Genomic DNA, 115343 nt, shown 5'->3' with positions numbered 1-115343 from the left:
AGAGGAATACCCATTTTGCCAGCTCTTAGAAATTTTTCGTAGTAGAAAACATAATCATTTACAAAACGGTCTACCGAAGCTGTTGCCGAAGCTCCATCATTTGACACGAAGGTATTACGATACTCGGATTTCCAGTCGGATAAAATGGAGGCGGTACGTGTTTTCATATCCGCTAAGACCGCATCTATATAAGCAAGTAGTTCCTCTTTATTTTCGCCATTGAATTTTGATACTATAGTTTCATCGGTCGTAGCAAGACCATTCAAGAGATAATCCAATGCGGGAAAGCCTTTTGCAGCCCTATTGGAAGGCAGTGATAGGTCATATGATCCCGATATGATCAATTCATCGATTTTGGTCGCGTCAGTGGGAAAAATATTCATGTTCAGGCGAAAATCCAGCACTTCAGCAGGGCCGATCTCGAACATCGAAATCCATTGCCAGCTTTTATAGGACGTTAGCCAAGAACTGCGAAACGCCTCTAAATTTGAACTGCTCGCGTCTGCCTTAAAATTTTCAAAGGAGGTCATCAAGTCAAGAAGAGTGGCATCGAAGGCTTCATAACCCGGGATAATGATGTTATCGGCCCAATTGACCAACATGGTATTGCGTTCGAAACTCACTTCTTGGGGCGGTGTTGGCTCCGGGTTCCCAGTTGTTGGTGGTACGGGTGCTTCTCCGTTGTCCGAAGAACAAGCCCAAAGCAGACCTAAAAACAAGAGTGTTCCCAATAACTTTTTCATTTCTTATTTTTATTTATTCTAAGTAAACAAAAGTAAAAAAGCAGCCTGTTCTAACCTAAGAACAAGCCGCCTTTTTTTTAAAATTTCAAAAAAACTATTCTGCCGCCTGGGCCAATGTAAAATCGAATCGCTCCGCAATGGCGGTCGCAATGGCGTCAAGAGTTTCGGGGGTCACATCCCAAAGTCCGTTTGCACCGTCGTCCATCAAATCTGTTAAGAAGGCATCAACCTCTGCTTTTGTGAAGTAAGCATCAGATGAATTTGGCTTTCGCGTAAATTGTAGGCTATAAATAAAACCGTATCCTTCCGACAGGTCATGAAAGGCCGTGCCATATGCAGGTGTCTCTCCGGCCAAAGGCACTTTTGCCTGTTGCAAGTAGTATACCGCTCGAATACCGATTATCTCGGATATTTTCTCCTTAATGAGTTCAGCTTGTTCATCGCGCACATCATACGCTTTTGCCACTATTGCCGCACGGCCAAGCTTAAAGGCCTGAAAAATATCATCGGCGATACCCGCGAAATCGGCATCCCCCTCTACTCGACCCACGTATTTGTTGAGGAAACTATCAGCCCCCAAATCCGCATTCGGATCTGCGGAATCGGCATTGAGTCCGAAAACATATCCATAGGCCTCATCCCATTTGTGTTCCATGTTCGTGTAGGGTTTGCCTTCTGCCACGACATTTTCATCATTGTCGGCCCGATTTTCACCAGCATCGAGTACTGCCGGGCTCAAGTAGTTGTTCAAAGCTTGATCTACGGTCAATGCGCCAATAAGTCCTTTATTGAACAGTTGGTTATATTCCAACCCTTTGGCGCTGACATACCTGGTAGAAGACCCATCTGCCAATTGACCAGCTGAACCAGCGGTTGCAACTACCCCCCAGTTAGGAAAGACTTCAGTCACCTGAGCGCTAATCCATCCATCAAAATCTGCACGGATCAAGGCTTGATCGGTGGCATTAGCACTGAAATAGTCGGCTGATGCCGCCGTTTTACTCCGTATATTCTTATCGGAGGCGTTTAAATCGGCATCCTCAAAATCCATAACACCTTCTAAATGGGCGTACATGGCCTGTATTTTTTCAGTGGTATTGGTTTCCAATTTGAACGCGCTTAATAGTTCATCACCCATCTTCAATCGTGTGGTCTGGCCGTCAAAACTAATCGTGGACTCACCATCTCTTTCGAAAGTATAGCTCGCTGGGTTGTCGATCGCCGCTGTACATGGAGTGCAACTACCACCACAATCGACCCCGGTCTCATCACCGTTCTGCACACCATCCGTGCAGGTTGGATCAATAGCTACAATAGGAGGATCATTATCATCGGAGGAACAAGACGTAGTGAAGATTACGGCAGGAAAGGCAAGGATAAGTAATACTTTTTTCATTCTATATTTATTTAGACTTGTTTTAAATAAAACACAAAACTAAATCAACACAGATTAGCTGCCAAATTTATTTAGAATTATTCTAAATAAATTTTCATTTTTAACATTTTGAGCGTGTTGGAGACAGCAGAGCAGCTTGGAGGGCATTAAATGGCAGTCGTTAAAGTCTAGGGCAGCGTCTGCAATTGCTCTTCCCTTTCTTCTTGTATTTTTTACAGCACTTCTTTTTTGGAGTACCAACGCAACCCCCACAATCAGAGGCAACTATAATACAGGGACTCACAAATACTACTGATTTCATTATTTTTATTAAATCTAAATAATAACAAAACTACAAAAAAAAGATGCCGACAGACGGCATCTTATAAATTTTTTTCAACAATCGTGAAACCTATTCTTCTACATCCACTGAAGTTGCGATCGTATTGATATCTCGATCGAACATATAATGTCCGGACTTATCATCGCCGATAATATTCAGTTTATCCAATAAGGTGCGGGCTACAGCTTCTTCTTCCAGTTGTTCTGTCACGTACCATTGCATGAAATTGTGAACATTATAGTCTTGAACATTTAGACATTCGTAAATCACATGGTTGATCCGCTCCGTAACGAACATCTCGCTCTTTAGAAATGCCTCAAATAGCTCCCGTAATGAATTATAGGACGCCTTGGGTTTTTCCAAAGCGGAAACCTCGACCTTTCCTCCACGTTCATTGACGAACTTCACTAATTTGATCATGTGTACCCGTTCTTCTTCTGACTGTGAATAGAAGAATTCCGCAATGCCATTGTACCCTTGGGCGTCTGCCCATGAGGCCATCGCCAAATAGTGCATCGAAGCATTTGCCTCGTATTTTATCTGGTCATTTAGTAATGTTTCTATTTTTTTGTTCATCGATACTATTTTTAGCAAAGTTAATGAGAATTAGACGAATCGAATACCCCTTTTACTACGTAACAACAGAAGTGCCCATACAGAAGTAGAAAGGGCCTGAGGTTGGGTTAAGCATTTTCGAGATGATTACTGTCTGAGTTAAAAAATCCCTAGAATCGGCAAAGTCATTCTTGTATGCTTAAACAACCGTAAAAACAAAATCAAATCCGTAACTTTATAAAAAGAATTTTTATGGCCTGCGAAAGTAGTTTTAGTATCATAAAGGGAGTATTTACCGCCTTTTTGGAAGAAAACGGACATCGAAAGACCCCTGAACGTTATGCTATTCTGGAGGAGATTTACAATAATGATGACCATTTAGATATCGATTCGTTATATGTTCAAATGAAAAACAAGAATTATAGGGTAAGCCGTGCGACCTTATACAATACCATGGAGCTTTTGCTCGATTGTCATTTAGTACGCAAGCATCAGTTTGGCAACAAAGTGGCCCAATATGAAAAATCTTTCTTCAAAAGCAATCACGATCATATCATCTTAACGGACACCGGCGAAGTTTTGGAATTCTGTGACCCCAGAATCGAAAAAATCAAGGAAACCATTGAAGAAATTTTCGATGTCAAAATTGACGAACACTCCCTATATTTTTACGGTACCCGCAACAGCGCCTCTACTCAAGAACACACCGATATCGTGAACATCGTAAGCGAAATGTAGGCACTTTCCGCTACGTTTTCAAGCGATACTGCTGCAGCGTACTATCCATATTTAACATGAATTGCGTTCCGCGTATTAAATCTTCCATTTGGCGCAAAATGGCTTCATCTACTTTAAGGCAGATATCGATCAAGGGGTTGGCACACCAAATCTTATTGCATTGACCCCCACATTCCTCGCAATAGCAAGGCTCGTGTGATTTAATGACTATTGCTAACAAATGGTCCAAATCAGCTCGCGACATAAATAGACCTACCGTGTCAATCACGAGCTGCATCTCACAGGCGGGATTAGGACTATTGTTCACATGAAACACGGCCCCATAATCATTTTTATATATCAGCTCCATTTTGTTTCGGAATTTATAGTGGTACTATTTCGTCTGCTTTACGGTTTTGTTGCTCTTGTATTGATACACGAACGAAGAGATTCTAAAAAATTGTATCTTGAGCGCTATGATAACTATAGTTTTTCCAGTTGGTCACTACTTGCCAAAAAAGCGGATTGTCGTTTTTAGGATATCAGGTTCTACCCTCCTTTAACATCATTCGTTGAGTAAAGAAAAAACGATTTATTCCTTCGTCAAAAATCGGTCTGTTCTTCATTCGGGTTATACACATAATTAAACGTGTAATAGCGGGCTGCATCGGCAAAACCGTCCGGATTGGTCGGGGCGTTTTCATAATAGCTTAAGACTTCCACTTTGGCGTATCTACCATCAAATGTTCTGAATACCAATACTTTTCCCGGTATTGGTGAAATCACGTTGGTCATGAAGTTATAGTTATACCAACCATTATCACTTCCCGTAGGAATTGCGAAAACAGCAGCGGCATCTTGAGCGAAACTTAGTCCATCAGCGGAGTTCACTTCACTAAAAATACCATCAACGATGGCAGCAGCGCCATTTCCGTTGCGTTCTGGTTCATCATTGGTTCCTGTTACATCGCCACCATTGACAGCAATAGTCGTACCCCTGAACGCAATATCCCATTCCGTATCACTTGTAGTAACTTCTCCGGAGGCAAAGCTGAACTTCGTAAACTCACCTCCTATATCGCCTTGGCCTTGACCTCCTATTTGCGGGGCAAATAAATTCTCCATAGTACCCGTCACCAAATCCGACCATACGGTAAAGCTCGTCGTCGCTGCCTTTGTGGTACCGTTGGCTACAATACTTACCTCCCCTGAGGTAGCGCCAGCCGGGATTGAAGTGACGATTTGGGTGCTACTCACCGAATTGATTGTGGCAGAAACACCGCCAAAAGTCAAATTGATACTACCGGCATCCGAAGGAAAATCGGTTCCGGTAATCGTAATTTCCGTTCCAACAGTTCCCGACTCCGGGGTGATAGCGGTCACTGTAAACTCCGCCACCGGATCGTCGTCATCGCTACAGGATACAAATCCGGAGAGCACTAATAGCATTGTACATAATTTTAGTGTTGTTTTCATAGTCATGCTTGTTTTGAAATTTAAAATTGAAAAGTTAAACGTGTAAATAATTGTATTCCAGGATTCACCAGAATTTCGTTGTCTTGGACCGCTAACGGGTTTTGTCCCTTGAAATCCAAAAGGTTGTTCGCTCCCAATTGCAATTGATACTTTTCGTAGAACGTCTTTCCTAAAGTGAGGTTGACCAATGCATATCCAGGGACAAAAGAATCGTCGAAATCATCCAACAAATCGTTTCCGTTCCGGTCTGTCAAACCGAATCTACTTCTATACACCACTCTTAAATTGGCATTGGCACCCCACTTTGGTACTTCATAAAAAACCTTGGCGTTCAACGTATGGCGTGAGCGGTTTTCCAAACCGAAATAATCGTCTTTTGTTAAACGAATAGTTTGTAAGGTCTCTGGATCACGGCCAAAAACTTCGCCATTGTTCAAGGCATCTTCCTTGTTATTGTCAAAAGCATAGAGCAATTGATATCCTCCTGAAAAGTTTAGGTTTTCCATGATACGGTACTTGACATTAAATTCTAGCCCTCGGGTATAAACGCTTTCACGGTTGATATACCCGAACACATTTTGGCCATTGCTTTTCGAGGCCAATATTCGAGTGTCGATCAGGTTGTCAAAATCATTTCGAAAGAAGTTAATATCCGCAGTGACCTTTCCATGGATATAAGTAAAGCCCGCATTATAACCGATAGAACGCTCTGCATTTAGTCGTTGACCCAAATCATTATCGTCAACGACCAGGTTTGCGATTTCATTATTGGTCACTAGTCGTTGTATGCCCTCCGCTTCGACCTCTTTTCCAAAGACGGAATATCCACCTCCGGCCGCGTTTGTAAAGTCCAAATAGAGTTGTCTGAAATCCGGGGCCTTAAAACCGCTACCTACTGAAGCCTTGAAAGCGAACTTGTCATTGAAATCATATCTCGCAGAGAATTTCGGACTCAATTGTGAATTGTATTCGCTGTGCGTATCGAACCGGGCTCCGGCAATGATGTTCAACTTATCTATTGGTTTAAAGTCGTATTGCGCGAACATATACTGGGAATCGAAACGTACGACATCGGCAAATAGGGAACGGTCGAGGGTCTCGAAATTGTATCCCGCACCTACGGTTAAGGTATTGTTCGCTTTAAAACTGTGATTGAAGCGTACTTCAGGACGAAACAATTGCTGATTGAAATCGTTCGCTATCAAAAGCATATTGTCAAGGGGATCGACGGTTTTTTCATCGGTAAAATATCGCGTGTAGTACAACTCGTATTGAAGATTCGAATTCTTGGAAAGTCGATGATCGACCCTTAACTGCACATTGGCGTCTTGTTCTTTACTGGTACTTGGATCAATATCGAATTCTTGGAAAAAGTAGCGTCCCGACGTAAAGACCTTGATCTTTTCACCAATATCAAAATATACCCGCCCATTTAAGGTGTAGTTATAGAACGGGTTAACGGTTTGGCTTTCATCTCCAGAGGCCAGATCAAAACCATTTGTACTTAAGCGATCTGCAAAAATAAAATATCCGAAGTCACCACGGCTTTGCCCCAAACTCACATTTGTATTTTGATTGTTGAACGTTGCGGCCCTATGCCCGGCCTGTCCTGAAACGCTATCAGAAGTTGGTTTTTCCGTAATGATATTGATGACACCCCCAAGCGCTTCGGACCCAAACAAACTCGATGAAGGCCCTTTTACTATCTCGATTTGCTTGATATTTCCGATCGCAAAACGACTTAAATCCAAGTTCCCCGAACTTCTTCCCACAACGGGCACCCCATCAATCAATATCATGATGTAATCTGAAGCGACACCCTGAATCTGTACACCCTCACCTCCACCAATTGTGGCGTCAGGAGTCATTACGATTCCGGTTTGCTCGTTTAATATCTCATTCAAGCGTGTAACCCCAGTGCGCTGAATCTGTTTTTGAGAAATCAAGGTTACAGGCAACGGTACGGAAGAAAGCTGTCGATAGGTCCGTGTTGCGGTAACAACCACCTCGTCTAAATCTTGAATACTGATAGAATCTTGTGAGACAGCTGTTTCCTGCCCATATAACGAGCCCATTAAAACTACCGTGAAAACAAGGCTTACAACCTTATTTAGAATCATTCCTAATAATTTTGTTGACAAATATAGATCTTATTTTTAATCAGTCTAAATAAATTTTATATTTTTGAAGAATTAATTTTAGAAACCATATTTAATCTTTTTGAAATGAAAAAACTGATAATAGCAGCAGCATACCTTTGCTTTTTAGGCACGATGGCCTTCGCCCAAAAAAACAATAATGAACAGGATCGAGAGGCCATAAAAAAGATGTGTGGCTGTTATGAGGTGACCTTTAATTTTGCAGAAACTTTCAACTATAGTACAGATTCTCTCTATAGACCTTCCAAGAATAAGGTAGACAAGGGGCTTGAATGGGCACAATTGGTAACCGACAAAGACGATCAAGTGGTCATACAGCATATTCTTCAAGTCGGAAACCCAGCCGACCCCATGATCGTAAAACACTGGCGGCAAGATTGGCTTTTCGAAAACACCGACCTCTATCTATATAATGGAGATAATCATTGGGGCTTTGAAAAGAAGAGCCCAGCGGAGGTTGCTGGACAATGGACCCAAAAGGTCTATCAGGTAGATGATAGTCCGAGATATGAAGGATCTGCTACTTGGGTGCATGTTGACGGCAAAAGCTATTGGGAAAATACTACCCCTGCCCCCCTACCTCGACGTGAATATACGACCCGTGGGGATTATAACATTACGCTGCGCGGCAATCGACACGAAATCACGGAAAATGGATGGATTCATGATCAAGACAATTCGAAAATCATTCGAAAAGAAGGTGAAAAAGATGTCGTGCTAGCCAAAGAGAAAGGATATAATACCTATATAAAAGTTCCTAATTCAAGATGCCAGGCCGCGGCAGACTGGTGGCAAAAAGAACAAGCTAAATGGGCAACCGTTCGTGCCAAATGGGGTTCGGTGTTTGCGCGAAATACAGACTTGGTGCTCAAAGAGAAGGTGGACAACAAGGTGTTGTACAAACACTTGTTCTCTGATGAGATCCAAAAAGAAAAAGAGATTGCCACCGTCATTGACGCCTTTGTTGAAGATTCCGAAAATGAAAAATCAAAAAGTAAATAAGGATACCATGAAAATCAGCAACAGTTATAGTGCTCTAATCGCGCTACTTTTTGTTTCCTTGGGTTTTGGACAGGACAATATTTTTTTGGATCGAACCTACTGGCAAGCCAATCCCTCAATTGCGGATATCGAGAAAGACATTACAGACGGAAACGATATAACAGCACTCACCAGCGCTATGTTTGACCCCGTATGTTACGCGCTTATGGAAAAAACGGACAACGCAACCATAAAGTATCTTTTGTCCAAGGAAGGAAATGAAGTGGACAAATTGACCCATGACGGCAGAACGTATATATTTTGGGCGGCCTACCGCAACAATCTTGAAATGATGCAGTATTTGGTCGAGAAGGGGGCCAAAGCGAATATTGAAGATAGTCATGGATACTCGGTAATGAATTTTGCTGCAGTGACCGGTCAAACGAACCCAGAATTATACGACTTTCTATTGGCCAACAAGGCCGATATTCAGTCTAAAAACCATAATGGTGCCAATGCTCTTCTCTTGGTCGCACCCTTCGCTAAAAAGTATGAATTGATTCAGTACTTTGTCGACAAGGGAATTTCTTTGAGTAGCCAGGACAACTACGGTAACGGACTGTTTCATTATGCCGTAAAAGGGGGTAAAATTTCTTTATTGAAGGATTTAGTTTCGAAGGGGATCGACTTTAACACTAAGAATAAAAATGGAGGTAATGCTATTCTTATGGCGAGCCAAGGCACCAGGAATTTCCAGAATCCCTTGGAAACCTATATCTATCTAGAGGGATTAGGGCTCAAAGCCAACGACACCGATTCCGAAGGAAGAAACCCTTTACACGCTATTGCCAAAAAGAGTGAGGACCTTTCTATTTTTAAGTACTTCATTGAGAAAGGTGTCGATGTCTCACAGAAAGACGTTGATGGTGTATCCCCTTTTATGAACGCAGCAAACCATAATTCTTTGGAAGTCGTCACCTTTTTAGCCGACTATGTCACAGATTTCAATGCTAAGGATGAAAATGGTCGCTCAGCGCTTATGATGGCCGTAAATCGCAATAATCCTGAAGTCGTTAAGTTCCTTCTGGAACAAGGAGCCGATACCAAAACCAAAGACAAAAAAGGGAACACCCTGGCCCATGCTGTGCTGAACACCTTCGATCAGAAAAAGCCGAAGGTATTCGAAACAAAATTGAGCTTACTACAGGCTAAGGGATTGGATGTAAAAGAAGTACAAGAAAATGGAAATACAATTTTACATCTGGCGGCCAAGGAAAACAACCTTTCACTTTTAAAAAGATTGAAGGCATTTGATATCGATATCAATCATAAAAATAACGACGGTAATACGGCCTTACATCTTGCGGCGATGAGTTCCACTTCTACCGACATTTTGAAGCATCTTGTTGACCAAGGCGCAGATTCTACAATACAAACGGATTTTGAGGAATCGGTATATGATCTGGTCAGTGAAAACGAAAAACTCAAAGGTCAACTGTCCAGCTTAGATTTTTTAAAATAGTAAATCGACTAAATAGGTAATGTATATCATGAAGATTTTTTTAAAAAATGCGCTTGTCCTAAGCATGCTCTTTGTTTTTGGATTTGTCACCCCTCCCGAAACGGTCAACTATAAATGTATGATCCAACTGACCAACTATACCGGAGAAGGCGCCTATGTCGTCGTATCGTTACTTGATACGAAAGGTGATTATATTGAAACCCTATATGTACAGGGCGATGACAATGAATGGTACCGGGATATCGAAGAGTGGTGGAAGCATCTATACGGCATCAAAAGACCCGATATCGATGCTATTGTCGGCGAAACAGTAACAGGTGGTCAACGCAAAATGACGGTATTGAAAATTCCGGCTGACAAAATCGATGCTGGGTATACGATACGTTTTGAATCTGCCGTAGAAGATCAAGAGTACTACAAGGATGATGTTGAATTCGAGCTCACCTCCGAAAATCTAAAGTCAAAAAAAGAAGGCAAAGGTTTTATTCGCTATGTGCGCATGATTCCGCAATAAACATACGTCATGACCGTCTCTATTTGGAGGTATAGTCATTTGGTATTGGCACTTACTTCCGCTCTTTTTTTAGTGCTTGCATCCGTCACTGGTGCCATTCTGGCTTTTGAACCTATCATTAGTGCCTCAAAGCCCTATAAGCCCATTGCTATTTCAGGCATTACCTTATCCGAAACCATTGAAGCCCTGGAGAACCATTATGACGAAGTTTTATCTCTAGAGGTGGATCATAACGACTTTCTTATCGCTTCGGTAGTGACCTCAAACGGAGACAGTGAAACCATTTTCGTGCACCCGAAAACCGGCGAAAAATTAGGCGAACCTACCCCTCAGTCGTCCCTTTTTCAATTTACCACCAATTTACACCGGTCGCTATTCCTTAAAAGCATCGGTCGTTTTTTTGTAGGGGTGGTGTCTTTTTTACTTTGCCTTATTGCCGTTACCGGTTTGGTATTGATCATCAAAAGACAAGGTGGGGTGCAAAAGCTCTTTTCGAGGGTTCAAAAAGACTATTTTGAACTGCGGTACCATGTCATTTTAGGACGCTTGTTCTTGGCACCGATTATTCTTGTAGCGGCAACAGGCGTCTATCTTTCGGCCGAGAAGTTTTCGCATATTCCAAATACCGAACGAACGCATCAAATGCTTGAGCCAAATTCGGCAATCAATCCCGATGTGATGCCGAATGAACTACAAATCTTCACAGAGCTCAAGCTATCCGAGGTCAGGTCGGTCAATTTTCCGTTTTCCGAAATGCCCGAAGATTATTTTGAGGTTACTCTTAAAGATAAAGAAGTGTATGTAGATCAATATACAGGTCAAATTCTAAGTGAGGTCAACTACCCGTTTACCGCCTTGGCCAGCAGATGGAGCCTCTTCCTGCATACCGGTCAGGGTTCGGCACTATGGGCACTGGTGCTCTTATCAGCCAGTATTTCTATTCTGTTTTTCGTGTATTCTGGCTTGGTCATGTGGATAAAACGCAGAAGGAGTGTAAAATCCAACTTCGTTATGGCCGATAAAGACGAGGCAAGTCATATCGTCTTAGTGGGTTCTGAAACAGGTAACACCTTTCGCTATGCCAAACAACTCTCCTCAGTGTTGACCCATGCCGGGAAATCAGTTTTCATGACCGAGCTGAATCGATTTTCCACCTATGAAAAAGCGGAACACTTCATTATATTGACCTCTACTTACGGGGAGGGCGATGCCCCAACCAATGCAAGAAACTTTGCGACCCTACTTACGCAACTTAAAACACGACATACGATAAAGTTCGCCGTGGTCGGGTTTGGTTCATTACTTTACCCCGATTATTGCGCTTTTGCCCTCGCCGTTGATGGGTTATTGGAAAAAACCGACGGGTTTGAAAGGGTACTGCCAATTCATAAAATCAATAACCAAAACGACCGTGTTTTTCAAGACTGGGTACATCAATGGACCGCGGAAACCAAAACCCCTATTGCGATTCAAATTTCTAGAAAACGGCAAAAAGTCCCCGTGGCCAAGCCATTCACGGTTGTAGAACGTACAGCTCTAAACGATGACAGTACTTTTTTGATACGCCTGCGACCCCATAGAAAAGCCAGTTTTCAATCAGGGGATTTGGCCGGAATTGTACCTGACGATGGTATTAAGAGACAGTATTCAATTGCCAAAATGGAAAATGACATCCTTCTAAGTGTCAAAAAACATGCGCATGGTGTTTGTTCGCCCCTACTAAGTGAACTTGAACTCGGGGAAACCATGAAAGTACTGATTGAAGAGAATATCGGTTTCCATTTTCCAAAAAACAACCAACCGGTGTTGCTCATTGCAAACGGAACAGGTATAGCTCCATTCTTAGGCATGCTGCATGAGAACCGTCGAAAAGTGGAAACATATTTGTTTTTGGGGCTGCAAAAAAGAAAATCCTTAGCACTATATGAAGGGATATTGTCGAGAGTCACTAAAAGAAAAAAATTAACCGATATTCAAATCGCCTATTCAAGGGAAGACAAATGCAACTACGTTCAAGACCTCGTCAAAAGAAATCCCGAACTGATCTCAAACCTCTTACGCGACGGTGGCAGCATCTACATATGCGGTTCGTTGAATATGCAAAAAGCAGTTTTAAGGGAATTGGAATCGATAACGGCAGAAAAACTGAATACACCCCTAAGCATCTACGAACATAGGGAACAACTAAAAATGGACTGTTACTAAGATGGTCTTCATATAAGAATATTACTATGAAAGATATACACCCCATTTACCACAACGATTTTGGTTTTGCATTTCAATGGAAAGGAAATCTGCGACATACCGTCACAAAAGTTCAAATCGTATTCCGAGATACTGGATTACTACTTTCAAAGGAAGAACTAATTCGCTTTTCGGATAATATAAAATATACCAAGGAAAATAGCTCGCTTTGCAAGAACTGCGCTCATAATGAATCTTGTAAGGCACTTTTGGTCGATTCACCGGCTCCGCAAATCAGCTTTGCAATGAACGCTAAGGAATTAGAAGCCGTCCAAGACTTGGTGGAAGGCACTCTGTTTCAAATGAACCTAGACAACTATTTAGGAGGGCTAGTCGACAACAGCTAATGATAGGTAGCGAACAACTCCGAAGCCTTATTATAAGCGGCCTCAAAGACCAGCCAGTTGACTCCCGAATCCACCTTCTCAGCATTGAAGTAGGACAGCATTTTTTCGGTAGGCATATTTCCGGTGAGTTCATCTTTTGCCATTGGGCACCCACCAAAACCCTGCACAGCACCATCAAACCTTCTACAGCCAGCCTTGAAGGCAGCATCCACTTTCTCATGCCATTTCGTAGGCGTTGTATGCAAATGGGCTCCAAATTCGATTTCTGGGTATTTCGGAATTAAATTCGAAAATAGATAGTCAATGACTTCAGGGGTAGAGGTACCGACCGTATCGGAAAGCGAAAGAATACGAGCACCCATATGCGCCAATTTTTCGGTCCATTCTCCTACTACTTCTACGCTCCATGGATCGCCGTACGGATTGCCGAACCCCATTGAAATATAGGTAACCACCTCTTTTCCCGAGGCATCGGCAATCTGAAATAACTCTTGTAAAGTCTCGATAGATTGTGCGATGGTCTTGTGCGTATTCCGCATCTGAAAATTTTCGGAAATGGAGAAAGGAAACCCCAAATAATCGATCGCTTCGTACTGAACGGCATCGTTTGCCCCGCGCACGTTGGCTACGATCGCCAATAATTTACTTGACGTTTCGGAAAGGTCCAATTGGGCCAAAACTTCAGCCGTATCCACCATTTGTGGAATGGCCTTTGGGGAAACAAAGCTCCCGAAATCCAGAGTGTCAAAACCACATCCTAATAGTGATTGAATATAGCGCACCTTATCTTCTGTGGGAATAAAAGGCTTAATACCCTGCATGGCATCGCGCGGACATTCGATGATTTTGACATTTTCCAAGGTCAGGAAGATTGATTACGTTCGTAAAATTAGCACTATTTATCCGAAAGCAATAGGTAGATCGCAATACCGACAAAAACCACGATTTGCATCCACTTTAAATACAGTCCAACCTTTGCATTTTTCAGTAGGTATTCAGAAATCATACCGGAAAGCACGGCAATCAAACTAAAAATAATCGCAGACACGACCATGAACAAGATGCCCAAAATATAAAACTGGAGTACCGTGCTCATTTCGCTACTAAAGAGGAATCCCGGAAAAAAGGCCAGGAAGAAAATCGTCACCTTGGGGTTCAAGACATTCATTATAAATCCTTGACGGAACAATTGACCCACTTTCTTCTTCTCTGCTCGTCCCTGAGAAACATCAATAGCGCTAGTACTGATCGCTACCTGATAGGCCAAGTACAAAAGGTAGATCGCTCCGAACACCTTGATTATAAAAAAAAGGTTCTCGTTTCTTTTGATCACTGCAGAAACTCCGAATGCCAAGAGAGATGTGTGTACAATACAACCAGAGATCAGCCCAGCAACGGTAGCTAACCCGTACTTTTTACCGTTCGTAATGCTCTGCATCAACACGTAGATATTGTCAGGGCCTGGAGAAATGGCAAGGGCTGCCGTTGCGCCCATAAAAGCAAAGAGGATTTCGTAATTCAACTCGAAAAATCGTTAGGGTCGGAAAAATACAAATTCCGTGGCTGCCAACCTCATTTTTTATATCTTACCGGAAAATAACGTCTTATGAAAATGAAATACCTTTTTCCCTTGCTCTTGATGGCATGTGTATCCCTAAGCTTTATTGCTAACCATCAGGATTCGACCGTCGGACAAAATATACCACAAACAACCATGGAAAATGATAGCGTTTTAAGGCATGTTGTACTTTTCAAGTTCAAAGACGGTACTTCTGAAACCGATATTGCCAAAGTTCAAGATGCATTTTCAGCCCTGCCGACTAAAATTCCGGAGATTGCAGGATACGAATGGGGATTGAATAACAGCCCAGAAGGCCTCGAAAAGGGATTTACGCACTGCTTCTTTTTAACCTTCAAAAGTGAGGAAGATCGTGCGACATATTTGCCTCATCCTGACCATAAGGCTTTTGGCGAAGTTCTCGGACCACATTTAGATGATGTTTTGGTCATCGACTATTGGACCAAGTAGCCGGAAACCACCCGGTATTCTAAAGGAAATCTGAATTCTCGAGAAAAGATTATACAAGGGGCTTCAACAAGGCCTTGTTGATTTTCCGCACTAATGACGGACCTTCATATATAAATCCGGTATACAGTTGTACCAGATCGGCTCCGGCATCAAGTTTTGCTAGGGCATCCTCAGGTGAATGTATACCTCCCACTCCAATAATCGGAAAGGACTTGCCACTTTTTTCGGCCAAGAACCGAATCACTTCGGTACTCCTATTCACCAGAGGTTTCCCACTAAGCCCTCCTTTTTCCTCACTAAAGATCAAATCCGATTTCAAATTCTTACGTTCAATAGTGGTATTTGTAGCAATTACACCGCTGATTTTCGTATCCGCAACAATGGCTATGATATCAAGTAATTGGTTATCGCTCAGGTCAGGTGCAATTTTCAAAAGAATGGGTTTCTCTTTGACACCCTTCTTGGTCGCATACTTCTTATTCTCCTTTTTGAGTTCTTTCAGTAGGTCGGTCAAGGGTTCTTTATCTTGCAATTCTCGCAATCCTGGCGTATTGGGCGAACTAACATTTACGGCAAAATAGTCCACATGATCAAAAAGCGCGTCCAAACAAATAAGATAGTCCTTGACAGCATCTGCATTGGGGGTTACTTTGTTCTTGCCGATATTACCGCCAATCAATACACGATGCTGTTTTTTCAATCGTTCCACTGCATCGAAAACCCCTGAATTATTAAAGCCCATTCGATTGATAATGGCCTGATCGGCCTTTAGCCGAAATAAGCGAGGCTTAGGGTTACCCGCTTGCGGTTTGGGCGTCAGGGTTCCGATTTCAACAAAACCAAAACCAAAATCCGACAGTTCATTATAAAGCTTGGCATCTTTGTCAAAGCCAGCGGCCAAACCTATCGGATTATCGAATTTCAGTCCGAACACTTCTCTTTCCAAACGCTTATCCTTTATGGTATAAAGTGATCTGAATATGCCAGAAAAACCGATTTTGGAAAGCGTGCGAACGAGTGAAAAAGTAAAATAATGGGCGTTTTCAGCATCAAGCAGAAACAGCAACGGCCGAACGAAAAATTTATACATGAATTTTAGGAGGATTTTGGTAAAAATACGAACTGAGGTGCAGTAAACTTCCTAGCTGAGCGTATTTTATCAACAGATTTCGGTTGACAATTATTCTGGATCCACGATACTGTCCCTAACACCTGTCGGTACTACTTTTATAGGTCTTCTTACCGCTTCCATACAAAGTTGCAAATACCGTTCGTACTGTTTATCATTGAAGACGGTAAGTAACTTTTTATCGGCCTCCCAAGAAGCATCCACTATTTTTTGCTGTAGGGCTTTGTATTTATTCGCTAATGTCAGGAGCTCTTCGTGACTACTTTGCGGATGTGAATCAAATAGTTTTTGAATGGCATCTTCGGTCTCTTTGTTTTGAATCGTTAATTCAGCACTCCAGGTTTCCATTTGTGCAATTTGGGTGTCGTTGAGCTGAAAGACCTTGATGAGGGTTTCGGTATTCTTTCCCCCAATATCAAGAGTACACTCTTGAGCGTTTGCCATTGGCACGCTACATAAAAAAGTAAAAACCGATATAAAAGCTCTTAGATACATCACAATAGATTCGTATACTTGTTTGATAATAACAGTTTTTTTAACTAAAAATTATACAAATGCAGCAGTTAATGGACCGGTTTTTACGTTACGTGAAAATCGATACACAAAGTGATCCGAGTTCCGATACCACACCGAGTACTGAAAAACAATGGGACCTCGCCTATAAGCTAGTGGAGGAACTGAAGGAAATCGGCATGAAGGAAGTAACCATTGACGACAATGCCTATATCATGGCTACCTTACCCAGTACTACCGAAAAAGCTGTTCCGACCATCGGCTTCATTTCCCATTTTGACACCACGCCAGATTTCTCGGGAACGAATGTCACTCCGAAAATAGTTGAAAACTACGATGGCGGTGATATCATTTTGAACAGGGAAAAAAAGATCGTGTTATCACCCTATTATTTTGAAGATCTGTTACTCTATGAGGGACAAACACTGATTACAACAGACGGTACAACCTTGCTTGGCGCCGATGATAAAGCCGGTATCGCCGAAATCATAACCGCAATGGAATACCTCATCAAACATCCTGAAATCAAACATGGCAAAATTCGGATAGGCTTCACTCCTGACGAAGAAATCGGTAGAGGAGCCCATAAATTCGATGTTGAACAATTTGGCGCACAATGGGCGTATACTATGGATGGCAGCCAAGTAGGCGAATTGGAGTACGAAAACTTCAATGCCGCTGGGGCCAAAGTAATCATAAAAGGAAAAAGCGTTCACCCGGGCTATGCCAAGAACAAGATGATCAATGCAGTGAGCATTGCCAATGAATTCATGTCTATACTTCCTCCAGAAGAAACGCCGCAGCATACCTCGGGCCGGGAAGGATTTTTTCATATCCACAGCATGAAAGGGGACATTGAACATGCCGAATTCGAACTGATCGTAAGAGACCACAGCGCGACCCAGTTCGAGCGGAGAAAAAAGCTGTTACAAGATATCGTCACCAAACTGAATGCCACTTATGGAGATTGCATTTCCATGGAACTGAAGGATCAATACTTCAACATGCGGGAAAAGATAGAACCCGTATTTCATATCGTTGAGATAGCAAAAGAGGCTATGGAGTCATTGGAAATCGAACCGATCATCAAACCGATCCGGGGTGGAACCGACGGCTCACAACTAAGTTTTATGGGCCTGCCATGTCCAAACATTTTTGCTGGCGGCCATAATTTTCACGGTAAGTATGAGTATGTGCCCGTTGAAAGTATGCAAAAGGCAGTTGATGTTATCGTCAAAATTTGCGAACTTACGGCAAAGCGATAAGGCAGTAGTCAATTTTTCATTGCCTGAAAATTTCATCTCATGGACAAATCGGAAAAAGTAGAACGGTATTTTTCGGAAGAACATCCCTTTCAGGAAGCCATAGGAGTGTTGCGTACCCTTGCCCTTAAGACGAAAATGGACGAAACCTTCAAATGGATGTTTCCGACCTACACTTTGAATGGAAAAAATGTGCTGGCTATTTGTAAATTCAAAAAGCACTTTGGACTCTGGTTCTTTAATGGGGTTTTTCTTAGCGACCCACATGGGGTACTCGAAAATGCCCAAGAGGGAAAAACACAAGCGATGCGCCATTGGAAATTTCATGCTCTTGAGGATATCGACGAGACAAAGGTGTTCGGATACATGAACGAGGCCTTGGAGAACGAACGGAAAGGCCTGAAACTGGCCCCAAAGAAAAAAGCCCCGGTCAAGTTCGTAATGCCCGACCTGTTGAAGAATGCTTTAGGCAAAGATGCGGCTGCCAAAACAGCCTTTGGAAAACTTTCAAATTACAATAAAAAGGAGTATTCGGAATACATTGCCGACGCCAAGCAAGAAAAGACTAAACTAACGCGCCTACAGAAGATTCTGCCGATGATCAAAAACGGCGCGGGCCTGAACGATAAATACAAAAAATAAAAGCCTCGAAAAAAAATTCGAGGCCTTAGACTATTGATTTAGAATTATATTATTTCTTAGCGACAGCCGGTGTCTGCAACTTCTTGCTCATTTCCATTGAAATGGCCGAACGGTCAAATTTCAATTTGCCCGCCATGGTTTCAATGATGCATGAATTGTCCTTATCGCTTATCTCCATGACTTTGCCATGAAGTCCGCTTTTTGTCACTATGCGATCGCCTCTTTTTAATTCCGCAGCGTACTTCTTTTCATCTTTCGCACGCTTCATTTGCGGGCGTATCATAAAAAAATACGCAACCACAAAAATCAAAATCATTGGCAAAAACTGCCCAATATCACCCATATAGTTCTCTATTTGCTCTAACCCTATTTACCAGCAGTTGGTCCGAGTGGTGCCGCACCTTTTGGATTTACGAACGCCTTGATACGAAGAATCTCAGATCCCTTTGCCGTATTGGCTTTGACCGTAATCGTTTTGGTCACCTGATTCTGACCTGAACCATTGAACTTCACCACTAACTCACCTGTCGCACCTGGCGCTACCGGCGTATTTTTTGGATATTCAGGAACGGTACAACCACAACTACTAGAAGCATCTGTGATGATCAACGGGCCATCTCCGGTATTCGTGAATTTAAACACTGTTTCTTGAGGAGTACCCTGCTCTATGGTTCCAAAGTCGTGTTCTGACTTTTCAAAACTCATTACCGGTACTTGCTTTGCAGCTTCGTCTCGCTCCGCAGCTTCAGCTACGTTGTCCGTTTTGACCTTGCTCGAAGCATTTTCTTTACAAGAAACGGAAACGAAAAGGGTTAACGCCCCTAAAAATAAAATAGCTCTTTTCATCTTAATAATTTTTATTTGTTGTAAAATTAGATAAATATTATATACTAACGACAAAATTACCTCAATAGTCTATTAACGGCCCTCTTTTTTGATATGCAGTTCGTCGATGAGGTACCCAAAACACTTTGGCTTGACAGCTAGTACCTAACGAACTACTTTATAATAGGCCCCTACCCATTTTCTTCAACTTTCCATCCGCCTTATATTCCTTGACCAATTTGTCTAGAATACCATTAATGAAAATACTGCTCTTCGGAGTAGAATACTCTTTGGCTATTTCAAGAAACTCATTTATGGTCACCTTTTCTGGAATTGATGAAAAGTTCAACAACTCGCATATAGCCATTTTCAGAAGTATCGAATCGATATCCGCAATTCTATCTTTGTCCCAATTCGGGGTTTTACCTTCAATTTCCTTTTCCCATTTGGCATCGTTCAAAAGGGTTTTGATAAGTAATTGTTGGGCGAACTCACGATCTTGCTCGTCTTTTAACAATTCCGGCAAGAAAAACGAAGGGTGCTGTTCTTTGGTCACCTTGCGCAACAGCTTTAACACAAAAGTATTGACTATAGGTATATCATCGACCCATGTCAGTTGGTCATCCTCAAAGTAGTCATAGATTTTTTCGTTGGGCGCGATTACCTCCTTGAATAGAACCTGAACTAGCTTTTTATCCTCTTCATAGGTTTGCGAGGGGCGCCTCATATACGCCTGATATGTCTCGCTTCTAATAATGTCTTTATAGATTAATTTGACATACTCTTCATTCAAGTACCAATTTTTCAGCTTTCGCTTTGAAAGGGCTTCTTTAAGCAATGGATTGCCCGCTAGTTGAAGTAAAAGTCCATTATTGGCGAACCGATCCTTTTGAGGGTATTCGTCCGTACTATCGGCAAGGTATTTTTTGGTAGAAAGCGTTACTTGGGCCTCTGCGTGCTTCTGTATCTCGATCAACAAACTCAACACCAGCAAATACAGGGTATACATTTTATCGATACTGGCGTTTAGAAACCCCTGTTGTTTCTCCAGCGAATCGTCTTTGGAATGGATCAAGGCGTAAATACATTGCATCACCTTTACCCTAATGTGCCTTCTTGTAAGCATGTTAAAGAACTTTTATATGGAACTGGGTTTCTTTTCAGCGCGTAAAAGTACTAATCTATTTTCAATGTAATGTGGGCTAACAGGTATTATCTTATGCATTTTATAACATTTGGTTTTGGTTCAAACAACTATCTTTGGGAAATTCAAATGAACACCATCTCGTTGATCCAACCGGCCGAATGAAGGAACTTAAGCACCTCAACAAATACTTTAGAAAATACTGGTTAAAACTTTTTCTTGGCATTATCATTACGATCATTGCCAGAATTTTTTCTTTGGTTATGCCCTCTTACGTAAAAAAATCAATAGAGGTCGTAGAGGATTTTGCAGCCGACAAATTGGCCGAACCCGAAGCGCAGAGCCTTCTTTTAGAGTACATCATTATTATTGTGGGTACTGCCTTGCTCTCTGGCCTATTCACCTTTTTGATGCGACAGACCATCATCAACGTTTCGCGGTATATCGAATATGACCTGAAAAACGAGGTCTTCGATCATTACCAACTACTCAGTCTTAATTTTTACAAGAAAAACCGAACAGGTGACCTAATGAATAGAATCAGTGAGGATATCAATCAGGTACGCATGTATGCCGGCCCGGCCATCATGTACGGCATCAATGCCCTAACCTTGTTTTGTTGCTTGATTCCGTTAATGTTTATCAAGGCTCCCACACTTGCCGCCTATACCTTGTTGCCATTGCCGATCTTATCGATATTAATTTATCAAATAAGCAAGATCATTCATAAGAGGAGTACCGTAGTACAAGAATATCTGTCATCGCTATCGACTTTTACCCAAGAAGTGTTCTCCGGGGTTTCGGTGATCAAGGCCTACGCCTTAGAGCCTAAGATAAATTCTGAACTTAAAGACCTGGCCATTGAGGGAAAAGATAAAAGCATGAGTTTGGCCAAAGTAAATGCGTGGTTCTTCCCCTTGATGATCTTATTGATCGGAGTGAGTAATATTCTCGTTATTTATATAGGTGGAAAGCAATATATCAATGGGGAAATCGAATCTGTCGGAGTGATTGCCGAATTTATCCTTTATGTAAATATGTTGACTTGGCCTGTGGCTATCGTAGGGTGGCTGACATCGATAGTACAGCGTGCGGAAGCATCACAAAAAAGAATCAATGAGTTTTTAAAGGAAACCCCAGAAATCAATAACAGCGAAGAAGCCGAAACCATACCCATAAAAGGAAAGATCGAATTCAAGAATGTTTCCTTTACGTATGAGGATACCGAAATTACGGCACTCAAAAACCTTTCGTTCACGGTCAATGAGGGTGATACGGTAGCCATTCTTGGCAAGACAGGTTCTGGCAAGTCGACTATTTTAGATTTAGTGGCCCGTCTTTACGATGTAAGTTCAGGGGAAATTTTAGTGGATGATGTCCCTATAAAGAAACATCATCTCACTTCACTTCGCGAAGCTATCGGGGCGGTACCGCAAGACGCATTTCTATTCTCCGATTCCATAGAGACCAATATTAAATTCGGAAAACATGACGCCACCAAAGAGGAGGTTATCGAAGTGGCGAAAAATGCCGTCGTGCATGAGAATATCATGGGCTTTGGCAAAGAGTACGATACGGTTCTCGGTGAACGGGGAATTACCTTGAGTGGAGGACAGAAACAACGGGTATCCATAGCAAGAGCATTGCTCAAAGATCCAAAAATATATGCTTTCGATGATTGCTTATCGGCCGTAGATACGGAGACTGAAGAAGAGATTCTGAACAATTTGAAAAAGGCCTCCAAAAATAGGACTACCCTTATCGTAAGCCATAGGGTGTCATCCGCAAAGAACGCGGATAAAATACTTGTTCTTGAAGATGGTGCCCTTTTGCAAGAGGGTACACATGTAGAATTAAATGCTGTTGAGGGCTATTACAAAGAACTCTACGAGAATCAGTTATCGGCAAAAGAAAACTAGAAAATTGTTGTCGAATTGCCTTTTTTTTTACATTTTTGAGAGAATAAACCCATTATAAACACTAGACACTATACGATGAGCGAAAGAGATTCAATGGATCAGGAAGAAATCCATTCCAAAGTTTTAAGGGCGGGCAGAAGAACTTATTTTTTTGACGTCAGAAGTACAAAAGCAGGGGATTATTATTTGACCATCACCGAGAGTAAAAAGTTTACTCATGACGATGGTTCCTTCCACTACAAAAAGCACAAAATCTATTTGTACAAAGAAGACTTTGATGCTTTTAAGGAAAATGTAATTGAAATGATGGATTTCATCATCAACGAAAAAGGAACCGAGGTAATTTCAGAAAGACACCAAAAAGACTTTAAGAAAGAGGAAGATGAACCTATTGAAAACGGTGAGTTGAAATCGACTGAAAGTTTCACTGATGTCGACTTCGATGATATTTAACATCCATTTTAGAAAATAACTAGTTCACGGCTCTTTTAATTAAGAGCCGTTTTTTATTTTTAGAGCTTCGATTAATTCAAGATCCAAATGAAAAAAATAGTACTCATTCTTATTACCCTGGTGTGCCTTCAATTTGCTCACGCTCAGAAATCTCTTGATTTGAACTACTACCTTCCTCAAGGGGTTACCTATGACCAAACGATACCTACGCCAAAAGAAATCATCGGGCACGAAGTGGGCGAATGGCATGTGACCCATGATAAACTCATGTTCTATATGCAAACCTTGGCCGCAGCCAGTGATCGCATATCCATAGAAAACCGAGGAGCGACTTTTGAAGGAAGACCTATACTATTATTGACCATTACTACCCCTGAAAATCATCAGAATATTGATTAAATCAGAAAAGAACACCTTGCCATTACAGAAAATGGTACGATACCGGTCGATGATATGCCCATTGTGGTATATCAGGGCTTTTCGATTCATGGCAACGAACCTAGTGGTGCCAATGCAGGTTTGGCCTATGCCTACTATCTGGCCGCTGCCCAAGGTCCTGAAATCGATGCCATTCTAAACAGTACGATCATTCTATTGGATCCCTCGTTCAATCCTGATGGGCTGCAGCGTTTTGCCTATTGGGCAAACACCAATAAAGCACAAAACTTAATCGCCGACAATAACGACAGGGAATATCATGAGGTATGGCCCGGGGGGCGTACCAATCATTATTGGTTTGACATGAATCGTGATTGGTTGCCCGTGCAGTTACCCGAGAGTAGGGCCCGTATCAAAAGTTTTCATAAATGGATGCCCAACATACTGACCGACCATCACGAAATGGGAACGAATTCCACCTTCTTTTTTCAACCAGGAGAACCGACTCGAGTCCATCCTTTAACTCCGAAAATGAACCAAGAATTAACGGCCGAAATCGGTACGTATCACGCAAAAGCCTTGGATAAAATCGGTTCTCTATATTATTCCGAGGAAAATTATGATGACTATTATTACGGAAAAGGCTCCACTTTCCCCGATGTCAATGGTAGTATTGGTATTCTATTCGAACAAGGTAGCTCAAGAGGTCATATTCAAGAGAGTGAAAATGGATTATTGACGTTTCCGTTTACGATACGCAATCAATTCACCACTGCGCTATCAACTATTCAGGCGGCAACGGTCATGCGAGCGAAAATCTTGAAGTACCAGCAAAGCTTTTATAATGACGTCAGAAATGAAGCCGCACGAAGCAAGACCAAAGCCCTGGTTTTTGGCGATAGCAAAGATGCCGCAAAAACATGGCATTTGGCTGAAATACTAAATCGACATAAGATCACATTTCACGAGTTGGCCGATGATGCGAATATCTCCGGAAGGTTTTATAAGAAAGGGGCCGCCTACGTTGTTCCTATGAACCAAAAGAACCATCGGCTTATAAAGGCCATGTTCGAAAAACGTACTACGTTTACTGACAGTCTGTTCTATGACATATCGGCTTGGACGTTCCCCTTGGCCTTCAATGTAGATTATAAAGAACTTCCAAATCTGAGTAATGCAGGCCCTGAAGTGACCGACTTCAAGCCTCTAAAAGGAAAGGTTACCGCCCAAAGCGGGTATGCTTATCTTTTCGAATGGAATGAATACTATGCCCCGAAAGCCCTGAATCGCATTACTGAAAAGGGATTACGGGCCAAGGTCGCGAAATCACCTTTCACTTTGGAAGGAAAAAAGTACGATTACGGCACGATTATGATTCCGGTACAGAACCAAAGTTTGAATTCCGACGAACTACATGCCTTTTTACAACGCACTGCAGAACAGAGTCATATTGAAATCACGGCGGTCGGAACGGGGCTCACCCGCGGAATCGATTTGGGCAGTAATGATTTCGACCCGATCAAAAAACAAAAAATAGCCATTTTGGTCGGTGAGGGTATCCGCTCTTATGATGCTGGTGAAATCTGGCATCTGTTCGATACGCGTTACAACATCAAGTTGACCAAATTGGATGCTTCTTATTTTGGCCGTGCCGATTTGAGTACATACACCGATATTATCGTTCCGAGTTCCTACGGCAGCTTTCAAACCAAAAAAAATGCGGTTAAATTGAAAACCTGGGTTAAAAATGGCGGCACCTTGATCGGGTACCGCAATGCTGTGGAATGGTTTGAAAAAAATGAATTCGTACAGCTGAAATTTAAAAAGGACACCTTGGTGGCAAAGAATATCCCTTTTGACCAAAAGAGGGACTTTCTAGGGGCACAGGTGACGGGCGGGGCCATTTTCGAAGCCAAACTGGATCGCTCCCATCCTATTGGCTATGGCTATAAAAACAATACGCTACCCCTTTTTAGAAATACGAATATCTATATTGAACCCGATAAGAATAGCTATAATAACCCGATTCAATACACATCGAATCCGCTATTGAGCGGCTATATCTCAGAGGAAAATACGAAGTTGATCAAAAATTCCGTTCCTTTTCGAGCGAATAGAATGGGAAAAGGTCGCGTCATTGTCTTCACCGACAATACCAATTTTAGGGCCTTCTGGTATGGCACCAACAAATTGTTGATGAACGCTATTTTCTTCGGGGAGAGTATGTAGTCAAGTCCATTTCACGTATCCCCAGTTAAAAAGAAAAAGGCCGATAACGGTCCATACGGCTATCTGTGCAGTCAGCAAAAATGTTATACCGGCGAACAGAATCCCGTAGTAAAAAGGGTATGCGATTAACGCGAATGCGAATCGTAGGGTACCCATGAATTCAGCTTCCCATACTTTCGGTTTAAGTATTTTTTTCCAGATTAAGACCATGGGCAAATTGACAAGCATAAAAAGTACCGTGACCAACCTTCGAAAAAAACCCCGCTGATTTTTTTTATTCGTAGCGCGAGGGCTACTGCTCAATTGCAGTATTTGCTGGTGGACCGCCGGTGGATCGAGGTAATCAACGTTCATCGCATCCAGGGTACGAATGATATCACCATATCGTTTTTCATCGGCAATATGTGTGGTAAGTGTTTGGAGCTCTGTCTCCACTTTGTCTTTGATGTTCGTTACAGACGACCTGATATCCTTTGGATCATAAGAAGACCTTGCTGGAATACTATTTCCGAAATATAGGGCCACATGGTCGGGAAAAGAGATCGCATTTTGGTAGTTCATACCTATTGGCACTAAGTGAACATCCAATTCTTGGTTCGCATCAAAGGCATTAAAAATAATACGGGTAAACCCCTTGCTTAGTGGTCTGACACGTCTTTTCAAACTATGGTTCGCCTCTGGGAACATAAGAAGTACTTCTTTGTCTATCAGTAATTGAGAGCACTGATCGAAGACCTCCTGATTGTTTTTCAATGCCTCTCTTCCATCACGGATTCGGTATATCGGTATCATCTGAAAAAAATCAAATACCGCTTTTAAAAACTTTCCTTTGAACACATCAGATCGGGTCAAGAAATACGGTTTCCTAGCGCAGTCAACGGCAATCAATAGCACATCCAACAATGCGTTTTGATGATTTGGCAAAAAAAGTACCGCCTTGTCTTGAGGTACATTTTCTAGGCCGTGCATTTTAATTTTGCCAAAATAAAGATGAAGGCTAACCTTTATCCAAATTTTAACAAGTTGATATCCGATCCTCTTCAAATCAGTTCTTCTTTTGAAAGGGGCCGATATCCCCAAAAAGTTGCCAGTACCAGGCCTGAAACCAAATGCCAAATGCCCCAAAATGCGGCTAAAAGAGCCATTCCACCCAATCCGTCGAAAAATGTGAAAATCAAAAGAAGTCCCAAGCCCGAATTTTGAATACCGGTTTCAATGGTGATGCTTCGCCTGTTACGTTGTGAAAGTCCAAAGGCTTTTGCCAGGGAAAATCCTGTGGTAAACGCCACAAGATTGTGTATCACCACGATCCAGAACACATAGGTGACGTACTCCATAAAAACATCCCGGTTATTGTAAAGTGCCAAAAACAGAAGAAGCACAAAAAATAGAAGTGAAGCGACCTTCAATACCTTGCTCATTTTTTTTGCCAAAACCGGTTGATAATGATTGACACCCATCCCCAAAGCCAGGGGGATACCCAAAAGCAAGGCAACCAACTTGGTCATTTCAAAAGGGGAAATGGCGATCTCGGTCAAAATCGCCGCTGTAGGTTCGTAGAACGATCCCCAAAGTTGAAGATTAAAAGGTGTCATTACAATGGCCAACAAAGTGGCAATAGCAGTAAGACTAACGGATAGCGCTGTATTTCCACCAGACAAATGGGTAATGAAATTAGACATGTTGCCGCCCGGACAGGCCGCGACCATGAACATACCCAGAGCTATACTCGGTAAAGGTTCAATGGCAAAGACCAACAGAAAGGTCACTGCAGGAAGCATCAAAAATTGACTAAAGACTCCAATAAGAACAGGCTTGGGATCCTTCAGCAGCCTTTTGAAATCATCTGTAGTGATTTCTAGCGCGATACCGAACATCACAAATGCCAACGCCACGTTCAAAACCCAGAGGGCCTCCGCGTCAAAATTAATCAAAAGGGTATCTAAGGTGGTCTCCGTCAAATGGAATAGGGTTGGTTATGGCACTGAGCTGCTATTCTCGTGGAAGTTAAAAAATCACATATTGGATAACAAAGAATCACCGAAATACTTTTAACTTTAAATTTCGTAAAACACGGTAAAAATGGCAAGGACCCCTAGCAACATGATGCCGCTAAAAACCAAGGCACCTTCTTTTCATTTGAGGGATACCCTTACAGGTGAAATTAGGAGTTTGGAAGAACTTCGAGGCAAAAATGGCACAGTAATCGCCTTTATTTGTAACCACTGTCCCTTTGTAATCCACGTAAATGCACAAATGACACGAGTGGCGAAAGATGCCCTCGAAAAAGGAATCGGTTTTATAGCGATTTCCAGCAACGACGTGACGAATTACCCCCAAGACGCTCCTCATCTGATGAAAGCGAAGGCAATCGAAGAAGGATATGGTTTTCCCTATCTATATGACGAAACACAAGAAGTCGCAAAGGCGTATGATGCGGCCTGTACCCCGGATTTTTATTTGTTCGATGGTCATCTTGAATTAGTATATAGGGGGCAATTCGATGATTCAAGACCAGGAAATGGAAAACCGGTCACGGGAGCGGATTTGACGAAAGCCATAAATGCTCTCTTACAAGGCAATCAAATAGACGAAGACCAAAAACCCAGTATCGGGTGTAATATCAAATGGAAACCAGCATAACAATACTATGAGAATCAGTTCAAAAGAAGCCCTTCAAAAACTTGCTACTACCGATTCGCCATTCCATACCTTGTTCGAACATGGAACGCTTTCGGTAGAAATTTACAAACCCGAACAGGTTGATCTGCAGCAGCCGCATACACGTGACGAAGTTTATGTGGTCGTCTCCGGTACCGGTGAGTTTCTAAACGATGGGGTACGAACTGATTTTGGTCCTGGGGATTTTCTTTTCGTACCGGCAGGGGTAGTTCATCGCTTCGAAAATTTTACAGCGGATTTTACGACTTGGGTCCTTTTTTATGGTCCTGAAGGAGGCGAATCGAATCAGGACAAATGAAACACATTGTTCATTTTGAACCGTTACACCCTAAAACCTTCCAGGATTATATCGAGGTCGGAACGCGAGCCTACAACCAGCATTATCTGCACCTATGGCCGCTTCAGGATTCATCCCCATATATTTCCAACAGTTTTACTTTAGAAATTCTTGAAAAAGAGGAACGGGACGAAAACACCCTATTGTACCTCATCAAAAGTGATTCAAAAGTCGTTGGTGTCTTAAAATTTACGTTGAACGCCCGTTTGGACGGGTATACTCAGCAGGATGCTCTTTATGTGGATAAAATCTATATTCAAAGGGAATACTCCGGAAAGGGAATCGGCGGCAAAACAATTCAGTTTGTGCTTTTAAGGGCCGCAGAACTCCAAAAAAAAATAGTGTGGTTGGATGCTATGCAGAAAGGCCCTGCCCTAAACTTCTATCTCAAAAACGGTTTCGATATCTATGGAGAAAGTGAGATACGCCTGCCCACCGTCCTAGAAACAGAAAAGCAAATGTATATTATGGTCAAAGAATTAAGGCACTAATGCTAGGCCCAACCTTCCCGCTTTACCAAATTGGCAATTTGGGTAAAATGGTGATTACCATGCCATGCGTATTTGGCAATATTCTCTCGAAGTGAAACTTTGACATTACCCTCAGGGTGCTCAAAACACTGCTGTAAATCATCTTCCGAAAGCCCCTTCAACAGAAAGACCAATTTTGCATGCAAGGCGGTAAGATAAGTCAATGAGAGTTGAATCGGGGCGGTTCTGGCATCAAAAAGCTTGCTCCAATCTTTCTCCTCGTATGCCTTGATCAATGGTTCGTTTTCGGTTAAGGTCCATTTAAAGCGGGTATAACTGTGGTGGTGACTGTCGGCGATATGATGTACTACTTGACGAACGGTCCAACCTTCCGGGCGGTATGCGGTGTCTAATTGTGAATCGCTTAAATCACTGACCAAGTGCGTCAGTCTACTAGGCAGCTCTTCCAAAGCAGTGATCCATTCCTTTAATTTTTTCTCATCCGTATCCGAATGGTATACGAACCTTCCCGTAGGGTACTTTAAAAACTCCAAATCAACGTTTTCCATAGTTCAAAAATAACAAACTTTAAGACAATTTTAATTTCTGAGAATACCGCTTGAGGCTTTAATCCATTAAATTTGTGGGATAACTAGAATTTAACATAAAGAATATAAAAATGGCAACAATACGACTAGGTGACAAAGCACCCAATTTCACGGCGGACAGTTCAGAAGGAACCTTAAATCTCTATGAGTATCTTGGCGATAGTTGGGGAATACTTTTCTCCCATCCTGCTGATTTCACTCCTGTTTGTACCACTGAACTGGGTACCGCGGCAAAATTCAAGGAAGAATTCGATAGGAGAAATGTAAAGATGTTAGCGCTTAGCGTTGATGGTGCGGCCTCACATAAAGAATGGATAAAAGATATCAATGAAGTGCAACAAACGACGGTTAACTTTCCGATTATCGCTGACGAAGATCGAAAAGTATCTGATTTGTACGATATGATCCACCCCAATGCGGACAGTACCTTGACGGTACGTTCTGTTTTTATTATCGCTCCCGACAAAACCGTTAAACTGACCTTGACCTATCCTGCCTCCACAGGGCGTAATTTTTATGAACTGCTTAGAGTTATTGATTCATTGCAGCTTACGGCGTACCATAAGGTTGCCACGCCGGCGAATTGGAAAGAGGGTGAAGACGTTGTAGTCAGTCCGTCCATTACTACAGCTGACGCTAAAGAACTATTCACCAAAGGGGTAGAAGAAATAAAGCCCTACTTACGTATGACCCCCGACCCAACAAGCTAGGCACATCATAGTGCCATCAAATACAAAGCCTCTAGTCATAGTTCTAGAGGCTTTACTTTTTCCCGTACTTCCCATTTTCATTCCAACACAGCGTTTTTAAAGGAAAACCGAAAAAAACCAACGGAGATTTATCAAAAGACTTATCTTGTAAGGCGCAGGTCCTTTTCGGATCGTTTTCCGCTTTAACCAACTACTAATTTATTTTTATGAAATCTTTAACCGTTACCGAAATCAGTGAACTATTGGATGGTGAGCTAATCGGGGAAACCACGCATCGCATCGAAGGACCTGAAGAATTGTTGAAGTCCGAATCACACCATATCACATTTATTGGAAGTAGAAAATATGCTTCACGATGGATAGATTCCAAAGCTTCAGCGGCCATTATCAATGAAAATATAACCATTGAACCCGGAGAAAATCGTGCTTTGATCAAGGTGAAAAATGCTGATTTGGCAATGGCCAAGGTATTGGAAGCTTTTCAACCTGAACCTCCTGCTTTCGATGCTGACATACATCCTACTGCCGTCATACATGAAAGCGCCGAGCTCGGCAAGGGCTGTAAAATAGGAGCACATACGTATGTTGGGAAAAATGTAGTGCTCGGTGAAGGTGTCATTCTCTACCCTAATGTCACCATACTCGATGAAACCACTATTGGTGCCCATACCGTGGCTTGGTCCGGTACGGTCATACGTGAACGTTGTACCATTGGGGCCAAATGTATTTTTCATGCCAATGTCAGTATTGGAGCTGACGGATTTGGCTATCGGCCCAGCCCTGATGACCGGGGATTGGTCAAAATTCCACAAATCGGCACTGTAGTTATTGGCAACGATGTAGAAATCGGGGCTAATTCATGCGTTGACCGCGGTAAGTTCAGTGCAACTATTATAGGCGATAATTGCAAAATTGACAATCAAGTACAGATCGCCCACAATTGTATCATGGGCCGTTCATGTATTATGGCAGGGCACAGCGGTCTAGCCGGATCTGTAACCTTGGGCGATGGGGTCATCATCGGGGGCAGTGCTTCCATCAAAGACCATACGACACTACACTCCGGGGTAACCGTGGGAGCCGGATCAGGCGTGGTAGGTGATGTTGAAGCAGGTAAAACGGTTCTCGGTTATCCAGCGCAAGAATCACGTGAAATGTTGAAGCAATGGGTGATGATGCGAAAATTGGCAAAGGAATGACCACCCCAAATTCAATTGAACTGAAACCCTTCTACTGCCCAGATTTCAGCTATAAAAGCTTTGACTCAGGGAGCTTCAAATGCTCCCAGAAAATTAGTAACCTAAATATAACTTCCAAAAATTCAACCAATTAAAGATTTAACACTATATTTGGGCTTTAATAATTTTTAATTTTAGTATTATGGGTAAAGGAACAGTTAAATTCTTCAATGATTCCAAAGGATATGGATTCATCACTGAAGAAGGTTCGAACGAAGATCATTTTGTACACATTTCAGGCTTAATCGACGAGGTTCGTGAAGGTGATGTTGTGGAATTTGAACTACAACAAGGTAAAAAAGGATTGAACGCCGTTAATGTGAAAGTCGTTGACTAGATAAGGTATTGAACTTTTTTATAGTATAAATCCCGATGGTTTCATCGGGATTTTTTTATGCCTTTTTTCAAATCGATTGTTTCGTTTCACAGACAGGTTACCTACTTGCGCGGTACCTATACATACGTTTTCACTATTTGTGGCGTTATTTAATTAACCATTTACCCAACCGATTTAAAATAATAGTACCAATGATTACCTTTTTTAGTGTCCTCTTTCTCTTGATCGCCCTGAACATAGCCCTAGTAAAACTGAGTTCAATGGGAGTTGAAAATTCCGAAAAGTAGGGTTTTAGATCTAAGGACTGTTTCGTATACGACAGCCGTCGGAAACTGCTAACAACTTCAAACCGTGATAACATTCTTTTTAATCCTACTTGTGTTGGTATGTACCAACCTTTATGTGCTACTCATCCGTACCGATGAAGCATAAAAAAACCTTCATGTTTATGAAGGTTTTTTTATTGGTGATACTGGTAGGTGACTAGCCAACCTTCATCAATTCCACATCAAAAATCAAGGTGGCGTTTGGTGGAATGACCCCGCCGGCACCGGCACTACCATATGCTAAATCAGACGGAATTACAAAACGGGCCTTATCTCCTACTTTCAACAGTGAAATTCCTTCATCCCATCCCTTTATGACCTGTCCGACTCCCAATTGAAATGCAATGGGCTCGTTACGCTTATAGGAAGAATCGAAAACCTGACCGTTCAATAAAGACCCTTCGTAATGCACGGACACTCGTTCTCCAGTAGCTGCTTGGCCTCCATCTCCTTTTTGAATGATTTTATATCGCAATCCGGAAGGTGTGGTTTCAAAACCAGCGGCAACTTTATCCAACTCAGCAGCCTGTCTTGCCTTTTCTTCTGCAATTCTAGCTTCGCCAGAACTTTTGAATGTTTCAAAGGCTTCAAGTGCGTCCCAAGCTTGGGCGTCTTCCCCTACTCTTACAATTTCGAGGCTCTCTATTGCGTCACCTTGGTCTACGGCATCAACTATTTCTTGTCCTTCGGTAACATGACCAAAGACCGTATGTTTATTATCTAACCACGGCGTCGCAACATGGGTAATGAAAAATTGACTTCCATTGGTACCTGGGCCTGCATTCGCCATTGATAAGACTCCTGGTCCTGAATGTGTCAATTCAGAATGAAACTCGTCGTCAAATTTATATCCGGCATCTCCCGTACCCGTTCCTTGCGGACATCCGCCTTGAATCATAAAGTCAGGTATGACGCGGTGAAATTTCAATCCGTTGTAGTAAGGTTCGCCTTCGGCCTTAGCAGTGTTCTTCATTTTACCCTCTGCTAGGGCTACAAAATTACCTACCGTTCCCGGTGTTTTATCATGGGTAAGTTTAACCAATATCCCTCCTTTAGAAGTATTGAATTTAGCGTAGATTCCGTCTTGCATTTTACTCATTTTTATGAGCGGCAAAGGTAGAGATATTTACGTTAACACAGCTCATTTGGAAACTGAAGTTATCATCGATAAACGGAATTGCCCTACTTTACACGGTGAAACAGTCCTCTCGAAATTACCGATTGACGATTTGTGAAGCGCGTATGTCCGATTATTTACATTATTTGGATTATCCGCTATAGTTTTCCAAGTTCAAATCCCCTGATTCATTGACCATGTCAAGAACTGAACGTATTCATCAAATCGATCTATTCAGATTCATTGCGGCTGTCGGTATTGTTTGTGTTCATTATTTGTTTAGAGGTTACAAAGCGGATAACTTAACCCATTTGAATCTACTGGAACTCGGTGGCGAATGGGTCAAATACTGTTTTGTTGCCATTGATCTCTTCTTTATAATCAGTGGTTTTGTAATTTTTCTTTCCGTTAGGAATAAATCACTGGGCTTTTTTTTTAAGTCAAGAACAATGCGCATATTCCCGGTGTACTGGCTATGTGTTTGTGTCACTTATGCCGTAACTATACTATATGGGGAACCAAGATTTACGGCCAGCTGGAGTCAGTTGATCTTCAACCTTCTTCTACTTCAAGATTTTTTGAACATCCAGCCTCTAGACGGAGCCTATTGGACCATGTCAGTAGAGGTCAGGTTTTATTGCCTGACAATGGCCTATCTTCTTGTGTACCGGTTTAAAAAAATCAAAATCGTCAATCTTGCCTATTGGTGGTTGGTGTTGAGTATATTATATCCATTCGTGCAACATATTTTTCTCGTAAAAGTGGTCGATCTGTTCTTAATGTTCAAATGGTCATCGGCCTTTGCCGCTGGTATCATAATGGGTGAAATCTTCAAGTCGAAAAGACTTACTGCAAAGAATGGGATAGGCTTAGTAGTTTGTTTTGCATTGACGATATATCATCGACTGATCTATGTGGCCGAATCTCGGGCATACTTTCAAACTGATATTTCGGATACAATCGTAATTCTAGTACTGCTGGCCGTTTATCTTTTGATGTTATCCGTTGTTCTCGGTAAGCTAAAATGGCTGAACAAACCCTACTTTTTTACCCTCGGTCTGCTCACTTACCCGTTGTATTTGCTTCATCAAAGAATAGGGTACATTATCTTCAACAACCTCATGTACGACGTAAACAAATATGTACTTTTAGGTGGTACGTTCATCTTAATGCTCGCCGCATCATTCTTGATCGTACGATGGGTAGCTCCTTGGACAACGAAATTTTTGAATCGGGCATTAGAAACCTTCCTGAACGTCATCTCCAACCGCAGTGCAGATACCAATGCTGCTATCGCCACCAAAATTAACCCCATTAGCAGAAATGCATTCAAAAAGTGAGGCCTGCGCTAGACGCTAAGTTTTGATTCGAGCGTCAAATCAAAAGCCGTACTTGTCAAAGAGATACATCAAACTTGCCATCGACGCCGCCCCTAATTCCAACTCTCTTCTATTGACATGTTCAAAAGTGTCATTTTCAGCATGGTGATGGTCAAAATAACGTTGTGAATCAGGTCTGAGACCGGCCATTACCATAGTTTCGTTTTTCAATGGCCCAATATCGGCACCAGCAAACCCCTTCTTAAACCAATGTACATTATAGGGTTCAAACAGCTCGGACCATCCTTGGGCCTTTTTCAAATTCGCCTCGGAACAATCGAAAGAAAAACCCCTTGGCGTAAATCCACCCGAATCGCTTTCCAGAGCGAATACATGTTTTTCGTTTTTGCTTTGAGCTACCTCCGCGTATTTATTTCCGCCTCTCAAACCGTTTTCTTCGTTCATAAAAAGTACGACACGAATGGTTCGTTTCGGTCGATAGCCGGTTTCCTTTAAAAGCCGCAACACTTCCATACTCTGTACACAACCGGCTCCGTCATCATGAGCACCATCGCCTAAATCCCATGAGTCGAGATGCCCCCCGACTACCATGATTTCTTCGGGATGGGTGCTTCCTTTAATCTCACCGATTACATTGAAAGACTCCACATCATCCAATTGCTTGCAATTCAACTTGAAAAAAAAGTTCAATTCAGGATTCAGTTTTAAGGTCGTACTTAGAAAGTCGGCCCCATTGGTACTTATGGCAGCAGCGGGTATCCGCTCTTGTACGGGAACATCCCCATACCCCATAGAACCTGTATGCGGATAATCATCCTGACTTAGGGTCATCGAACGTACAATAACCCCTAGGGCCTCATATTTGGAAGCCTCGGCAGCACCTGAGTATCGCTGATCGACACAACCTGAATAAGCTTCGAAAGTATTGATAAGCGTTGCCTCCATAGGGCGATTGAAAAAGACGATCTTACCCGAAATCTTTTCCTTACCCAAGGCCTCCAATTCCTCAATACCACTTACTTCGATTACTTGGGCCTTTATTCCTCTACCACCTGTAGCTACCGAACCACCCAAGGCACATATGGGCACATTACTTGTTACGCCCGGCGAGGTTTCGATATATGCGAATTCAGGGGTACCTCTCACCCATTTTGGTACCATCACCGGCTGCAACCAGACGCGGTCCAATCCTAAGGAATCCAATTGAGCCTTTGTATAATCAACGGCCTGTTGCGCTTGAACGGACCCGGATAATCTTCCTCCGATTTGATTGGACAAATGATTGAGCCATCCATACGACTTGCCTTCGACCAAGGCCGCATCGTAAATAGCCCGCAACTGTTCACCATCTTCCTTTTGAGCGGTCATTTGAAGTGTGATCAGAAATACTACAACATATAATTTTCTCATTCTTTTTCGTTTTCCAACTGGCTTTTATAATGCTCTAAATTAGCCTTTATTTTATCGGCTAGCTCAGGTTCCTTGATATCTTCGTATTTTTTTAACTCTTCCAACAAGATCGTCGCCACCACGACACGTGCCGCTTTCTTGTTATCGGCCGGAATTACGTACCAAGGTGCATGGGAAGTTGATGTTTTGTTGATTGCCTCTTCGTAGTATTTCTGATACTCTGTCCAAAGTGCCCTCTCTTTTAAATCGCCTGGTGAAAACTTCCAATTTTTTCGTTTGAGTGCCAATCGTCTCAAGAGACGTTGACGTTGCTCCTCCTTTGATAGGTTAAGGAAAAATTTAAAAATAATCGTCCCGTTTTCGGCGATATGGCGTTCGAAATTATTGATTTGTTCAAACCGCTTATCCCAAAATTTCTGATCAATATCGCTTACCTTCTGGATTCCTGGAATTCGTTCTCCCAAAATATACTCAGGATGTACCCTGGTCACCAAAACGTTTTCATAGTGGGTACGGTTGAAGACCCCGAATTTCCCTTTTTCAGGCAAGGCAATGTAATGTCGCCAGATATAATCATGACCTAATTCAAGCGCTGTTGGCACCTTAAAACTATGCACTACCACTCCGCGGGCATTGAAATCCTTAAAAACTTCTCGAATCAGGCTATCTTTACCCGCCGTATCCATGCCTTGAATGCAAATAAGTACACTGTACCTATCATGGGCATACAAGGTATCCTGAAAATCACCGAGCTCCTCCCTGATATTCTCTAAGCCACGTTTCAGTTCTTTATCTGACACACCAAGATTTGTAACTGTCTCAAAATCCGATAGTTTTACTTCTTTTTCCACTTTATAGTGGGTCAACTCTACTTTATCCATAACGGAATATAAAATATTTTATCGGTGAAATGCAGATAATGTTAAAAAAAATGACCATTCAACTCCGGTTATGACCAGTTCATCCAAAATACCTCAAACAGCGCGTGTTCTATCGAAAAAACTAGGGAGCAAGGCCCCTAATTAGGTAATTTTATCTTCGTAATACACCCAAATATTACACCCTAAATACCTACATTATGAAAACACTTTACATTGTGTTATCCGTATTGGCTATTGGCCTATGCGCTTCATTCAAAACCAGTGAGGCTTGCGAATATGCAGGTTCCAATATTGGGTATGTAAAGACTCAAACCCAATTGGCGCTGGACGACAACAATCTTAATAAGGCCAAATTTATCACGTACAAGGCTATTAAAGCCATTTATAAGCTGAGGAAACAACTTGAAGAATGTGGTTGTGAACAGGCCCTGATCAATATAGAGGAAAGCCAATATCACCTTAAGAAGGCAACCAAAGCGACTTCAATCGAAAATGCGCAAGTACTTTTAATGGAAGCGTATAAAAAGGTAGTATTCAGTTTAGAAGCGATCGAAAGACACCATTTACATGAAAACGTGGAATTGAGCAACGATCCTACCTTGCAGCGTACTCAAGAATCAGGGAAAAAGGACTGGTCTGCGATCCAACTACAAGGACAGGAATTACGAGTCATGATCGATGACTCTTTGATACCGTATGAGGAATCACTTCAAAAAATTGTAACCTCGGTCAACTGTAAAGATGCCCGAGCCTATGCGGAAAGGGTCTTTAAAATCTGCGAACAAGAACTTTTGAAACCCAACTTGTCAGAGGGTAAAAAATACTATAATCTGCGAACCCAAGAGATTACAGCAGAGGCCATCAAAGCATTGGAAGATTGTGACACATCTTATTCAAAATAAGCACGCTCTCCTATGACGGATGTGATAATGGGCCGCTTATTTACTAGCGAACAATTTCACATCTTCTTCCGATACTTCCTCGCCACCAAGAATGATCAAACGTTCGACAACATTTCTTAATTCACGTATGTTTCCGGTCCAATCATAAGCTTTTAGAAGCTTTACCGCCTTATCTGAAAAGGTTTTTGGAGCCATCCCCTGCTCACTTGTTATTTTTAAGGAAAAATGGGCTATCAATTTGGGGATGTCGTCCCGACGGTCGTTCAGCGCGGGAACCTTTATTAAGATGACCGCCAGTCTGTGATACAGGTCTTCACGGAACCTGCCCTCTTCGATTTCCTTTTTCAAGTTTTTGTTGGTCGCCGCCACCACTCTCACATTTACTTTGATATCCTTATCGGAACCGACACGGGAAATCTTGCTCTCCTGTAACGCCCTGAGCACCTTCGCTTGTGCCGAGAGACTCATATCTCCTATTTCATCCAGAAAAATGGTGCCTTTGTTGGCAGCTTCAAACTTGCCGGCCCTATCTTTCACCGCAGAGGTAAATGCCCCCTTCACATGTCCAAAAAGCTCACTCTCAATAAGTTCTGAGGGGATTGCCGCGCAGTTGACCTCGATGAAAGGTGCTGAACTTCGGGGACTCTTTTCATGAATCCAGTGCGCGACGAGCTCTTTACCGGTACCATTGGATCCAGTAATCAACACACGTGCATCGGTGGGCGCCACTTTTTCTATCATGTCTTTGATGGTCGTAATTTCTTTACTATCACCCACCATCTCATAATTCTTACTGACCTTTTTCTTCAAGATCTTATTTTCGACGACCAATTCTTTGCGATCAAGGGCATTGCGTACGGTAGTCAATAATCGATTTAGATCCGGCGGTTTGGAAATGTAATCAAAAGCACCAGCCCTCATGGTATTAACCGCAGTATCGAGGTCACCATGGCCTGATATCATAATAAAGGGCACTTCTGGTTTTATCTTTTTTGCCGCTTCCAAAACTTCGACCCCATCCATTTTGGGCATCTTAATATCGCACAATACAAGGTCATAATCATTGTTCTTAACCGATTCTAGACCTTTTAGACCATCTTCCGCTTCTTCAACCTCATAGGTATCACTTTCTTCAGAAAGAATCTTGACCAAAACCCTTCGAATGGCCGCTTCATCTTCAACTACCAGTATTTTTGACATGTGCTATTGTTTGTTTTGTGTTCTCAATTGGTCGCCGATCCGGTCTAAACCAATGGAAGCGTATATTAAAAGATTCCTATTTTAAAACCTGTTCTAAGATAGATATTTCCTTGGTTATTCAAGATAAATGCCCTATTTCTATTACCATCCCTTATTAGCCCTTCTTGTACCAATGAATACCCGACAAGGCCATAAACCGATATTTCTTTGGTGAACTTATATTGATATCCTACCGCACTCACCAGGGCCGAAAGTGAAATCGATGTACCCACGACGTCATTGGGCAGTAATACATCGTTTTGTATGTTCACGAAATATCCATCCAAAAATAGTGCCGCTTGTGTCACGTGCTTTTTATTATCACTGTGATATTTGATATCCCAACGGGGCACACCAACGGAATAGGACCAATTGGGATGAAATCTTTTATTGTAATTTAAGAGCGGTAATGGAAATGGAAGACCTGTAGCACTATTGTACGAAAGGCCAAAAACAAAACGATAGGGTTTGTCTATGTTTTTACGTTCTTTCATAAAAGCGACAGAGGCGTTTAACCTGAAATCATTGTTCTCGATCCCAATTTCAAAATTTGAGGCAAGTCTGGGAACAATCGCGGCGATGAACCTCCAATCTTCAGTAACCTTAAAGGTGTATCCCAGGTTCAAATCTATAATATGGAGCGTTTCCAGCGAATTCGACTCAAAAGGTAGCGGCCTATTCACATCAAAATGATACTCATTGTATTCGCCGCCTATGACAAAATAATCGTCGCGATCACTTAATTTCAGGGGTGCATTTAATACTGCTCGATAGCGTGATGTTTGTATACCGGAGTCATTCTCCGGAATTACCGTGTATTCAAGTCGTACGAGGTCAGGGGTCTGGGCGTTGGACAGTAGAATCCCTAGAAAAAATAAACAGCCTAAAAAGTGTTTTTTCATGAGGATATTTCCTTGTTGCCCCTTATTGCTCTTGCCCCGGTGATGTGGTTTGATAAAGATGGACATCACGCTGAGGGAACGGAATAGTAACGTGATTTTCCCTGAATTTAGTATCGATAGCATAGCGAACCTTACTTTTTATCTTGGGGTCGCTGAAGCTATCGGTGATAAAGAAATTCAACGAGAATAAAAGTGCGGAATCTCCAAAATCCTCAAATAGCACAAATGGTTCAGGTCTTTTGAGAATACTCTGCTGTTGCTTTGCAGCTTCAAGAAGTAAATCGGTCACCAAGTTAACATCGCTACCATATGCGACCCCAACGCGTACGGTTTCACGTGTAGTTCGATGGTTCTGGGTATAATTATAGATACTATCGGTCAAAAATTTGTGATTGGGAATCACAATTACCTTATCATCACGTGTCAAGGCCCTAGTCGTGCGAAGTCGTATTTCAAAAACACGCCCCACCTTGTTTTCTACTTCGATGATATCACCTACGTGTAATGATTGGTCTAAAATAATCAAGATACCGGATATGATATCTTGAAACAAGTATTGCAGGGCGAAACCCAATCCAACAAAAAGAGCGGCGGAGGCGGTCAGCAACACCGTAAGGTTCACTCCTGAAGAATGCAATACGGTCACTACGGCCAAAATGTAGAACAGGTACTTGACAAAACCGAAAATACTTTCGAATTTGTTCTTGTCCTCTGCGGGCAGTTTTCTGCTGACCAAGGAATTAACAAACCGCAGCAAATAGGTCACTATGATTATGGAAATGATTATAGCGAAAAAAGTACCTACGGTGATGTGAATGGTCTCACTATCGTAAATTTTCCAATTTAAAAACTCGCCAATAGCATGTACTATGTTCTCTAATCTATCCATATCAATAGCGTAGCCATTTAAAAAGTTCTTTATAGGTGGGTTTTTTGCCATACATCAAAATACCCACACGATAAATTTTCGCTGCCAACCAGACGATACCTACAAAGGTGATAAGCAGCAATACAATAGAAGCAATGAACTGCCATAAAGGTACGCCGCCTTCTCCCACCCCACCGGGCAATCGCATCAACATTACGATAGGCGATGTCAGCGGAAACAATGAAAACCCTACGGCTATGGGCCCATGGGGATTATTGAATACCGAAAAGAACCCTACATAAATGGCAAGCATAAGCGGCATGATTATCGGAAATATGAACTGTTGCGTATCCGTTTCATTGTCCACTGCCGCGCCAATTGCTGCGTATATCGAGCTATAGATAAGGTAGCCTAGCACAAAATACACTACAAAAGAAATGAGCAATAGGGCAAGTGGAAGTCGAAAGAGTTCCTTCAGGTACCCTTCGGCCAATTCAGTATCGTTTGCTAGATTCGGAGCCATCTCAGCGCCCATACCCGAAGGTAACTCCGGGCCACCGGACATGATACCGGGATCAATATCGAAAATTGCAAAGGCAACCACAAAAAGAATCGCGCCAGATATGACCCAAATTGCGAACTGCGTAATCCCGGCCAGTGCCGTGCCTATGATCTTGCCCATCATTAGCTGAAAGGGCTTCACCGAAGATATAATGACCTCTATGATCCGACTCGTTTTCTCCTCGATGACACTTCGCATTACAAAACCTCCGTAGATAATGATGAACATCATAATCAAGTACCCGAAGGCCCCACCAATGAAAGCTTTGATTTCATTGATTCCTTTTAAATTCTGTTCCCCGGCAAAGGTGGAGATTTTGATTTCATAGCCGTTGTCAATGGCTGCAAAATCTTCGCTGGATACTCCCAAACGAACCAATCGTTGTTGCCGAAGACGTTCTTCAAAAATAGATTCCAACGCACCAAGCACCATTGTACTCGGAGCATCTTTGGAATAAAAAAAAGTACCATCGGCCACTTGTTCCAAATGGGCGGCATCAGGGATATACAGCAGCCCATAATACCCAAGATTTGAAGTAGAATCTTTAGCTTTTTCCAAATCGATTCCCTTAAAATCAATATATGAGGTGCTCTCGGTGGTCAAAAAAGCATTGGAAAAATAATCGCTTTCATTCAGCACCGCAATCACCCTCTTTTCATTATCGTTCAGTTGGGTCAAGTAGGCTATGAGCACCACCATGGCCACCATTAATATGGGACTCAAAAAGGTCATAATCACAAAGGATTTGTTCCTGACCTTCGCCAAATACTCTCTTTTGATGATCAATGGAAGCTTATACATGGCCATTTTTACTTTGAACGGTTCGGATGAAGATTTCATTTGCTGAAGGTACCGTCTCTATGAAGCTATTCACATTGGCCCTGGCGGAAAGATAAGTCAAAAGCTCACTTGATTCATTGGAGGGCAATTGTAGGGTAAAATTCAATTGCTGCTGGTTTGTGTCATAGGCTGAAGCCATAATTTCGAACTTCTCGGAAAGCTCTTTCAACAACGTTTCCCCATTTGGTGTTTCTAGACCGACATTGAAAATATTGTTTTTATAGGCCTTTTTTATATCCGATAAACGACCGTCCAAAATCTTTTCAGACTGGTGTAGTAGGGTGATATATTCACAAAGCTCCTCTACAGATTCCATACGATGCGTCGAGAAGATAATAGAGGCTCCTTTTTCCCTCAAATGCAGTATCTCATCTTTGATGACATTAGCGTTTATAGGATCGAAACCACTAAAGGGTTCATCGAATATCAACAGTTTCGGTTCATGTAGCACGGTAACGATGAACTGTATTTTTTGTGCCATGCCCTTTGAAAGTTCTTGTATTTTTTTGTTCCACCAATCCCCTATTTCCAAGCGGTCAAACCAATACTTTAGTCTTCTTTTCGCCTCAGCCTTTGAAAGTCCCTTTAGCTGTGCAAGGTAAAGTGCCTGTTCGCCTACCTTCATCTTCTTATACAAACCTCTTTCTTCAGGTAAATAACCGATCATGGCAATATGTCTGGGGTTTAAAGGTTCTCCGTCAAAAAACACTTCCCCTTGATCAGGATAGGTAATTTGATTGATAATACGGATCAAGGTCGTTTTTCCGGCGCCATTGGGGCCTAGTAATCCGTAGATACTGTTTTTTGGAATTTCAAGGGATACGTTGTGCAGTGCCGTATGTTTTCCGAAGCGCTTGGTAACCCCCTTCGTAACCAAAATGTTGTTCATGCAGGCAATTTTGTCAAAGATAGCAAAAGAGTCACCATACGGTCAAAAGTTATGGTACAAACTAACAATCGAAACTGGGAAAGGGTCACGTTCGCAAAAGATCCCCCTTCTTTTTTACCAACATCCATTTCGCAATCGGTATCGACTATGGCGCTCAACAAAACACATGATACCTTTGCGTTACAACATTCTTTTTTGGTAGCGGGAATTCTCGAAACGATCGGTGCGTGAAGGCGATCCGATTTATCGGCTTTTTACCCTCTTTCGAATGCATAGAATTATTAATTACTTTCTAAATTGTAGAATAAAAGAATAATTCTATTATATTTGTTCTACAATCTAGTATTATACAATCATTAAAAGTACTTCCACTTAAAAATGTTTTGACCATGAAAGAAGCACGATTAGGAGAATTTGAAGAAATCATACTGTTGTTGGTGGGCATTCTTGAAGAACAAGCCTACTCGTTGCGAATAGCGGAAGAATTTGAATCCCAGACCGGAAAATCCGTTTCCATTGGAGCGACCCATTCTACTTTGGACCGATTGAGCAAAAAAGGGTTTCTAACCTCTGAAATAGGGAAACCAACCGCCTTGCGAGGGGGAAGGAGGAAAAGAATATATACTATTTCGGCCAGCGGCCAAAAAGCATTGATTGCATCAAGGGAACTAAGAACTTCGCTCTGGAGTCAATACCCGGCACTTACAAAATTCACCTTCCAAGTATAACAACTTCGATGTCCCATCACAAAAACATACCGCCAAAACGAGCAGCAAGCCTTTTAAAATGGCTTGTCAGAGCCGAATTGACGGAAGAGGTATTAGGAGATCTTGAGGAAAAGTTCCATATGGACTTAAACCAATATTCTTCTTTCCGGGCTACGCTAAACTACTATTACCAAGTCATAAACTATTTGCGGCCTTTTGCCCTTAAAAAAACAATTTCAATGACCACTATGAATTATAGCATGTACAAAAGTCACTTCAAAATAGGGTATCGCAATATGTTAGCCGACAAATGGTATTCACTCCTGAATATCGGTGGGCTTGCCTTAGGCATGGCAGCAACCATACTTATAGGTATATGGGTATATGGTGAGCTCTCCTATAACCAAGAGTTCGAAAACTATGACAATATTGCACAGGTAATGCAAACGCAGACATTCAGTGGAGAAGTAAAGACGGCCGTCAACCAACCGATGCAGTTGGCCCCTGTTCTCCGAACCATATACAACGATCATTTTAGCCATGTGGTCTTAAGCTCATTCATAAATGATCAACTTTTATCAGTAGGCGAACAAAATGAGACTAAAATCTCACGAGCCGGTAACTTCATGGAGCCCGGCATCGTGCATATGCTATCCCTTCAAATGGTAAAAGGTAGTAGGCAGGCACTTGAAGACCCTACATCCATGTTATTGTCCGAAACCACTGCCAAGGCGTTGTTCGGATCTAAAGACCCTATGGGTCAAACCGTACGGATCGGCACAGGGATGGAAGCACGTGTCGGCGGTGTCTACAGAGACCTACCTCAAAATTCCGATTTCGCCGATCTTACTTTTATTGCGCCTTGGGAGTTACTGAACACTACAGCGAATTTTGAGGAGCGCTTAGGTTGGGGCAACAACTGGTTTCAAACCTATGTGCAAGTAGCGGACGGTGCCGACATGGCCAAAGTTTCCACCTTGATCAAAGATGCGAAATACGATAATATCAAGGATGAAGGGAATTTTGGTACGCAAACGAGACCGACTATCCATTTGCATCCTATGAAAAAATGGCATCTGTATTCCCGTTTTGAAAATGGTGTGAATACCGGTGGAGCGATTCAACGTGTTTGGATGTTCGGAATCATTGGCATCTTCATTCTTTTGTTGGCCTGTATCAACTTTATGAACTTGAGTACTGCCAAATCGGTTAAACGGGCCAGAGAGGTCGGTATTAGAAAAACAATAGGTTCGTTGAAAAATCAATTGGTACTCCAATTTCAGATGGAATCACAACTGGTTGTCTTTTTGGCTTTTATCATCTCATTACTACTGGTTTTGATCGGGTTGCCCTTCTTTAATGATTTGACCGGAAAGACGGTCGGAATTCCTTATGCAAGTCCGTGGTTTTGGTTGCTATACTTATTGTTCGTTATCATTACCGGATTCATTGCTGGAAGCTATCCGGCTTTTTACCTTTCGTCTTTTCGACCTGTTCAAGTGCTCAAGGGCACCTTCAGCGGTGGACAAGGCGCTTCCAATTTTAGAAAGGTATTGGTCATTTTTCAGTTTACTATTTCAGTGATTCTGATTATCGGAACCGTTTCGATCTACCGACAATTAAAACATGTCAAGGAAAGACCTCTTGGCTATGATAAGGAGCAATTGGTTTATGTACCCATCAACGACCCAGAGGTACGCAACGGTTTTGAAACAATACGTGAAGCGCTTTTACGATCAAACGATGTGAAGGAAGTAGCTGCATCCGATGTGCTGATTACCGGCACGTTTACGACCAATAGCGGTTTTGACTGGAAAGGCAAAGACCCTGCAATGAGCGAAGAATTCAACACCTTGAGATCCACTCATGGTTTCGGAGAAATGATCGATTGGGAAATCAAACAAGGACGCGATTTTTCACGTGATTTCAAAAGCGACTCTCTGGCCTTTATCGTCAACGAGACTGCAGTGAAATACATGGGTCTTGAAAATCCGGTCGGTGAAATGGTGCAATGGGGAACCATGGGTCCTTTCAAGATTATAGGCGTGGTCAAGGATATGGTCACGCGTTCTCCTTATGAGCAAGTGCGGCCTACTATCTTCACCCTACACTATGGCCGATTCCTGAGCTTCATCAATATCAAACTTGCAAACGAAGGACAGACAAAAGAGGCCCTCGCCCATATTGAAAAAGTATTCAACCAATATGATCCAAAAAGTTTGTTCTCCTATACTTTTTTAGATGATGAGTACGCCCAAAATTTCGTAGATGAAGAACGTATGGGTAAATTGGCAACCTTTTTTGCCTTGTTGGCGATTTGCATCAGTTGTTTGGGCATCTTTGGCCTCTCAGCCTTTATAGCCGAACAACGAACCAAGGAAATCGGGGTTCGAAAAGTGCTCGGAGCATCCGTACTTAGCCTTTGGAGATTACTGTCGAAAGATTTTGTCACCTTGGTACTTATTTCCTGCTGTATTGCCATACCCATTGGCTATTACTATATGAGCATATGGATTCAAGACTATAACTATCGTGCGGAATTGAGCTGGTGGATTTTTGCATCGGCCGCCTTTGGCACCTTGGGGATTACCCTTTTGACCGTAAGCTTTCAATCGATCAAAGCGGCCTTGAACGATCCCGCTAAAAGTTTGAAAACGGAATGACTCGGCCTTTCGGTCATCATTGAATGGATATCTCAAAAACCCCAACACACTGATTTCAAAAAGTCATATGGTACTTAGTAATCGCAAGACGGCTGAACAAGAAGCGAATCATGGGACTATCCTTCTATATCGATTCCTAAACTCGGCTTGATCGATATCTTACTATCGCAATCAATATATCTAAATTATCAAACTGGTCATAACCCATAGTTTAAAACAAGAGTGCCCAGATACATCCCGTAAAGGAAACAATGCACGGCTTAGCAAATCGAAAGGCTCCGCGTTCTATTCACCCAACACCACAAAAACAAAACCCACCCTCGAAAGAATCAAGGATGGGAAAAAAATTGCTATGAAAAAGAAAATTATTGTTGGTTGCCCAACAATGAATCAAATATACGTTTTTTATTTAAATCTCTTAATAATATGTGTTAAGAGAACATATCTTTAACTTTTTCAAAAAACGATTTGTCCGATTTTTCGGGTCTTGGTTCAAAATTTTCGTTGTTTCGCATACGCTCAAAAAAATCGCGTTGCTCTTTATTCAGCTCCTTTGGGGTCCAAACATTTACATGTACCAGTAGATCTCCGCTACCATAACCGTTTAGACTGGATATCCCTTTTCCCCTGAGGCGTAATATTTTACCAGATTGGATACCTGGTTCCAATTTGATTCGCACCTTGCCCCCTACTGCATCTATTTCCTTTGAGGTACCCAATACCGCATCTGAAAGACTGATATAAAGATCATAATGCAAATTGTCGCCCTCACGCTTCAAAGTCGCGTGATCAACGGTTTCAATCGCCACCAACAGGTCACCTGGAATTCCATTACCAGGGGCTTCGTTACCTTTATTGGGCACTTTTAATTGCATGCCTTCTTCAACTCCCGCAGGAATATTGATAGACACCGTTTCTTCGGCCACTTTTAGCCCTTGCCCATCTGCATCATTGGGCTTTTTATCGATAATCTGGCCACTACCCGCACAAGTGGTACAGGTGGCCGCAGTTTGCATTCTCCCTAATATCGTATTTTGTATTTTCGTGACCTGCCCTTGACCATTACAGGTAGAACACGTTTTATAGGTGACCCCGTCAGCCTGTACTTTTCGCCGTACTTTAACCTTTTTTTCGACTCCGTTGGCGACTTCATCCAAAGACAATTTAACGCGTATTCGAAGGTTACTCCCTTTAACCCGGCGTTGACCGCCGCCGCCAAAGCCACCGAAACCGCTAAAGCCACCGCCACCACCGAATGCACTTCCAAAAATGTCTCCGAATTGGCTGAAGATATCATCCATATTCATGCCACCGCCGCCAAAACCGCCGCCGCCTTCAAAAGCAGCATGCCCATATTGGTCGTAGCGTGCTTTCTTATTCGGGTCGCTCAAAACTTCATAGGCTTCAGCAGCTTTCTTGAACAACTCTTCCGCCTTAGGGTCATCGGGATTCTTATCCGGGTGATATTGGATCGCCTTTTTTCGATATGCCTTTTTAATTTCGGCTGCCGAGGCACTTTTATCGATTCCTAAGATATCATAATAATCTTCTTTCATCCGTTTCTATTAATTTCCGACCACCACTTTGGGGTGACGAATGATTTTATCTCCCAGTTTAAAGCCTTTCTCGATAACATCGACAATCTTGCCCTTCAGCTTTTTACTAGGCGCAGGTATTTGGGTGACCGCATCGTGTACTTCCGCATCGAATTTGTCGCCCTGTTTGACACCAACTTCTTCCAGCCCCTTGTTTTTAAGGGTTTCCTTGAATTTATTGCTGATCAGTTCTACACCCTTGAACATTTCTTTATCCTCTGATTTGGCGAGCTCTTTGATTGCCCGATCAAAATCGTCCATTACCGGTAATAGCGAAACAATGACTTCTTGACCGGCCGTCTTGAACAGTTCGATACGTTCTTTGGATGTTCTTCTCTTATAATTCTCGAATTCAGCAAAGAGGCGAAGAAACTTATCTTTTTCCGAGGCTAGTTCTTCTCTCAACTTTTCTTCTGCCGATTGTTCCTCAACAACTTCTTCAGCTTCGCTTTGTTCCTTTTGCTCTTCTTGAATCTCCTTATCCACCAGTGTCTCATCCACTTCTTCGGACTTCGTTTTTTCACTCATTGTAGTACTGCATTTTAACTTTCGTCTTTGAGGTGGCAAAAGTACTGCCAAATCTTTAGAAATGTCAAAATGTCATTAAAAAATACAGGGGAAACTCCACCTTTGGCTTCTCATTGTAAGATGGAAGAACTAATAGAATTAAACGCGGTAAAGGTAGTGCTATACGTACTCCTTAGTGTCCTCAGTGGTGTTAAGGCCATGCTTGTACGCTTTGGCTTTTTGCGGATAGATTTGTTCTAAAGCCCTACAAACGTTCTGATATTGGAAGATAAAACCAGCTTCCTCTATTTTTTTACTACTTACCCGTTGGCTGGCGAACAAGATATAAGACATTTCACCCAATAGTAATCGTAGTGCGAACTTTGGAACATTCGGCAAGAACAGTGGTCTTTTCAACACCTTGGCGATTTCTTTTACCAGCTTCGCATTTGTTACCGGGTTCGGGCCAACGCCGTTGTAGACACCCTGCAATTGATGTTCTGCCGCATAAAGAAAAATTCGGGCCAAATCGGTAATATGAATCCAAGATTGCCATTGTTGACCACTACCTATGGCAGAGCCAGCAAAGTATTTTACAGGTCGAGCCATCTCTGGCAATGCCCCTCCTTCGGATGACATGACCAAACCAATACGGATCTTGGCCAAACTAAACCCATATTTCTCCAGAGGTTTCAACGCCCCTTCCCAAGCTTCGACCACCTCACCCAAGAAACTAGCATCTACTTGAGTGTGATCTTCCGCATAAAAGTTAGATAAGGATGTGGGGTAAATACCTATGGCGGAAGCCGAAACAAAAGAGGTGATTTGATTCGTATTTATATTGCGAAGTCCATTATGAAGCGTTTTAATGGAATTGATTCTACTATTCAATACCTCCCTTTTGTAAGACTCCGTCCAACGTTTTGAAATACTTGCACCGGCCAAATTGATAATCGCCGAGACCCCCTCGAAACAATTTCCGTCGATCTCGCCTTTATTAGGGTTCCACAAAAAGCCCCGGTATCCATCGGCTGATATCAACTTACTACTTCGCGTGGTCAAGTAGTGTACATCGATGTTCTTTTCTCGACATAAACGGACGATTTCGCTTCCGATTAAACCTGTAGCTCCTGTTATCAAAATCCTCATAATTCAAATATATCCAATTTGAAGGGGGCGAAGCATATTTTTAGTGTCGATTTAACAGTATTGTTTAAAGATTTGGGAGGCTCTTAACAGAATTCTAAGTGACTGAAATTCAGGTTGTTTTACTAGCTCTTAACATCTCTCGCTTCCCTGGGGGACCTGGCAAACGTTCAACACAAAACCCTACATTTTCCATTGCTCTTCGAACGCTTCCTTTGGCAGCATAGGTAACCAACACCCCATTATCCGTCATTGAATGGAACATCTTGGAGAACATTGTTTCGGTCCATAACTCAGGCTGCACACGGGCTCCGAAAGCATCAAAATAAACAAGATCGAACTGATCTTGAAATTGCAGGTTTGTAAAATCCTCTTTCATTTTATACAACGAAAAGCGTTCCGAAATCGATACCGTTTTTTCCCAAGGTGCCTCATGCATCCGTATAAAATCGTTAGAAAACGCCGCTGCTTTTAGTTCGGAAATGTAGTTTAACCGCGCTAGTTCTTCCGATGCAACTGGAAAGGCCTCAACCCCAAGATACGAAATCGATATGTCAAGAATAGGGGCCTCTAAATAGGTAATGAAAGCATTCAGGCCCGTACCGAAACCCATCTCCAAAATAGAAATAGTGCGTCCTTTGAAAAGGGAGAGCCCGGCCGCTATAAAAACATGATAGGCTTCTTGTATCGCTCCATGTTTGGAGTGATATTGCTCTTCCCAATCTACAATCCGTATCGTGGTAGAGCCGTCTGCGGTGGTGATTATCTCGCGTCGCAAACTATTCTTCGAGTAAAACCCCATCAGCCTCGAAGCTGTAGGTTTTTTTCGGTTCGGTGATTTGAGCGATCTCTTCCTCAGACTTACCACCATCCTTTGCATAATGTCGTTGGTCCGCAACACTCATTTCAGAAACAAAAGCCTTACCATTGACAATAACCTTTTTCCCTTCAATATCTTTTGGTACAAAGAACCCATAGTCCTTGAATTTGACCATTGTCTTACTACCGTCTTCCATTTCTAGTTTCATCCAGCATCCCTTTGCCTTACACACATCCGTCACCTTTGCGGTAAATTTTGTCGTGAGGGTATCGGCTACGGCCATATGTTGATATTTTAAGGTCATCTCCTTTGTATTCATGGCACCCTGCGACTCGATAACTTCCCCAAAAGACGCTAAAGAGGATTTCCCGTTTTGGGAATTCTGTGCCTGAACAGCGCAAATTGCAAGTAGAAATACGATCAAAATGTTAATTTGTTTCATAATCGACACTTATTTATTGACTTCTACAAAATTGGACATTTTAAAACGAAAAAAGAAGGGGGGATTGGGATATTTAATTAATTTTATTCTTTCAAAGTTTAGTTAAATGGAAACTACCCTTAAGAATTCAATAGCCATAGAAAAGGTAAGGCACTCGAAAATCGATCAAGTAGATTTTGACAATCTCGCCTTCGGAAGTGTCTTTTCGGATCATATGTTGGTCTGTGAATATGAAAATGGGGCTTGGAACGCTCCGAAAATAATTCCCTATGGCCCGATCAGTCTGGAACCGTCCGCAAAGATTTTTCACTACGGGCAATCTATTTTTGAAGGTATGAAAGCCTACAAGGACGAGGCTGACGATATCTGGCTTTTCAGACCTGAGGATAACCATAAACGTTTCAATATTTCGGCCAGTCGGATGTCGATGCCCGAAATACCTCAAGAATACTTTATGGAGGGGTTAAAAACACTCTTAAAGGTAGACGAAAAATGGATTCCGACTACCGCTGGAAGTGCAATGTACATACGACCCTTTATGTTCGCTTCAGGGAAAGGATTTCATGCTTCACCTGCCGATGCCTATACGTTCATTATAGCCTTAGCGCCCTCTGGAGCTTATTTCGCCGGAAAGGTCAAGGTTTTGATCGAGGAATCGTATTCGCGTTCTGCCAACGGCGGAGTGGGTTATGCGAAAACAGGCGGTAATTACGCAGGACAGTTTTATCCAACACAGCTCGCGGTTAAAAAGGGCTATCATCAAGTCATTTGGACCGATGACCACGAACATGAGAATATTGAGGAAGCTGGTGCCATGAATATTTTTGTGCGCATTGGCGACACCCTCATAACCGGACCTACTAGTGATCGCATTCTTGACGGAATCACCCGCAAAAGTGTCATCGCTATTGCGGAAGATTTGGGAATACCCGTAGAAGTGCGAAAAATAACCGTTACCGAAGTAGTGGCTGCCGCAAAAGAAGGCACCTTAAAAGAGATGTTCGGAGCTGGTACGGCTGCCGTGATTTCGCCTATAGCTGCATTTGGTTATCGCGACACGGATTATGATCTACCCGAATTAGAAGACAGTTATGGTACCCGATTCAAAAAGATCATTACGGATATTCAATACAACCGTAGTGAAGACAAATTCGGCTGGCGTTTTAAGATTTAATCGCCCGAGCGAAATCAACCAACCCGGTTCAGCACTTCAAAACTGAATACTTATCACTTATCTCTTTGTCGAGATTAATAGTGCTACACTGCCGATTCGAAAACAGCTGTAGCTACTCAGATGGTATTAGCTAGCAGCTACCGGTTCACCGTATAAGTCGAAATCAGCAGCCTCTGTTATCTTGATGTTGCAGAATTCGCCTTGTTTTACATAGTGTTTTGTAGCATCGATAAGCACTTCGTTATCTACATCAGGAGAGTCAAACTCGGTTCGGCCTATAAAATAGTTCCCCTCTTTGCGGTCAATGATGCATTGGTAGTTCTGCCCTATCTTTTGTTGGTTGAGCTCCCAGGATATCTGTGATTGAATTTCCATTATTTCATTGGCCCGCGCTTGTTTGATTTCATCGGGCACATCATCGACCAAGGTGTAGGCATGCGTATTTTCTTCGTGACTATAAGTAAAACAGCCGAGTCGTTCAAATCGCATTTGGGTCACCCATTCCTTGAGTGTTTCAAAATCTTCTTCGGTCTCTCCGGGATATCCCACAATCAGCGTCGTGCGAATAGTCATTTCAGGTACAGCAGCACGAAAGTCCTGAAGCAACCTGGTGGTTTTAGCTTGGGTGGTACCGCGTCGCATACTTTTCAGTATGGCATCGGAAATGTGCTGAAGAGGAATGTCCAAATAGTTGCAGATTTTGGGTTCTTGGCGCATCACATCCAATACATCCAACGGAAAACCTGTGGGAAAGGCATAGTGCAATCGAATCCATTCGATTCCCTCGACCTTTACCAAATTCCGTAAGAGCTCGGCAAGATTTCGCTTTTTGTACAGATCCAATCCATAATACGTCAAGTCTTGTGCGATGAGAATCAGTTCTTTGACTCCTTTCGCTGCTAGTTTCTCCGACTCGGTGACGAGTTCATCGATCGGTTTACTGCGATGTTTCCCCCGCATTAAAGGAATCGCACAAAAAGAACAGGGGCGATCACAACCTTCGGCAATTTTTAAATACGCATAATTCTTGGGAGTTGTGGTCAAACGTTCCCCGATCAATTCATGTTTGTAATCAGCTCCTAAGGCTTTCAGCAAGTTGGGTAGTTCGCTGGTGCCAAAATACTCATCGACATTCGGAATCTCTTTTTGCAAATCGGGTTTATAGCGTTCACTTAAACATCCTGTAACGAAAACCTTATCTACCGCACCTGCCTCCTTCTTCTGCACGTACTCAAGTATGGTGTTGACACTTTCCTCTTTGGCATTGGCGATAAACCCGCAGGTATTGATGACCACAACGTTGCCTTCTTGCTCATGTACGACCTCCTTGTTATTGGCCCTCAGCTGCCCCATTAATACCTCGGAGTCATATACATTCTTTGAGCAGCCCAAAGTGACGACGTTGATCTTGTTCTTTTTCAGTGTTTTCGTTCTCATAATGTCGAATGAAGCCCTATAGGTTTCGGGCAGCTGCAAAAATACGACAAGCGTTTAGAAGTGTGAAGCCAAAAACGGGAAGATAGGCCTCAAGTACATCACTAAACATCTCTCTTACGCACAAAGTGGTTCTGAACTATGGCATCTACATAGCGTACAGACTTTTTACATTCGAAGCGTAGCATCTCGGACACCTCACCGAACAAGGGAGCGCCACTACCCAATAAGACAGGAATAATGGTGATGACCATTTCATCTATCAGGTCTTCCTTCAGGAAGCTTTGAATGAGCCTACCCCCATCGATATAGAGTTGGGAGTAACCTTGCCGATAAATCTCTTCGAGCATCTCGACCAGTGTGCCTTTTAGAAGAAATGCTTTGCCAGCGTAAGCCTCCGGAATTCGATCGAGTTTTGTACTCGCCACGAATACAGGTTTTTGATACGGCCAATCCATATCGAAACCACAAACCGTTTCAAAGGTAGCCCTGCCCATGACCATTGCATCGATTTTGGAAGTAAACTCGGCATAACCCGAATCTACTGTATTGATTTCGGGTATCGTATCCAACCAATCGATTCCACCATTTTTGTCTGCGATAAAACCGTCTAGACTCGTTGCTATGAATACACTGTTCTTCTTTTTCATTTTGGTTTACTGCGCTATGGGCAGTTGGCATTAAAAGTGTCATTATTCATATCCCGAAGGGGATTTCCGAAGCTGAAATTCCGCCTCAAACGCTCTACCTATTCGCAATAAGTCAGCTTCCTTGAACGGTCTTCCGATGAAAGTCAGGCCTATGGGTTCTCCATTCGCTTTGTATCCCATTGGGACCGTCAAAGCGGGATATTTAGCTACCGCGGCATAACCTGCGTGATAGTTGTTAATCGACAAAACAGCTTGTACTTGGTGAGTCTCCAAGGCCGCATCAAAAAAGTTCCGACCACTCTTTTCCAGACTGGCCTTCAGGCTTTCAACCTCATCCACAGTGGTCGTATCACTTACAATACCCTTCAACAGGTTTTGTCCATAGGGCATTCGAACCACCGAGTCTTTTGAATTGAAAGCGACAATATCCGCAACGGACTTCACTTTGACCTGCTCCGGTCGCGTATGTATCCTCAAATACTCTGGCAAATCACTCTTCATATCCATATTCAAAACATTGGAAAAACCGGTCAGGTCCCTCTTTGGTGGTTTGAACTCGATAATTTCAACACCTAAATCCCTTAATTTTTCAATGGTACTGCGATAAATGGAATCACTGTTCAATAGAGATGTTATGGCCCCTAATCGCATGTTTTTAAAAGGTTCTGGATGGAGGCCCGCGGAAATAATACCAGGATAATGATCCTTCACCGATTGGGCATCCGAAAGATCATGCCCCGTCATAGCCGATAACAGAATCGCATTATCCGTCACATTTCGGGTCATTGGGCCAGGGGTATCATAGGTACTTGAAATCGGCACTATACCTGTGCGACTTAAGAGTCCGACTGTTGGTTTTAACCCTACGATTGAATTGTGGCTACTCGGTGATAGTATCGATCCAGATGTTTCGGTACCCACCGCAGCTACGGCATACCCAGCTGCCATCGCCGTTCCACTACCCGAACTGGATCCGCCCGTATCGAAAACACGTCTTCCATATGGATTCAAGGTCTGTCCTCCAATAGCACTATACCCTGTCGGGCATGGTCGAGTCAAGTAATATGCCCATTCACTTAAGTTTACCTTTCCCAGAATCAATGCACCATTTTCCTTGAGACGCTTGACGATAAAGGCATCTTCTACAACATTGTCTTTCAGTGCGACAGCACCGGCCGTGGTCTTCATTCCGGCTGTATTGATATTGTCTTTCAGTAAAATAGGGAGTCCATATATCGGATGCCTGAAACTTGGAGCTCTACCCGCCGCATTTTCTTCGTCCAACGCGCGTGCTTGTGCCACCACATCCTCATTTAAGGCGATAATGGTGTTCAGTGTGGTGTTCGTATCCAATTCATAGGCGTATATGCGGTAGAGAAAGAACAAAACGATTTGTTCATAGGTTAAATCACCTTTATCGATTCTATCACGAAAACTAAAAATCGTTTGATCCAAGATCAGGGGCTTCAGTCGTTCATATTCGACTTCCGTTACTTTTGAAACTTCATCATATAAGGGAAGGAAAACCGTATTCTTGTCACTTACTCTAGACTGAATTAGTGCATAGCGCATCCGCTCATTTTCATGACCTTGATTGGTAGCCAGCTCTTCAGTTTCATCATAAGGCTCCCAAAGGGTGACGGCCTCCTTTGTACTGGCTAGTTTTTCCTTACATGAAAAAGCGAGCACTAAAAAAAGGAAAAACAGCGGTTTTTTCATGGAGTCAGGAATTTACTTTTTCAACTTCTTGTTCCACAAATCAATATTCTTTTGATTCATGCGAACAAATTCATCCTTGCCTTGTGCCTGTGCAAGTTGTAGTGATTTTTCGGCCGAAGCTATAGCGACTTCCAACTTGCCGAGTTTGGCCTCGGCTAAGGATTTCACGCGATGAAAATAATAGGTATCACCTCCAATTGCCAATGCTTTGGCCAAAAACTCAAGTGCCACGGCGTGTTTTATATCCTGTTCAACATAATATCGTGCAGCCTCATAATACGTCTGTGCAGTTGGATCCTGCGACAGTCTCGATAGAATTTGTCCTTCCATGATGGAGTGGGTATCCACGTTCAGCGGAATCGTAATTTTGGTTTTCGCCCAGTGCAATATCAAATCGGCACTGTCGTGGGATATATGGTCAAAAGCGATTAAAAAGTTCTCACGATGCTCTTGACTTTCCTGAGGCTTTAGAACCACTCTAAAGGCATCTTCATCAGGGTTGTATTTCTGCCGTCCATCGCCCCAGTGGGTGGTGTTCTTATGAAAAACGATTTCCCATTGGTCGGCTTCGGGAAAAGCATAAAGCGCATAGGTACCTGCGGGAAGTGCATTTCCCAAAATATCAATTGTGGCATCCACGGTAATCTTTGTTGATTCATTCGCCCCGACCCGCCAAATGCGTCCATAAGGCACTAAATCACCAAAAATCTTTCTTCCTCGCGTCGCAGGTCTGGAATACGCTATCTCAATAGTGGCAAAACCCACTTTCTGGATCACTTGAGCGGCAGGACTCGCTTTCGGATGTTCTAATTGCCCCATTGAGGCAACTGAAAAAAAGAAAAAACCTAGGCAAGCTGCTACTCTCATTGTTCAATTTTAAAAAAGGAGTCTACGAATTCATGTTTGTTGAAAACCTGAAGATCCTCAATACCCTCACCTACTCCAATATACTTGACCGGTATTTGAAATTGATCGGAGATACCGATGACCACACCGCCTTTTGCCGTTCCATCTAATTTGGTCACTGCCAAAGAAGTGACTTCAGTGGCCTTCGTAAATTGTTTGGCTTGTTCGAAGGCATTTTGCCCTGTTGACCCATCAAGCACCAATAGCACATCATGAGGGGTATCGTCGACTACTTTTTGCATGACCCTTTTGATCTTGCTCAACTCGTTCATTAAGTTCACCTTATTGTGCAAACGACCAGCAGTATCAATGATGACCACATCGGCATCTTGACTAACCGCCGAATTCAAGGTATCAAAGGCTACCGATGCCGGGTCACTACCCATGTTCTGTTTTACAATGGGTACATCGACCCGATTGGCCCAAACCTCTAATTGATCAATGGCAGCTGCTCGGAAGGTATCCCCCGCGCCTAAAACCACTTTCAAACCTTGTTGCTTGAACTGATGCGCCAATTTACCGATGGTGGTGGTTTTTCCAACGCCATTGACACCGACTACCATAATCACATACGGTTTCTTGTCCTTCGGAATACCGAATTCAATATCCTCGCCAACATGGGTTTCGGACAACAAGCCTGCAATCTCTTCGCGAAGAATAGTGTTCAATTCATCAGTACCTACATATTTGTCTTTGGCAACACGATCCTCTATTCGATCAATGATTTTTAAGGTAGTCTCCACTCCCACATCCGAAGTTACCAAAACTTCTTCGAGATTATCCAATACATCGTCGTCAACCTTTGATTTACCGGCTACAGCTTTGGTCATTTTGGAAAAGAAACTGGATTTGGTCTTTTCCAATCCTTTATCCAAGGTCTCTTTCTTCTTCGACGAAAAAATATTTTTAAACAAGCTCATGATGCAATATAAAGTTTTACCAAAGATAGCGAAGTGCCACATATTTTATAAGGTCAATAGCAAAACTGGTTCTGGAATTATCTGGATATCACGCCCAAGTCCGGTCAATGCGCAAAACTCAGGATACTGATTCCCCTTTTTGAAGAAAGGCCCAATTTGATTCCGAGTATTGACCCATGAGTCGGCAAACCCGAAATCAATCCTGATCCAGTACCATGGTTTGATTTGAATCCGATGTTCGTTATTACCTTGGACAGGGGGCCACTTGCGATTCGAGACGAAATAGGTTTGAACCCCACAAAAGTCACGGACAAAGTGGCTGAACAGGCTTGGAAATCATTCCGAAAAGGAGCTGATAGCGCCATGAAATCTCTTGGGGAAAGCCTATCGAATACCTTCAAGAAGAGAAAAGGGTAAGGCAATAAAGGTGTAAAAAAAAAGCCCCATTCTTTCGAAAGGGGCTTTTCTATTTCTTGTGGCTTACTATTTTTTAGCCAACCATTCATTGACCATTTCCGGTGGCATAACCGATTCTACGAAAGTATAGGCACCTGATTTTTGTGATTTGACCATCTTAATGGCCTTTGTCAATCTTTTTGAACTGGTCTGTAAACTTGCAACGGTCTTCTTTGCCATGACTATATTTTTTTATCCCGATCGGGAATCACTTATTTAATTTCTTTATGAACGGTCATACGCTTCAAAATCGGATTGAATTTCTTGATTTCCATCCGTTCTGGAGTATTCTTTTTATTCTTGGTAGTAATATAACGGCTCGTTCCGGGCATGCCCGAATCTTTGTGCTCTGTACACTCCAAAATTACCTGTATTCTATTTCCCTTCTTTGCCATTGTAACCTATTTTTAGGGATTATTACTTCAAAACGCCCTGAGCTTTCGCTTCCTTCAGAACTGCTGAAATACCTTTTTTATTAATGATTTTCAATGCCTTAGCCGAAACCTTTAGGGTTACCCAACGATCTTCTTCAGGAATATAAAAACGCTTTTTAGAAAGGTTTACATTAAACCTTCTTCTGGTCTTATTGATGGAGAACGATACGTTATTCCCGAACATCGCTCTTTTTCCAGTGATTTCACAAACTTTTGACATTGCGCTGATTTTTTTACAGGCTGCAAATTTATATCATTTTTGCGGGACGCACAAAATTCTACTTCAGAATTTTAAAATTTCTTTTTGCAGCAGTTCAAATGCCTTATTTACAGACTTTTGCACAACTCTTTCACGATGATTGCCCATCATGAATTTTTCAGTAAAAACCCGTTCAGGAGTGGCAATGGCAATGAAGACCGTACCGATGCCAACATCTGAATCTCCTTTGGTCGGCCCAGCATTGCCGGTTGTGGCAATGGCAAAATCAGTGCCCAACAGGTCTCGAACGTTATGCGCCATGGCCTCTGCAACCTCATGACTGACCACTGAATGGTTCTCGATCAATTTCTCATCGACATTCAAAACCTCGATTTTCGTTGCTGTAGCATAACTGACCACGCTCCCTTTGAAATAAGCAGAAGCTCCCGGTACCGAGGTAATCTGCTGTGCTATTTTTCCTCCGGTAAAACTTTCGGCAGTGGAAAGGGTGACTCCTTTTGCCACACATAATTTTCCGATTACCGCCTCTAAGGTCTCCTCATTCTCCAGACCATAAATAATCTCACCGATTAAAGGGTTCAGTTTATCAATTTCCCTTTCCACTGCCATCTCCAGCGCTTTTCTATCTAGACCTTTGGCAGTCAACCGTAATCGTACCCGGCCCAAATTTGGAAGATAGGCCAACTTTATGAAATCGGGTAGCTCGTTTTCCCAAGTTTCTATTTTTTCCGCAATAGCACTTTCACCCATTCCATAGGTGACCAAGGTCTTGTGTAAGATATACGGACGTTCAAACTCCGAAACGACCCTAGGTATCACGGCATCCGTAATGAGGTGTTTCATTTCAAAGGGTACACCGGGTAAGGACACAAAAACCGTTTCCCCGTCCCTGATCCACATACCCGGTGCTGTTCCGTATGCATTATGAAGTGCCTCTGATTTAGCGGGAATCAAGGCCTGATCTCTATTGATCTCAGAAATAGCGGATGTCGTTATATATTTTTCGAACAAGTGTTCGACATGTGCCAAAACATCTAGGTCTTGCACCAAAGTATCGTTGAAAAATTCACATAGGGTATGCTTGGTGATATCGTCTTTGGTCGGGCCCAAACCTCCGGTCAAAATGACTAATTGCGCATGCTGCTTTGCTTCGCCAAGTGCCTTTAAGATATGTTCCCGTTCATCTTGAACCGATGTTATTTGATACACCGAGACCCCAATTTTATTGAGCTCTTTGGAAATAAATGCGGAGTTGGTGTCGACAATTTGGCCGATGAGTATTTCATCACCAATTGTAATAATCTCTGCGAACATTAAAGATTGAAGTCTTTTTTAAGTTCGGAAACGACCTGTTCAATATCTTTTTTCAGACTAGGAAATATGCCTTTTATCTCTTCCATATTCGCCTCGCTCTTACCTAAGGTTTCCATTTCCAAGGCTACAGCCCTTGTTTGTTCCATACCCAACAAATCAACATTCGGCTTTATCTTATGGGCTAATTGATACACCTGCTGGTAATTCTCGGAAGCAAGTGCCTCTTCCAAACCGTTCAAGTCTTGCGGAACTTCATCCAAAAAAACGGAAATTACAGAATTGATGAAGTCCTCGTCCCCATCCGCCATTTCATTGATCTTATCTAAACTGTATATCATTCATTTAATTTTTAAATGGAACATCTCTTGCGCTTCCAATATGCCGGTAAGATAGTCATTTGCCTGTATTTTACCAACGCCGGCAGGAGTGCCAGTGAAAATTATATCGCCTTTTTTAAGCATAAAATAGGTAGAAACGTAGCTGATCAGTTCATCTATTTTCCACAACATATGAGCCGTATTTCCTTTTTGAACTACCGTATCATTTTTCAATAACGAAAAATCCATATTATTGGTATTTTCAAAGCGATTTTTTGGCAACCACCGACCTATTACGGCAGCACCGTCAAATCCTTTTGCCTTTTCCCAGGGCAATCCCTTTTCTTTCAATTTAGATTGTAGGTCTCTGGCAGTAAAGTCAATACCCAAACCTATCTCATCATAGTAGGTGTGTGCAAATTTTTCATCGATGTGCTTACCCACTTTTTTGATTTTTACCAAAACCTCCACTTCATAATGAACCTCTTTTGAGAATTCGGGAATATAAAAGTCTTGCTCCTTTGGCAAAACCGAAGAATCGGGTTTAATAAAGACCACTGGTTCTTCAGGGCGTTCATTGGCCAATTCCTCAATATGTTCCGTATAGTTTCTTCCGATACAAATAAGTTTCATTCCATGTACGAGTTAGGTGATTCATTTAGATTTTCCGGCTTTTGCTCAAATTATACACTTTTGAAATCGAACCCACAATTGATTTTAAACTGGACCGCTTCACCAGTACACCTAGAACAGGAATATGCACCTGTTGTTCGCTGCATACCTGAACTCGATTTCAGGCGATACGTTCAAAACGCTAGAAATCATTGGGGACTGCATAGTTGCACCTCGGGCGTATCACAATTTAGTATTCAACTTGCTCAACTTAATTTGGGTCAGCACTTTTTTGGTGTACAGAGGAAAGTCGGCATTCAATAACCAACTGAAGTACCCTGGTTCTTTATCAAGTACATCAAGTACTTTCTTTCCCTTATGCTTTCCAAAACCAAAAGTTTCGTCATCGTTTTCATCTAAAACTATAAAGCCTGCAAAATCTACGGTACGCCTGTGCGATGAGAATTCAGCGAGCTTCTTAATATTGTTCTCCAATTCGGGATACCGGTCTAATTGGGACAACAGCACTTCATAGGTTGCATTGGTATCAGCTTCAGCGCTGTGCGCATCAGTAAGGTCTTTGTCGCAATAAAATCGATAGGCTGCTGCCAATGTGCGTTTTTCCATCTTATGAAAAATGGTTTGTACATCTACCGATACCGTACTTTTCATATCAAAATCAATATCCGCGCGCAACAATTCTTCTGCCAACAACGGAATATCAAAACGATCGGAATTGAATCCACCAAGGTCACAATCCTTGATCATGGTGTAGATCTCTCGAGATAGCTGTTTGAAGGTAGGCTCGTTAGATACCTTTTCATTGGTAATACCATGAATGGCCATCACATCGGCAGGTATGGTCATTTCCGGATTTACCAACCATGTTTTACTTTCCTTATTCCCGTTCGGAAATACTTTCAAAATCGCGATTTCCACTATTCTGTCTTTAGCTACATTGGTTCCGGTGGTCTCCAAATCAAAAAAACAGATAGGTCTTGTCAGCTTAAGTTCCATCCTGTGCAGTTGTTTGTGCAAAGATAATTAGAAGGATTGTTTAATTGTTTTTAAGTTTGCCTTTATTACCAAAATTTGTACCGTACTTATGAAGTCAGCTTTTATCTTTACTATATCGATTATCTTGCTATCGGGATGCTCCTCCCGCAGTTCTGAATTCCCATATTCCACATCTCCCGAAGCTTTAAAGGAATTCAATAAGGGTTGGGTCCAAATTATGGATGAAGGCCGTTATGGTGCTGCAGAGGATTCTTACAGAAAGGCGGTCAACCTAGACCCAAACTTCCTTGTCGGCAAAAGCGTTTTGGCACGACTGACGTTAAATCTCGAAGAACGCATAGCTTTCGAAAGGGAACTATTCGAAAGAAAGAATGAAGTGGAGGGTGATGAACGCTTGATATTGGAGGTATATAGGGCTTTGGTGCGCTATACGAATCTGAGGGATCAAGGGGCGCCGCAGGCAGGAAAGGTACTTAATGAGGCCATGCAGACCGCTGAAAAAAATCTGGGTTCGGTGGTTCATAAATACCCCAAAGAAACCTATCTAAAGGCCGAATATGTTGAATTTCTCCATTCGCGCTATGGACCGAGAAAGGCGCTAGATTCCTTAAACGCGCTATCGCTCCCGGAACAACAGAAAAACCCTTTTTTGATCGGTGTTGCGGCTACCATGCAGGCAGAACTTGATCAATTTGATGGCGCTCTTGAGAAGGCCAAAGAACTCGAGCAGGTCGTTAACGACCCGGAACAACCGAAACCGTATGCGGTCTATGCCTATATCTATCTACAAATGGGAAATCTGGAACTAGCGAAAACCAACGCCGATAAAGCCAATGAACTCGATCCCTTGAACTTAGATGCAAGTAGACTGAAAGAGCGCATTGATGTACTACTTTCACAAAAAGTCGTTGATTCGACCGAAATCGACCAATAAGTAATGTATCATCCTTGTTTTGACTTTTGATTCGATGTCTAGGACCAGAATCGATCAAACCAAATCACCATATACCGAAGTAGGACTTTGCCATTCGTTCACGCATCCGGGCTATAACCGGGTATTAATGATGTTATTGAAGGCCGAACCAAAAGTATAGCTTAGCCCCACACTGAATCCGAGTTCGAAATCCGTCGCAATTTGTTTTTGCTGTAATAGCACATCTTCGATGGAAGCATCGCCGGCGGGAAGATTGATCTGATCGCGGATGATTTCGAAATTTCCGGAAAAACGTACGGAGAGCCCTTTGATAAGACGTACCGAAAAACGACCGAAAAGTTGCAACCGGTTTTTCTCAAAATCATCTAAAAAGGTGGAAGCCCGCAGTCGGGTATAGACATTTCCCCAGGGTTGTCGATAGCGGACCTGAACATCCAAGGAATGGTTGAAAATACCCTCTCGCATCTTATTGAAAATCGTGGGTTCTATGTAATCGCTATGGAAAAAACCAACACGATAGGCGAATACTACCTCTCGCCGAAGCACCTCTTTGTATGGAAATATATTATACTCAATAGCGGGATTGAAATAATATCTAAAATCCAAATTGGTAAACGTATCATGTCGCAGACCTGCAAAAACACCCGTAGACCAATGATCACTGAGGCTTCTAACAATACTACCGGCAGCAAAATACCGAAAGCGTTCACTAGTAAACGTTTCATCCTCTCTAATGAACTCACTATTCGCTTGATTCATTTGTAGGTCAGTTCGGATACGCCATTTTTCCGTAACGCGATCACTTTCAAAACCTAGTTCATATTCAAACTCCTTACGACTCGATTCTTTGTTGAGCTCAGCTTCGCCATAGACCTCGAAAATCCAGTTATTCCATGGGTCGGCAAAATCGATATCCTGTTGTTTGGCCAAGCCCGCATTCGATATCTCATAGTCTATACTATCTACCAGTTCAGATAGGATCAAATACTTCAACAGTCCTTTCTTAATCGACTTCACAAGTCCGATGCGGATTTCATCAGCCGTCATATTCGCATTGGTCTCATAGTCGTGGTTCGTGATGATATCGGCATAATCGTCCAAGCCGGTAAAGTCTAACTTATAGGTGCGTCCGCCACTGCCATTTGCAATGTCATAAATGAATAATTGGATGTTGGCTTGAGCTTGGTCGCGAACGTGGTTCACGAATTTGATTTCTTGTCGGATATAACTTTTTTCACAGCTACAGTCAACAAAAAGTTTCAATCGGGCTTTTGGCTTTTCTTGGGAAAAACAAAAGGTGGAAATCACTAAAAGGAGGTAAACAAAGGTATTCCCGAATAGCATCGGGAATCTTTTCTTGGGTCGCAACATAAAATCAATCAAACGACCTCAAATTTAAGGAAAGGCCAGAGGGATTGTCAATAGCAATATCAACAAAAATTTCAAGCTTCCGTTACGAATTACGAAATCGTTTTCGCCAACCACTGAAAATACTCGAATACCCCATTAAAACGGCTACAGTTCCCTATTGATATCCCAAGCTTCTAAGTAGTCCGCTACAGCCTTCGCGAACATGCTTCCTAAAGCCCCATTGACCACACGATGGTCATAGCTATGGGAAATATACATCTTACTGCGAATACCGATAAAATCGCCTTCCGGTGTTTCGATTACCGCTGGCATTTTGCGAATAGCACCCAAAGCCAAGATACCTACTTGGGGTTGGTTGATAATCGGCGTACCGAACACACTGCCAAATGTACCCACATTGGTTACCGTGTAGGTGCCCTCTTGAATCTCATCGGGCTTGAGGCCATTCTCACGTGAACGACGGGCCAAATCGTTGACGACTTTGGCCATTCCTACCAGGTTTAATCGATCGGCATTCTTGATTACCGGAACGATTAAATTACCATCTGGTAAGGCGGCCGCCATACCGATATTGATGTTCTTTTTCTTGATGACCTTATCACCATCGACCGAAATGTTCATCATGGGATACTTCTTCAAGGCTTTGGCAACAGCCTCCATAAAAATGGGGGTGAACGTCAATTTCTCCCCTTCCATTTTTTCAAAGGTATCCTTCATTTTCATGCGCCAGTTGACCACATTGGTTACATCTACCTCAATAAAGCTCTGTACATGGGCCGAAGTCGATACGCTGTCAACCATATGTTTCGCGATCAACTTGCCCATACGGGACATTTCAATGACCTCATCAGAACCCGAAGGTGACATGGTGGAAACCTGATCGTTTGTCGGCTTCTTTGCATTCGCAACAATAGGCGTAACCACCGCTTTGCTCTCATCTGCAATAGATACCGGTTCCACAACCGTCCTTTTCGTTTCAGGTGTTACAACGGAACCGGATACTTTGCCGTTCTTTATAAACGCCAAAATATCATTTTTGGTGACCCGACCTCCTTTGCCGGTACCTTCAATGGTATCTAAAATAGCAATGGAAATACCTTCTTCCTTAGCGATATTTTTGACCAAAGGAGAATAAAATCGTTCGGTATCGCTATAGTCTTGTAAAGGGGAACTTGAGGCTTCTTTGGCAATGGAAATCGTTTCCGCCACGGCCGCCACGGTTTCCTTAGAAACCTCAGTGCTTTTGTTTACCGTTTCGGCGCCATTTACCCCTCCTTCAATTTCTATGATAGCCACCGTTTCACCTACTTTGATAATGTCATCGATGTCAAAAAGTTTTTCTTTCAAAATTCCCTCTACCTCACTCGGAACTTCTGAATCTACTTTGTCAGTAGCGATTTCAAAAACAGGGTCATCCATCTCAATAGTATCACCTACTTCCTTTAACCACGTTGTCAAAGTGGCTTCGGCAACGCTTTCGCCCATTCTTGGCAATTTCAATTCGAATTTTGACATATTATTATTTAAATGGCTCTTTGGTACTCATTTTTTGCAAAAATAATAAAATAAACAAGCTTTTTTTAAATTTTACTTAGTATTTCACTGTCGTGAATTCGCCTTCAACGAACCTTCGAAAGGAATCCTATTCAAAATACTACGCCCTAAGGTCACCTCATCGGCATACTCCAATTCATCGCCCACGGCGATTCCCCTGGCGATAGTGGATGTGCGAATATCCAACCCCTCTATCTGCTTGTAAATATAAAAATTGGTGGTATCACCCTCCATTGTAGAACTTAACGCGAAAATGAGCTCCTTTATTTTTTCTTGCTTGGCCTTGTTGATCAAAGAAGAGATTTTCAGGTCTTGTGGACCGACCCCTTCCATTGGTGATATCTTTCCCCCTAAGACGTGGTACAGCCCCCTGAACTGACCCGTATTTTCAATGGCCATCACATCTCTAATATCCTCTACGACACACACTAGACTTTTATCACGTTTCGGGTTCGAACAAATTTCACAAAGCTCAATATCCGAAATATTATGACAATTGCTACAGAATTTCACCTGACCTCTAAGCGCCTCCAAGGCCTTTGACAAACGCTCCGTTTGTTCACCAGGCTGTTTCAACAAATGCAAAACCAGCCTAAGAGCCGTGCGTTTGCCTATACCAGGCAATTGAGACATCTCATAGACCGCGTTCTCTAATAATTTCGAAGAAAAATCCATGGCGTATACTATCTGGCAAAATTACGATTTTAGATGGACGAACTCCCCATGGAAAGCATGTTTTTAACTTTTCGTAATTTGCCGAGGCAAAACATTTCTATGACTCCAACCCATATTTTATTGCTCATCGGTGGTTATTTTTTGATACTCCTACTCATCTCATACTTCACCGGCAAGAATGACTCGAATGTCGATTTCTTCAAAGCCGGTAAATCGTCTCCTTGGTACCTGGTCGCATTTGGTATGGTAGGTGCTTCGCTTTCAGGAGTTACTTTCATCTCCGTACCGGGTTGGGTGAAAGCATCCGAATTCAGTTACCTTCAAGTTGTTCTTGGTTATTTTTTGGGCTATATGGTAACGGCCTTTGTCTTACTGCCCGTCTATTACAGACAGAATGTAACCTCCATTTACGAGTATTTAGATGAGCGTTTTGGCTTCACCAGTTATAAGGTAGGTGCAATCTCTTTCTTTATCTCACGGGTTCTCGGGGCTGCATTTCGTCTCTTTTTGGTAGCCATCGTATTGCAGCAATTTGTTTTCGATGCCTGGAACGTACCTTATGAACTCACTGTAGTGTTGTCGATAGTCTTAATTTGGATTTACACCTTTCGCGGCGGTATCAAAACCATTGTTTGGACCGACACCCTACAAACCCTATTTATGCTGGTATCGGTTGGCTTATCTATTTATTTTATTCTGGAAAAACTTGATTGGAGCTTTACTGAATTTCTAGTCTCCGAAGAATTTAAGCAATACAATCAAGTTATTTTTATCGATGATTTTTTTGAAAAACAACACCTACTGAAATCATTTCTCGGGGGTATGTTCGTCACTATCTGTATGACCGGCCTTGATCAAGATATGATGCAGAAAAACCTGACGTGCCGAAATCTCAAAGATGCCCAAAAGAATATGGTCAGTTTCAGTATTGTTCTTGTAGTGACCACCTTTGTTTTTATGCTTTTAGGGGCACTCCTCTACATCTACGCCGAAAGGTATGCCATTGCCATGCCCCTGATGGATGGTAAACCCAAGTCGGATCTTTTGTTTCCGGAAATTGCCCTCAACAGCGGTTTGGGCATCACGGTTGCAGTTACCTTTATGCTAGGGCTCATCGCTGCCGCCTATAGCAGTGCGGATAGTGCTTTGACTTCATTGACCACATCTTTCTGTGTTGATTTTCTCGGGATAGAAAAGAAGACCGAACATGAACAAAAAAAGATTCGAAAAATTACACATGTGGGGATGAGTGTCTTATTGATTTTGGTCGTTATCCTATTCAAACACGTGTTGGATACCAACGTCATTGATGGCCTTCTTCAAGTAGCGGGATATACGTATGGACCTTTATTGGGACTCTTTGCCTTTGGTATTTTCACCAAACATGCGGTAAAGGACAACTATGTATGGATCGTAGCCCTAGTAGCAGTAGGAATCATTCTAGCCCTTGCCAAAATTCCTTCGGAAAGTTTGGGAGGCTATGCATTCGGATACGAGCTTTTACCCCTGAACGGCCTGTTGACATTCATTGGTCTTTGGTTGATAAGGGACACCAAAAAAAGTGGCGAAAAGAAAGCTTGACCCGAAAGAGAACATTTCAAGTAAAATTCATTTTTCCGATGAGAGCCATCGGCGTGAAAATGGTGTTGAAGATAGGTCTTTTGGTCCTTAAAAGTAGTACAGAGTAGCCTATGATTTGGCTCGATAAAAGGTTAAAAAAACCGATTAAAATTGGAAGAATATGTTAAAGTTTTGCAAGTAATCTACAACCGCAACAGGTCTTAATTTTCATATTGCCCCGTAGCCAACAATACAAGTGTACATGCCTCTTGAACTTCTATACCATTGTCTTTGAGTATTTTATAAAAATCAGGGTTTTCAGTTCCTGGATTAAATATGACCCTGCGAGGGTTAATTTTAAGAATATCCCCGTAATATTGAGGCTGACGTGCCGCCCCAATATATAAAGTGATGGTATCTATATTCCGAAAATTGTCTAAATTGGTCTCGATTTTAGTCCCTTTAATTTTGCCCGCTTTTAAACCAAAAGCTTCAGTATCTATGTTATGGTCCAACAACCGGTTTACGACAAGATTACTATAACGATGTAATTTAAGGGAAACTCCAAAAACAAGTGTCTTTTTCATTTGTTTAGACGATGTTAAAATTTACGGAATGGTGCAACTAATAGTGTACATCCCCGTCTATAGAAAACAAGTAAAGATTGACGAACGATAAACGAAAAGGTCGTTGATAAAGCTATATGTTTATAGTTAATGGTTAGTGTTTAGTATAGCGGAATCGACGACAGAAACCCCGGCCTTTGGTCGGGGTTTTGTGTTTTTCTACCAGCGGATAATGACACTGCCCCAAGTGAAACCGCTACCGAAGGCTGCCAAAACGACCAAATCGCCCTTGTTGACCTTCCCTTCTTCCCAAGCCTCTGTCAAAGCAATAGGAATCGATGCGGCTGTCGTATTCCCATACCTCATGATATTGTTATAGACTTGGTCATTACTTAAGCCAAACTTCTTTTGTACGAACTGTGAGATTCTAAGATTCGCCTGATGGGGTACCAAAAGATCGATATCGGAGGCTTGAAGGTCATTTGTTCCCAGTCCCTCCAAGATGACCTCACTAAATCGTACCACTGCATTCTTAAATACGAATTGTCCATTCATTACGGGCATATACGAAGTATCGTCCGGGTCGTTGTCGCTGACAATGTCATTTACCCATCGCCCCCCCATACCAGGGGCCAATAGGGCCAGTTCTTCTGCATGCTGACCTTCTGAGTGCAAGTGGGTGGATAAAATACCTTTCGTGGTATCTTCTTCCCTACTTAAGATCGCAGCACCAGCGCCATCTCCGAATATAACCGAAACGCCTCTACCCCTTGTGGTCATATCCAACCCTTTTGAATGTACCTCAGAACCGATAACAAGTACATTTTTATACATACCGCTCTTGATATACTGATCTGCCACTGAGAGCGCATAAACGAATCCTGAACATTGATTTCGCACATCCAAAGCGCCTACGGTTTTGATACCCAAGTCACGTTGCACCAGCACACCAGGACCGGGAAAGTAATAATCTGGACTTAAGGTGGCGAAGACGATGAAATCAATATCATCTTTGTCGATGCCTGCACGTTCAATGGCAATCTTTGCCGCCTCAACACCCATTGAAGTAGTAGTATCCCCGCCTTCTTTCTCTACATGTCTACGTTCTTGGATGCCCGTCCGTTCTTGAATCCATTCGTCACTGGTATCCATCAGTTTGGAAAGGTCATCGTTGGTAACCACTTTTTCAGGAACATAATGCCCTAGTCCCGTTATTTTGGAGTTATACATGTTTAATTCTATTTGGTTTGTCTTTCATTAGCTTTCGAGGGAAGTTTTGATTGCCTTAAACTTCCTTGATTCTCATAGCAATCTAGCGGTTTTATCTTTAAAAATGTAACACTTTTTCACAAAATAGCTTTTTCAAGATTCTCCCGAACTGTCGAGAAAGATAGAAGCAGCAATACCTTGTGTTTTGCCCAAAGCATAAAATCAGGTGATTTCTGCGCACTAGCACTTAAATTTTAGGGGAGATGGGCCATACTATTATCTATTTCAGCGGCATTGTCCGCGAGCTTTCGACTTGAAATGGACAAAACGACTAGTCGACATACTTAAGGTAGTTGTCCACCACAATCCTGGCCTTGAGATCATGAAGCAGATTATACAATCCGAAAAAGGTACGGTTCATATAGATGAAATGCTTTGACCCCCTATTGGCATTCATTTTACGCAGCTGTGTGTCTTTGGCAAATCGTTCACTGAGATTCGCTATTTGCTCCCAAAACCCGTCCGACCCGAAATCGAATGTTTTCTGGTTCAGCGGTGCGGTAAATAAGGCCAATAGTTCCCGAAACATCGCTTTGAAAAATTGGAGCTCCTCGGCAGTGTCGTTGGGTGTCAAGATTTCCAGATCGTACAGTTTTTGGGTAAAACGATTTTCGTCTTCGAATACCTCCTTTTTTGCCAATTCAAAATAAGGCGTATAAAAGGAATCTGGTACCTCTTTGATACAGCCGAAATCAATAGCGATTAAATTACCGCTTTCACTCACCAAAAAGTTACCTGGATGTGGATCGGCATGTACCTTGCGAAGCACATGAATTTGATACATGTAAAAATCCCATAGGGTTTGACCTAGCAGATCTCCATGTTCTTCGGAAAAATCGAATTTGGTAAAATCGCTCAAATGCGTCCCGTTCATCCAATCCATTGTCAAGATACGTTCGCTAGACCAGTCCTCATAGTACTTGGGAAACTCTAAGTTCGGAATGAGGGCACAGGTTTCCGTAATTTCACGGCTGTGTTTGATTTCCAAGCGATAATCCGTTTCCTCAATCAATTTGTGCTCTACTTCCTTAAAATACTTATCTGAATCTTTACCCTTGATATTGAACATTTTTAGGGCAATAGGTTTTACCAAGGCCAAATCACTACTAATACTTTCCGCAACACCAGGGTATTGAATCTTCACGGCCAATTCTTTACCGTCTTTGAAAGCACGATGCACTTGACCGATGCTGGCCGCATTAACCGATTCTTTTTCAAAGGAGTCAAAGACCTCATCAGGATATTGTCCCAAATACTTTTTGAACGTTTTACGAACCAATGGGCCGGACAAGGGTGGTACGGAAAATTGCGAAAGGGAGAACTTCTCTACATAGGCCTTAGGAAGCATGTTTTTCTCCATACTCAACATTTGGGCCACCTTCAGTGCACTGCCCTTTAACGTCTTTAGGCCATCGTATATATCTGTCGCATTGTCCTCATCCAACTCCTCACGGGAAAGTTCGGGATTGACCAACTTTTTGCCAAAATGCTTCATATAGTTCCCCCCGATTTTAACTCCGGTCTTTACCAGTTTACCAGCTCTCTCGATTTTTCCAGTGGGTATACTATCTAGGGTTTTCATGGGCAGATATTCAGGTTAGTTTTTCTTTGAACAGAAACTTTCCGAAATCGATGATGTTGTCTAAAGGGGTATTGTCAAAAACATCGAAAACCGTCTGGATCGATTTTTCTATGGCGATGTCGGTTTTCTCAAAACCTGGAGAATCGTCATCTATCCAAAATTTTAAGATGAATAACAACTGCAGCCACGCTCCTTCGGAAAACAGGCTGGGATTATGCTTGGTAAATTTGAAGTTTTTCCCCGCATTCCCATCATTGATCAATCCAGTGGCATAGGTCTTGACCTGTTTACGCAATCCTTTCAACTGCTCCATGTTCTTCATGACATTTTTGTCATTGTGCAATGTAAACAAGACGTAACTTCTGTTCAGCGCAAGTAATTCGAAAAAGGAATAAAAAAAAGTGAGCATCTTATCTTTATTGGAAAATTGCTCGTAGTCCTTGTTTTTTTCGATTAATTGCTGGGTATGTGAGAAAAAAGTATTCCATATTGCCTTTTGAATACCGGAGATAGAACCGAAGTTATCATAAAAAGAGGGCTCTTCTATTCCGTTATGCTTGCAGAATTTATAAATGGATTTCGGAACCATTTCATGTTCTAGAACATATTCCATATAAATCGCTATGATGTCCTCACCACTTATTTTTTTTGTTTTCGTTTTTGCAGCCATACTGTTCTATTTTATGTTTATGATATCAACAACACCTCTCTAGATTCCATTAAAAAACGTGCTTCCAAAGCTGAAAACACGTTTTTAAACAACCTAACCAATAAATAAACTTGTAAATAAATTTTCTTTTTCAAAACATTTATAACACTGTAAATATAAGTTCTGTTTAACTTATTTATATAAAAATTAAACAAAAAGTTTTGTTAAAGTTTATTCTACCCATTTAAATCGCTTAAAATGTCAGTTTGTCAGCCTTGATCGGTATGGTACTTTTTTTGACAATAGAAGGCTCATAGAGACATTGTCTTAAGGTGACTCAACAAATACTAATCCGCCGCCTTAGAGTGGTAAGTGAATTAACATGATATAATTATGGCAACAGGTAAAATCAATGTTTCAGTGGAGAATATTTTTCCACTTATCAAGAAATTTCTTTACAGTGACCACGAAATTTTTCTTCGTGAATTAATATCCAATGCAACTGATGCGACACTTAAGTTAAAACACCTCACATCGATCGGTGAGGCCAAGGTAGACTACGGGAATCCGCAAATCGAGGTTAAAATAGACAAAGAAGGTAAAAAACTTCACATTATCGATCAAGGTATCGGTATGACCGAAGATGAGGTCAAGAAATACATAAATGAACTTGCATTTTCAGGTGCTGAGGAATTCTTGAACAAATATGATGATACCGCTAAAGATGCTGGCATTATCGGACATTTTGGTCTAGGCTTCTATTCTTCCTTCATGGTCGCCGAGAAAGTAGAAATCATCACGAAGAGCCATAAGGACGAACCCGCAGCTCATTGGTCTTGTGATGGTTCACCGAATTTTAGCCTAAAGAAAGGAAAGAAAGAAGATCATGGTACTGAGATTATCCTGCACATTGCGGAGGACTCGAAAGAGTTTTTGGAAGAAAATCGAATTAGCGAACTCTTGAGTAAGTACAATAAGTTCATGCCTATTGCAATTAAATTCGGTACCAAAACAGAAACACTTCCTAAACCGGAAGGAGCTAAGGAGGAAGATCCCGCGCCCACAAAAGAGGTTGACAATATCATTAATAATCCAAACCCAGCGTGGACCAAGCAACCCAAAGACCTAGAGGATACAGACTACAAGGCGTTCTATCGCGAATTATATCCCATGCAGTTCGAGGAGCCGTTGTTCCATATTCACCTGAATGTGGACTACCCCTTCAACCTGACCGGTATTCTTTATTTCCCGAAGTTGACCAATGACCTGAACATACAGAAAGATCGAATTCAACTGTATCAGAATCAAGTCTTCGTTACCGATAATGTCGAAGGTATCGTTCCTGAGTTTTTGACAATGCTTCGCGGGGTTATCGATTCACCTGATATTCCATTGAATGTATCAAGATCATATCTTCAGGCCGATGGCGCCGTTAAGAAAATCTCTTCCTATATCTCAAGGAAAGTTGCGGACAAGCTCAATTCCCTATTTAAGAATAATAGAGAAGATTTCGAGTCGAAATGGAACGACATCAAAATCGTTATCGAATATGGAATGCTTTCAGAAGAAAAATTCTTCGACAAGGCAGATAAGTTCGCCCTCTACCCTACCGTCGACGGAAGTTACTATACTTTTGAAGAACTTCAAGAAAAAATCAAGGACGCCCAAACCGACAAAGACGACAAACTGGTCATTTTGTATGCATCGGACAAAGAGGCGCAGCATAGTTATATCGAGGCCGCTAAAGGTAAAGGATATGAGGTCTTATTGATGGATTCACCTATAATCGGTCACTTGATGCAGAAGTTGGAAACCTCGAAAGAGAATATCTCCTTTGCGCGAGTGGATGCAGACCATTTGGATAACCTCATCAAAAAAGAGGATACTCAGATTTCCAAACTTTCGGATGAGGAAAAAGAGAAATTGAAGACCAATTTAGAAGAGGTTATTGAAGATAAGAAGTATACGGTTCAGCTTGAAGCGATGGATAGTACAGCTTCGCCCTTTATCATTACCGAACCTGAATTTATGCGCCGTATGAAAGAAATGCAACAGACCGGAGGTGGTGGTATGTTCGGTATGGGAGGTATGCCCGAAATGTATAACCTGATCGTGAATACGAATCACGAGCTTGTGGGCGAAATCTTGAACACAAAAACCGCTAAAAAGCGCGAACGACTCATCAACCAAAGTATCGACTTGGCACGATTGTCAAAAGGACTCTTAAAGGGCGAGGAATTGACCGCCTTTATCAAGCGTAGTTACGAAATGGTGAAGTAGACACGCATTGAAATAATTGAAAAACCGCTTTGGGTATTGACCTAAAGCGGTTTTTGCGTTATAGTACCCAGATCACTGTCGTCCGCTAGGTACAAAACTCATGTCACCTCCTCATTACAAAAAAGAACTAGCCTTAGCCACACTGTCAATAGCACTGAACATCATACAAGCAACTCAACCCTACGGTGCAGCTCACATGATCGCTAAATCATTCACCGATGAGCTTTAATCGCTTTTGGATTGCACATATCTGATACTGAATACGTTAAAAAGATGCTAAAAATCTTAAACAGAGCAAAACTTCCCTTAATTTGAAGCTCATCAATTTTCAAATTCATCACTTAAAACGAAAAACATGAGAACGGTATTACTATTTACATTACTTAGTGCCATGGCGGTCGGACTGGCGCAGGAAGATCCTAAAGTTTCGACTATGGATTTTGTACAGGTTCTAAATGGCAATAAGGCCGAGGCGCTATTTTATTATGTTAACAATTGGAAAGTACTTCGGGAAAATGCGTTGGAAAAAGGATTCATTCATTCGTATCAACTGTTGGAAACCCCAAGAGGCGAAGGCGAACCCTTTGAACTTCTATTGATTACCACCTATAAAAACCAAAAGGAATATGAACGTTCCGAAGAACGTTTTGATGTCTTGATCGCCGAAAAGGGACCCCTCCATCTAATGAACGGAAAAAAACCGGGCGAATTTCGAAAAGTACTTTTTAGTAAACTGGCCACCCAAGTTTTTTAATCCAAATAGAATGACACAACAACATAAATCAAGAAGGTCTTTTGTAAAGAACCTCAGTTTAGGCATTGGCTCTACCGCCATTTTACCAGTACTTTCCTCCTTCCAGGATTTAAACGAGAAAATTGGCAGAACAGACAGGAAAAAATTAAATATCGCCTTGTGCGGTTTAGGGCGATACGCTACTCTTTTGGCCCGTAGCTTTGTCGATACCGAATATTGTAATTTAGCGGGTATCATTACAGGTACCCCTTCGAAAGCGGTAGATTGGAAGCGGCGTTATGCAATTCCTGATGCCAATATTTATGATTATGGGAATTTCGATACCCTCAAGGACAATCCAGATATCGATTTGGTATATGTGGTATTGCCTAATGGCATGCATAAAGAGTTTACGCTACGTGCAGCAGCGGCAGGCAAGCATGTCATTGTTGAAAAACCCATGGCCTTCACCGAAAAAGATTGCGAAGAAATGATTACTGCTTGTCAGAAGGCAGGGGTGCAACTAGCAGTCGGATATCGCTTACACTATGAACCCAATCACTTGGAAATTAAACGCCTAGGACAACGAAAGGTATTCGGACAAGTGCGCCTTATCGAAGTGTCATTAGGGTATTCAATTGATGACATCGACCCAAATGATTGGCATTTGAAAAAAAACTTGTCAGGTGGCGGTCCTTTGATGAATCTGGGGGTATACTGCGTGCAAGCCAGCCGTTATGTACTGGGCGAAGAACCCATTGCAGCTACGGCCCAGTTCGGGCCGGTAACAAAACCAGAACTCTACACTGAAGTCGAGGAGTCAATCACTTGGCAGCTCTACTTTGCCAGCGGTGCTATGGCTACCTCTACCAGTACAAATAGTTCTGGAGTGGATCGGTTTTTTGCATCTGCGGAAAAGGGATTTTTTGAGCTCAGCCCCGCGGTCAGTTACGGTCCATTTCGTGGAAGGTCAAGTCATGGGGAATTCGACTTTCCGGTCATCAATCAACAGGCCGCCCAAATGGACGGGATCGCCAAGGTCATTTTAGCGGGAAAACAACTCCCCGAACATATTTCAGGAATTGAGGGCAAGAAGGATATGAAGGTTTTGGAAGCCATTTACACGGCAGCGGAAACGGGCAAAAAGATTTTTTTAAGCTAGGGTTGTAGCCTAGTCCTTTGGCAAACAACTTCGAAGCAAATCTGGGTGCCAACTAAAGCAGACTCTCGGGGCATTCGTAGGAGAATAACTTGCCCGAACCGACGTCCGTCTTACTGACCGGCCAACAGGCCTCGGAGCGACCTACCTGACGGCAGGCAGGTATAAATCTGAATTTTAGACTAAGAACCGACCCTACGATAATTGGAAGCATTGAATAACCAAGAGCACAGGTAGTGCTGGAGGTTACCAATAAATCGGGCCTTTGCCCAAATATTTCTCGGCGATAGGCCGATAATATCCCAAAACATCCTCTAAATCATATATTTTCTGACTCTTGGTATATAAATCATAGGTATTGAAGTCTTTGATCAGTTCTAAATATTCATAATCTTTCTCATTGAGCAATTCTGTATAACTGCCTCCGGTGTGCCATGGGTAAAAGGAGTGGTATCTGATCATTACCATGGCCGCTTCTGGAAGTCGATTGTCCTTATGATTGTTCAACACCTGATATAGGTATTCATCATGGCCCCATGCTAAATCGACATTGTCGATGCCGCAGCCTTCTTCGTAAATTCCGGTCTTTGTATTGTAGGTCTCATTTTGCATATCCGGATTCAATTCATTGAATTCAGGATACACACACGAATCCGGCAGGGCACAGCCAACAATGAATACGTCGCCTACCATTCCCCATTGTTCGGCCTGACTCGTTCCATCTTCATCACTCCCCCACAGGAACATTACTTTACCGAGGTCATGTATGAGTCCGGTAAGTTGCATCCAGTCTGGGCGCCCTTCTGCCCGAATCGCCTCAGCACTCTGTATGAGGTGCTGAACATTCGGTAAATCCAAATCAGGATCACTCACATCTATAAGGCGGTTCAAATGCCGCATAGCATCCCATAAATCCATAGGTTTATCGAACTTCAGGTATTTCTTATGCATGTTTTGAACATAATCGAAGGTCTGATTCGATCGCATTTTTCGATAGTGTTCCTTCACCGCTATGGAAACGTCCGGCGCTTCGTAGTCTCTAAAAATTTTTTCTTCCATGACAAAGAGGATTAAAATTTAATATTCTTCTCAATTTCGAGGATACCGCTATGACATAAAGGCTATTGATTCAAGTTTTGTGCCGTCCTCATACATTACCTAGTACAAGGTACAAAATTACGGTTACCACAACCAAAAACAAGCTGAAGGGCTTAGCGTATTTCCAAGGGCGCAAATCCAAAACTCCTGCATCCTTCATTTCAAAAGTATGCTTCGAAGGCCAAATAAGCGAGGCGATATGCATGATACCAATGTTGAGTACAAACTCCATTCCCCAAATATGCACAAAATGTAAATCGACTTGAAGCACATAGTACATCAAGACATAGAATAAAAGCCCAAACACCAAACCGGTCTTTGCCCCGGATGCCGATACTTTGGGGAAAAGAAAACCGGCGATAATCACACTAGCGATCGGTATAAAAAAGATTCCGTTCAATTGTTGTAGTAGTTGATACAGACCTTCTGGGGCGTTCGCAACAAAAGGAGCGATACCTATCGCCAAAACGGCCAACAAGGCAGAGGTCCACTTTCCAATACGTACTACTTGCCCATCGGTAGCGGTCTTTGAGATATACCTCCTGAAAATACCCAAACTAAAGACTGTAGCGGCACTATTGAGCGCACTGTTAAAAGTACTCAGTATCGCACCCATCATTACGGCCACGAAAAACCCGGTGAGCCATAACGGTAATACTTTTTTGACCAATAATGGATAGACCGTATCCGGGGAGTCGTAAAGACTATCACCAAAATAATAGAATCCTATAAGGCCTGGAAGTACGATAACCAAGGGAATCAATATTTTCAATAAGCCCGTAAACAACAATCCTTTTTGTGCCTCTTTCAAATTAACGGCGCCCAACACACGTTGAATAATGGACTGGTGCATGGTCCAGAAATAAATCTGGTTGATCATAAGACCGGTAAACAAGACCTCAAAGGGTAGAATGGCCGAACGCGCCCCATCTCCTACTCCGGCTTCAGTGCTGACCACGTTGAACTTTTCAGGGCTCTTTTCAAAAACCAGTCCTAAGCCTTCCCACGGATCGCCATCACCAATACTCAATAGGGCCAAAATGGGAACCAACAGGCCCGCCACCAACAGTCCAAAACCATTTATGGTATCCGTATAGGCTACCATTTTCAATCCCCCAAAGATTGCATAAACGGCACCGATGCTTCCTACTATCAGAATAGTAATCCAGATACCTTGTTTTTGGGTAACGTTCAATACGTCGGAGATTTCGAAAATCGCTTCTATATTCAATGCCCCGGTATATAAGACGATAGGCAACAAGGTAGCAACAAATGAGATAATCAATAACAAAGCGACCAACGTGCGGGTCACCCCGTCGAATCTTTTCTCTAAAAATTCGGGTATGGTCGTAAGTCCCATTTTCAAGTATTTCGGCGCAAAGTACAAAGCCCCGATAACCAACGCCAAGGCCGAAGTAACTTCCCAAGCCACGATAATGGCGCCATTGCGGTACGCTGATCCGTTCATACCGACCAAATGTTCAGTAGAAATGTTTGTCAAAAGGAGCGACCCGGCGATAACAATGCCAGTCAATGAACGTCCTCCTAAAAAGTAGCCATCTTTGGTATCAAGTCGATCTTGACGCAATTTCCAAGTGGCGTAAAAAGCCACAAAACCGGTAAACAGAAGGAAGGTGAGTAAAGCCATGGCCTGAAAATACGCATATTTTACGTGCGAAGGTAGAATAAGACCTGGCTGCACACCAACCACCCATAAGCCGTTGCCCAGGTTACCGGATACAAATTCAGAAAGAGCATGTTGGTTTTATGACAACTCCCATAGTTCGTATGGTGCTCGTTAGAGGTACTGAAACGGAATAGATATATTAACTCAGTTCGTAACGCCGATCAAAAAAGTGCTTGATCATAAAGACTTGCACTACTACAAAAAAAGCACCTATGAGCGTGCCATAAACAAAAGTGTTCGATATCCTAATATCAGGCAAATTACCTGACCAATCAAAAGCGGTGAGGGTATTTAGGCGTGACAACCACCCAACTTCGAGTTCTGGGTCGAGAAAAATGAGATATGAAAATACAAAGGCCACCATAATCAAGATAACTGCCCAAGCTTTTTTGGATAGCACAGGTTGGTACACCGTTGTGGGCAATTGCTGAGCGCTTGCATTGATTTTAGATAAAACCGCGTCGGTAAAATTCGAGGGGGGCTGTTCAAACCCTAATTCCTTAACAGACTTCCTGATAAAATCATCTAACTCTTTATTCTCTTCCATAATTCTCTAGCATATCTGATTCCAATTCATTCGTTAAAAATCCGGCCAAACGTTTACGACTTCTGAACAAACGTACTTTGAGGGTGTTTACCGATAGGTTCGTTATATCCGAAATCTCCTTTAAGGATAACTCCTCAAGATAATGGAGCGTAATGACCAAAGCATCATTCTCGGGTAAATTGCCGATTGCTTTTCGTATGGTCTTTTTTCGTTCGTCTGCCTCAAGTCGAGCCAAGGTATTGTCTACGCTGGGTAAATGATACTCAACCTCATCATCGATAGAGCTCGTATGTAGGTGACGCTTTTGCTTCTTTATATAGTCCAAACTCCTGAAATAGGTGATTTTATATATCCACGTAGAGAATTTCGCATCCCCTTTAAACTTATCTAAAGCATGGTACGCCTTAAGAAAAACATCTTGGGCGATTTCTTCGGCCTCTTCCGTGTTCTTGATCATCTTCATAGCCAAGGTAAAAACCATATGCTTATAGCGATTCACTAAGAACTCGAATGCACCTGCATCTCCATTCTTAAGTATCGCATCAATATAATATTGATCTTCAGGTTGGCTCATTTACTGCATATGACGTACAAATTACAATGTGGGTTACAGCTTTCACCATAAAAATGAATTTTTCTGTAACCTATTTCAAAGAAGTGATGTCCTATGCATCAAGTGAGTTTATTAATCAATTAAAAAACAATCAAATGGCAGCAGCAATTTTAATTCCCATCAGCTTTTTTCTCTTCGTATTCGCAACACTATACCTATTTTTCACTACTCGCAATAAAGAGCGTATGGCCTTAATCGAAAAAGGGGCCGAAGCAAGTATCTTTGTGCAAGGGAGACCCAAGGGAGCAGCAGCTATTTGGAAAGTATTCATTCTCAATTTGGCATTAGTTCTAATGGCTGTAGGGTTGGCCATTTTTATAGGTTCCTTTATGGAATACAATCTGGGTGTTGACAGTGATGTAGCCTACCCCGGCAGTATCTTCTTGATGGCGGGCATTGGACTATTAGTAGGATTCTTCCTAACCAAGAAAATGGAAAATAAGGACTAAAGAATAACCTGGTGTATGAAAGAACCGAAACCATTCGTGAATTGCGAATGGTTTTTCTATTTTTAGTAGATGAAAGTAATTTCTACGAATCTAGGTAACCCGACCACTTTTACTTGGAATGGACGTGAGGAACAAACCGGTATTTTCAAAAAACCGGTCGCAAAACCCTTGTATCTTACAAAGACCGAAGTCGAGGCCGATACAGTCATCGATCGTGTACACCATGCCGGTGTGCACAAGGCATGCTACTTATTTTCAATGGACAACTACGCCTATTGGAAAGATATGTATCCTGATTTGGATTGGGATTGGGGGATGTTCGGAGAAAACCTGACCGTTTCGGGCCTAGATGAATCACGCGTACGTATCGGGGATGTCTATCGATTGGGAACCGCTCTGGTACAGATCTCGCAACCTAGGGAACCTTGCTACAAACTAGGCATCCGTTTTGGAACACAAGATGTATTGAAACAGTTTATCGACCATAACAGGCCCGGAACCTACGTTCGCATATTAGAGGAAGGCAAAGTGCAGGTCGGGGACGAACTGACGCTACATGAACAATCGCAGAACGAGCTTACGGTACAACTATTTTACAAATTATTATATCTGAGGGAAAAGCCGAAGGATTTGCTAGATCTATTCATGGGAAACCCATCGGTACCACAGTATAAAAAAGAGCGGTACCAAAAATACATCACCCCGTGAACTACCCTTGGCATCTTTATTTTATGGCGGCTATCTACATTGGTGCCGGCTTTATGCATTTTGCCAAACCAGAAATGTATATGCGCATCTTACCCGGATACCTGCCCGGCCATAAATTTCTAGTTAATTTTAGCGGTTTTGCCGAAATCGTCCTAGGCATAGCGCTCTGTTTTACGCCTACCAAAGACTTTGCCATTTACCTTATTATTGCCATGCTCACTTTTTTCTTACCAGCACATCTGCATATGCTTTTTGATAAGCGAGCGGCTATGGGTCTTCCCAAATGGATTCTTATTTGGCGAATTCCACTGCAATTCGCACTCATGTATTGGGCCTACTGGTATTTGAGAATCTGAACAAAAAAACCCCATCCGGCAAGACCGAACGGGGCTACTTCAAATTAACTCAAACCAACTATTTTACACTAATGTTTTCGTAGAAGGTATCCTCTCCGTTTTTGACGACCACTCTATAGGTATCTTCGTAAGCCTTTTCAAAGTTAAAGGCCTTTTCTACCAATAAGGTATCGCTCACGGTTTCTTTAAAGACTATTCTGTTCTCACTATCATAAATCGTGATCTTAACATCTTCCTTATCTGTATTCAAGAGATTCAAGAAAACTTTTTGCCCATCTTTCTTGAAAACAGGCTTGGTGTTTTCCTTTCGCTCGACGATGGAAACATCTGAATCATTGATGTCGAATTCAAAAACAGTTACCTTTAAACTGTCTTCAACCTTTAGTATATAGTTACCATCAGGCAAATTGCGTAAATCGAATTTCTTTAAATACGTGGCTGCATCGGCTACTTCTTCTGAATATATAATGACACCTTCAATATCTTGAATGCTAACAACCGTCTGATTCGATGGCTTTTCCATCTCGAAAATCAGGCTTTTTTCAGTGTTGTGTGCTACACTCAATTTCGGTTCTTTAGCCATGCTTGTTGCTACAACGAACATAAGGGCTACTGTTGCGATTGATCTTACTACTTTTTTCATGATTATTTTTTTTAATGGTTATTAATAATCTACACCACAAAACTACGCTAGGTGTTTGGCCCCTACTACCTCAGATTTTTCTAATTTATATGCTATTTTAACCCAGTATATTGTTAATGTATTCTAAAAAGGTAATTTTGCATAGATTTTGGGTAATTTTGTAGAGATGAGTCGACAATACTCCCAGTAACTTTGAGTTATGAATAGTATGAACACGGTTAAGAAGAAACCTACTTTAGAAACGATCGAACCCAATTTTGGGCATTCGTATAGCTACCAGAAGTTCGATGCGAATTCGACCAATTCGAATACGATATGGCACTTTCATCCTGAAATAGAGTTGGTCTACGTAAATGGTGGGGCGGGAAAGCGTCAAATCGGAAGCCATGTATCTTATTACTCCAATGGTGATCTTATTCTTATAGGGAGTAATCTTCCCCATTGCGGCTTTACCGACAAACTGACCGGAAACGTCAGCGAGACCGTCATTCAGATGAAGCAGGATTTCTTGGGAAATGATTTTTTCAACATTCCCGAAATGAAAAAAATTCAAGGGCTCTTTGAAATAGCTAAAGGCGGTATCGCCTTCTCGGGACGTTCGAAAAAGAAAATTGGTGATAAGATGGAGGTTTTGGAATACCAGACTGATTTTCAGCGACTGTTGTCCATACTCAATATACTAAATGAATTGGCCAACTCGAAAGAGTTCAAAATACTGAACGCAGAAGGGTTCGCACTGGAAACCGAAGTAAAGGACAATGACCGAATCAATATCGTATTCAACCACGTCAAAAGTAATTTCAAAGAAGAAATCAGCTTAGAGGAGATAGCGAATATGGTCAGTATGACCATACCGTCGTTTTGTAGGTATTTCAAAAAGATCACCAATAAAACCTTTACGCAATTCGTCAATGAATATCGATTGGTGCATGCCTCAAAACTATTGGCCGAACAACCGATGAGCATTACAGAGGTGTGCTTTGAGAGTGGATTCAATAATTTCTCGCATTTCAACAAGTCATTTAAAGCATTTACGGGGCAGAACCCCTCGCAATACCGGAATGAATTAAAAAACGTCTTGAACTAGTGGAAAGACTATTCGATGACCAAATAAACCTAAGCTTACCGGATAGCGAGATTCTTTATTTTCCAAATTTTATTGATCCGGAAAAAGCCGATTCCTATTTTGAGTCATTCCGAAAGAATGTAACATGGCAACAAGATGACATTACTGTTTTCGGAAAGACCTATGCCCAGCCCCGACTGACTGCGCTTTTTGGAAACAACGGAAAACCATACTCCTATTCCAACATCACGATGCTCCCCCATGAATTTCCAATGTCGCTTTTAGAAATCAAACACAAGGTAGAAGCCAAAACTTCCGTTGTTTTCACCACCTGCCTATTGAATCTGTACCGCGACGGAAATGACAGTAACGGCTGGCATGCCGATAACGAAAAAGAACTAGGGCCTAATCCGGTTATTGCTTCGGTTACTTTGGGCCAAGAACGTTTTTTTCATTTAAAACACCGCAAGGAGAAAACTCTAAGGCATAAATTGCTTTTAGAACATGGTAGTTTATTGCTTATGAAAGGTGAAACACAACAACATTGGCTCCATCAGATCGCTAAGACCAAAAAAGCTATTGGTGAGCGCATTAATCTGACTTTCAGGGTTGTCAAATAAAAAATCGGCTCTAATGAGAACCGATTTTTTAAACCCTTCTATTGCTAGTTACTGCCTTTAACATGTGGGTAAGGCATGTTAATTTCCTCGCTTCTAACTAACCTAATAACTTCAATTCTTATGCCAAGGTATGACTGTTCGTTGAAAATGCTTTTTTCTGGTTGAATTACCGTTTCAGAACAAATCATTCAATACTTTCGCTAGGCGAAGCCCTCCTTTTTGCAATTGTTTTTCAACCGTAGGCCACCATACATATCCATAGCGATAATAGAGTTTTTCGCCAACCTCTACGGAATCATATAGCTCATCTGCCACTAAATGCGCCTCTTCGACCCAGTCAAGAAGAGACCCTTCTTGAATAGCCTTTTTTTGCGTTGAACTCAATTGTGGTAAGGACGCGGCCATTTCAGAATAGCTCATCCCATTTTGTTCTATGAGGTTGGAATCCCATACGCGATGTAGATTGCTACCGTCATTAAACCACTGCACCTGTATGGCATTGCCCCCTTTGTCATCAAGGCGCCCTACATGCATGGGTTGATGTAAATCACCAACGAAATGGACCAATAGTTTCAGATAAAACGCCTTATCTTGATTTGAACTGCGTTCATCTTTGACAATATCAACACATGTATTGATCGCCACGACCAAATCACCATAGGGGTTGGGGTCAACTTCCTTGTATGTTTTACCCTTCGGAATGTTCACGTAGTGCCATGCGCTGAATTTTCGGTACAATGTATCAGCCTTGATTTCATCTGCAAAATTCGATACGGCCGCCAAACTCTGCCCATCCAATAATTTGGCGATGGATTTCCTGGCTTTTCTAGTCAGGTGCGCCTGAGCTACATCCCCAATAACGCGATGCCCGGTTTTTGACCAGATTACAGGGGCATTGGCAAAGGAGAAGTGCAAACAAAATAAAACCAGAAAAACTGTTTTTCTCATCGCTTTTGAATTTGTCCAAATGTAGAAAAACGAATTTTAAACTGTTGTTAAGAAATGGGTCAATTCAATAAATAATTTGATATTGCAGTGCCATAGCGAGCCCTATGTTTTTGAAACGTATCAAATCACCATATCTAAAGTTTGGCCTTTTGGCCATAGTAGCCGGTATCTTGGGTTCGGGCTTATTTGTAGCGTCGGTTTATTTTGAGGCCTGGGGCGACCTTCCTTCAAAAGAAGAGCTTTCCGATTTTGAATACCAACGAGCCTCGGAGGTTTATTCGTCCGATAGTGTCCTAATCGGAAAGTACTATCTCTTTGACCGACAGCCCATAACTTTTGAGAACTTTCCGAAGCACTTGGTCGATGCCCTGGTCGCTATTGAAGACGAACGATTTTATGAGCATGGTGGAGTGGATTATCCTAGCTTGATGCGTGTTGCCCTAAAAACCATTCTAATGCAAGATGAATCCTCAGGTGGGGGCAGTACCGTAACACAACAACTAGCTAAAAACCTCTACCCAAGAAAGGAAAGGAACCAGACCAATATCGCTGTTGATAAAGTAAAGGAAATGATCATTGCTTCAAGACTAGAGGGTATTTTTTCCAAAGAACAGATTTTGACCCATTATTTGAATACGGTCTCTTTTGGGGATAACACCTTTGGAATTGAAAGTGCTTCCCTAAGGTTTTTCAACAAGCCGACCCACGAATTGAATATCGAAGAGGCTGCCGTTCTTATCGGAATGCTTAAAGCTACCTATGGTTATAATCCCCGAATATTTCCAGAAAAAAGCAAAGCGCGAAGAGACCTAGTGCTACAGTCCATGTCAAAAAATAATTTTCTTTTAGAGAGGGAAAAAGATAGTTTGACTGCGCTCCCGCTTCAATTGAATTATAGAAAATTCAACTACTCAGACGGTATCGCACCTTATTTTCGAGAGGAAGTGCGCAAGCAACTCTTGAAGTGGAACGCTTCGGAGAAAGAAAAGGGAAACCCATACAATATTTATACTTCAGGCCTAAAGATCTATACCACATTAAATCACAAAATGCAGGTATTGGCCGAAGAAGCCATGAAGAAACATATGCGATCCCTTCAGGGAAGTTTCGAAAAGAGTTATGGAAAAACCGCACCTTGGTTGGCAGATAAAAAGCTTATTAAAAAAGCGGTGTCCGGCACCACTCGTTATAAAAAGCTTTTAGCAGAAGGATTAAGTGCCGATGCCGTATGGGATTCCCTTAAGACAAAGCGAGATATGACCTTGCATGACTGGAATGGGGGAAAAACAATAAAGACCAGCCCAATCGATAGCATTCAACACTATATGAAATTTCTCAATACCGGTTCACTCGCCATAGACCCTAAGACCGGTGCCGTGCAAACATGGATCGGTGGTATCGATTTCAGAAATTTCAAATACGATCACGTGGCCCAAAGCAAAAGACAAGTGGGCTCCACTTTCAAACCAGTCGTCTATACTGCGGCCCTAGAAATGGGAATACCTCCGTGTGCCTACTTCTCGGCAAGGGAAGTGGCTTATCAAAATCTAAAGGGATGGTCGCCCAGCAATTCGGGCGATAAAGATGAAGCCTATTTGAATTATTCCATGGAGGAGGCCCTGAGCAAATCGGTCAATACCGTAGCCGTTAAGGTTTTGGAAGCCACCGGAATCGATAACGTAATTACCCAAGCGAAAAAAATGGGTATTTTCTCTGAGCTACCTCAACAGCCTTCCTTAGCCTTGGGTACAGGTGAAATCTATTTGAATGAACTGGCCGGAATGTATGCTAGCTATGTTAATGATGGCAGGGCGGTCTTACCCTATCTTATTGAAACCATTACTGACCGAAACGATTCCGTCTTGAAAAAATTTGAACCCAAGCGTGCCAGAGACCGTGCTTTTTCAAAAGAAACCAGACAATTAATAGTCGAAATGATGAAGTCGACCATCAATACGGGAACGGCATCACGCATACGAAAGACCTACAAACTGACCAACGCTATTGCCGGTAAAACAGGAACCACCCAGAACAATAAGGATGCCTGGTTTGTGGCGTTGACCCCAAATTTGGTGCATGTGACATGGGTAGGACTTGACAATCATGAAATCGGTTTTAAAAGCACTCGCCTAGGTCAAGGCGCCAATGCCGCTCTTCCCTTATTTGCCCTTTGGTACCAACAATTAAATAAAGACCGTAGTTTCGACCACATCACCAAAGCCCAATTCGAGCGACCAAGTGTATTTGTTCGCGATCAACTGAATTGTGAACCAGTCAAAAAAGACGGGTTCTTGAAACGATTGTTTACCAATCCAAACAAAAAGAAGCGAAAAAAATTCAAGAAAAGCCCATAACTTTGGGATGAAAGCTTACCAGATTCATCATCCGAAGTTTATGTTTTCTTTAACGACCTAAACCGCTAAATTTGTGCAGCTAATTCAAGACCATGCCGAATCTTTTTTGGGGCTTACTCCTATTGTTATCCTCATTCGTTTCCTTCTCGCAAACCGATAAATCGTTTTCCGTAAAACTCATTTCCGAAAGTGTGCAACTCGATGGTGCATTAGATGAACCTTTTTGGGAAAATGCGGACGGGCCCCACGATTTTCAACAATATTTTCCATCTGATAGCATATTGGCCGAGAACCAGACTGATATTAAGATGGTATATGACAACACTACCTTATATATTGGAATTCGTGTAGAATCAGTCGGCGATGATTGGGTTATCCCCTCCTTAAGACGTGATTTTAGAGCCAGTGGAAATGATAACGTGAATCTGGTATTCGACACCTTTAATGATGGCACCAATGCCTTCATGTTCGGAATCAATCCCTATGGGGTACAACGTGAGGTCTTGATATCAGGCGGTGGTCTTGATTTAAGAGGGTTTAATACCGCTTGGGACGTCAAATGGAAGGGCGAATCAAAAAGGTACTCCGGATATTACACTGCCGAACTCGCCATACCTTTGACTTCCTTCAAATTCAAAGAGGGAGAGACCAAGTGGCGTTTTCAATGTTACCGATTCGATATGCAAAGTAACGAACGTAGCGTCTGGTATAATGTTCCTCAAAACCAACTCGTCATCAGCCTGGCCTTTATGGGTGATATGTTTTTTGAACAACCCTTGGGTAAATCTAGAACCCCGGTTGCATTGATTCCATATATCAATACGATATCCGAAAAGGACTTTGAAGGTGATCTAAGCGATACAAGATTAAAGGTCGGTGGTGATGCCAAGGTTTCTATCGGTAATGGGATGAATTTGGATATCACTTTGAATCCAGATTTTTCAAATGTGGAGGTCGACGACATTATCACCAACCTGACCCGCTTTGAGATCGGTCTCCCTGAGCGAAGGCAATTCTTTGTCGATAACAGCGACCTTTTCGGGAGTTTTGGAGGTAGTCGTGATGCAAACCCCTTCTTCTCAAGACGTATCGGTATAGCCCGAGATACTGCGGATAATAGTATAGAAAATAGAATAATTGGCGGCGTTCGCCTAAGCGGAAAACTAAATGAGGATTGGCGGCTTGGTTTCTTGAATATTCAGACTGATGAGGATATCGCTAACGAAATAGCATCGAATAACAACATGATGTTCGCTCTGCAAAAAAAAGTGTTCTCACGCTCAAATATCGGCATGTTCCTCATCAACAAGCAATCTTTCAAGGATTATGATTTCATAGCACGTGATGAGGAATACAATCGTGTGGTCGGTATGGACTACAACCTTGCTAGCAAAGACAATAGTTGGTTTGGTAAGTTTTACCTGCATAAGTCTTTTCAACCTGACGACAACACAGGCAATTTTTCTTCAGGTGCTTTTATAGGTAGAAATTCACGACGCTTCAATTTTTTTCATGATATGGCCTACATCGGCGAGGACTTTCAGTCTGATTTGGGTTTTGTTCCCAGAAAGGACATATTTAAAACCGCTACTTCGGCCGAAGTGGTATTTTGGCCTAAAAGTGATGTAATCAATAGCCATGGTTTTGAGGTATTTCCCATTATTACGTGGCGCCCAGGTCTAGATTTCAAACAAACCGATCATGTTTATAATCTAAATTGGAACGTCAATTTCCAAAATCAGTCAATGGGTGGCATCGGATTCAGTAATTCCTTCATCTTCCTAACGGAACCCTTTGACCCGACCAATACGGACGGTGCAGTTGAACTACCTGGAAATCAAGGATATTACTTCAATTCTATAACCGCGGCTTATGAATCGAATAGGGCCAATGTATTTGCAATAGAAGCTGAGACTTCTGTCGGGCGGTTTTTCAATGGCAACCGTTTTTCGTTCATGGGGCAATTTAATTTGAGATTGCAGCCCAAAGCCCTAATCAGTCTAGCATTAAACTATGATAAGCTAAGTTTACCGGCCCCGTATTCTAGTGCGGATCTATGGTTGATCAGTCCACGATTTGAATTTACCTTCAATAAATCACTTTTTTGGACCACTATTCTGCAATACAGTAATCAGCGTGATAATTTGGGAATTAATTCAAGACTACAATGGCGCTTCGCACCCTTGTCCGATCTATTCATCGTTTACAATGACAATTACTTCGTGAATACTTTTGCTCCGAGGTATCGGTCGATTAATTTGAAGTTTACCTACTGGTTGAATATCTAATCTCATGGTCTCTATCGCCTATTTTTTTTCTCCCCCTTGTAACGAAAATTTAGGCTTTCATTAACGTTGTAAAAGGGTAAATTTGTGACACCTGCTAATTCAAAATTAATGATCAGAACCCTACCAGTTCTCTATTTGCTTTTATTTGCTTTCTTAGGTTTCGGGCAGGACAACTACAAAAGCTTTACGGTAAAACACATTACCAATTCCAATATTACTCCTGATGGAATCTTGAACGAACCCGTTTGGGAAAAGGCCGAAAGTGCCAATGAGTTCTGGGAATATTTTCCATTGGATTCTGTTCAAGCACGTCAACAGTCCGATATCAAAATGTTCTATGATGACAAAAACTTGTATGTGGGCATTACAATGGATGCCGCAGGAAAGGATTATGCTATTCAATCATTAAAGCGAGACTTCTTAGCCGGTGGAAGTGACAACATTAGTGTAGTTTTCGATACTTTTAACGACGGACAAAATGCTTTTTTGTTTGGCACAAACCCTTATGGGGTTCTCAGAGAAGCCTTGATTTCAGGAGGAAGCACACAACAAATTGGTTTTACGACCTCATGGGATGTGAAGTGGAAAGGAGACGCAAAAATCTACGATGATTACTATACTGCTGAAATGGTCATCCCACTAAGTTCCTTTAAGTTCAAGGAAGGAACTCAAAAGTGGAGGTTTAACAGCTATCGTTTTGATACACAATCCAATGAAACCAGTACATGGATCAAGATTCCTCAAAATCAACAGGTATGGGGTACCGCCTTTATGGGTGACATGGTTTTCGAAAAACCCTTGGAAAAATCAAAAACTCCTTTGGCAATTATACCCTATGTAAACGCGATTTCACAAAAGAACTTTGAAACGGATGAGGGATCGAATGACATAAAGTTCGGAGGAGATGCCAAAATTGCAATAGGCACCGGTCTCAATCTTGATGTCACCGTTAATCCTGATTTTTCCAATGTGGAAGTGGATAATGTGATTACCAATTTGACGCGATTTGAAATAGGGTTACCTGAAAAAAGGCAGTTTTTTATCGATAATAGCGATTTGTTTTCAAGTTTCGGAGATTCTCGTGATGCAAATCCGTTTTTTTCAAGACGCATAGGTATCGCAAGGGACACAGCAGGAAATTCCATAGAAAATAAGATTATTGGAGGCGTTCGTCTTAGTGGAAAACTTACGAACAATCTCAGAGTGGGACTATTAAACATTCAGACCGATGAAGATTTGGAAAACGAAATCGCATCGAACAACAATACCATGATAGCCTTGCAACAAAAGATGTTTTCAAGGTCGAATATTGGCATGTACTTTATCAACAAAGAGTCATTTAGAGATTATGATTTCATTGAAAGCGAAGACAGGTACAATCGATTATTTGGTGTTGATTATAATTTGACATCGAAAGATAATACTTGGACGGGTAAGTTCTATCTACACAAGTCTTTTCAACCAAATGATAATGTGGGAAACTTATCTAGTGGAGCTAGACTTTCATATAACTCAAGAAATTATAATTTTTCCGGAAAAGCTGTTTACATAGACGAAGACTTTTCTTCCGATTTAGGTTTCGTTAGAAGAACAGGAATCCTAAAAAGCTTTTTAAATTTTGAACGTGCTTTTTGGCCTGAAAAGGGTAAGATTCAAACACATTCCTTTCAGTTTTTGCCTATAGGCATTTGGAGCACTGAGGATGATTTTGAAAATACGGATTACAGCCTTAGAACTTCTTGGGAGGCAAAATTTAATAACACTGCTGAATTTTCGGCAGGTTTCAATTCAGACTTCACATTTTTGTTTGATGACTTTGATCCAACAGCCAGTGACGACGGTATTCCTATTCCGGGTAATCAAGGATATTACTATAATAGTGTAGAGGCAGCCTATGAGTCAGATCAACGAAAATTATTCGCCTATGGACTGGGAACGGAGGTAGGTAGGTTTTTCAATGGAAACCGATTTTCTGTTGAAGGGGGTATGACACTTCGCTTTCAACCCAAAGTTTTTATATCACTATTGTTCAACTATGATCAAATCTCACTTCCAAACCCGTATCCCAGTGCTGATATTTGGCTAGTTAGTCCAAAAATCGATGTCACATTCAACAAGTCCGTATTTTGGTCTACTTTGATTCAATACAGCAATCAGCGCGATAATTTGGGAGTCAACTCAAGACTACAATGGCGCTTTGCACCCTTGTCTGATCTGTTCATTGTTTACAATGACAATTACTTCGTGAATACCTTTGCGCCTAGGTACCGGTCAATTAATTTGAAGTTTACCTACTGGCTCAACATTTAACGCTCAATCTGCCTAATTTAAGGTTCCTTTTTAGGATTTATTTAACGGCCTTTACCCTTAAATTTGCACTCCAAGCTAATTCACCAACTATGATAAAAGTGCTTTGCGCCCTTTTATGCCTTATTATTTCCACACCGCTCTTTTCCCAAAAAGAGGTCAAATCGTTCACCGTAAAGTTTATATCCGAAACAATTGTACCTGACGGAGATTTAAGCGAACCCATTTGGGACTTTGCCGAAATTGCTGGCGAATTTTGGGAATACTTTCCTTTAGACTCCATTCAGGCCAGAGAGCAGTCACAAATCAAAATGTTGTATGACGACAAAAACCTATACATCGCTATTCGCGCCGAATCTAGCGGAGCAAATTATGCAACTCAATCGTTAAGACGTGATTTTAGGGGTAGTGGCAGCGATAGTTTTTCATTGGTATTCGATACATTCAATGACGGCACGAACGCCTTTTTATTCGGCATCAACCCTTACGGTGTTAGACGTGAGGGGCTTATAGCTGATGGCGGAGGCAGCCAAGACGATTTCAACCTTTCATGGGATGTCAAATGGAGGGGTGATGCGAAAATATATGATGACTATTTCACTGCTGAAATGATAATACCGCTTACATCGTTGAAATTTGAAGAAGGGGCCACGAAATGGCGTTTCAACAGTTACCGTGTTGAAACCCAATCAAACGAACGTAGTACGTGGACTAGAATACCACAAAACCAGCGCATTTATAACTTGGCCTTTATGGGCGAGATGGTATTTGAAAAACCATTGGGCAAATCGCGTACACCATTGACACTTATCCCTTATGTGAACGGTATTACTGCAAAGGACTTTGAAAACGACAACGACCTAAACAATCTAAAGGTGGGTGCAGATGCAAAAATATCTGTTGGAAACAGCTTGAACCTTGACCTTACCTTAAACCCTGATTTTTCTACAGTAGAGGTCGATAATTTTATAACCAACCTTACCCGATTTGAAATTGCGTTGCCGGAGCGGCGTCAATTCTTCATTGACAACAATGATCTTTTCGCAAGTTTTGGAAACGGTTTTGATTTTAGTCCGTTCTTCTCACGACGCATCGGAATTGCGCAAGATTCTACAGGTAACACTATAGAAAACAATATTATTGGGGGCGTGCGGTTGAGCGGCAAACTGACCAAAGATCTTCGCGTGGGGGTTTTGAATATTCAAACAGCAGAGGATTTGGAAAATAGAATTCCGTCTAACAACAATACGATGCTAGCACTGCAACAGCGAATATTCTCAAGATCGAACATCGGCGTCTTCTTTATTAACAAGCAATCATTTGAAACCTATGACTTTGTAGAACGTGAAGACGAATACAATCGGGTTGTAGGTATTGATTATAACCTGGCCTCAAAAGATAATACGTGGAACGGCTCATTAATTACGCACAAATCATTTCAACCCAATGATAAAAAGGGCAACTTTGCTTCGAGCGCATTGATTCGGTACAATACAAGAAAATTCAATGTATTTGCCAAAGGTACCTTTATAGACGAAGATTTCCGTTCGGATTTAGGGTTCGTACGCAGAACCGATCTTTTTAAGACGCTGATAAGCGCTGAACGTGTTTTTTGGCCTAAAAAAGGAATTGTCCAAAACCATTCTTTGCAATATTTCACAAATATAAGGTGGAGCCCCAGTAGAGATTTTCAAAATACTGATTATGACCTTCGATCCCGATATGAAATTAATTTTAATAATCAATCCCAAGCGAGAATCGAGTACACCAATAGTTTCACCTTTCTGTTCGACTCTTTCGACCCTACGCGCACGGAGGGTGCCATAGAACTTCCAGCTGACCAAAATTATCATTACAATAGCGTTCAAGCCGGGTATCAATCCGATCAGCGAAAACTTTTCTCCTATGATGTGCAGTCATCCGTTGGTCGGTTTTTCAATGGAAACCGATTCTCGGTAGAAGGTGCGATGGTTATGCGTTTTCAGCCTAAGGCATTTATCTCGCTGCTTCTAAATTATGACCAAATTGATTTACCTGACCCTTATCCCAGTGCCAATATTTGGTTAATCAGTCCGAAAATCGATATTACCTTCAGCAAGTCCATTTTCTGGTCTACGTTAGTGCAATACAGTAACCAACGTGACAATCTAGGGTTCAATTCGAGGCTGCAATGGCGTTTCGCTCCCCTTTCAGATCTGTTCATCGTATATAACGATAATTACTTTGTCAATAGCTTTGAACCGAAAAATAGGTCTATAAACCTCAAATTGACATACTGGTTGAATATCTAGACGGCTGCAAAGCATGTGGAAAAGGAAAAGGAGGTTTTCGAGTTCCTGGTACCGATACTCGAAGACCCACGAAATTAAAGTATATTTCACCTAAAAGACTAGCCCATTTCTATGAATTTTAAACTACTCTGTTCCGATTTGGATGGCACATTACTATCTACAAAGAGTGATGTTTCCGATTTCACCATTAGCCAAGTATCAAGGATAAAAGAGCGATTGAACGTAATTTTGGTTTCTGCACGCATGCCACAATCAATGACATACATACAAGAACGTCTAGGTATTGAAAAACAACCTATAATTTGTTATAATGGTGCACTTATCTGTGACGGGGCAAAAGAAACCTTTTCGGAAACTATTTCCTTCGAAGCTTTGGAAAAAGTGCATACACTGTCTGAAAAGCTACATATCCAACTCGGTTTATATAACCAACGGGAATGGTATGTTGAGATGACCTCTGAACGGGTACAAAAGGAAATCAAATATACACGTGCCTCTCCGGTTTTCAGACCTACGTCGGAAACACTAACCGATTGGAAAAGCCGGAATGTGAGCGCTCACAAAATCATGCTTATGGGTACCAAGCTATCGGCCGATACGATTTTTCCTCAATTGATGAAAGATCTCAGTGAAGAGATGAACATTTACCGATCGAACGATACCCTCATCGAACTGGCACCCAAGAATGTGTCTAAACTATCGGCCATTCAAGCGTTGCTCGGTCCGAATGAGAGGATGATCGATGTAATCTCCTTCGGTGACAACTACAATGACATGGAAATGCTAGAACATTCCGGTCTTGGCGTAGCTGTAGAAAACGCGAGGGAAGAGGTAAAAGCACTAGCCGACGCTGTCACATTGAGAAATACTGAGGATGGAGTAGCCCACTACATCAAGCAACATCTAATTTGAGTATATTTGAAAACGTACCAATCATTTACTTAATGACCGAAAAATTATTGCCTGAACCGCTCATTACCGATGACACCGTCGTTTTTGGTTTACTGGCGCTTAGTCTCGGATTTATTTTTGTCTCTTCTTCAATCAAAACGGGTTTCTGGAAAAAATTCTATGGGGTCGTACCTGCTGTTCTGATGTGTTACCTTCTCCCGGCACTGCTCTCTTCTTTCGGTGTAGTCGCTGAAAAATGGCATACGGTCAATGAACTTGGAGAAGTCACCGAACATACCTCGAGATTATATTATATGGCAAGTCGCTATCTTCTTCCGGCCGCACTGGTATTGATGACCCTTAGTATTGACTTGAAAGCTATTGCCAATCTGGGTTCAAAGGCCCTCATCATGTTCTTGACCGGAAGTGCCGGGATCATTATAGGCGGACCCATTGCCATCTTGATCGTTTCTATTTTTTCCCCAGAGTCAGTGGGCGGTAACGGATTCGATGCTATCTGGAGAGGCCTGTCTACCATTGCCGGAAGTTGGATCGGGGGAGGTGCCAATCAAGCAGCGATGTACGAGATTTTCAAATATACTCCCGAAAAATATGGAGGCATGGTACTCGTCGATATTTTTGTGGCGAATGTGTGGATGGCAATCGTGTTATTGGGCGTGGGAAAAACCAAACAAATCGATAAATGGCTAAAATCAGATACATCTGCGATTGAAAAATTGAAAAGCAAGGTTACGGAATTCACTGATCGTATCACAAGGGTGCCCACTCTGCCCGACTATATGATTATGCTCGGACTAGCTTTTAGTGCTGTCGGTATCGCTCACTTTTTCGGGGGGCATATCAGCAAGGCACTCACTGAAAATGTCGCCGCCGTCGCCGACCCCACTAACTTCTTATCATTTCTGGGATCCGGGTTCTTTTGGATGGTCGTTATCGCTACCGCCGCCGGTATTGCCATATCGTTTACCAAGGCCAAAAATTATGAAGGTGCCGGTGCCAGCAAAATCGGGGGCATGTTCATCTACATTTTGGTAGCCACCATAGGGATGAAAGTAGATTTAGGTCGAGTACTTGAAAATCCAGGGCTCATCGCAATAGGTTTTATTTGGATTACGATACACGCCGGTCTTATGATTTTAGTGGCCAAACTCATCAAAGCACCCTATTTCTTTTTGGCCGTTGGTAGCCAGGCCAACGTAGGCGGTGCCGCTTCGGCACCTGTAGTGGCCGCAGAGTTTCACCCATCATTGACCTCTGTAGGCGTCTTACTTGCCGTTTTTGGTTATGTGGTCGGTACAGGAGGTGCCCTGTTATGTGCTTACTTGATGGAAATTGCCTCGAAAGTTTAAGGTTTCCCAAAGAATATCGATATTTGCCGCTCTAATTCTATTTCATGAAGAATATACTCTATTTTGTTGCAGCACTCGCATTACTATCCTCCTCTTGTGAAGGAAACGACCCAGCTAAGACCATGACTGTTTCGGGCGTTGTCAAAGGACTTAAAAAAGGAACGCTCTACCTCCAACACATCCCGGATTCTACACTAGCGGTGATCGATTCATTACAAATCGATGGTGACGGCAGTTTTACCTTCACCACCCAAATAGACGGGCCAGAAATCTTCTATTTGTATCTCAACAAAAAAGATAACAATACCCTAAACGATCGGATCACCTTTTTTGGGGAGCCCGGTGAAATCACCATAAACACGGCTTGGAATACCTTTGATACCCAGGCCGAGATTAAAGGTTCGAAGACCAATGACAACTATAGTCAATATCAGAAGACAATGTCACAGTTCAACAAGAAAAACCTACAATTGGTGCGTGCATCGATAAATACGGAAAAACCTCTGGACTCAATGCAGCTAGACTCTCTCGAAAAATTGAGCACAAAGAACGTTCAAAAAGGGTATGCATTTGCCCTGAACTTCGCCTTGAACAATTTAGATTCACCACTGGCACCTTACATTGCGGTAAATCAAGTTTCTGACGCAAATATCAAGTATCTCGATTCGATCCACAACTCCATGTCACCAGAAGTCGCTTCATCGAAATATGGAATTCAGTTGACCGAACTTTTGAAAGAGCGAAAAGCCTCGGAATAAAAAAATCCGCGAGATGCGGATTTTTTTATCAATACATGTTTGCCTGACTATCCCAATTTATTGAGTTGATCGACCAAAGCTTTTGATTTTTTCTCTAGTTCTTCTCGAACTCCCTTTAAGTGGGCTTTTCTATTTTCAACATCCCGCTGGTTCACTTTAACGATTAAATCGTCAAAAGTTTCTATAGCCCCATCAATGATTTTTGCTCCCTCCTTGGAGTCCTGCTTATTGTTTGCAGCTTCCACAATGTATACTGCTTCAATGATGTCGCCCAGCACATAGTTGATGTCTTTTTTTAAATCTCTGATATTTGCCATTTCGTATTTTTTTTACAAAAATAGGTGTTTTGAATTCCCTTCTTCAAGCGATTGAGGAAAATAATGCTAAATCGTAACTTCCAAGAGCTTTGCCCCTAAAGACTTTATTAAAATGCTATTGCAATTTGCACTAATCAATGTCGTCTCTCCTTTATGGAGGTCAACCGAACCATATTCATTGGATACGATAGCCTCACCACCTACACACATATAAATCGTGAAGGAATCACGATCGGCCACATCTTGGTCCAAATCTTCCGTCACGTGCATGAAATTGGTTTTGAAATAAGGAGAGGCAACCATCGGGTTGGCCGTATTTTTTTGACAAGGGTAAGTTACTTTGAAATCTTCTTTTTTTAAGTAATCGATAGCATCCAACGCCATTTCGGTATGTAGTTCTCTGAAGTTTCCGTTCGCATCCCGGCGATTGAAATCGAAAACACGATAGGTAATATCGGATGTCTGTTGTATTTCCGCCAATAAGACACCCGCACCGATGGCATGTATCTTACCGGTATTTATGAAAAATGTGTCCCCCTCTTGAACTTGCTCGTAATTCAATAAATCCAGAAGGCGGTCATTCTTGAGACTATCGGCGTACTCCTCTTTTGTGACATCTTTGTTGAACCCGACAATAAGACTTGCTTCAGGATCGGCGTCCATGATATACCACATCTCCGTCTTTCCAAAAGAATCATGCCGCTCTTTGGCAAGGGCATCATCCGGATGCAATTGAATGGAAAGGTCTTGCTTTGCGTCGATGAATTTGATCAGGATTGGAAAATCAGAACCAAATCGGTCGACTACCGACTTTCCCAAAAGTCGTTCTCCATGACTATTGATCAATTCTTGAAGGGAGGTCCCCTTAAGTCCTCCGTTTGCAATTACCGAAATATTATCTTTGACAGTAGAGAGCTCCCAACTTTCACCGATGATGTCACTAGGACTTGACTTATGTAAGAGTTCTCGGAGTTTCGTACCGCCCCAAAGACGCTCGTGTAAAATCGGAAAGAATTTCAAAGGATACATGCGATATATGATTTAGCCGCTACAAAAGTAGTTTAATGTAGTAATTTACATATTTGTAACAAGAATTTACCCGGAAAACGTTACGAAATTTCTGGGCGTCTCATAAAGTACTACCTCTACTTCCTTTTCTGTATCAATGTGGGGACGTAACTTGTTCCAAATAACCACTGCGATATTTTCCGCTGTGGGATTTAGCTGTTTGAATTCAGGAACCTCCACATTGAGGTTTTTATGATCAAATGCATTCTCTACATGTTCCTTAATCAGGTCTTTTAAGATTTTAACATCAATTACAAAACCTGTTTCGGGATCTATTGATCCGGTCACACTTACAATCAATTCGTAATTATGACCATGAAAATTAGGGTTGTTACATTTACCGAAAACCGCATCATTTCGCTCAAAACTCCAATCGGGCCGGTATAGTCGGTGAGCAGCATTAAAATGGGCTCTTCTACTTACTTTAACTTTCATGATGACGCATTATTTTGAAGAATGTGCGAGTAGAATCTTTCGAATATGATTTTGAACCATGCCGTATACTTTTCAGGGTTCTTGGCAATATCCGCTTTGATTGTTTCGGGTCTCATCCATTTCCAATCTGCCACCTCATCAGGATTCAGCATAGGTTCTTCATCATAATTGCCTATCATGACATGATCCAATTCATGTTCGGTCAATCCGTTGTCAAATGGCGCTTTGTATATAAACGAAAAGAGTTCTTTCAAATCGGCCGTAAAACCCATTTCCTCCTGTAAACGCCTTTTACCAGCTTCGACATTCGATTCGCCAGCGCGTTGGTGGCTGCAACAAGTATTCGTCCAAAGTAAGGGCGAATGGTATTTATGGGCGGCACGCTGCTGTAGCATCGTCTCTCCTTTCCCATTCATAATGAAAACCGAAAAAGCCCTATGTAAAATAGCTTTCTCATGTGCTTCCATCTTAGGCATGATTCCGATGGGTTCGTCAGATTCATTTACCAAGATTACGTGTTCTTCTTTCAAATCAAAATTCTTTAGTCATAGCTAAAGCCCATGAAATCGTAGGCTTTATCACAAAAATAAGGCCTTTAAACCATTATTTGTGACCTTCGATTGTAAATTATACCTAAAGAAGGACAGCGATAGCAAGAATCAAAACCTAGTTTAAATACAAATGCCCGGCAAGATTTACGGTCTCACCATTGATATCTACATAATCGAACAGATAATAGTAGGTACCTATTGGAAGGTTTTCTTCTTCGCCCACAGTCGTGCGCCCCTGAGAAATTCCTGAAAACGCATTGCCCACCGTATTATAAGAACGGGTGCTAAAAACCAAAACACCCCATCTATTGTAGATTTGCAAGTTGTTGTCCGGCCGTCTTTCTAGTCCTGTAATAGTCAGAATGTCGTGTACGCCATCTCCGTTTGGAGTGACCACATTATAGATTTCAACTTGATCCTCTTCAACTTCCGGATCTGGATCTAAGTAATCAGGTATCCCATCATTATCCCAATCGTCATTAGCATGGTCCATGTCATTATTAGCGTCTTCTTCTTCGGTTGGTATGCCATCACCATCATCGTCTAAATCCCTGTAGTCCGATTCGTCGTCCCCATCCGTATTCGGCAGGTCGCTTATCGGATTATCGATTTCATCATTGACATCAACATCAAGTTGTTCAATACCCTCGTAATTATCATCTAGACCATCATTATCCTTGTCGGAGCCGATGAAAAAGACGTCAGCCACTCCATCTTGATCATGGTCGTGACCTTCAATAGCATCTAGCACACCATCGTTATCGGAATCGGCGTCCAAATAATCGGGCACATCAACTCCGTCAGTGTTAACCGGATCAATACCAATATCCACACCATTTTCGTAGCTATCGTCCACACCATTGTCATTGACATCTATCAAACTAGGGGCTACATAACCTGAAGTCGTTTGAGCCTCCACATTATCGGGAATACCGTCGTTGTCGCTATCAATATCCAGATAATCCGGATACGAATCGTTGTCCGAGTCCGTGGGGTTGGTCGCTGGATTATTATCCGCATCTTCATTCGAATCTTCCACGGCATCGAGAAGGCCGTCATCATCACTATCTAAGTCGATCGCAACATTCAAATTAGCACTGATAGAAACGACACCATTGCAAAGACTGTTCGTACTCGACACAAATAACCTGTAATCATTGGTGTCTTGTGAACTTGAAACATCGGTTATGGTCAATGTATTTGTATCGGTTCCGGAATGGGTTGTATTATCGCTAAGTACAATCCAACTACCTCCTTCGTCCGTACTGACCTCCCATTGATAAATGAGTCCCGTACCACTTACCAGTGCAGAAAATGTAGCTATGCCACCGACATCGACATTTTGAGCTATAGGTTGTTGATCAATGGCTATGGATTGATCCGGAGTGACCACACGCGGCCGGTTTCCTGTGTATCCGCCCTGGCCCGTGATCAAACCGTCCATATCAACGGCTACTGGAGATGTGCCCAAATACCCGTCATTATCCGAATCTTCGTGACCCGCTTCAGTAACGTCAAGACAAGTATCATTATCACTATCGTCGTCTAAGTGATCTGGTATTCCGTCGCCATCACTATGCTGTTCTTGGCAAGAGGACACGCTAATCGTAAAATCATCGAATACGGAATGGACGACGTTTCCATCACTCTGCTGGTTATAGGTATAAATACGAATGGTATACGAAGTATTCTCTTCTAAATTGAATGAAGAACCAGAAGGAATCAGATTGAAAAATTCGGAAATACCATTAGAAGGATAATGTATTCGAATGTCGGAATACAACTTCATGGAAGTGGCAAAATTATCCTTGGAGATTTCAATGGCGACGTCGTACGAATTACCCACTATAGAGCCACCTGCATTTTGATACCAATTGACACCAATTCTTTCGATTATGGGGTTTATTAAACCTGCTGCCGTGGTAAAACCGACTTCGACGTACTCGTTTTGTGCTATCGCCTCGTCATAGGTGTTCGCCTCCATGTTCGTTAATTGTAATTCGGAACTGGGGGAGTTACCAGTTATACCGATGCCAGTACTGACATCCGTAGTGGCGGTAATCAGCCAATTTGTAATAGCGGGATTTTGAACGAAATCATTTGTTCGCGTACCTGCCGGAGTATTGAACTCCCATGCAAAGTACTCATTATCAATACATTCAATTCCTTCATTCGCATCTAAAATACCGTCATTATCATCATCTAAATCCGTTTTATCATCGATGATATCAAGGTCACTATCAAAGGCGACCGTCATATAAACGGCTGCGGTATCAGTGCTGCCAACGGCATCTGTAATTTCATAGGTAAAGAAATCCGTTCCGATAAAATCGGCATTAGGACTGTAGGCAAAAAAATCGTCGAACGGGTCACCTGGAGTACTATTATCATTCAACACAATACTGCCGTTTACCGGAGAAGTAAAATTGGTAATTGCGCCAGCCAATCTTGGGCCGGCACTACCGAAATTATCATTATCAAGAACGCTAATGGCATTATTTGTTGAATTTTGGGCGACATTTATCGTATCAAAAATCGCTTCTAGTCGAATGACTATTACTGCTGTTCCTGTATCGCAGACCGAAGTATTTGGGGCTGGGAGACAAACCTCGTACTCGAAGGTATCATTGCCCGTAAAACCTGGATTGGGAATATAATTAAAAGTACCATCGGCATTAAAAGTAAGCGCACCATGCGTAGGACCCGAGATCAAGTTATAGGTACTTCCCGAAGGGACTAGGTCGTTTTCGGCAATATCACCGTTCCCTTCGCGATCCAATTTGATTTCAAGGCTATCATCCTCGGCATACGTTTGCATCAAAAAGAACTTTCCATCACCATGATCTGTCGTTGCTCCTAAATATCTGATAGAAGTAATCGTAGAGCCGACGGGAGCCAAATCTGAAAGATGATAAAGTGCAATACCGATTATCTGGTTGTTTTCGTTATTTCGTCCACTACTCCAATAATCACTATTCGAACTCGGAGGTGCTTGAGGGCGTATGCCGGTCAAATTACCTTGATTTCGCACAAAAGTAGTCCCTAAAAGCTGTTCAGATCCTCCACCTGCTGGGATTCCATATAGTTCAATGTACATACAATTGTTACCGCCCCGTTCCGTAATAGCGATAACCCCATCAGGATTCGAAGGTATTCCCGGTAGGTATCGAATGGTCTGTATCTGGGCATTCGTGGTGGCAACGGCCGAATAGTCGTTGCAAAAATTGTCACCTGCACTGTTGGATTGAAAATAATGATTGAGATTCAGTGATTGATAGGCGTCCAAGGCATCCGAAATCCAGTCCGGGTCATCACTTCCACTTGTAGATTGAGTTCCGTTTATCCAAATATTGTTTTGATTATCACCTCCTGGTCCCAACCGGGTCATTTCATACGAGGTTGGAACTACAAAGGTCGTATAATCAGAACCATTGATATTGATCGACTGTAAGGTAGCAGGATCGCTAAGCGCAGATTGGGTGTCAGCCCAATTGAAAGTCACCCCTGTACGTATTGAACTGGCCTGACTTATGCATTTAGTCGTGAATACAAAAAATACAATTGCGAAAATATAGGTTTTAAAATATGATCGCGTATTTAGGTTAGGTATCGGAATGCGTTTGGGGGGCATATACTTTTTCTTGTTGAGAAATTTACGTCATACGAACTTTTAGTATAAGATTTCTAAAAGAACCTGGGCGATTTCATTTGACCTTTGGTCTTTATAAAATCATACCTTAAAATGACCTCGAAAGATCCATCGTTAAAAGCGGCACTCCCTAATTCAGTGACCTCACGGTCATAGGCCATGCCTATCAGAAAGCCTTCACTTATATTAAAACCTACCATACCACTAACGGCCGCATCCCATCGATAAGCTGCACCAACAATAAACTTATCATTCAACATAAAATTAGCGGACACATCGACCTGTAAGGGTGCACCTTGAACCATTTTCGTAAGCAAGGTGGGCTTAAATTTCACAAACGGACTTAAATCCCATACATATCCGGTAATGAAGTAAAAGTTCATTCGCTCTTTGGCGGTAGCCAATAAACTTCCATCAAAGTGAGAGGTCTGTAAAAAACGCGGTACGGAAAGGCCTGCGTAAAAATGTTCGTTATGATAATATACTCCGGCACCAAAATTCGGTGAGAACCTATTATCAATATCGGTCTGTAGGGATATATCAGGTGCAAATTGATTCAGCTCGGAGAAACGAACATCCAATAAATGACCACTAGCCTTAAGACCAAAGCTCAATCTCCCTTCGGTAGAAGTATATAAAGTATACGAAAAATCGATATCGAAATTAGTCTCCGATGTTGGACCTATTTTGTCATTAACAACAGACAAGCCCAATCCGACGCCCCTATATCCTACTGGTGAATGTATGTTAAAGGTCTGTGTGGTAGGAGCGCCATCAAGACCGATCCATTGTGACCGATGAAGGGCGGCGATACTCAGATGTCCTCTTGATCCGGCATATCCAGGATTGACACTCACCGTGTTATACATATATTGCGTATACTGAGCATCTTGCTGAGCATAAAGAGAGGCATTTGCAAGAACTACCAAAAAGAAAAGCTTTGTGATAGGCAGGTGGGCACCTTGCAAATGTCGTTTTAAGAATGCCATAGTTTAGTCGTTATCTATTTAAGTACAGGTAACCAGATAATGTTTTGGTTGCACCGGTTGTATCTTCATAATCCAAAATATAGAAGTAGGTACCTACCGGAAGGTCTCGCTCTGAGGCAATGGTTACTCTTCCCGTAGAACTACCATCAAAAACATTTCCTTCTGTATTATAGGCGTTGGTCGTATACACCAACACTCCCCATCTATTGTAAATTCTAATAGTGTTATCTGGGAAGTTTTCCAACCCATTAATAGTCAACACATCATGTACGCCGTCCCCATTGGGTGTTATAACGTTAAAAACTTCGATTTCGTCTTCTAGACCGTTAGGTTCTAGATAATCAGGAATACCGTTATCATTGCTGTCATCATTGGCATAGTTTCCATCCGTATTTATATCTTCATCCGTAGTTTCTATACCATCGTCATCATCATCTGTATCCCGATAATCAGATTCTTCATCACCATCCGTATTCGGCAATGTGTTGTACGGATCATCGATTTCATCATTGACGTCCTGATCGATTTGAGTCACCCCTTCATAGGAATCATCTAACCCATCAGAATCCTTATCCGATCCGATGTAAGTCACATCTGGAATACCATCTTGATCAATATCATGAGCTTCAATATTATCAGGAACGTTATCGTTATCACTATCATCGTCCAAGTAATCGGGCAAGAGATCCCCGTCGGTATCCACTGGGAAAATTCCAAGGTTGCCATTTGTTTCGTAAGCATCATCAAGTCCATTGGCGTTCGTATCTTGTCCACTAGGAGCAATGTAATCGGCCGTTGTTTGGGCCTCTACATTATCAGGAATACCATCGTCATCACTATCAATATCCAAGTAGTCCGGGATTCCATCATTATCCGAATCGGTTGGTTCGGTAGCAGGGTCACCATCTCCATCGAGGTTGAGATCTTCAAAACTATCTACAATTCCATCATCATCAGCATCTAAATCAATGGCGTCAGTTACCACTACGCTGACATTTCCGGTACTACAATTTCCAAGGGAGTCACAAATGGTATAAGTAAAGGTATCCGTACCTACAAAACCGGTATTCGGTGTGTAGGTGACACTATCATCCGATGGGTCGTTTGGCGTACCGTTGTCATTAACAACGACTGTTCCGTCAGTCGGATTTGTTGTGGTCAAAGTACCTGCGGATGGCACGTCGTTGTCATTTGCCAAGATATCAATGTCAACCGGGCTATCTTCCGATGTAGCCACTGAATCGTCAATTGCATCAACAATAGGTAAGACATCAATAGTAACCGTCGCGGTACTACAATCACCAAAAGTATTGCAGACGGTATAATCGAAGGAGTCAGGTCCGTTATAATCAGGATTTGGAACATACGTAACGACGTCATCCGTGGGATCATTAGGCGTACCATTGTTATCAACGCTAACTGTTCCATTTGATGGATTGGTCGTTGTCAATGTACCTACTGAAGGCAAATCGGAATCGTTCCCATAGATATCGACCACTGTGGAGACATCTTCATCCGTGGTCACAATATCATCTACCAGCGTAGCGGATTCATCTATACATACAACGGTAAAACTGGGAAGGTTTTTACTGTTACCTGCTTTGGTGATAGTAGCCATATAACGTTCCACTGTTTGTGTTGCGATTACGGTAGGTCTCGTCTGATCCCCAGGAAGTGGAGGTGTCCAAGTCAACGTAGCTCCAGAAGGAACCGTATTCGCGGAAATGTCAAGGGTCACCTCATTGAATGGGGAATTACAATTCGTTACGATGAAGTAACTTGTAGCGTTGTTTCCACATAAAGTTCCATCGTAGGTAGCGAAATACACGCCTTGGTTATTGACTTCCAAAAAGAAATCCGTACCCAATACTGTGCTGGTATCCTGTGCTTCATACCATCGATAGTTGGTTTCATCTCCACTATTTGGAGCCTGAAGCAAGAATTGCGCAGTTGAAATTGTAGTCCCCAATATCGTGAACACAATACTGAGGATGAGTTTTTTATATGTGGGAATACTTTTCAAATCGATTTGGGTCGGTTTACACATTATTACTTCACAACGAAAACAACGTTGATCAATGAATTATAATCTGCCGGTTGGCCTATAATGGTATAGGTCAAAACTCCAGCAGGTGTTATACTCATGGTACCCGTGTTGAACACAGAAGGATCAGCCAATGTAACGTGATAGTCTAATTCCGAAGCTAAGTATGTTGGAATTGTACCCCCACTACTTACTACCGGCGAACCGAATTGTGCAATGTATTGTGCATACAGATCAATTGAAAATGTACCATTCGTGGAAGCATCGATTTCGATAGAAGGCGGGTAAAAGACTTTTGATGCCCTTAAGGAATTCACTTGTCTTAGGTTTCCATTGGCATCTGCTGTGACCAATTCATCGGTATCGGCACTTGCCGGAAGGGTTCTCACTCTAGCACTACCATTAACATCAAGTTCTGTTGAGGGGGAGTCCGTACCAATACCTACTCTATTGTCATCGCCACTTACCACCAAGGTATTGGCATCAAAGTTTAAGTCAAAGGCCCCTTGTGTAACTGCTCTATTAGCTGTTAATGTTCCGTCGGAATTATAGATATTCGTATCCAAATCTGAAAGGTCCACTGTTACTGGAGCGGCGCCATCGTCCTCAAGGGATATGGCCAGTTCATTAGTACCTGAATTGAAGGTCAATGCGTCGACCGTCTGGTCATCCGTGCTCACCCCGCTGATATCTACTGTTACCGGGGCCGCACCATCGTCCTCAAGGGATATGGCCAGTTCGCCCGTTCCGGCGTTAAATGTTAGTCCATCTACTGTTTGATCATCGGTATCCGTATCCAAGGCGGATAGGTCTACCGTTACGGGAGCCGCACCATCGTCCTCAAGGGATATGGCCAGTTCTCCTGTTCCGGCATTAAATGTCAGGCCGTCTACTGTTTGATCGTCGGTATCCGTATCCAAGGCGGATAGGTCTACCGTTACGGGAGCTGCACCGTCATCCTCTAGGGATATGGCCAGTTCGCCCGTTCCTGCGTTAAAAGTTAATGCGTCTACTGTTTGATCGTCGGTATCGGTATCCAAGGCGGATAGGTCCACCGTGACCGGAGCGGCGCCATCATCTTCCAAGGAGATCCCCAGTTCACCGGTTCCAGCGTTGAAGGTCAGGGCGTCGACCGTCTGGTCGTCCGTACTTACCCCACTGATATCCACCGTTACCGGAGCTGCACCATCGTCCTCAAGGGATATGGCCAATTCGCCGGTACCTGCGTTAAATGTCAATCCGTCTACTGTTTGATCGTCGGTATCCGTATCCAAGGCGGATAGGTCCACCGTTACGGGAGCGGCTCCGTCATCTTCCAAGGAGATTCCGAGTTCACCGGTTCCAGCGTTGAAGGTCAGGACGTCTACTGTTTGATCGTCCGTGCTCACCCCACTGATATCGACCGTTACCGGGGCCGCGCCATCGTCCTCAAGGGATATGGCAAGTTCGCCCGTTCCGGCATTAAATGTAAGGCCGTCGACCGTTTGGTCATCGGTATCCAAAGCGGAAATATCTACGGTTACGGGAGCGGCTCCATCATCTTCCAAGGAGATCCCGAGTTCACCGGTTCCAGCGTTGAAGGTCAGGCCGTCGACCGTTTGGTCATCGGTATCCAAAGCGGAAATATCCACGGTTACCGGAGCGGCGCCATCATCTTCCAAGGAGATTCCGAGTTCACCGGTTCCCGCGTTGAAGGTCAGGGCGTCGACCGTTTGGTCGTCCGTGCTCACACCGCTGATATCGACCGTTACCGGAGCTGCACCATCGTCCTCAAGGGATATGGCCAATTCGCCGGTTCCGGCGTTAAAAGTTAATGCGTCTACTGTTTGATCGTCGGTATCGGTATCCAAGGCGGATAGGTCCACCGTTACGGGAGCGGCGCCATCATCTTCCAAGGAGATCCCGAGTTCACCGGTTCCCGCGTTGAAGGTCAGGCCGTCCACAGTTTGGTCGTCCGTGCTCACCCCACTGATATCCACCGTTACAGGGGCCGCACCATCGTCCTCAAGGGATATGGCCAGTTCGCCCGTTCCGGCATTAAATGTCAGTCCGTCGACCGTTTGGTCATCGGTATCCAAGGAGGATAGGTCCACCGTTACGGGAGCGGCGCCATCATCTTCCAAGGAGATCCCGAGTTCACCGGTTCCGGCGTTGAAGGTCAGGCCGTCGACCGTCTGGTCGTCCGTACTTACCCCACTGATATCCACCGTTACCGGAGCTGCACCATCGTCCTCAAGGGATATGGCCAGTTCTCCTGTTCCGGCGTTAAATGTCAATCCGTCTACTGTTTGATCGTCCGTGCTCACACCGCTGATATCAACCGTTACGGGAGCTGCACCGTCATCCTCTAGGGATATGGCCAGTTCGCCCGTTCCGGCATTAAATGTCAGTCCGTCGACCGTTTGGTCATCGGTATCCAAGGAGGATAGGTCCACCGTTACGGGAGCGGCGCCATCATCTTCCAAGGAGATCCCGAGTTCACCGGTTCCGGCGTTGAAGGTCAGGCCGTCGACCGTCTGGTCGTCCGTACTTACCCCACTGATATCGACCGTTACCGGGGCCGCGCCATCGTCCTCAAGGGATATGGCCAGTTCGCCCGTTCCGGCATTAAATGTTAGTCCATCTACTGTTTGGTCGTCCGTATCCAAAGCGGATAGGTCCACCGTTACCGGAGCGGCTCCGTCATCTTCCAAGGAGATCCCCAGTTCACCGGTTCCGGCGTTGAAGGTCAGGCCGTCGACCGTTTGGTCGTCCGTACTTACCCCACTGATATCGACCGTTACCGGAGCTGCACCATCGTCCTCAAGGGATATGGCAAGTTCACCGGTTCCGGCATTAAATGTTAGTCCATCTACTGTTTGATCATCGGTATCCGTATCCAAGGCGGATAGATCCACCGTTACAGGGGCCGCACCATCGTCCTCAAGGGATATGGCCAGTTCGCCCGTTCCGGCATTAAATGTCAGGCCGTCGACCGTTTGGTCATCGGTATCCAAGGAGGATAGGTCTACCGTTACGGGAGCGGCGCCATCATCTTCCAAGGAGATCCCGAGTTCACCGGTTCCGGCGTTGAAGGTCAGGCCGTCGACCGTTTGGTCGTCCGTGCTCACCCCACTGATATCCACCGTTACAGGGGCCGCACCATCGTCCTCAAGGGATATGGCCAGTTCGCCCGTTCCGGCGTTAAATGTCAGTCCGTCTACTGTTTGATCATCGGTATCGGTATCCAAGGCGGATAGGTCCACCGTTACGGGAGCGGCGCCATCATCTTCCAAGGAGATTCCGAGTTCACCGGTTCCAGCATTGAAGGTCAGTCCGTCGACCGTTTGATCGTCCGTGCTCACACCGCTGATATCCACCGTTACCGGGGCCGCGCCATCGTCCTCAAGGGATATGGCCAGTTCTCCTGTTCCGGCGTTAAATGTCAATCCGTCTACTGTTTGATCATCGGTATCCGTATCCAAGGCGGATAGATCCACCGTTACAGGGGCCGCACCATCGTCCTCAAGGGATATGGCCAGTTCGCCCGTTCCGGCGTTAAATGTCAATCCGTCTACTGTTTGATCATCGGTATCCGTATCCAAGGCGGATAGGTCTACCGTTACGGGAGCCGCACCATCGTCCTCAAGGGATATGGCCAGTTCTCCTGTTCCGGCGTTAAATGTCAATCCGTCTACCGTTTGATCGTCCGTGCTCACACCGCTGATATCAACCGTTACGGGAGCTGCACCGTCATCCTCAAGGGATATGGCCAGTTCGCCCGTTCCAGCGTTAAAAGTCAATGCGTCTACTGTTTGATCGTCGGTATCGGTATCCAAGGCCGATAGGTCCACCGTTACCGGAGCGGCGCCGTCATCTTCCAAGGAGATCCCGAGTTCACCGGTTCCCGCGTTGAAGGTCAGTCCGTCGACCGTTTGATCGTCCGTGCTTACCCCGCTGATATCGACCGTTACCGGGGCCGCGCCATCGTCCTCAAGGGATATGGCCAGTTCTCCCGTTCCGGCGTTAAATGTCAATCCGTCTACTGTTTGGTCATCGGTATCCGTATCCAAGGCGGATAGGTCCACCGTTACCGGAGCGGCTCCGTCATCTTCCAAGGAGATCCCGAGTTCACCGGTTCCCGCGTTGAAGGTCAGGCCGTCCACTGTTTGGTCGTCCGTGCTCACCCCACTGATATCCACCGTTACCGGAGCTGCACCATCGTCCTCAAGGGATATGGCCAATTCGCCGGTACCTGCGTTAAATGTCAGGCCGTCGACCGTCTGGTCGTCCGTGCTCACCCCACTGATATCGACCGTTACCGGAGCCGCACCGTCGTCCTCAAGGGATATGGCCAATTCGCCCGTTCCGGCGTTAAAAGTTAATGCGTCTACGGTTTGATCGTCGGTATCGGTATCCAAGGCGGATAGGTCCACCGTTACCGGAGCGGCTCCGTCATCTTCCAAGGAGATCCCCAGTTCACCGGTTCCGGCGTTGAAGGTCAGGCCGTCGACCGTTTGGTCGTCCGTGCTTAGTCCGTTTCCATCTACCAATACCCAATCGGTTCCGTTCCATTGCATGATCTGTCCGACGGCAGTACCATCGGCTACATTTTCCAATTGCACCGCATTGTCCGCCAATTCGGCATTCGTGATTCCATCCGCTGCTACATCCAGTGTATATGGACTCACTGTGGAACCAGCACCTGAGCGTACCAAAGTACCATCGGTTCCATTAACCACTTCATTACCGATGACACCATCATTTTCAGTTACGGTTACCGATCCAAGATCTACCAAGGTCCAGTCCGTACCGTCCCATTGGATTACCTGGCCCGTGGCCGTACCATTGGCGATATTCTCCAATTGGACCGCATCGTCGGCGATCTCGGCATTGGTTATCCCGTCGGCGGCTACGTCCAAAGTAAAGGGGTCCCCGGCAGTACCCGCACCCGATCGGGTCAAGGTAGCGTCCGTACCGTTCACTACTTCGTTACCGATAATCGCATCGGCATCGTCCACGTTCAAGGTAATATCGTTTCCACCGGAAATCGAAATATCACCAGCCGTACCATCTGTCGAGAGGGTCTGGTTGTCCGTATCCAAAGCGGATAGGTCCACCGTTACCGGAGCGGCTCCGTCATCTTCCAAAGAGATTCCGAGTTCACCGGTTCCAGCATTAAAGGTCAGTACATCTACTGTTTGGTCATCGGTATCCGTATCCAAAGCGGAAAGGTCCACCGTTACCGGAGCGGCGCCGTCATCTTCCAAGGAGATCCCGAGTTCACCGGTTCCCGCGTTGAAGGTCAGGCCGTCGACCGTTTGGTCGTCCGTGCTCACACCGCTGATATCGACCGTTACCGGGGCCGCGCCATCGTCCTCAAGGGATATGGCAAGTTCACCGGTACCTGCGTTGAAGGTCAATCCGTCTACTGTTTGATCGTCCGTGCTCACACCGCTGATATCAACCGTTACGGGAGCTGCACCGTCATCCTCTAGGGATATGGCCAATTCGCCGGTACCTGCGTTAAATGTCAATCCGTCTACTGTTTGGTCGTCCGTATCCAAAGCGGAAATATCTACGGTTACGGGAGCGGCTCCATCATCTTCCAAGGAGATCCCGAGTTCACCGGTTCCCGCGTTGAAGGTCAGGGCGTCGACCGTTTGGTCATCGGTATCCAAAGCGGAAATATCCACGGTTACCGGAGCGGCTCCGTCATCTTCCAAGGAGATCCCGAGTTCACCGGTTCCCGCGTTGAAGGTCAGGCCGTCCACAGTTTGGTCGTCCGTGCTCACACCGCTGATATCCACCGTTACAGGGGCCGCACCATCGTCCTCAAGGGATATGGCCAGTTCGCCCGTTCCGGCGTTAAATGTCAATCCGTCTACTGTTTGGTCATCGGTATCCGTATCCAAAGCGGATAGGTCCACCGTTACGGGAGCGGCGCCATCATCTTCCAAGGAGATCCCGAGTTCACCGGTTCCGGCGTTGAAGGTCAGGGCATCGACCGTCTGGTCGTCCGTGCTCACCCCACTGATATCGACCGTTACCGGGGCCGCACCGTCGTCCTCAAGGGATATGGCCAATTCGCCCGTTCCGGCGTTAAAAGTTAATGCGTCTACGGTTTGATCGTCGGTATCGGTATCCAAGGCGGATAGGTCCACCGTTACGGGAGCGGCTCCGTCATCTTCCAAGGAGATCCCGAGTTCACCGGTTCCGGCGTTGAAGGTCAGTCCGTCGACCGTTTGATCGTCCGTGCTTAGTCCGTTTCCATCTACCAATACCCAATCGGTTCCGTTCCATTGCATGATCTGTCCGACGGCAGTACCATCGGCTACATTTTCCAATTGCACCGCATTGTCCGCCAATTCGGCATTCGTGATTCCATCCGCTGCTACATCCAGTGTAAAAGGAGAAACCGTAGTACCTGTTCCGGAACGTACCAAAGTACCGTCCGTACCATTAACCACTTCATTACCGATGACACCATCATTTTCAGTTACGGTTACCGATCCAAGATCTACCAAGGTCCAGTCCGTGCCGTCCCATTGGATCACCTGGCCCGTGGCCGTACCATTGGCGATATTCTCCAATTGGACCGCATCGTCGGCGATCTCGGCATTGGTTATCCCGTCGGCGGCTACGTCCAAAGTAAAGGGGTCCCCGGCAGTACCCGCACCCGATCGGGTCAAGGTAGCGTCCGTACCGTTCACTACTTCGTTACCGATAATCGCATCGGCATCGTCCACGTTCAAGGTAATATCGTTTCCACCGGAAATCGAAATATCACCAGCCGTACCATCTGTCGAGAGGGTCTGGTTGTCCGTATCCAAAGCGGATAGGTCCACCGTTACCGGAGCGGCTCCGTCATCTTCCAAGGAGATTCCGAGTTCACCGGTTCCAGCATTAAAGGTCAATGCATCTACTGTTTGGTCATCGGTATCCGTATCCAAAGCGGAAAGGTCCACCGTTACCGGAGCGGCGCCGTCATCTTCCAAGGAGATCCCGAGTTCACCGGTTCCCGCGTTGAAGGTCAGGGCATCGACCGTTTGGTCGTCCGTGCTCACACCGCTGATATCCACCGTTACAGGGGCCGCACCATCGTCCTCAAGGGATATGGCCAGTTCTCCCGTTCCGGCGTTAAATGTCAATCCGTCTACTGTTTGATCGTCGGTATCCGTATCCAAAGCGGATAGGTCCACCGTTACCGGAGCGGCTCCGTCATCTTCCAAGGAGATCCCGAGTTCACCGGTTCCCGCGTTGAAGGTCAGGGCGTCGACCGTTTGGTCGTCCGTGCTTACCCCACTGATATCCACCGTTACCGGGGCCGCACCATCGTCCTCAAGGGATATGGCCAGTTCTCCTGTTCCGGCATTAAATGTAAGGCCGTCGACCGTTTGGTCATCGGTATCCAAAGCGGAAATATCTACGGTTACGGGAGCGGCTCCGTCATCTTCCAAGGAGATCCCGAGTTCACCGGTTCCCGCGTTGAAGGTCAGGCCGTCGACAGTCTGGTCGTCCGTACTTAGTCCGTTTCCATCGATCAATACCCAATCGGTTCCGTTCCATTGCATGATCTGTCCGACGGCAGTACCATCGGCTACATTTTCCAATTGCACCGCATTGTCCGCCAATTCGGCATTCGTGATTCCATCCGCTGCTACATCCAGTGTAAAAGGGTCCCCGGCGGTACCCGCACCCGATCGGGTCAAGGTCGCATCCGTACCATTGACCACTTCATTTCCTATAACACCGTCTACTTCAGTCACTGTTACGGAACTTAAATCAATAAGGACCCAATCCGTCCCGTCCCACTGGATCACCTGGCCCGTGGTCGTACCATTGGCGATGTTCTCCAATTGGACCGCATCGTCGGCGATCTCGGCATTGGTTATCCCGTCGGCGGCTACGTCCAAGGTAAAAGGGTCTCCTGAGGTTCCTGTACCCGATCGGGTCAAGGTCGCGTCCGTACCGTTCACTACTTCGTTGCCTGTTACAGCATCTGCATCACGGATATCGATATCCGTGGTACCACCGTCAACTAAAGCAATACGAACTGTTTCATTTGGCGTTACCACACTACTACTGATGTCCTGGGTATCCGTATCCAGTACACTACCATCTACCAAAATCCAATCGGTACCGTTCCACTGCATGATTTGGCCTACGGCCGTACCATCGGCTACATTTTCTAACTGTACCGCATTATCCGCCAATTCGGCATTCGTGATTCCGTCAGCGGCTATATCCAGGGTAAAGGGGTCTCCTGTGGTTCCTGCACCCGATCGGGTCAAGGTCGCGTCCGTACCGTTCACTACTTCATTTCCTATTATACCGTCTATTTCAGTTACCGTAACCGAACTTAAATCAATAAGGACCCAGTCTGTGCCATTCCATTGGATTACTTGACCTGAGGCCGTACCGTCAGCAATATTTTCCAACTGTACCGCATCGTCGGCCAGTTTCGCGTTGGTCACCGCATCGGGACCCAGTTTGGCCGTTACGATGGAGAGGTCCTCCACCTTGAAAGGGTCCGCCGCCGTACCTATGCCCGTGATGGTCACCTGGTCGGCGATAGACTCGAAGGAATCGCGCGATACCCATGCCACCGTTCCGGTCGCATCAGTCACCAGTACCTGGTTGTTGCCGCCAGAGGAAATATCTCCGGTCAGGATCGTTCCGTCAAGTATCTTGTTCGTATCCACCGAACCATCGGCCAGGTCTTCGTTGATGATCGTTCCGTTCAATATGTTCTCGGTCCGTACCGCATCGTCG

Annotated in this window: 102 protein-coding genes and 1 pseudogene (1 of these 103 running past the window's edge); 41 read left to right on the top strand and 62 right to left on the bottom strand. The window is 43.1% G+C overall.

What is annotated here, in order from left to right; genetic code table 11:
* The 3 genes from ACKWCA_RS22460 to ACKWCA_RS22450 form a co-directional block, all read right to left on the bottom strand.
* On the bottom strand, positions 1 to 743 hold the 5' portion of the coding sequence (locus ACKWCA_RS22460) for an imelysin family protein (protein ID WP_413980492.1). It extends 406 nt beyond the left edge of the window; the window shows 743 of its 1149 coding nt (coding positions 1-743); it begins with the start codon at positions 741 to 743; its stop codon lies beyond the left edge, outside the window.
* Positions 744 to 837: 94 nt separating this feature from the next.
* Positions 838 to 2139 carry a DUF4856 domain-containing protein gene (locus ACKWCA_RS22455; RefSeq protein WP_413980491.1) on the bottom strand — a complete coding sequence of 434 codons (1302 nt, stop codon included), beginning with the start codon at positions 2137 to 2139 and terminating at the stop codon, positions 838 to 840.
* Between the two features lie 391 nt (positions 2140 to 2530).
* Complete coding sequence (locus ACKWCA_RS22450) at positions 2531 to 3037, bottom strand: ferritin (protein ID WP_413980490.1); 507 nt, start codon at positions 3035 to 3037, stop codon at positions 2531 to 2533.
* A gap of 231 nt (positions 3038 to 3268) precedes the next feature.
* On the opposite strand from ACKWCA_RS22450, the gene ACKWCA_RS22445 reads away from it, so the two are divergent.
* Positions 3269 to 3754, top strand: a complete 486-nt coding sequence (locus tag ACKWCA_RS22445) for a Fur family transcriptional regulator (RefSeq protein WP_413980489.1) — start codon at positions 3269 to 3271, stop codon at positions 3752 to 3754.
* Between the two features lie 10 nt (positions 3755 to 3764).
* Here ACKWCA_RS22445 and ACKWCA_RS22440 read toward each other — a convergent pair whose 3' ends face one another.
* From ACKWCA_RS22440 to ACKWCA_RS22430, 3 genes are all read right to left on the bottom strand, one after another.
* The gene (locus tag ACKWCA_RS22440) at positions 3765 to 4103 is read right to left on the bottom strand and encodes a hypothetical protein (protein ID WP_413980488.1); all 339 of its coding nucleotides are present in this window, start codon (positions 4101 to 4103) and stop codon (positions 3765 to 3767) included.
* A gap of 233 nt (positions 4104 to 4336) precedes the next feature.
* On the bottom strand, positions 4337 to 5209 hold the full coding sequence (locus ACKWCA_RS22435; protein WP_413980487.1) for an IPT/TIG domain-containing protein: 873 nt from the start codon (positions 5207 to 5209) through the stop codon (positions 4337 to 4339).
* A gap of 20 nt (positions 5210 to 5229) precedes the next feature.
* Positions 5230 to 7329: a TonB-dependent receptor plug domain-containing protein gene (locus ACKWCA_RS22430; protein ID WP_413980486.1), complete on the bottom strand. Its 2100-nt coding sequence runs from the start codon at positions 7327 to 7329 to the stop codon at positions 5230 to 5232.
* Positions 7330 to 7434: 105 nt separating this feature from the next.
* Here ACKWCA_RS22430 and ACKWCA_RS22425 point away from each other — a divergent pair, with 105 nt between their 5' ends.
* Genes ACKWCA_RS22425 through ACKWCA_RS22405 form a run of 5 tightly spaced genes read left to right on the top strand, consistent with a single transcriptional unit; the run spans position 7435 to position 12976 of the window.
* A complete protein-coding gene (locus tag ACKWCA_RS22425; RefSeq protein ID WP_413980485.1) occupies positions 7435 to 8370 on the top strand; it encodes a DUF6607 family protein in 936 nt (311 codons plus the stop codon).
* Positions 8348 to 9871: an ankyrin repeat domain-containing protein gene (locus tag ACKWCA_RS22420; protein ID WP_413980484.1), complete on the top strand. Its 1524-nt coding sequence runs from the start codon at positions 8348 to 8350 to the stop codon at positions 9869 to 9871. The genes ACKWCA_RS22425 and ACKWCA_RS22420 overlap by 23 nt, the downstream gene beginning before the upstream one ends.
* 28 nt (positions 9872 to 9899) lie before the next feature.
* On the top strand, positions 9900 to 10385 hold the full coding sequence (locus tag ACKWCA_RS22415; protein WP_413980483.1) for a DUF2271 domain-containing protein: 486 nt from the start codon (positions 9900 to 9902) through the stop codon (positions 10383 to 10385).
* A gap of 9 nt (positions 10386 to 10394) precedes the next feature.
* Positions 10395 to 12590: a PepSY domain-containing protein gene (locus ACKWCA_RS22410; RefSeq protein WP_413980482.1), complete on the top strand. Its 2196-nt coding sequence runs from the start codon at positions 10395 to 10397 to the stop codon at positions 12588 to 12590.
* A 26-nt stretch (positions 12591 to 12616) separates the two neighbouring features.
* Positions 12617 to 12976, top strand: coding sequence for a hypothetical protein (locus tag ACKWCA_RS22405; RefSeq protein WP_413980481.1), 360 nt, complete (start codon positions 12617 to 12619; stop codon positions 12974 to 12976).
* Here ACKWCA_RS22405 and ACKWCA_RS22400 read toward each other — a convergent pair.
* Together ACKWCA_RS22400 and ACKWCA_RS22395 are read right to left on the bottom strand one after the other, a co-directional pair.
* Positions 12973 to 13836, bottom strand: coding sequence for a hydroxymethylglutaryl-CoA lyase (locus tag ACKWCA_RS22400; protein ID WP_413980480.1), 864 nt, complete (start codon positions 13834 to 13836; stop codon positions 12973 to 12975). The two genes, ACKWCA_RS22405 and ACKWCA_RS22400, sit on opposite strands and share 4 nt — an antisense overlap.
* Before the next feature lie 35 nt (positions 13837 to 13871).
* Positions 13872 to 14471: a LysE family translocator gene (locus tag ACKWCA_RS22395; RefSeq protein WP_413980479.1), complete on the bottom strand. Its 600-nt coding sequence runs from the start codon at positions 14469 to 14471 to the stop codon at positions 13872 to 13874.
* 111 nt (positions 14472 to 14582) lie between these two features.
* Here ACKWCA_RS22395 and ACKWCA_RS22390 point away from each other — a divergent pair, with 111 nt between their 5' ends.
* The gene (locus ACKWCA_RS22390; RefSeq protein WP_413980478.1) at positions 14583 to 15005 is read left to right on the top strand and encodes a Dabb family protein; all 423 of its coding nucleotides are present in this window, start codon (positions 14583 to 14585) and stop codon (positions 15003 to 15005) included.
* Positions 15006 to 15054: 49 nt separating this feature from the next.
* Here ACKWCA_RS22390 and ACKWCA_RS22385 read toward each other — a convergent pair whose 3' ends face one another.
* Together ACKWCA_RS22385 and ACKWCA_RS22380 are read right to left on the bottom strand one after the other, a co-directional pair.
* Positions 15055 to 16095, bottom strand: a complete 1041-nt coding sequence (locus ACKWCA_RS22385; RefSeq protein WP_413980477.1) for a quinone-dependent dihydroorotate dehydrogenase — start codon at positions 16093 to 16095, stop codon at positions 15055 to 15057.
* Between the two features lie 90 nt (positions 16096 to 16185).
* Positions 16186 to 16578, bottom strand: a complete 393-nt coding sequence (locus ACKWCA_RS22380) for a hypothetical protein (RefSeq protein ID WP_413980476.1) — start codon at positions 16576 to 16578, stop codon at positions 16186 to 16188.
* Between the two features lie 110 nt (positions 16579 to 16688).
* Between ACKWCA_RS22380 and pepT the strand changes: the two genes are divergently transcribed.
* Positions 16689 to 17912 (top strand): peptidase T, encoded by a 1224-nt coding sequence (gene pepT, locus ACKWCA_RS22375; RefSeq protein WP_413980475.1) that lies wholly within the window; start codon positions 16689 to 16691, stop codon positions 17910 to 17912.
* Between the two features lie 39 nt (positions 17913 to 17951).
* Positions 17952 to 18551, top strand: a complete 600-nt coding sequence (locus ACKWCA_RS22370) for a YdeI/OmpD-associated family protein (RefSeq protein WP_413980474.1) — start codon at positions 17952 to 17954, stop codon at positions 18549 to 18551.
* Positions 18552 to 18600: 49 nt separating this feature from the next.
* Here ACKWCA_RS22370 and yajC read toward each other — a convergent pair whose 3' ends face one another.
* The 3 genes from yajC to nusB form a co-directional block, all read right to left on the bottom strand.
* Complete coding sequence (gene yajC / locus ACKWCA_RS22365; protein ID WP_413980473.1) at positions 18601 to 18894, bottom strand: preprotein translocase subunit YajC; 294 nt, start codon at positions 18892 to 18894, stop codon at positions 18601 to 18603.
* Positions 18895 to 18917: 23 nt separating this feature from the next.
* Complete coding sequence (locus ACKWCA_RS22360) at positions 18918 to 19397, bottom strand: DUF1573 domain-containing protein (protein WP_413980472.1); 480 nt, start codon at positions 19395 to 19397, stop codon at positions 18918 to 18920.
* A 157-nt stretch (positions 19398 to 19554) separates the two neighbouring features.
* Positions 19555 to 20502 (bottom strand): transcription antitermination factor NusB, encoded by a 948-nt coding sequence (gene nusB / locus ACKWCA_RS22355; protein ID WP_413980471.1) that lies wholly within the window; start codon positions 20500 to 20502, stop codon positions 19555 to 19557.
* A gap of 179 nt (positions 20503 to 20681) precedes the next feature.
* On the opposite strand from nusB, the gene ACKWCA_RS22350 reads away from it, so the two are divergent.
* From ACKWCA_RS22350 to ACKWCA_RS22340, 3 genes and pseudogenes are all read left to right on the top strand, one after another.
* The gene (locus tag ACKWCA_RS22350) at positions 20682 to 22439 is read left to right on the top strand and encodes an ABC transporter ATP-binding protein (RefSeq protein WP_413980470.1); all 1758 of its coding nucleotides are present in this window, start codon (positions 20682 to 20684) and stop codon (positions 22437 to 22439) included.
* A gap of 75 nt (positions 22440 to 22514) precedes the next feature.
* Positions 22515 to 22892 (top strand): PUR family DNA/RNA-binding protein, encoded by a 378-nt coding sequence (locus ACKWCA_RS22345; protein ID WP_413980469.1) that lies wholly within the window; start codon positions 22515 to 22517, stop codon positions 22890 to 22892.
* Positions 22893 to 22979: 87 nt separating this feature from the next.
* Positions 22980 to 25499 (top strand): annotated as a pseudogene (locus ACKWCA_RS22340) (M14 family zinc carboxypeptidase).
* Here the strand turns inward: ACKWCA_RS22340 and ACKWCA_RS22335 are convergent.
* Both ACKWCA_RS22335 and ACKWCA_RS22330 read right to left on the bottom strand, forming a co-directional pair.
* Positions 25500 to 26468, bottom strand: a complete 969-nt coding sequence (locus tag ACKWCA_RS22335; protein WP_413980468.1) for a 1-acyl-sn-glycerol-3-phosphate acyltransferase — start codon at positions 26466 to 26468, stop codon at positions 25500 to 25502.
* Positions 26469 to 26539: 71 nt separating this feature from the next.
* The gene (locus ACKWCA_RS22330) at positions 26540 to 27460 is read right to left on the bottom strand and encodes a bile acid:sodium symporter family protein (protein WP_413980467.1); all 921 of its coding nucleotides are present in this window, start codon (positions 27458 to 27460) and stop codon (positions 26540 to 26542) included.
* 121 nt (positions 27461 to 27581) lie between these two features.
* On the opposite strand from ACKWCA_RS22330, the gene ACKWCA_RS22325 reads away from it, so the two are divergent.
* From ACKWCA_RS22325 to ACKWCA_RS22315, 3 genes are read left to right on the top strand one after another with little or no spacing between them, the layout of a single operon-like run.
* On the top strand, positions 27582 to 28142 hold the full coding sequence (locus ACKWCA_RS22325; protein WP_413980466.1) for a thioredoxin family protein: 561 nt from the start codon (positions 27582 to 27584) through the stop codon (positions 28140 to 28142).
* Positions 28143 to 28149: 7 nt separating this feature from the next.
* A complete protein-coding gene (locus ACKWCA_RS22320; RefSeq protein WP_413980465.1) occupies positions 28150 to 28479 on the top strand; it encodes a cupin domain-containing protein in 330 nt (109 codons plus the stop codon).
* Complete coding sequence (locus ACKWCA_RS22315; protein WP_413980464.1) at positions 28476 to 29009, top strand: GNAT family N-acetyltransferase; 534 nt, start codon at positions 28476 to 28478, stop codon at positions 29007 to 29009. Before ACKWCA_RS22320 ends, ACKWCA_RS22315 begins: the two co-directional genes overlap by 4 nt.
* 2 nt (positions 29010 to 29011) lie before the next feature.
* Here the strand turns inward: ACKWCA_RS22315 and ACKWCA_RS22310 are convergent, their stop codons facing one another.
* Entirely contained in the window at positions 29012 to 29557 is a 546-nt protein-coding gene (locus ACKWCA_RS22310) for a YfiT family bacillithiol transferase (protein WP_413980463.1), read from the bottom strand.
* Positions 29558 to 29667: 110 nt separating this feature from the next.
* Between ACKWCA_RS22310 and ACKWCA_RS22305 the strand changes: the two genes are divergently transcribed.
* The 3 genes from ACKWCA_RS22305 to ACKWCA_RS22295 all read left to right on the top strand — a co-directional run bounded on the left by ACKWCA_RS22305 (position 29668) and on the right by ACKWCA_RS22295 (position 31881).
* A complete protein-coding gene (locus ACKWCA_RS22305; RefSeq protein WP_413980462.1) occupies positions 29668 to 30306 on the top strand; it encodes a peroxiredoxin in 639 nt (212 codons plus the stop codon).
* Between the two features lie 206 nt (positions 30307 to 30512).
* Complete coding sequence (gene lpxD, locus ACKWCA_RS22300; protein ID WP_413980461.1) at positions 30513 to 31505, top strand: UDP-3-O-(3-hydroxymyristoyl)glucosamine N-acyltransferase; 993 nt, start codon at positions 30513 to 30515, stop codon at positions 31503 to 31505.
* Positions 31506 to 31686: 181 nt separating this feature from the next.
* Positions 31687 to 31881, top strand: coding sequence for a cold-shock protein (locus ACKWCA_RS22295; RefSeq protein ID WP_413980460.1), 195 nt, complete (start codon positions 31687 to 31689; stop codon positions 31879 to 31881).
* Between the two features lie 483 nt (positions 31882 to 32364).
* On the opposite strand, the gene ACKWCA_RS22290 is transcribed toward ACKWCA_RS22295, so the two are convergent.
* Positions 32365 to 33297, bottom strand: coding sequence for a peptidylprolyl isomerase (locus tag ACKWCA_RS22290; protein ID WP_413980459.1), 933 nt, complete (start codon positions 33295 to 33297; stop codon positions 32365 to 32367).
* Between the two features lie 224 nt (positions 33298 to 33521).
* On the opposite strand from ACKWCA_RS22290, the gene ACKWCA_RS22285 reads away from it, so the two are divergent.
* Entirely contained in the window at positions 33522 to 34664 is a 1143-nt protein-coding gene (locus tag ACKWCA_RS22285; RefSeq protein ID WP_413980458.1) for an acyltransferase family protein, read from the top strand.
* A gap of 39 nt (positions 34665 to 34703) precedes the next feature.
* Here ACKWCA_RS22285 and ACKWCA_RS22280 read toward each other — a convergent pair whose 3' ends face one another.
* The gene (locus tag ACKWCA_RS22280; protein WP_413980457.1) at positions 34704 to 36074 is read right to left on the bottom strand and encodes a M20/M25/M40 family metallo-hydrolase; all 1371 of its coding nucleotides are present in this window, start codon (positions 36072 to 36074) and stop codon (positions 34704 to 34706) included.
* A complete protein-coding gene (locus tag ACKWCA_RS22275) occupies positions 36071 to 36955 on the bottom strand; it encodes a PPK2 family polyphosphate kinase (protein WP_413980456.1) in 885 nt (294 codons plus the stop codon). The genes ACKWCA_RS22280 and ACKWCA_RS22275 overlap by 4 nt, the downstream gene beginning before the upstream one ends.
* Positions 36956 to 37152: 197 nt before the next feature.
* On the opposite strand from ACKWCA_RS22275, the gene ACKWCA_RS22270 reads away from it, so the two are divergent.
* Positions 37153 to 37857, top strand: a complete 705-nt coding sequence (locus ACKWCA_RS22270) for a hypothetical protein (RefSeq protein WP_413980455.1) — start codon at positions 37153 to 37155, stop codon at positions 37855 to 37857.
* 36 nt (positions 37858 to 37893) lie between these two features.
* On the opposite strand, the gene ACKWCA_RS22265 is transcribed toward ACKWCA_RS22270, so the two are convergent.
* The 5 genes from ACKWCA_RS22265 to ACKWCA_RS22245 form a co-directional block, all read right to left on the bottom strand.
* Positions 37894 to 39057 (bottom strand): sigma-54-dependent transcriptional regulator, encoded by a 1164-nt coding sequence (locus ACKWCA_RS22265; protein WP_413980454.1) that lies wholly within the window; start codon positions 39055 to 39057, stop codon positions 37894 to 37896.
* 65 nt (positions 39058 to 39122) lie between these two features.
* A complete protein-coding gene (locus ACKWCA_RS22260; protein ID WP_413980453.1) occupies positions 39123 to 39998 on the bottom strand; it encodes a DUF6268 family outer membrane beta-barrel protein in 876 nt (291 codons plus the stop codon).
* Between the two features lie 22 nt (positions 39999 to 40020).
* Positions 40021 to 40938 (bottom strand): mechanosensitive ion channel family protein, encoded by a 918-nt coding sequence (locus ACKWCA_RS22255; protein WP_413980452.1) that lies wholly within the window; start codon positions 40936 to 40938, stop codon positions 40021 to 40023.
* Positions 40889 to 42229, bottom strand: a complete 1341-nt coding sequence (locus ACKWCA_RS22250; protein WP_413980662.1) for an ABC transporter permease — start codon at positions 42227 to 42229, stop codon at positions 40889 to 40891. Before ACKWCA_RS22250 ends, ACKWCA_RS22255 begins: the two co-directional genes overlap by 50 nt.
* Positions 42222 to 43157 (bottom strand): ABC transporter ATP-binding protein, encoded by a 936-nt coding sequence (locus tag ACKWCA_RS22245; protein WP_413980451.1) that lies wholly within the window; start codon positions 43155 to 43157, stop codon positions 42222 to 42224. Before ACKWCA_RS22245 ends, ACKWCA_RS22250 begins: the two co-directional genes overlap by 8 nt.
* 389 nt (positions 43158 to 43546) lie before the next feature.
* On the opposite strand from ACKWCA_RS22245, the gene ACKWCA_RS22240 reads away from it, so the two are divergent.
* Together ACKWCA_RS22240 and ACKWCA_RS22235 are read left to right on the top strand one after the other, a co-directional pair.
* Positions 43547 to 43885, top strand: a complete 339-nt coding sequence (locus ACKWCA_RS22240; RefSeq protein ID WP_413980450.1) for a PadR family transcriptional regulator — start codon at positions 43547 to 43549, stop codon at positions 43883 to 43885.
* 8 nt (positions 43886 to 43893) lie between these two features.
* The gene (locus ACKWCA_RS22235; protein WP_413980449.1) at positions 43894 to 46527 is read left to right on the top strand and encodes an ABC transporter permease; all 2634 of its coding nucleotides are present in this window, start codon (positions 43894 to 43896) and stop codon (positions 46525 to 46527) included.
* A 431-nt stretch (positions 46528 to 46958) separates the two neighbouring features.
* On the opposite strand, the gene dnaJ is transcribed toward ACKWCA_RS22235, so the two are convergent.
* The 5 genes from dnaJ to ACKWCA_RS22210 form a co-directional block, all read right to left on the bottom strand.
* Entirely contained in the window at positions 46959 to 48083 is a 1125-nt protein-coding gene (gene dnaJ, locus ACKWCA_RS22230; RefSeq protein ID WP_413980448.1) for a molecular chaperone DnaJ, read from the bottom strand.
* A gap of 9 nt (positions 48084 to 48092) precedes the next feature.
* Positions 48093 to 48650 (bottom strand): nucleotide exchange factor GrpE, encoded by a 558-nt coding sequence (locus ACKWCA_RS22225; protein ID WP_413980447.1) that lies wholly within the window; start codon positions 48648 to 48650, stop codon positions 48093 to 48095.
* A gap of 159 nt (positions 48651 to 48809) precedes the next feature.
* A complete protein-coding gene (locus ACKWCA_RS22220; RefSeq protein WP_413980446.1) occupies positions 48810 to 49778 on the bottom strand; it encodes a TIGR01777 family oxidoreductase in 969 nt (322 codons plus the stop codon).
* Between the two features lie 109 nt (positions 49779 to 49887).
* On the bottom strand, positions 49888 to 50553 hold the full coding sequence (mnmC2, locus tag ACKWCA_RS22215; protein ID WP_413980445.1) for a tRNA (5-methylaminomethyl-2-thiouridine)(34)-methyltransferase MnmC2: 666 nt from the start codon (positions 50551 to 50553) through the stop codon (positions 49888 to 49890).
* A gap of 1 nt (position 50554) precedes the next feature.
* Entirely contained in the window at positions 50555 to 51037 is a 483-nt protein-coding gene (locus ACKWCA_RS22210; protein ID WP_413980444.1) for a DUF4920 domain-containing protein, read from the bottom strand.
* Between the two features lie 106 nt (positions 51038 to 51143).
* Between ACKWCA_RS22210 and ACKWCA_RS22205 the strand changes: the two genes are divergently transcribed.
* Complete coding sequence (locus ACKWCA_RS22205; protein WP_413980443.1) at positions 51144 to 52211, top strand: branched-chain amino acid aminotransferase; 1068 nt, start codon at positions 51144 to 51146, stop codon at positions 52209 to 52211.
* Between the two features lie 126 nt (positions 52212 to 52337).
* Here ACKWCA_RS22205 and rimO read toward each other — a convergent pair whose 3' ends face one another.
* The 5 genes from rimO to ftsY all read right to left on the bottom strand — a co-directional run bounded on the left by rimO (position 52338) and on the right by ftsY (position 57840).
* Positions 52338 to 53648 (bottom strand): 30S ribosomal protein S12 methylthiotransferase RimO, encoded by a 1311-nt coding sequence (gene rimO / locus ACKWCA_RS22200; protein ID WP_413980442.1) that lies wholly within the window; start codon positions 53646 to 53648, stop codon positions 52338 to 52340.
* 101 nt (positions 53649 to 53749) lie between these two features.
* Positions 53750 to 54295, bottom strand: coding sequence for a dihydrofolate reductase family protein (locus tag ACKWCA_RS22195; RefSeq protein WP_413980441.1), 546 nt, complete (start codon positions 54293 to 54295; stop codon positions 53750 to 53752).
* Between the two features lie 42 nt (positions 54296 to 54337).
* Positions 54338 to 56014 (bottom strand): amidase family protein, encoded by a 1677-nt coding sequence (locus tag ACKWCA_RS22190; RefSeq protein ID WP_413980440.1) that lies wholly within the window; start codon positions 56012 to 56014, stop codon positions 54338 to 54340.
* A 12-nt stretch (positions 56015 to 56026) separates the two neighbouring features.
* Entirely contained in the window at positions 56027 to 56881 is an 855-nt protein-coding gene (locus ACKWCA_RS22185) for a DUF2911 domain-containing protein (RefSeq protein WP_413980439.1), read from the bottom strand.
* Positions 56878 to 57840, bottom strand: a complete 963-nt coding sequence (ftsY, locus tag ACKWCA_RS22180) for a signal recognition particle-docking protein FtsY (protein ID WP_413980438.1) — start codon at positions 57838 to 57840, stop codon at positions 56878 to 56880. Before ftsY ends, ACKWCA_RS22185 begins: the two co-directional genes overlap by 4 nt.
* A 234-nt stretch (positions 57841 to 58074) precedes the next feature.
* Between ftsY and ACKWCA_RS22175 the strand changes: the two genes are divergently transcribed.
* On the top strand, positions 58075 to 58257 hold the full coding sequence (locus ACKWCA_RS22175; RefSeq protein ID WP_413980437.1) for a hypothetical protein: 183 nt from the start codon (positions 58075 to 58077) through the stop codon (positions 58255 to 58257).
* A gap of 66 nt (positions 58258 to 58323) precedes the next feature.
* Here ACKWCA_RS22175 and ACKWCA_RS22170 read toward each other — a convergent pair whose 3' ends face one another.
* From ACKWCA_RS22170 to ACKWCA_RS22140, 7 genes are all read right to left on the bottom strand, one after another.
* Positions 58324 to 58476: a DUF4295 domain-containing protein gene (locus ACKWCA_RS22170; RefSeq protein ID WP_413980436.1), complete on the bottom strand. Its 153-nt coding sequence runs from the start codon at positions 58474 to 58476 to the stop codon at positions 58324 to 58326.
* Positions 58477 to 58508: 32 nt separating this feature from the next.
* Entirely contained in the window at positions 58509 to 58691 is a 183-nt protein-coding gene (gene rpmG, locus ACKWCA_RS22165) for a 50S ribosomal protein L33 (RefSeq protein ID WP_072995257.1), read from the bottom strand.
* A 22-nt stretch (positions 58692 to 58713) separates the two neighbouring features.
* The gene (gene rpmB / locus ACKWCA_RS22160; RefSeq protein WP_413980435.1) at positions 58714 to 58950 is read right to left on the bottom strand and encodes a 50S ribosomal protein L28; all 237 of its coding nucleotides are present in this window, start codon (positions 58948 to 58950) and stop codon (positions 58714 to 58716) included.
* 63 nt (positions 58951 to 59013) lie between these two features.
* A complete protein-coding gene (locus tag ACKWCA_RS22155) occupies positions 59014 to 60264 on the bottom strand; it encodes a competence/damage-inducible protein A (protein ID WP_413980434.1) in 1251 nt (416 codons plus the stop codon).
* On the bottom strand, positions 60264 to 60602 hold the full coding sequence (locus ACKWCA_RS22150; RefSeq protein ID WP_413980433.1) for an Hpt domain-containing protein: 339 nt from the start codon (positions 60600 to 60602) through the stop codon (positions 60264 to 60266). The genes ACKWCA_RS22155 and ACKWCA_RS22150 overlap by 1 nt, the downstream gene beginning before the upstream one ends.
* Complete coding sequence (locus tag ACKWCA_RS22145; RefSeq protein ID WP_413980432.1) at positions 60603 to 61214, bottom strand: fumarylacetoacetate hydrolase family protein; 612 nt, start codon at positions 61212 to 61214, stop codon at positions 60603 to 60605.
* Between the two features lie 222 nt (positions 61215 to 61436).
* A complete protein-coding gene (locus ACKWCA_RS22140) occupies positions 61437 to 62210 on the bottom strand; it encodes a 3'-5' exonuclease (protein ID WP_413980431.1) in 774 nt (257 codons plus the stop codon).
* Between the two features lie 88 nt (positions 62211 to 62298).
* On the opposite strand from ACKWCA_RS22140, the gene ACKWCA_RS22135 reads away from it, so the two are divergent.
* On the top strand, positions 62299 to 63144 hold the full coding sequence (locus ACKWCA_RS22135) for a tetratricopeptide repeat protein (RefSeq protein WP_413980430.1): 846 nt from the start codon (positions 62299 to 62301) through the stop codon (positions 63142 to 63144).
* Positions 63145 to 63255: 111 nt separating this feature from the next.
* On the opposite strand, the gene ACKWCA_RS22130 is transcribed toward ACKWCA_RS22135, so the two are convergent.
* The 3 genes from ACKWCA_RS22130 to recR all read right to left on the bottom strand — a co-directional run bounded on the left by ACKWCA_RS22130 (position 63256) and on the right by recR (position 66744).
* Entirely contained in the window at positions 63256 to 64407 is a 1152-nt protein-coding gene (locus tag ACKWCA_RS22130) for a DUF481 domain-containing protein (protein ID WP_413980429.1), read from the bottom strand.
* 252 nt (positions 64408 to 64659) lie between these two features.
* Entirely contained in the window at positions 64660 to 66030 is a 1371-nt protein-coding gene (locus ACKWCA_RS22125) for a dihydrolipoamide acetyltransferase family protein (RefSeq protein ID WP_413980428.1), read from the bottom strand.
* Between the two features lie 84 nt (positions 66031 to 66114).
* Entirely contained in the window at positions 66115 to 66744 is a 630-nt protein-coding gene (recR, locus tag ACKWCA_RS22120) for a recombination mediator RecR (protein ID WP_413980427.1), read from the bottom strand.
* 99 nt (positions 66745 to 66843) lie between these two features.
* On the opposite strand from recR, the gene ACKWCA_RS22115 reads away from it, so the two are divergent.
* Complete coding sequence (locus ACKWCA_RS22115) at positions 66844 to 68325, top strand: sodium:solute symporter (RefSeq protein WP_413980426.1); 1482 nt, start codon at positions 66844 to 66846, stop codon at positions 68323 to 68325.
* A 200-nt stretch (positions 68326 to 68525) separates the two neighbouring features.
* On the opposite strand, the gene ACKWCA_RS22110 is transcribed toward ACKWCA_RS22115, so the two are convergent.
* The 4 genes from ACKWCA_RS22110 to ACKWCA_RS22095 form a co-directional block, all read right to left on the bottom strand.
* Complete coding sequence (locus ACKWCA_RS22110; protein WP_413980425.1) at positions 68526 to 68891, bottom strand: CoA-binding protein; 366 nt, start codon at positions 68889 to 68891, stop codon at positions 68526 to 68528.
* Between the two features lie 198 nt (positions 68892 to 69089).
* The gene (locus tag ACKWCA_RS22105; protein ID WP_413980424.1) at positions 69090 to 70100 is read right to left on the bottom strand and encodes a 3-oxoacyl-ACP synthase III family protein; all 1011 of its coding nucleotides are present in this window, start codon (positions 70098 to 70100) and stop codon (positions 69090 to 69092) included.
* 310 nt (positions 70101 to 70410) lie between these two features.
* Complete coding sequence (locus tag ACKWCA_RS22100; protein WP_413980423.1) at positions 70411 to 71721, bottom strand: ABC1 kinase family protein; 1311 nt, start codon at positions 71719 to 71721, stop codon at positions 70411 to 70413.
* Between the two features lie 10 nt (positions 71722 to 71731).
* Positions 71732 to 72391 (bottom strand): TetR family transcriptional regulator C-terminal domain-containing protein, encoded by a 660-nt coding sequence (locus ACKWCA_RS22095; protein ID WP_413980422.1) that lies wholly within the window; start codon positions 72389 to 72391, stop codon positions 71732 to 71734.
* Between the two features lie 372 nt (positions 72392 to 72763).
* On the opposite strand from ACKWCA_RS22095, the gene htpG reads away from it, so the two are divergent.
* The 3 genes from htpG (at position 72764) to ACKWCA_RS22080 (ending at position 76545) form a co-directional block, all read left to right on the top strand.
* Positions 72764 to 74650, top strand: coding sequence for a molecular chaperone HtpG (htpG, locus tag ACKWCA_RS22090; RefSeq protein WP_413980421.1), 1887 nt, complete (start codon positions 72764 to 72766; stop codon positions 74648 to 74650).
* A gap of 355 nt (positions 74651 to 75005) precedes the next feature.
* Positions 75006 to 75404, top strand: coding sequence for a hypothetical protein (locus ACKWCA_RS22085; protein WP_413980420.1), 399 nt, complete (start codon positions 75006 to 75008; stop codon positions 75402 to 75404).
* A gap of 10 nt (positions 75405 to 75414) precedes the next feature.
* A complete protein-coding gene (locus ACKWCA_RS22080) occupies positions 75415 to 76545 on the top strand; it encodes a Gfo/Idh/MocA family protein (protein ID WP_413980419.1) in 1131 nt (376 codons plus the stop codon).
* Between the two features lie 243 nt (positions 76546 to 76788).
* Here the strand turns inward: ACKWCA_RS22080 and ACKWCA_RS22075 are convergent, their stop codons facing one another.
* The 4 genes from ACKWCA_RS22075 to ACKWCA_RS22060 all read right to left on the bottom strand — a co-directional run bounded on the left by ACKWCA_RS22075 (position 76789) and on the right by ACKWCA_RS22060 (position 80448).
* Positions 76789 to 77601 carry an inositol oxygenase family protein gene (locus tag ACKWCA_RS22075; protein WP_413980418.1) on the bottom strand — a complete coding sequence of 271 codons (813 nt, stop codon included), beginning with the start codon at positions 77599 to 77601 and terminating at the stop codon, positions 76789 to 76791.
* 88 nt (positions 77602 to 77689) lie between these two features.
* Positions 77690 to 79288 carry a solute:sodium symporter family transporter gene (locus ACKWCA_RS22070; RefSeq protein ID WP_413980417.1) on the bottom strand — a complete coding sequence of 533 codons (1599 nt, stop codon included), beginning with the start codon at positions 79286 to 79288 and terminating at the stop codon, positions 77690 to 77692.
* Positions 79289 to 79466: 178 nt separating this feature from the next.
* Positions 79467 to 79874 (bottom strand): hypothetical protein, encoded by a 408-nt coding sequence (locus tag ACKWCA_RS22065; protein WP_413980416.1) that lies wholly within the window; start codon positions 79872 to 79874, stop codon positions 79467 to 79469.
* Complete coding sequence (locus tag ACKWCA_RS22060; protein WP_413980415.1) at positions 79861 to 80448, bottom strand: RNA polymerase sigma factor; 588 nt, start codon at positions 80446 to 80448, stop codon at positions 79861 to 79863. The genes ACKWCA_RS22065 and ACKWCA_RS22060 overlap by 14 nt, the downstream gene beginning before the upstream one ends.
* A 134-nt stretch (positions 80449 to 80582) precedes the next feature.
* On the opposite strand from ACKWCA_RS22060, the gene ACKWCA_RS22055 reads away from it, so the two are divergent.
* The 3 genes from ACKWCA_RS22055 (at position 80583) to ACKWCA_RS22045 (ending at position 82000) form a co-directional block, all read left to right on the top strand.
* Complete coding sequence (locus tag ACKWCA_RS22055) at positions 80583 to 80936, top strand: DUF6249 domain-containing protein (RefSeq protein ID WP_413980414.1); 354 nt, start codon at positions 80583 to 80585, stop codon at positions 80934 to 80936.
* A gap of 69 nt (positions 80937 to 81005) precedes the next feature.
* Entirely contained in the window at positions 81006 to 81644 is a 639-nt protein-coding gene (locus tag ACKWCA_RS22050) for an MOSC domain-containing protein (RefSeq protein WP_413980413.1), read from the top strand.
* Positions 81641 to 82000, top strand: a complete 360-nt coding sequence (locus tag ACKWCA_RS22045) for a DoxX family protein (RefSeq protein WP_413980412.1) — start codon at positions 81641 to 81643, stop codon at positions 81998 to 82000. The genes ACKWCA_RS22050 and ACKWCA_RS22045 overlap by 4 nt, the downstream gene beginning before the upstream one ends.
* Positions 82001 to 82058: 58 nt before the next feature.
* On the opposite strand, the gene ACKWCA_RS22040 is transcribed toward ACKWCA_RS22045, so the two are convergent.
* Positions 82059 to 82643, bottom strand: coding sequence for a DUF3244 domain-containing protein (locus ACKWCA_RS22040; protein ID WP_413980411.1), 585 nt, complete (start codon positions 82641 to 82643; stop codon positions 82059 to 82061).
* A gap of 208 nt (positions 82644 to 82851) precedes the next feature.
* On the opposite strand from ACKWCA_RS22040, the gene ACKWCA_RS22035 reads away from it, so the two are divergent.
* Together ACKWCA_RS22035 and ACKWCA_RS22030 are read left to right on the top strand one after the other, a co-directional pair.
* On the top strand, positions 82852 to 83730 hold the full coding sequence (locus ACKWCA_RS22035) for an AraC family transcriptional regulator (protein ID WP_413980661.1): 879 nt from the start codon (positions 82852 to 82854) through the stop codon (positions 83728 to 83730).
* Positions 83730 to 84329, top strand: a complete 600-nt coding sequence (locus ACKWCA_RS22030; protein ID WP_413980410.1) for an alpha-ketoglutarate-dependent dioxygenase AlkB family protein — start codon at positions 83730 to 83732, stop codon at positions 84327 to 84329. The genes ACKWCA_RS22035 and ACKWCA_RS22030 overlap by 1 nt, the downstream gene beginning before the upstream one ends.
* Before the next feature lie 174 nt (positions 84330 to 84503).
* Here the strand turns inward: ACKWCA_RS22030 and ACKWCA_RS22025 are convergent, their stop codons facing one another.
* Entirely contained in the window at positions 84504 to 85277 is a 774-nt protein-coding gene (locus tag ACKWCA_RS22025; RefSeq protein ID WP_413980409.1) for a S1/P1 nuclease, read from the bottom strand.
* Between the two features lie 104 nt (positions 85278 to 85381).
* On the opposite strand from ACKWCA_RS22025, the gene ACKWCA_RS22020 reads away from it, so the two are divergent.
* From ACKWCA_RS22020 to ACKWCA_RS21990, 7 genes are all read left to right on the top strand, one after another.
* Positions 85382 to 87631 (top strand): transglycosylase domain-containing protein, encoded by a 2250-nt coding sequence (locus ACKWCA_RS22020; RefSeq protein WP_413980408.1) that lies wholly within the window; start codon positions 85382 to 85384, stop codon positions 87629 to 87631.
* Between the two features lie 92 nt (positions 87632 to 87723).
* Positions 87724 to 89919, top strand: coding sequence for a DUF5916 domain-containing protein (locus ACKWCA_RS22015; protein WP_413980407.1), 2196 nt, complete (start codon positions 87724 to 87726; stop codon positions 89917 to 89919).
* A gap of 108 nt (positions 89920 to 90027) precedes the next feature.
* A complete protein-coding gene (locus ACKWCA_RS22010) occupies positions 90028 to 92229 on the top strand; it encodes a DUF5916 domain-containing protein (protein ID WP_413980406.1) in 2202 nt (733 codons plus the stop codon).
* Positions 92230 to 92318: 89 nt separating this feature from the next.
* On the top strand, positions 92319 to 94517 hold the full coding sequence (locus ACKWCA_RS22005; RefSeq protein ID WP_413980405.1) for a DUF5916 domain-containing protein: 2199 nt from the start codon (positions 92319 to 92321) through the stop codon (positions 94515 to 94517).
* 111 nt (positions 94518 to 94628) lie between these two features.
* Entirely contained in the window at positions 94629 to 95429 is an 801-nt protein-coding gene (locus ACKWCA_RS22000) for a Cof-type HAD-IIB family hydrolase (RefSeq protein ID WP_413980404.1), read from the top strand.
* Between the two features lie 32 nt (positions 95430 to 95461).
* A complete protein-coding gene (locus tag ACKWCA_RS21995) occupies positions 95462 to 96778 on the top strand; it encodes a DUF819 family protein (protein ID WP_413980403.1) in 1317 nt (438 codons plus the stop codon).
* Positions 96779 to 96822: 44 nt separating this feature from the next.
* Complete coding sequence (locus tag ACKWCA_RS21990; RefSeq protein ID WP_413980402.1) at positions 96823 to 97536, top strand: DUF4369 domain-containing protein; 714 nt, start codon at positions 96823 to 96825, stop codon at positions 97534 to 97536.
* 47 nt (positions 97537 to 97583) lie between these two features.
* Here the strand turns inward: ACKWCA_RS21990 and ACKWCA_RS21985 are convergent, their stop codons facing one another.
* From ACKWCA_RS21985 to ACKWCA_RS21950, 8 genes are all read right to left on the bottom strand, one after another.
* Positions 97584 to 97853: a hypothetical protein gene (locus ACKWCA_RS21985; RefSeq protein ID WP_413980401.1), complete on the bottom strand. Its 270-nt coding sequence runs from the start codon at positions 97851 to 97853 to the stop codon at positions 97584 to 97586.
* 66 nt (positions 97854 to 97919) lie between these two features.
* Positions 97920 to 98882, bottom strand: a complete 963-nt coding sequence (locus tag ACKWCA_RS21980; RefSeq protein ID WP_413980400.1) for a type I phosphomannose isomerase catalytic subunit — start codon at positions 98880 to 98882, stop codon at positions 97920 to 97922.
* A gap of 66 nt (positions 98883 to 98948) precedes the next feature.
* Positions 98949 to 99356, bottom strand: a complete 408-nt coding sequence (locus ACKWCA_RS21975; RefSeq protein WP_413980399.1) for a 6-pyruvoyl trahydropterin synthase family protein — start codon at positions 99354 to 99356, stop codon at positions 98949 to 98951.
* Complete coding sequence (gene idi / locus ACKWCA_RS21970; protein ID WP_413980398.1) at positions 99353 to 99886, bottom strand: isopentenyl-diphosphate Delta-isomerase; 534 nt, start codon at positions 99884 to 99886, stop codon at positions 99353 to 99355. Before idi ends, ACKWCA_RS21975 begins: the two co-directional genes overlap by 4 nt.
* A 136-nt stretch (positions 99887 to 100022) precedes the next feature.
* Positions 100023 to 103409 carry a T9SS type B sorting domain-containing protein gene (locus tag ACKWCA_RS21965; protein ID WP_413980397.1) on the bottom strand — a complete coding sequence of 1129 codons (3387 nt, stop codon included), beginning with the start codon at positions 103407 to 103409 and terminating at the stop codon, positions 100023 to 100025.
* Between the two features lie 182 nt (positions 103410 to 103591).
* Positions 103592 to 104545 carry a PorP/SprF family type IX secretion system membrane protein gene (locus tag ACKWCA_RS21960; protein ID WP_413980396.1) on the bottom strand — a complete coding sequence of 318 codons (954 nt, stop codon included), beginning with the start codon at positions 104543 to 104545 and terminating at the stop codon, positions 103592 to 103594.
* Positions 104546 to 104555: 10 nt separating this feature from the next.
* On the bottom strand, positions 104556 to 106592 hold the full coding sequence (locus tag ACKWCA_RS21955; protein WP_413980395.1) for an Ig-like domain-containing protein: 2037 nt from the start codon (positions 106590 to 106592) through the stop codon (positions 104556 to 104558).
* A gap of 2 nt (positions 106593 to 106594) precedes the next feature.
* A complete protein-coding gene (locus ACKWCA_RS21950) occupies positions 106595 to 115315 on the bottom strand; it encodes a beta strand repeat-containing protein (protein ID WP_413980394.1) in 8721 nt (2906 codons plus the stop codon).
* Positions 115316 to 115343: the final 28 nt, after the last annotated feature.

Source organism: Maribacter corallii (assembly GCF_047345415.1).
Lineage (GTDB): Bacteria > Bacteroidota > Bacteroidia > Flavobacteriales > Flavobacteriaceae > Maribacter_C.
This window is presented reverse-complemented; position numbering and strand designations above follow the sequence as displayed.

Bases quoted from the DNA above. Each gene is read 5' to 3' on its own strand.
- ACKWCA_RS22455 (WP_413980491.1), bottom strand. From the start codon at position 2,139: ATGAAAAAAGTATTACTTATCCTTGCCTTTCCTGCCGTAATCTTCACT.
- ACKWCA_RS22450 (WP_413980490.1), bottom strand. From the start codon at position 3,037: ATGAACAAAAAAATAGAAACATTACTAAATGACCAGATAAAATACGAG.
- ACKWCA_RS22445 (WP_413980489.1), top strand. From the start codon at position 3,269: ATGGCCTGCGAAAGTAGTTTTAGTATCATAAAGGGAGTATTTACCGCC.
- ACKWCA_RS22440 (WP_413980488.1), bottom strand. From the start codon at position 4,103: ATGGAGCTGATATATAAAAATGATTATGGGGCCGTGTTTCATGTGAAC.
- ACKWCA_RS22435 (WP_413980487.1), bottom strand. From the start codon at position 5,209: ATGAAAACAACACTAAAATTATGTACAATGCTATTAGTGCTCTCCGGA.
- ACKWCA_RS22430 (WP_413980486.1), bottom strand. From the start codon at position 7,329: ATGATTCTAAATAAGGTTGTAAGCCTTGTTTTCACGGTAGTTTTAATG.
- ACKWCA_RS22425 (WP_413980485.1), top strand. From the start codon at position 7,435: ATGAAAAAACTGATAATAGCAGCAGCATACCTTTGCTTTTTAGGCACG.
- ACKWCA_RS22420 (WP_413980484.1), top strand. From the start codon at position 8,348: ATGAAAAATCAAAAAGTAAATAAGGATACCATGAAAATCAGCAACAGT.
- ACKWCA_RS22415 (WP_413980483.1), top strand. From the start codon at position 9,900: ATGAAGATTTTTTTAAAAAATGCGCTTGTCCTAAGCATGCTCTTTGTT.
- ACKWCA_RS22410 (WP_413980482.1), top strand. From the start codon at position 10,395: ATGACCGTCTCTATTTGGAGGTATAGTCATTTGGTATTGGCACTTACT.
- ACKWCA_RS22405 (WP_413980481.1), top strand. From the start codon at position 12,617: ATGAAAGATATACACCCCATTTACCACAACGATTTTGGTTTTGCATTT.
- ACKWCA_RS22395 (WP_413980479.1), bottom strand. From the start codon at position 14,471: ATGGGCGCAACGGCAGCCCTTGCCATTTCTCCAGGCCCTGACAATATC.
- ACKWCA_RS22390 (WP_413980478.1), top strand. From the start codon at position 14,583: ATGAAAATGAAATACCTTTTTCCCTTGCTCTTGATGGCATGTGTATCC.
- ACKWCA_RS22385 (WP_413980477.1), bottom strand. From the start codon at position 16,095: ATGTATAAATTTTTCGTTCGGCCGTTGCTGTTTCTGCTTGATGCTGAA.
- ACKWCA_RS22380 (WP_413980476.1), bottom strand. From the start codon at position 16,578: ATGGCAAACGCTCAAGAGTGTACTCTTGATATTGGGGGAAAGAATACC.
- pepT (WP_413980475.1), top strand. From the start codon at position 16,689: ATGCAGCAGTTAATGGACCGGTTTTTACGTTACGTGAAAATCGATACA.
- ACKWCA_RS22370 (WP_413980474.1), top strand. From the start codon at position 17,952: ATGGACAAATCGGAAAAAGTAGAACGGTATTTTTCGGAAGAACATCCC.
- yajC (WP_413980473.1), bottom strand. From the start codon at position 18,894: ATGGGTGATATTGGGCAGTTTTTGCCAATGATTTTGATTTTTGTGGTT.
- ACKWCA_RS22360 (WP_413980472.1), bottom strand. From the start codon at position 19,397: ATGAAAAGAGCTATTTTATTTTTAGGGGCGTTAACCCTTTTCGTTTCC.
- nusB (WP_413980471.1), bottom strand. From the start codon at position 20,502: ATGCTTACAAGAAGGCACATTAGGGTAAAGGTGATGCAATGTATTTAC.
- ACKWCA_RS22350 (WP_413980470.1), top strand. From the start codon at position 20,682: ATGAAGGAACTTAAGCACCTCAACAAATACTTTAGAAAATACTGGTTA.
- ACKWCA_RS22345 (WP_413980469.1), top strand. From the start codon at position 22,515: ATGAGCGAAAGAGATTCAATGGATCAGGAAGAAATCCATTCCAAAGTT.
- ACKWCA_RS22335 (WP_413980468.1), bottom strand. From the start codon at position 26,468: ATGCACGGCCTAGAAAATGTACCTCAAGACAAGGCGGTACTTTTTTTG.
- ACKWCA_RS22325 (WP_413980466.1), top strand. From the start codon at position 27,582: ATGGCAAGGACCCCTAGCAACATGATGCCGCTAAAAACCAAGGCACCT.
- ACKWCA_RS22320 (WP_413980465.1), top strand. From the start codon at position 28,150: ATGAGAATCAGTTCAAAAGAAGCCCTTCAAAAACTTGCTACTACCGAT.
- ACKWCA_RS22315 (WP_413980464.1), top strand. From the start codon at position 28,476: ATGAAACACATTGTTCATTTTGAACCGTTACACCCTAAAACCTTCCAG.
- ACKWCA_RS22310 (WP_413980463.1), bottom strand. From the start codon at position 29,557: ATGGAAAACGTTGATTTGGAGTTTTTAAAGTACCCTACGGGAAGGTTC.
- ACKWCA_RS22305 (WP_413980462.1), top strand. From the start codon at position 29,668: ATGGCAACAATACGACTAGGTGACAAAGCACCCAATTTCACGGCGGAC.
- lpxD (WP_413980461.1), top strand. From the start codon at position 30,513: ATGAAATCTTTAACCGTTACCGAAATCAGTGAACTATTGGATGGTGAG.
- ACKWCA_RS22295 (WP_413980460.1), top strand. From the start codon at position 31,687: ATGGGTAAAGGAACAGTTAAATTCTTCAATGATTCCAAAGGATATGGA.
- ACKWCA_RS22290 (WP_413980459.1), bottom strand. From the start codon at position 33,297: ATGCAAGACGGAATCTACGCTAAATTCAATACTTCTAAAGGAGGGATA.
- ACKWCA_RS22285 (WP_413980458.1), top strand. From the start codon at position 33,522: ATGTCAAGAACTGAACGTATTCATCAAATCGATCTATTCAGATTCATT.
- ACKWCA_RS22280 (WP_413980457.1), bottom strand. From the start codon at position 36,074: ATGAGAAAATTATATGTTGTAGTATTTCTGATCACACTTCAAATGACC.
- ACKWCA_RS22275 (WP_413980456.1), bottom strand. From the start codon at position 36,955: ATGGATAAAGTAGAGTTGACCCACTATAAAGTGGAAAAAGAAGTAAAA.
- ACKWCA_RS22270 (WP_413980455.1), top strand. From the start codon at position 37,153: ATGAAAACACTTTACATTGTGTTATCCGTATTGGCTATTGGCCTATGC.
- ACKWCA_RS22265 (WP_413980454.1), bottom strand. From the start codon at position 39,057: ATGTCAAAAATACTGGTAGTTGAAGATGAAGCGGCCATTCGAAGGGTT.
- ACKWCA_RS22260 (WP_413980453.1), bottom strand. From the start codon at position 39,998: ATGAAAAAACACTTTTTAGGCTGTTTATTTTTTCTAGGGATTCTACTG.
- ACKWCA_RS22255 (WP_413980452.1), bottom strand. From the start codon at position 40,938: ATGGCAAAAAACCCACCTATAAAGAACTTTTTAAATGGCTACGCTATT.
- ACKWCA_RS22250 (WP_413980662.1), bottom strand. From the start codon at position 42,229: ATGTATAAGCTTCCATTGATCATCAAAAGAGAGTATTTGGCGAAGGTC.
- ACKWCA_RS22245 (WP_413980451.1), bottom strand. From the start codon at position 43,157: ATGAACAACATTTTGGTTACGAAGGGGGTTACCAAGCGCTTCGGAAAA.
- ACKWCA_RS22240 (WP_413980450.1), top strand. From the start codon at position 43,547: ATGAAAGAAGCACGATTAGGAGAATTTGAAGAAATCATACTGTTGTTG.
- ACKWCA_RS22235 (WP_413980449.1), top strand. From the start codon at position 43,894: ATGTCCCATCACAAAAACATACCGCCAAAACGAGCAGCAAGCCTTTTA.
- dnaJ (WP_413980448.1), bottom strand. From the start codon at position 48,083: ATGAAAGAAGATTATTATGATATCTTAGGAATCGATAAAAGTGCCTCG.
- ACKWCA_RS22225 (WP_413980447.1), bottom strand. From the start codon at position 48,650: ATGAGTGAAAAAACGAAGTCCGAAGAAGTGGATGAGACACTGGTGGAT.
- ACKWCA_RS22220 (WP_413980446.1), bottom strand. From the start codon at position 49,778: ATGAGGATTTTGATAACAGGAGCTACAGGTTTAATCGGAAGCGAAATC.
- ACKWCA_RS22210 (WP_413980444.1), bottom strand. From the start codon at position 51,037: ATGAAACAAATTAACATTTTGATCGTATTTCTACTTGCAATTTGCGCT.
- ACKWCA_RS22205 (WP_413980443.1), top strand. From the start codon at position 51,144: ATGGAAACTACCCTTAAGAATTCAATAGCCATAGAAAAGGTAAGGCAC.
- rimO (WP_413980442.1), bottom strand. From the start codon at position 53,648: ATGAGAACGAAAACACTGAAAAAGAACAAGATCAACGTCGTCACTTTG.
- ACKWCA_RS22195 (WP_413980441.1), bottom strand. From the start codon at position 54,295: ATGAAAAAGAAGAACAGTGTATTCATAGCAACGAGTCTAGACGGTTTT.
- ACKWCA_RS22190 (WP_413980440.1), bottom strand. From the start codon at position 56,014: ATGAAAAAACCGCTGTTTTTCCTTTTTTTAGTGCTCGCTTTTTCATGT.
- ACKWCA_RS22185 (WP_413980439.1), bottom strand. From the start codon at position 56,881: ATGAGAGTAGCAGCTTGCCTAGGTTTTTTCTTTTTTTCAGTTGCCTCA.
- ftsY (WP_413980438.1), bottom strand. From the start codon at position 57,840: ATGAGCTTGTTTAAAAATATTTTTTCGTCGAAGAAGAAAGAGACCTTG.
- ACKWCA_RS22175 (WP_413980437.1), top strand. From the start codon at position 58,075: ATGTTCGTTATTACCTTGGACAGGGGGCCACTTGCGATTCGAGACGAA.
- ACKWCA_RS22170 (WP_413980436.1), bottom strand. From the start codon at position 58,476: ATGGCAAAGAAGACCGTTGCAAGTTTACAGACCAGTTCAAAAAGATTG.
- rpmG (WP_072995257.1), bottom strand. From the start codon at position 58,691: ATGGCAAAGAAGGGAAATAGAATACAGGTAATTTTGGAGTGTACAGAG.
- rpmB (WP_413980435.1), bottom strand. From the start codon at position 58,950: ATGTCAAAAGTTTGTGAAATCACTGGAAAAAGAGCGATGTTCGGGAAT.
- ACKWCA_RS22155 (WP_413980434.1), bottom strand. From the start codon at position 60,264: ATGTTCGCAGAGATTATTACAATTGGTGATGAAATACTCATCGGCCAA.
- ACKWCA_RS22150 (WP_413980433.1), bottom strand. From the start codon at position 60,602: ATGATATACAGTTTAGATAAGATCAATGAAATGGCGGATGGGGACGAG.
- ACKWCA_RS22145 (WP_413980432.1), bottom strand. From the start codon at position 61,214: ATGAAACTTATTTGTATCGGAAGAAACTATACGGAACATATTGAGGAA.
- ACKWCA_RS22140 (WP_413980431.1), bottom strand. From the start codon at position 62,210: ATGGAACTTAAGCTGACAAGACCTATCTGTTTTTTTGATTTGGAGACC.
- ACKWCA_RS22135 (WP_413980430.1), top strand. From the start codon at position 62,299: ATGAAGTCAGCTTTTATCTTTACTATATCGATTATCTTGCTATCGGGA.
- ACKWCA_RS22125 (WP_413980428.1), bottom strand. From the start codon at position 66,030: ATGTCAAAATTCGAATTGAAATTGCCAAGAATGGGCGAAAGCGTTGCC.
- recR (WP_413980427.1), bottom strand. From the start codon at position 66,744: ATGGATTTTTCTTCGAAATTATTAGAGAACGCGGTCTATGAGATGTCT.
- ACKWCA_RS22115 (WP_413980426.1), top strand. From the start codon at position 66,844: ATGACTCCAACCCATATTTTATTGCTCATCGGTGGTTATTTTTTGATA.
- ACKWCA_RS22110 (WP_413980425.1), bottom strand. From the start codon at position 68,891: ATGAAAAAGACACTTGTTTTTGGAGTTTCCCTTAAATTACATCGTTAT.
- ACKWCA_RS22105 (WP_413980424.1), bottom strand. From the start codon at position 70,100: ATGTATAACTCCAAAATAACGGGACTAGGGCATTATGTTCCTGAAAAA.
- ACKWCA_RS22100 (WP_413980423.1), bottom strand. From the start codon at position 71,721: ATGAAAACCCTAGATAGTATACCCACTGGAAAAATCGAGAGAGCTGGT.
- ACKWCA_RS22095 (WP_413980422.1), bottom strand. From the start codon at position 72,391: ATGGCTGCAAAAACGAAAACAAAAAAAATAAGTGGTGAGGACATCATA.
- htpG (WP_413980421.1), top strand. From the start codon at position 72,764: ATGGCAACAGGTAAAATCAATGTTTCAGTGGAGAATATTTTTCCACTT.
- ACKWCA_RS22085 (WP_413980420.1), top strand. From the start codon at position 75,006: ATGAGAACGGTATTACTATTTACATTACTTAGTGCCATGGCGGTCGGA.
- ACKWCA_RS22080 (WP_413980419.1), top strand. From the start codon at position 75,415: ATGACACAACAACATAAATCAAGAAGGTCTTTTGTAAAGAACCTCAGT.
- ACKWCA_RS22075 (WP_413980418.1), bottom strand. From the start codon at position 77,601: ATGGAAGAAAAAATTTTTAGAGACTACGAAGCGCCGGACGTTTCCATA.
- ACKWCA_RS22070 (WP_413980417.1), bottom strand. From the start codon at position 79,288: ATGGCTTTACTCACCTTCCTTCTGTTTACCGGTTTTGTGGCTTTTTAC.
- ACKWCA_RS22065 (WP_413980416.1), bottom strand. From the start codon at position 79,874: ATGGAAGAGAATAAAGAGTTAGATGATTTTATCAGGAAGTCTGTTAAG.
- ACKWCA_RS22060 (WP_413980415.1), bottom strand. From the start codon at position 80,448: ATGAGCCAACCTGAAGATCAATATTATATTGATGCGATACTTAAGAAT.
- ACKWCA_RS22055 (WP_413980414.1), top strand. From the start codon at position 80,583: ATGGCAGCAGCAATTTTAATTCCCATCAGCTTTTTTCTCTTCGTATTC.
- ACKWCA_RS22050 (WP_413980413.1), top strand. From the start codon at position 81,006: ATGAAAGTAATTTCTACGAATCTAGGTAACCCGACCACTTTTACTTGG.
- ACKWCA_RS22040 (WP_413980411.1), bottom strand. From the start codon at position 82,643: ATGAAAAAAGTAGTAAGATCAATCGCAACAGTAGCCCTTATGTTCGTT.
- ACKWCA_RS22035 (WP_413980661.1), top strand. From the start codon at position 82,852: ATGAACACGGTTAAGAAGAAACCTACTTTAGAAACGATCGAACCCAAT.
- ACKWCA_RS22025 (WP_413980409.1), bottom strand. From the start codon at position 85,277: ATGAGAAAAACAGTTTTTCTGGTTTTATTTTGTTTGCACTTCTCCTTT.
- ACKWCA_RS22020 (WP_413980408.1), top strand. From the start codon at position 85,382: ATGTTTTTGAAACGTATCAAATCACCATATCTAAAGTTTGGCCTTTTG.
- ACKWCA_RS22015 (WP_413980407.1), top strand. From the start codon at position 87,724: ATGCCGAATCTTTTTTGGGGCTTACTCCTATTGTTATCCTCATTCGTT.
- ACKWCA_RS22010 (WP_413980406.1), top strand. From the start codon at position 90,028: ATGATCAGAACCCTACCAGTTCTCTATTTGCTTTTATTTGCTTTCTTA.
- ACKWCA_RS22005 (WP_413980405.1), top strand. From the start codon at position 92,319: ATGATAAAAGTGCTTTGCGCCCTTTTATGCCTTATTATTTCCACACCG.
- ACKWCA_RS22000 (WP_413980404.1), top strand. From the start codon at position 94,629: ATGAATTTTAAACTACTCTGTTCCGATTTGGATGGCACATTACTATCT.
- ACKWCA_RS21995 (WP_413980403.1), top strand. From the start codon at position 95,462: ATGACCGAAAAATTATTGCCTGAACCGCTCATTACCGATGACACCGTC.
- ACKWCA_RS21990 (WP_413980402.1), top strand. From the start codon at position 96,823: ATGAAGAATATACTCTATTTTGTTGCAGCACTCGCATTACTATCCTCC.
- ACKWCA_RS21985 (WP_413980401.1), bottom strand. From the start codon at position 97,853: ATGGCAAATATCAGAGATTTAAAAAAAGACATCAACTATGTGCTGGGC.
- ACKWCA_RS21980 (WP_413980400.1), bottom strand. From the start codon at position 98,882: ATGTATCCTTTGAAATTCTTTCCGATTTTACACGAGCGTCTTTGGGGC.
- ACKWCA_RS21975 (WP_413980399.1), bottom strand. From the start codon at position 99,356: ATGAAAGTTAAAGTAAGTAGAAGAGCCCATTTTAATGCTGCTCACCGA.
- ACKWCA_RS21960 (WP_413980396.1), bottom strand. From the start codon at position 104,545: ATGGCATTCTTAAAACGACATTTGCAAGGTGCCCACCTGCCTATCACA.
- ACKWCA_RS21955 (WP_413980395.1), bottom strand. From the start codon at position 106,592: ATGTGTAAACCGACCCAAATCGATTTGAAAAGTATTCCCACATATAAA.